General features: G+C 59.6%; 95 protein-coding genes and 2 pseudogenes (1 of these 97 running past the window's edge). 50 read left to right on the forward strand and 47 right to left on the reverse strand.

Going from position 1 to position 99,628, the window contains the following annotated elements; genetic code table 11:
* The 3 genes from JMV15_RS22915 to coxB form a co-directional block, all read right to left on the reverse strand.
* Positions 1-109 carry the 5' portion of a cytochrome c oxidase assembly protein gene (locus JMV15_RS22915; protein WP_003187340.1) on the reverse strand. It extends 443 nt beyond the left edge of the window, so 109 of the gene's 552 nt are visible here — the first part of the coding sequence; the start codon lies at positions 107-109; the stop codon falls past the left edge of the window.
* Positions 110-243: 134 nt separating this feature from the next.
* Positions 244-1,827 carry a cytochrome c oxidase subunit I gene (gene ctaD / locus JMV15_RS22920; protein WP_003187339.1) on the reverse strand — a complete coding sequence of 528 codons (1,584 nt, stop codon included), beginning with the start codon at positions 1,825-1,827 and terminating at the stop codon, positions 244-246.
* A gap of 58 nt (positions 1,828-1,885) precedes the next feature.
* Positions 1,886-3,013, reverse strand: coding sequence for a cytochrome c oxidase subunit II (coxB, locus tag JMV15_RS22925; RefSeq protein ID WP_014716323.1), 1,128 nt, complete (start codon positions 3,011-3,013; stop codon positions 1,886-1,888).
* 369 nt (positions 3,014-3,382) lie between these two features.
* Here coxB and JMV15_RS22930 point away from each other — a divergent pair, with 369 nt between their 5' ends.
* A complete protein-coding gene (locus JMV15_RS22930) occupies positions 3,383-4,030 on the forward strand; it encodes a hypothetical protein (protein WP_003187334.1) in 648 nt (215 codons plus the stop codon).
* A 67-nt stretch (positions 4,031-4,097) separates the two neighbouring features.
* On the opposite strand, the gene JMV15_RS22935 is transcribed toward JMV15_RS22930, so the two are convergent.
* The 6 genes from JMV15_RS22935 to JMV15_RS22960 all read right to left on the reverse strand — a co-directional run bounded on the left by JMV15_RS22935 (position 4,098) and on the right by JMV15_RS22960 (position 11,676).
* Positions 4,098-5,639 (reverse strand): SulP family inorganic anion transporter, encoded by a 1,542-nt coding sequence (locus JMV15_RS22935; protein ID WP_014716321.1) that lies wholly within the window; start codon positions 5,637-5,639, stop codon positions 4,098-4,100.
* Positions 5,640-5,724: 85 nt separating this feature from the next.
* A complete protein-coding gene (locus JMV15_RS22940) occupies positions 5,725-6,456 on the reverse strand; it encodes a carbonic anhydrase (protein ID WP_003187331.1) in 732 nt (243 codons plus the stop codon).
* A 228-nt stretch (positions 6,457-6,684) separates the two neighbouring features.
* Positions 6,685-7,743: a PA0069 family radical SAM protein gene (locus JMV15_RS22945; RefSeq protein WP_014716320.1), complete on the reverse strand. Its 1,059-nt coding sequence runs from the start codon at positions 7,741-7,743 to the stop codon at positions 6,685-6,687.
* Between the two features lie 82 nt (positions 7,744-7,825).
* Entirely contained in the window at positions 7,826-9,124 is a 1,299-nt protein-coding gene (locus tag JMV15_RS22950; protein WP_014716319.1) for a cytochrome c, read from the reverse strand.
* Positions 9,125-9,136: 12 nt separating this feature from the next.
* Complete coding sequence (locus JMV15_RS22955; protein WP_014716318.1) at positions 9,137-10,921, reverse strand: GMC family oxidoreductase; 1,785 nt, start codon at positions 10,919-10,921, stop codon at positions 9,137-9,139.
* 2 nt (positions 10,922-10,923) lie between these two features.
* Positions 10,924-11,676, reverse strand: coding sequence for a gluconate 2-dehydrogenase subunit 3 family protein (locus JMV15_RS22960; protein WP_014716317.1), 753 nt, complete (start codon positions 11,674-11,676; stop codon positions 10,924-10,926).
* 275 nt (positions 11,677-11,951) lie between these two features.
* Between JMV15_RS22960 and JMV15_RS22965 the strand changes: the two genes are divergently transcribed.
* Positions 11,952-12,608, forward strand: a complete 657-nt coding sequence (locus tag JMV15_RS22965) for a dual specificity protein phosphatase family protein (RefSeq protein ID WP_038448359.1) — start codon at positions 11,952-11,954, stop codon at positions 12,606-12,608.
* Positions 12,609-12,643: 35 nt separating this feature from the next.
* Here the strand turns inward: JMV15_RS22965 and JMV15_RS22970 are convergent, their stop codons facing one another.
* Both JMV15_RS22970 and prlC read right to left on the reverse strand, forming a co-directional pair.
* Positions 12,644-12,919, reverse strand: a complete 276-nt coding sequence (locus tag JMV15_RS22970; RefSeq protein WP_014716315.1) for a YheV family putative zinc ribbon protein — start codon at positions 12,917-12,919, stop codon at positions 12,644-12,646.
* Positions 12,916-14,967, reverse strand: coding sequence for an oligopeptidase A (gene prlC, locus JMV15_RS22975; protein WP_014716314.1), 2,052 nt, complete (start codon positions 14,965-14,967; stop codon positions 12,916-12,918). The genes JMV15_RS22970 and prlC overlap by 4 nt, the downstream gene beginning before the upstream one ends.
* A 101-nt stretch (positions 14,968-15,068) precedes the next feature.
* On the opposite strand from prlC, the gene JMV15_RS22980 reads away from it, so the two are divergent.
* Both JMV15_RS22980 and JMV15_RS22985 read left to right on the forward strand, forming a co-directional pair.
* Entirely contained in the window at positions 15,069-15,611 is a 543-nt protein-coding gene (locus tag JMV15_RS22980) for a gamma carbonic anhydrase family protein (protein ID WP_038448357.1), read from the forward strand.
* Positions 15,608-16,267: an HAD family hydrolase gene (locus tag JMV15_RS22985; RefSeq protein WP_038448355.1), complete on the forward strand. Its 660-nt coding sequence runs from the start codon at positions 15,608-15,610 to the stop codon at positions 16,265-16,267. Before JMV15_RS22980 ends, JMV15_RS22985 begins: the two co-directional genes overlap by 4 nt.
* A 95-nt stretch (positions 16,268-16,362) precedes the next feature.
* Here the strand turns inward: JMV15_RS22985 and JMV15_RS22990 are convergent, their stop codons facing one another.
* A complete protein-coding gene (locus tag JMV15_RS22990) occupies positions 16,363-17,406 on the reverse strand; it encodes an aminopeptidase (RefSeq protein WP_038448353.1) in 1,044 nt (347 codons plus the stop codon).
* A gap of 110 nt (positions 17,407-17,516) precedes the next feature.
* Here JMV15_RS22990 and JMV15_RS22995 point away from each other — a divergent pair, with 110 nt between their 5' ends.
* Positions 17,517-17,939, forward strand: a complete 423-nt coding sequence (locus JMV15_RS22995) for a PA0061/PA0062 family lipoprotein (RefSeq protein ID WP_014716310.1) — start codon at positions 17,517-17,519, stop codon at positions 17,937-17,939.
* Position 17,940: 1 nt separating this feature from the next.
* On the opposite strand, the gene JMV15_RS23000 is transcribed toward JMV15_RS22995, so the two are convergent.
* Positions 17,941-18,180, reverse strand: a complete 240-nt coding sequence (locus JMV15_RS23000; protein ID WP_003187312.1) for a DUF1161 domain-containing protein — start codon at positions 18,178-18,180, stop codon at positions 17,941-17,943.
* Positions 18,181-18,392: 212 nt separating this feature from the next.
* Positions 18,393-18,824, reverse strand: a complete 432-nt coding sequence (locus JMV15_RS23005; RefSeq protein WP_003187311.1) for an OsmC family protein — start codon at positions 18,822-18,824, stop codon at positions 18,393-18,395.
* 218 nt (positions 18,825-19,042) lie between these two features.
* Here JMV15_RS23005 and JMV15_RS23010 point away from each other — a divergent pair, with 218 nt between their 5' ends.
* On the forward strand, positions 19,043-20,044 hold the full coding sequence (locus tag JMV15_RS23010) for an LLM class flavin-dependent oxidoreductase (protein WP_014716309.1): 1,002 nt from the start codon (positions 19,043-19,045) through the stop codon (positions 20,042-20,044).
* Between the two features lie 57 nt (positions 20,045-20,101).
* Here the strand turns inward: JMV15_RS23010 and JMV15_RS23015 are convergent, their stop codons facing one another.
* Positions 20,102-20,329 carry a DUF1161 domain-containing protein gene (locus tag JMV15_RS23015; RefSeq protein WP_014716308.1) on the reverse strand — a complete coding sequence of 76 codons (228 nt, stop codon included), beginning with the start codon at positions 20,327-20,329 and terminating at the stop codon, positions 20,102-20,104.
* Between the two features lie 116 nt (positions 20,330-20,445).
* A complete protein-coding gene (locus tag JMV15_RS23020) occupies positions 20,446-20,661 on the reverse strand; it encodes a dodecin (RefSeq protein ID WP_005783406.1) in 216 nt (71 codons plus the stop codon).
* 157 nt (positions 20,662-20,818) lie between these two features.
* On the opposite strand from JMV15_RS23020, the gene JMV15_RS23025 reads away from it, so the two are divergent.
* Positions 20,819-21,145 carry a DUF883 family protein gene (locus JMV15_RS23025; protein WP_003187304.1) on the forward strand — a complete coding sequence of 109 codons (327 nt, stop codon included), beginning with the start codon at positions 20,819-20,821 and terminating at the stop codon, positions 21,143-21,145.
* Between the two features lie 8 nt (positions 21,146-21,153).
* Here the strand turns inward: JMV15_RS23025 and JMV15_RS23030 are convergent, their stop codons facing one another.
* Positions 21,154-22,050, reverse strand: a complete 897-nt coding sequence (locus JMV15_RS23030) for a LysR family transcriptional regulator (RefSeq protein WP_019816921.1) — start codon at positions 22,048-22,050, stop codon at positions 21,154-21,156.
* Positions 22,051-22,158: 108 nt separating this feature from the next.
* Between JMV15_RS23030 and trpB the strand changes: the two genes are divergently transcribed.
* From trpB to JMV15_RS23045, 3 genes are all read left to right on the forward strand, one after another.
* A complete protein-coding gene (trpB, locus tag JMV15_RS23035; RefSeq protein WP_014716306.1) occupies positions 22,159-23,385 on the forward strand; it encodes a tryptophan synthase subunit beta in 1,227 nt (408 codons plus the stop codon).
* Complete coding sequence (gene trpA / locus JMV15_RS23040; protein ID WP_014716305.1) at positions 23,385-24,194, forward strand: tryptophan synthase subunit alpha; 810 nt, start codon at positions 23,385-23,387, stop codon at positions 24,192-24,194. The genes trpB and trpA overlap by 1 nt, the downstream gene beginning before the upstream one ends.
* 184 nt (positions 24,195-24,378) lie before the next feature.
* Positions 24,379-26,037 carry an FAD-dependent oxidoreductase gene (locus tag JMV15_RS23045; RefSeq protein ID WP_038448347.1) on the forward strand — a complete coding sequence of 553 codons (1,659 nt, stop codon included), beginning with the start codon at positions 24,379-24,381 and terminating at the stop codon, positions 26,035-26,037.
* Positions 26,038-26,069: 32 nt separating this feature from the next.
* Here the strand turns inward: JMV15_RS23045 and JMV15_RS23050 are convergent, their stop codons facing one another.
* The 6 genes from JMV15_RS23050 to JMV15_RS23075 form a co-directional block, all read right to left on the reverse strand.
* Entirely contained in the window at positions 26,070-27,374 is a 1,305-nt protein-coding gene (locus JMV15_RS23050) for an MFS transporter (RefSeq protein ID WP_038448346.1), read from the reverse strand.
* Positions 27,375-27,535: 161 nt separating this feature from the next.
* A complete protein-coding gene (gene dgoD / locus JMV15_RS23055; protein ID WP_003187297.1) occupies positions 27,536-28,684 on the reverse strand; it encodes a galactonate dehydratase in 1,149 nt (382 codons plus the stop codon).
* Between the two features lie 48 nt (positions 28,685-28,732).
* A complete protein-coding gene (locus tag JMV15_RS23060; RefSeq protein ID WP_014716302.1) occupies positions 28,733-29,353 on the reverse strand; it encodes a 2-dehydro-3-deoxy-6-phosphogalactonate aldolase in 621 nt (206 codons plus the stop codon).
* 1 nt (position 29,354) lies between these two features.
* Positions 29,355-30,314 carry a 2-dehydro-3-deoxygalactonokinase gene (locus JMV15_RS23065; RefSeq protein WP_038448344.1) on the reverse strand — a complete coding sequence of 320 codons (960 nt, stop codon included), beginning with the start codon at positions 30,312-30,314 and terminating at the stop codon, positions 29,355-29,357.
* A gap of 176 nt (positions 30,315-30,490) precedes the next feature.
* Positions 30,491-30,817 carry a DOPA 4,5-dioxygenase family protein gene (locus tag JMV15_RS23070; RefSeq protein WP_014716300.1) on the reverse strand — a complete coding sequence of 109 codons (327 nt, stop codon included), beginning with the start codon at positions 30,815-30,817 and terminating at the stop codon, positions 30,491-30,493.
* A 30-nt stretch (positions 30,818-30,847) separates the two neighbouring features.
* Positions 30,848-31,798 (reverse strand): choline sulfate utilization transcriptional regulator, encoded by a 951-nt coding sequence (locus tag JMV15_RS23075; RefSeq protein ID WP_038448342.1) that lies wholly within the window; start codon positions 31,796-31,798, stop codon positions 30,848-30,850.
* A 103-nt stretch (positions 31,799-31,901) separates the two neighbouring features.
* Between JMV15_RS23075 and betC the strand changes: the two genes are divergently transcribed.
* The 3 genes from betC (at position 31,902) to JMV15_RS23090 (ending at position 36,140) form a co-directional block, all read left to right on the forward strand.
* On the forward strand, positions 31,902-33,416 hold the full coding sequence (betC, locus tag JMV15_RS23080) for a choline-sulfatase (protein ID WP_038448340.1): 1,515 nt from the start codon (positions 31,902-31,904) through the stop codon (positions 33,414-33,416).
* Positions 33,417-33,434: 18 nt separating this feature from the next.
* Positions 33,435-34,349 carry a choline ABC transporter substrate-binding protein gene (gene choX, locus JMV15_RS23085; protein WP_014716297.1) on the forward strand — a complete coding sequence of 305 codons (915 nt, stop codon included), beginning with the start codon at positions 33,435-33,437 and terminating at the stop codon, positions 34,347-34,349.
* 222 nt (positions 34,350-34,571) lie between these two features.
* Positions 34,572-36,140 carry a SulP family inorganic anion transporter gene (locus JMV15_RS23090; RefSeq protein WP_038448338.1) on the forward strand — a complete coding sequence of 523 codons (1,569 nt, stop codon included), beginning with the start codon at positions 34,572-34,574 and terminating at the stop codon, positions 36,138-36,140.
* A 128-nt stretch (positions 36,141-36,268) separates the two neighbouring features.
* On the opposite strand, the gene aroE is transcribed toward JMV15_RS23090, so the two are convergent.
* Positions 36,269-37,087 (reverse strand): shikimate dehydrogenase, encoded by an 819-nt coding sequence (gene aroE / locus JMV15_RS23095; protein ID WP_014716295.1) that lies wholly within the window; start codon positions 37,085-37,087, stop codon positions 36,269-36,271.
* Complete coding sequence (gene hemF, locus JMV15_RS23100; protein ID WP_014716294.1) at positions 37,087-38,019, reverse strand: oxygen-dependent coproporphyrinogen oxidase; 933 nt, start codon at positions 38,017-38,019, stop codon at positions 37,087-37,089. The genes aroE and hemF overlap by 1 nt, the downstream gene beginning before the upstream one ends.
* Positions 38,020-38,197: 178 nt before the next feature.
* Between hemF and JMV15_RS23105 the strand changes: the two genes are divergently transcribed.
* Complete coding sequence (locus JMV15_RS23105; protein ID WP_014716293.1) at positions 38,198-39,175, forward strand: quinone oxidoreductase family protein; 978 nt, start codon at positions 38,198-38,200, stop codon at positions 39,173-39,175.
* A gap of 117 nt (positions 39,176-39,292) precedes the next feature.
* On the opposite strand, the gene JMV15_RS23110 is transcribed toward JMV15_RS23105, so the two are convergent.
* The 3 genes from JMV15_RS23110 to JMV15_RS23120 all read right to left on the reverse strand — a co-directional run bounded on the left by JMV15_RS23110 (position 39,293) and on the right by JMV15_RS23120 (position 41,867).
* Positions 39,293-39,850, reverse strand: a complete 558-nt coding sequence (locus JMV15_RS23110) for an L-threonylcarbamoyladenylate synthase (RefSeq protein ID WP_014716292.1) — start codon at positions 39,848-39,850, stop codon at positions 39,293-39,295.
* A 73-nt stretch (positions 39,851-39,923) separates the two neighbouring features.
* Positions 39,924-41,027 carry a DNA-processing protein DprA gene (gene dprA, locus JMV15_RS23115; RefSeq protein WP_014716291.1) on the reverse strand — a complete coding sequence of 368 codons (1,104 nt, stop codon included), beginning with the start codon at positions 41,025-41,027 and terminating at the stop codon, positions 39,924-39,926.
* Positions 41,028-41,090: 63 nt separating this feature from the next.
* Positions 41,091-41,867 (reverse strand): hypothetical protein, encoded by a 777-nt coding sequence (locus JMV15_RS23120; RefSeq protein ID WP_014716290.1) that lies wholly within the window; start codon positions 41,865-41,867, stop codon positions 41,091-41,093.
* A gap of 135 nt (positions 41,868-42,002) precedes the next feature.
* Between JMV15_RS23120 and def the strand changes: the two genes are divergently transcribed.
* The 5 genes from def to JMV15_RS23145 all read left to right on the forward strand — a co-directional run bounded on the left by def (position 42,003) and on the right by JMV15_RS23145 (position 46,681).
* The gene (gene def, locus JMV15_RS23125; RefSeq protein WP_003187273.1) at positions 42,003-42,509 is read left to right on the forward strand and encodes a peptide deformylase; all 507 of its coding nucleotides are present in this window, start codon (positions 42,003-42,005) and stop codon (positions 42,507-42,509) included.
* 69 nt (positions 42,510-42,578) lie between these two features.
* On the forward strand, positions 42,579-43,532 hold the full coding sequence (fmt, locus tag JMV15_RS23130) for a methionyl-tRNA formyltransferase (protein WP_014716289.1): 954 nt from the start codon (positions 42,579-42,581) through the stop codon (positions 43,530-43,532).
* Positions 43,529-44,839, forward strand: a complete 1,311-nt coding sequence (gene rsmB, locus JMV15_RS23135; protein ID WP_201491928.1) for a 16S rRNA (cytosine(967)-C(5))-methyltransferase RsmB — start codon at positions 43,529-43,531, stop codon at positions 44,837-44,839. The genes fmt and rsmB overlap by 4 nt, the downstream gene beginning before the upstream one ends.
* Positions 44,840-44,861: 22 nt before the next feature.
* Positions 44,862-46,235, forward strand: coding sequence for a Trk system potassium transporter TrkA (trkA, locus tag JMV15_RS23140; protein ID WP_014716287.1), 1,374 nt, complete (start codon positions 44,862-44,864; stop codon positions 46,233-46,235).
* A gap of 134 nt (positions 46,236-46,369) precedes the next feature.
* A complete protein-coding gene (locus tag JMV15_RS23145) occupies positions 46,370-46,681 on the forward strand; it encodes a tetratricopeptide repeat protein (RefSeq protein WP_014716286.1) in 312 nt (103 codons plus the stop codon).
* 131 nt (positions 46,682-46,812) lie between these two features.
* Here the strand turns inward: JMV15_RS23145 and JMV15_RS23150 are convergent, their stop codons facing one another.
* Together JMV15_RS23150 and JMV15_RS23155 are read right to left on the reverse strand one after the other, a co-directional pair.
* Complete coding sequence (locus JMV15_RS23150) at positions 46,813-47,700, reverse strand: lysophospholipid acyltransferase (RefSeq protein ID WP_014716285.1); 888 nt, start codon at positions 47,698-47,700, stop codon at positions 46,813-46,815.
* A gap of 40 nt (positions 47,701-47,740) precedes the next feature.
* Positions 47,741-48,298, reverse strand: coding sequence for a DNA-3-methyladenine glycosylase I (locus tag JMV15_RS23155; RefSeq protein ID WP_014716284.1), 558 nt, complete (start codon positions 48,296-48,298; stop codon positions 47,741-47,743).
* 81 nt (positions 48,299-48,379) lie between these two features.
* On the opposite strand from JMV15_RS23155, the gene glyQ reads away from it, so the two are divergent.
* The 4 genes from glyQ to JMV15_RS23175 all read left to right on the forward strand — a co-directional run bounded on the left by glyQ (position 48,380) and on the right by JMV15_RS23175 (position 52,776).
* Positions 48,380-49,333: a glycine--tRNA ligase subunit alpha gene (gene glyQ / locus JMV15_RS23160; RefSeq protein WP_003187265.1), complete on the forward strand. Its 954-nt coding sequence runs from the start codon at positions 48,380-48,382 to the stop codon at positions 49,331-49,333.
* Positions 49,330-51,384, forward strand: coding sequence for a glycine--tRNA ligase subunit beta (gene glyS / locus JMV15_RS23165; RefSeq protein WP_014716283.1), 2,055 nt, complete (start codon positions 49,330-49,332; stop codon positions 51,382-51,384). The genes glyQ and glyS overlap by 4 nt, the downstream gene beginning before the upstream one ends.
* Positions 51,384-51,923 carry a D-glycero-beta-D-manno-heptose 1,7-bisphosphate 7-phosphatase gene (gene gmhB / locus JMV15_RS23170; RefSeq protein ID WP_166406527.1) on the forward strand — a complete coding sequence of 180 codons (540 nt, stop codon included), beginning with the start codon at positions 51,384-51,386 and terminating at the stop codon, positions 51,921-51,923. The genes glyS and gmhB overlap by 1 nt, the downstream gene beginning before the upstream one ends.
* Positions 51,924-52,005: 82 nt before the next feature.
* Positions 52,006-52,776 carry a lysophospholipid acyltransferase family protein gene (locus JMV15_RS23175; protein WP_003187258.1) on the forward strand — a complete coding sequence of 257 codons (771 nt, stop codon included), beginning with the start codon at positions 52,006-52,008 and terminating at the stop codon, positions 52,774-52,776.
* A gap of 181 nt (positions 52,777-52,957) precedes the next feature.
* Here JMV15_RS23175 and JMV15_RS23180 read toward each other — a convergent pair whose 3' ends face one another.
* On the reverse strand, positions 52,958-55,237 hold the full coding sequence (locus JMV15_RS23180; protein ID WP_038448329.1) for a CHASE2 domain-containing protein: 2,280 nt from the start codon (positions 55,235-55,237) through the stop codon (positions 52,958-52,960).
* Between the two features lie 410 nt (positions 55,238-55,647).
* Here JMV15_RS23180 and JMV15_RS23185 point away from each other — a divergent pair, with 410 nt between their 5' ends.
* Positions 55,648-56,370 (forward strand): response regulator transcription factor, encoded by a 723-nt coding sequence (locus tag JMV15_RS23185; RefSeq protein WP_014716281.1) that lies wholly within the window; start codon positions 55,648-55,650, stop codon positions 56,368-56,370.
* A 105-nt stretch (positions 56,371-56,475) separates the two neighbouring features.
* Here JMV15_RS23185 and gyrB read toward each other — a convergent pair whose 3' ends face one another.
* From gyrB to dnaA, 4 genes are read right to left on the reverse strand one after another with little or no spacing between them, the layout of a single operon-like run.
* Positions 56,476-58,893 (reverse strand): DNA topoisomerase (ATP-hydrolyzing) subunit B, encoded by a 2,418-nt coding sequence (gene gyrB / locus JMV15_RS23190; protein WP_003187253.1) that lies wholly within the window; start codon positions 58,891-58,893, stop codon positions 56,476-56,478.
* Positions 58,894-58,897: 4 nt separating this feature from the next.
* Complete coding sequence (gene recF, locus JMV15_RS23195) at positions 58,898-60,001, reverse strand: DNA replication/repair protein RecF (protein ID WP_003187251.1); 1,104 nt, start codon at positions 59,999-60,001, stop codon at positions 58,898-58,900.
* A gap of 20 nt (positions 60,002-60,021) precedes the next feature.
* Complete coding sequence (gene dnaN / locus JMV15_RS23200; RefSeq protein WP_003187250.1) at positions 60,022-61,125, reverse strand: DNA polymerase III subunit beta; 1,104 nt, start codon at positions 61,123-61,125, stop codon at positions 60,022-60,024.
* Between the two features lie 38 nt (positions 61,126-61,163).
* Complete coding sequence (gene dnaA, locus JMV15_RS23205; protein ID WP_014716280.1) at positions 61,164-62,684, reverse strand: chromosomal replication initiator protein DnaA; 1,521 nt, start codon at positions 62,682-62,684, stop codon at positions 61,164-61,166.
* Positions 62,685-63,269: 585 nt separating this feature from the next.
* On the opposite strand from dnaA, the gene rpmH reads away from it, so the two are divergent.
* The 5 genes from rpmH to mnmE all read left to right on the forward strand — a co-directional run bounded on the left by rpmH (position 63,270) and on the right by mnmE (position 67,198).
* The gene (rpmH, locus tag JMV15_RS23210) at positions 63,270-63,404 is read left to right on the forward strand and encodes a 50S ribosomal protein L34 (RefSeq protein WP_003213577.1); all 135 of its coding nucleotides are present in this window, start codon (positions 63,270-63,272) and stop codon (positions 63,402-63,404) included.
* A gap of 13 nt (positions 63,405-63,417) precedes the next feature.
* Positions 63,418-63,825 carry a ribonuclease P protein component gene (rnpA, locus tag JMV15_RS23215; protein WP_019816913.1) on the forward strand — a complete coding sequence of 136 codons (408 nt, stop codon included), beginning with the start codon at positions 63,418-63,420 and terminating at the stop codon, positions 63,823-63,825.
* Positions 63,818-64,063 carry a membrane protein insertion efficiency factor YidD gene (gene yidD / locus JMV15_RS23220; protein ID WP_019816912.1) on the forward strand — a complete coding sequence of 82 codons (246 nt, stop codon included), beginning with the start codon at positions 63,818-63,820 and terminating at the stop codon, positions 64,061-64,063. Before rnpA ends, yidD begins: the two co-directional genes overlap by 8 nt.
* A gap of 2 nt (positions 64,064-64,065) precedes the next feature.
* The gene (yidC, locus tag JMV15_RS23225) at positions 64,066-65,748 is read left to right on the forward strand and encodes a membrane protein insertase YidC (RefSeq protein WP_014720596.1); all 1,683 of its coding nucleotides are present in this window, start codon (positions 64,066-64,068) and stop codon (positions 65,746-65,748) included.
* 79 nt (positions 65,749-65,827) lie between these two features.
* Complete coding sequence (gene mnmE, locus JMV15_RS23230) at positions 65,828-67,198, forward strand: tRNA uridine-5-carboxymethylaminomethyl(34) synthesis GTPase MnmE (RefSeq protein WP_014720595.1); 1,371 nt, start codon at positions 65,828-65,830, stop codon at positions 67,196-67,198.
* A gap of 18 nt (positions 67,199-67,216) precedes the next feature.
* Here mnmE and JMV15_RS23235 read toward each other — a convergent pair whose 3' ends face one another.
* The 3 genes from JMV15_RS23235 to JMV15_RS23245 form a co-directional block, all read right to left on the reverse strand.
* Entirely contained in the window at positions 67,217-69,607 is a 2,391-nt protein-coding gene (locus tag JMV15_RS23235; protein WP_408004002.1) for a TonB-dependent siderophore receptor, read from the reverse strand.
* A 135-nt stretch (positions 69,608-69,742) separates the two neighbouring features.
* A complete protein-coding gene (locus JMV15_RS23240) occupies positions 69,743-70,687 on the reverse strand; it encodes a FecR domain-containing protein (protein ID WP_014720593.1) in 945 nt (314 codons plus the stop codon).
* Entirely contained in the window at positions 70,687-71,193 is a 507-nt protein-coding gene (locus tag JMV15_RS23245; RefSeq protein ID WP_032872171.1) for a sigma-70 family RNA polymerase sigma factor, read from the reverse strand. Before JMV15_RS23245 ends, JMV15_RS23240 begins: the two co-directional genes overlap by 1 nt.
* Before the next feature lie 541 nt (positions 71,194-71,734).
* On the opposite strand from JMV15_RS23245, the gene mnmG reads away from it, so the two are divergent.
* The 17 genes from mnmG (at position 71,735) to JMV15_RS23330 (ending at position 88,000) form a co-directional block, all read left to right on the forward strand.
* Complete coding sequence (gene mnmG, locus JMV15_RS23250; protein ID WP_014720591.1) at positions 71,735-73,627, forward strand: tRNA uridine-5-carboxymethylaminomethyl(34) synthesis enzyme MnmG; 1,893 nt, start codon at positions 71,735-71,737, stop codon at positions 73,625-73,627.
* A complete protein-coding gene (gene rsmG / locus JMV15_RS23255) occupies positions 73,624-74,268 on the forward strand; it encodes a 16S rRNA (guanine(527)-N(7))-methyltransferase RsmG (RefSeq protein ID WP_014720590.1) in 645 nt (214 codons plus the stop codon). Before mnmG ends, rsmG begins: the two co-directional genes overlap by 4 nt.
* 18 nt (positions 74,269-74,286) lie before the next feature.
* Positions 74,287-75,084, forward strand: a complete 798-nt coding sequence (locus tag JMV15_RS23260; RefSeq protein WP_003195891.1) for a ParA family protein — start codon at positions 74,287-74,289, stop codon at positions 75,082-75,084.
* A 9-nt stretch (positions 75,085-75,093) separates the two neighbouring features.
* Positions 75,094-75,966: a ParB/RepB/Spo0J family partition protein gene (locus JMV15_RS23265; protein ID WP_003195890.1), complete on the forward strand. Its 873-nt coding sequence runs from the start codon at positions 75,094-75,096 to the stop codon at positions 75,964-75,966.
* Positions 75,967-76,114: 148 nt separating this feature from the next.
* On the forward strand, positions 76,115-76,522 hold the full coding sequence (locus JMV15_RS23270; protein WP_010565865.1) for a F0F1 ATP synthase subunit I: 408 nt from the start codon (positions 76,115-76,117) through the stop codon (positions 76,520-76,522).
* Positions 76,523-76,538: 16 nt separating this feature from the next.
* Positions 76,539-77,408: a F0F1 ATP synthase subunit A gene (gene atpB / locus JMV15_RS23275; protein ID WP_014720589.1), complete on the forward strand. Its 870-nt coding sequence runs from the start codon at positions 76,539-76,541 to the stop codon at positions 77,406-77,408.
* Between the two features lie 133 nt (positions 77,409-77,541).
* The gene (atpE, locus tag JMV15_RS23280) at positions 77,542-77,799 is read left to right on the forward strand and encodes a F0F1 ATP synthase subunit C (protein ID WP_002555987.1); all 258 of its coding nucleotides are present in this window, start codon (positions 77,542-77,544) and stop codon (positions 77,797-77,799) included.
* Positions 77,800-77,855: 56 nt separating this feature from the next.
* Positions 77,856-78,326, forward strand: a complete 471-nt coding sequence (locus JMV15_RS23285) for a F0F1 ATP synthase subunit B (RefSeq protein ID WP_003195835.1) — start codon at positions 77,856-77,858, stop codon at positions 78,324-78,326.
* Positions 78,327-78,338: 12 nt separating this feature from the next.
* Positions 78,339-78,875, forward strand: a complete 537-nt coding sequence (locus JMV15_RS23290; protein WP_003195833.1) for a F0F1 ATP synthase subunit delta — start codon at positions 78,339-78,341, stop codon at positions 78,873-78,875.
* 21 nt (positions 78,876-78,896) lie between these two features.
* Positions 78,897-80,441 carry a F0F1 ATP synthase subunit alpha gene (atpA, locus tag JMV15_RS23295; protein WP_003195831.1) on the forward strand — a complete coding sequence of 515 codons (1,545 nt, stop codon included), beginning with the start codon at positions 78,897-78,899 and terminating at the stop codon, positions 80,439-80,441.
* A gap of 50 nt (positions 80,442-80,491) precedes the next feature.
* Positions 80,492-81,352 (forward strand): F0F1 ATP synthase subunit gamma, encoded by an 861-nt coding sequence (gene atpG / locus JMV15_RS23300; protein ID WP_005792602.1) that lies wholly within the window; start codon positions 80,492-80,494, stop codon positions 81,350-81,352.
* Positions 81,353-81,379: 27 nt separating this feature from the next.
* Entirely contained in the window at positions 81,380-82,756 is a 1,377-nt protein-coding gene (gene atpD / locus JMV15_RS23305) for a F0F1 ATP synthase subunit beta (RefSeq protein ID WP_003195827.1), read from the forward strand.
* A 44-nt stretch (positions 82,757-82,800) separates the two neighbouring features.
* Complete coding sequence (locus JMV15_RS23310; protein ID WP_003195825.1) at positions 82,801-83,217, forward strand: F0F1 ATP synthase subunit epsilon; 417 nt, start codon at positions 82,801-82,803, stop codon at positions 83,215-83,217.
* A 122-nt stretch (positions 83,218-83,339) separates the two neighbouring features.
* The gene (glmU, locus tag JMV15_RS23315) at positions 83,340-84,707 is read left to right on the forward strand and encodes a bifunctional UDP-N-acetylglucosamine diphosphorylase/glucosamine-1-phosphate N-acetyltransferase GlmU (protein WP_014720587.1); all 1,368 of its coding nucleotides are present in this window, start codon (positions 83,340-83,342) and stop codon (positions 84,705-84,707) included.
* 238 nt (positions 84,708-84,945) lie between these two features.
* Positions 84,946-85,713, forward strand: a complete 768-nt coding sequence (locus JMV15_RS23320) for a DeoR/GlpR family DNA-binding transcription regulator (RefSeq protein WP_014720586.1) — start codon at positions 84,946-84,948, stop codon at positions 85,711-85,713.
* Between the two features lie 10 nt (positions 85,714-85,723).
* Positions 85,724-87,556 (forward strand): glutamine--fructose-6-phosphate transaminase (isomerizing), encoded by a 1,833-nt coding sequence (gene glmS / locus JMV15_RS23325; protein WP_014720585.1) that lies wholly within the window; start codon positions 85,724-85,726, stop codon positions 87,554-87,556.
* A gap of 84 nt (positions 87,557-87,640) precedes the next feature.
* Positions 87,641-88,000: a hypothetical protein gene (locus JMV15_RS23330; RefSeq protein WP_201491930.1), complete on the forward strand. Its 360-nt coding sequence runs from the start codon at positions 87,641-87,643 to the stop codon at positions 87,998-88,000.
* Positions 88,001-88,157: 157 nt separating this feature from the next.
* Here the strand turns inward: JMV15_RS23330 and JMV15_RS23335 are convergent.
* From JMV15_RS23335 to JMV15_RS23365, 6 genes and pseudogenes are all read right to left on the reverse strand, one after another.
* Positions 88,158-89,419: pseudogene (locus JMV15_RS23335) on the reverse strand (HD-GYP domain-containing protein).
* A 156-nt stretch (positions 89,420-89,575) separates the two neighbouring features.
* Complete coding sequence (locus JMV15_RS23345; RefSeq protein WP_001054412.1) at positions 89,576-89,956, reverse strand: hypothetical protein; 381 nt, start codon at positions 89,954-89,956, stop codon at positions 89,576-89,578.
* A complete protein-coding gene (locus tag JMV15_RS23350) occupies positions 89,953-90,279 on the reverse strand; it encodes a hypothetical protein (protein ID WP_000091614.1) in 327 nt (108 codons plus the stop codon). Before JMV15_RS23350 ends, JMV15_RS23345 begins: the two co-directional genes overlap by 4 nt.
* A 23-nt stretch (positions 90,280-90,302) precedes the next feature.
* Positions 90,303-90,638 (reverse strand): hypothetical protein, encoded by a 336-nt coding sequence (locus tag JMV15_RS23355; RefSeq protein WP_000741275.1) that lies wholly within the window; start codon positions 90,636-90,638, stop codon positions 90,303-90,305.
* A gap of 14 nt (positions 90,639-90,652) precedes the next feature.
* On the reverse strand, positions 90,653-90,988 hold the full coding sequence (locus JMV15_RS23360) for a helix-turn-helix domain-containing protein (RefSeq protein ID WP_001172026.1): 336 nt from the start codon (positions 90,986-90,988) through the stop codon (positions 90,653-90,655).
* Positions 90,969-91,346, reverse strand: coding sequence for a type II toxin-antitoxin system RelE/ParE family toxin (locus JMV15_RS23365; RefSeq protein WP_003151133.1), 378 nt, complete (start codon positions 91,344-91,346; stop codon positions 90,969-90,971). The genes JMV15_RS23360 and JMV15_RS23365 overlap by 20 nt, the downstream gene beginning before the upstream one ends.
* Before the next feature lie 246 nt (positions 91,347-91,592).
* Between JMV15_RS23365 and JMV15_RS23370 the strand changes: the two genes are divergently transcribed.
* The 4 genes from JMV15_RS23370 (at position 91,593) to JMV15_RS23385 (ending at position 96,078) form a co-directional block, all read left to right on the forward strand.
* Positions 91,593-93,272 carry a Mu transposase C-terminal domain-containing protein gene (locus tag JMV15_RS23370; RefSeq protein ID WP_003465068.1) on the forward strand — a complete coding sequence of 560 codons (1,680 nt, stop codon included), beginning with the start codon at positions 91,593-91,595 and terminating at the stop codon, positions 93,270-93,272.
* A gap of 2 nt (positions 93,273-93,274) precedes the next feature.
* Positions 93,275-94,183, forward strand: coding sequence for a TniB family NTP-binding protein (locus JMV15_RS23375; protein WP_003465065.1), 909 nt, complete (start codon positions 93,275-93,277; stop codon positions 94,181-94,183).
* A complete protein-coding gene (locus JMV15_RS23380; RefSeq protein ID WP_054471483.1) occupies positions 94,180-95,397 on the forward strand; it encodes a TniQ family protein in 1,218 nt (405 codons plus the stop codon). Before JMV15_RS23375 ends, JMV15_RS23380 begins: the two co-directional genes overlap by 4 nt.
* Before the next feature lie 63 nt (positions 95,398-95,460).
* Positions 95,461-96,078, forward strand: coding sequence for a recombinase family protein (locus tag JMV15_RS23385; RefSeq protein ID WP_049277571.1), 618 nt, complete (start codon positions 95,461-95,463; stop codon positions 96,076-96,078).
* Here JMV15_RS23385 and JMV15_RS23390 read toward each other — a convergent pair.
* The 3 genes and pseudogenes from JMV15_RS23390 to JMV15_RS23400 all read right to left on the reverse strand — a co-directional run.
* Positions 95,993-96,268 (reverse strand): annotated as a pseudogene (locus JMV15_RS23390) (putative ATP-dependent zinc protease); the annotation flags it as partial. The gene JMV15_RS23385 and the pseudogene JMV15_RS23390 overlap by 86 nt on opposite strands.
* A gap of 150 nt (positions 96,269-96,418) precedes the next feature.
* Positions 96,419-97,663 (reverse strand): HD-GYP domain-containing protein, encoded by a 1,245-nt coding sequence (locus JMV15_RS23395; protein WP_049277576.1) that lies wholly within the window; start codon positions 97,661-97,663, stop codon positions 96,419-96,421.
* Between the two features lie 74 nt (positions 97,664-97,737).
* Positions 97,738-99,060: a methyl-accepting chemotaxis protein gene (locus tag JMV15_RS23400; RefSeq protein WP_049277574.1), complete on the reverse strand. Its 1,323-nt coding sequence runs from the start codon at positions 99,058-99,060 to the stop codon at positions 97,738-97,740.
* Between the last annotated feature and the right edge of the window lie 568 nt (positions 99,061-99,628).

Consider the following 99,628-nt stretch of genomic DNA (forward strand, 5'->3'; position numbering starts at 1 on the left):
TGCACATCACGTCGTAGATCGGCACCAGGGCGAAGCCAAAGGCGAACATCGCCAGCACCAGGATCAGCAGCCGGGTGACCAGGCGCTTGAGCGGGACGGAGTCAGCCATGGCGCCCACCTGGCTTTGGACTTTCTGTGGGAGCTGGCTTGCCTGCGATGAAGGCCTGAGGGCTGGTAGTTCAGCGCCTGACCTACCGCCATCGCGGGCAAGCCCGCTCCCACAGGGGGAGTATAGGGAGGGCTTCATTTGACCTCCGGCGGCGTCGTGAAGGTGTGATACGGCGCGGGTGAGGGCACGCTCCATTCCAGGCCCTCGGCGCCATCCCACGGCTTGGCCGGCGCAGGCGGGCCGCCACGGATGCACTTGATGACAATGAACAGGAAGAAGATCTGCGTGGCGCCAAACATGAAGGCACCAATGGACGAGACCATATTGAAGTCAGCGAACTGCAGGTTGTAGTCCGGCACTCGGCGCGGCATACCGGCCAGCCCCACAAAGTGCATGGGGAAGAACGCCATGTTCATGCCCACGAAAGACAACCAGAAGTGCAGCTTGCCCAAGGTTTCGTCGTACATATGGCCGGTCCATTTCGGCAGCCAGTAGTAGGCAGAAGCGAAGATCCCGAAGATCGCGCCGGGCACCAGTACGTAATGGAAATGCGCCACCACAAAGTAGGTGTCGTGGTACTGGAAGTCCGCCGGGGCAATCGCCAGCATCAGCCCGGAGAAGCCGCCGATGGTGAACAGGATCACAAAGGCCACCGCAAACAACATCGGCGTCTCGAACGTCAGTGAGCCTTGCCACATGGTGCTGACCCAGTTGAACACCTTCACGCCCGTGGGCACGGCAATCAGCAGGGTGGCGTACATGAAGAACAGCTCACCCACCAGCGGAATGCCCACCACGAACATGTGGTGCGCCCACACGATGAACGACAGGAACGCGATGCTCGCGGTGGCGTAGACCATCGAGGTGTAACCGAACAGCGGCTTGCGCGAGAAGGTCGGGATGATCGAGCTCACCGCGCCAAAGGCCGGCAGGATCATGATGTACACCTCGGGATGCCCGAAGAACCAGAACACGTGCTGGAACAGCACCGGATCACCACCACCGGCCGCACTGAAGAAGCTGGTGCCAAAGTGAATGTCCATCAGCATCATGGTCACGCAGCCCGCCAGTACTGGCATCACCGCGATCAGCAGGAATGCGGTGATCAGCCAGGTCCACACGAACAGCGGCATTTTCATCAGGGTCATGCCCGGCGCACGCAGGTTGAGGATGGTGGCGACCACGTTGATCGCGCCCATGATCGAACTGATGCCCATCAGGTGGATGGCAAAGATAAAGAACGTCACGCTTTCCGGCGCATAGGTGGTGGAGAGCGGGGCGTAGAAGGTCCAGCCGAAATTCGGCCCGCCGCCGGGCGTGAACAAGGTGGACACCAGCAACAGGAACGCCGCCGGCAACAGCCAGAAGCTGAAATTGTTCATGCGCGGCAGGGCCATGTCCGGCGCGCCGATCATCAACGGGATCATCCAATTGGCCAGGCCGACAAACGCCGGCATCACCGCGCCGAACACCATGATCAACCCGTGCATGGTGGTCATCTGGTTGAAGAACGCCGGCTGCACGATCTGAAGGCCCGGCTGGAACAACTCGGCGCGGATCACCATGGCGAACGAGCCGCCGAGCAGGAACATGGTGAAGGCGAACCACAGGTACATGGTGCCGATGTCTTTGTGGTTGGTGGTCAGCACCCAGCGCATCAAGCCTTTGGCGGGGCCGTGGGCGTGGTCGGCATGACCGTGGTCGATCACAGTGCTCATGGCCGTTCTCCTGCAAGCGAGTGAGCGGGACGATTCAGGGCATTGGCAATGAAAGTCGTCATTTGCTTTGGGCCTGTTTCAGAGCCAGCACGTCTTTGGGCGTGACCATGTCGCCTTTGTTATTGCCCCAGGCGTTACGCTCATAGGTCACCACAGCGGCGATATCCACTTCAGAGAGCTGCTTGCCGAAGGCTGCCATCGCGGTGCCGGGCTTGCCGTGATACACGATGCTCAGATGGTCTTTGGCCGGCCCGGTGGCGATTTTCGAGCCCTTGAGCGCTGGGAACATCGGTGGCAAGCCTTGGCCCTCGGCCTGGTGACAGGCCACGCAAGTGGTGTGATAGACCTTGTCGCCACGTGCCACCAGTTCGTCCAGTGTCCATTCTTTGGAGGTCAACTCCTTGAGCTTGGCGGCCTCCTCCTTGCGCTCCCCCAGCCAGGTGTCGTAGTCGGCCTTGGACTTGACCTCCACCACGATGGGCATGAAGCCATGGTCCTTGCCACACAGTTCGGCGCACTGGCCACGGTAGATGCCGGGCTTCTCGACGCGGGTCCAGGCCTCGTTGACGAAGCCAGGGATAGCATCGCGCTTGACCGCAAAGGCCGGCACCCACCAGGAGTGGATCACATCGGCAGCGGTCACCAGAAAGCGCACCTTGGCGCCCACCGGCAATACCAGCGGCTGGTCGACTTCCAACAGGTAGTGCTCACCCTTGGTGGCCTGGTTATGGATCTGCTCGGCGGGGGTGGCCAGGTTGCTGAAGAACTCCACATCCTGACCCAGGTATTTGTAGTGCCACTTCCACTGATAGCCGGTGACCTGGATATCGATATCCGACTCACTGCTGTCGTAGATGTTGATCAGGGTCTTGGTGGCCGGAATAGCCATGGCCACCAGGATCAGCAAGGGCACCACGGTCCAGAGGATTTCCACGGTGGTGCTTTCGTGAAACTTGGCCGCTACCTGGCCCGTGGACCGACGGTGCAGGATCATCGACCAGAACATCGCGCCAAACACGACGATGCCGATCACCACACAGATCCAGAAAATGGTCATGTGCAGGTCAAACACAGCGTGGCTGACTTCAGTAGCCCCTGGCGCCATATTCGTAGTCCAGGCGGCGTGCGCCTGGCCGAATACCGACCACAACAGGAGGCCCATCCAAACGTGTGGATGTCGCGTCATTGCGGGTTCCCCTTTATGTTTCTTGTTATCCCGCCGGTTTGCACCTGCGGCGAAGGGAGCGGCTTCCATACTGCTTACAACCGCCAAGCCTTGCCTGCGTCATGCAGTTGGGCGTCATCAGCTAATTGCGTACAAAATCGAGTATAGACAGCCGTAGCAACCCCGCAATGTGTGGGGGCAAATGAATAGAAACAGACAGACGGAGCCCGTAAAATAGGCAGCGGAATCGTTTATCCGACGAACGATGGCATTTCGATATAACCCCTGCCTATAACCATGAAATAATTATGACAAATGCGTCTTAGGCGCTCGTATAAACGAACTACCTTATCTTCTCCCTTTTCCTACGCCTGCTTCACTGGAGCCCTCATGAACACCGCCGCATTGCGCGAGCAGATTTCCCGTGCCCATCAACACGAAGCCAGCACCGGCCAGCTCGTCAGCCAGCTGAAAAAACAAGTGCCGCACCTGCATTCGTCCATCGCCCTGGCTGACGGTGATCGCAACATGGTCATGACCCGTTTTGTGACCGCTTACATCGACCTGGTTCCTGATTTGCTCGACGCCGCCAATGACGTGGCCCGTGAGGCCGGGATTGAAAGCCAGATCAAACCGGTACTGAAAATCGCTGAACATTTCTTCCTGCAGCCGCCAGCGATTCTGGCCGGCCACGACGGCCTTGATGGCCTGCTGGATGAGGCCTACCTGGCGCATCGCCTGGTCGAAGAAGTAAACGATCTGTATATCAAGCATTTTGGCCAGCCGTTGATTCCAGCGGATACCACCGTGGCCAACGTGATCGCCCATCAACTGATCGGTGAAGACTTCGCCAATCAATTGGATGAAGCCGTGCACCTGGCGGTGGATGAGATGCTTAACGAGGAAAGCTTTGCGCTGGAGTCGGTCGAGGCCTATCGCGAACAGCTCAAGAGCCCGCAGACCGAAGCGTCCTGGAAGCGCTGGCCATGCCTGTCGCGCCAGCTTGGGGTTGAGCTGTCGCTGGATCAGCCTGCGTAGACTTCAGATCCGATAGGGATCCAATGTGGGAGCCGGGCAAGCCCGGCTCCCACAGTTTTTTGAGCGGTCAGGCAGGCGCTGAGCCGATCCCCACCGTTGTCCGCACCCGACCTTCCAGCCGACGCTTCAACCCACGCGCCTCGATCACCAACGTCGAGCCCTTGGCCGCGTTGGCCCGGCCCCATTCTTCTAGCAACTCCAGGCAAGAGTGGTCGATGTAACTCAAGTTGCTCAACGGCACATGCAGGGTGGTCCCCGCAGGCACCGCCGACAACACCTGAGTCAACGCCGGCACCTTCAGAAAGGTCGCCGCCCCCGTCAAACGCAGCTCCATCTCACCTTCCTGGGGCAGGTCGATCAGGCTGACTTTCAGGCGCGAGGCCTTGAAGGCCAACTTGAGCAATGTGAGCCCGAAACCCACCAGCACGCCGGTCAGCAAATCGGTAAAGATGATTGCCAGGGCGGTGGCCGCATAGGTGAACATCGGCATCCGCCCATAGCGCCCCAGCGCCTTGAACGCCTTGACGTCTACCAGCTTGATCCCGGTGTATACCAGCACACCCGCCAGGCTCGCGACCGGAATGCTCTGCAGCACGCTCGACAGCAAAAGCACGAAACCCAGCAACCACAGGCCATGGAACATCGCCGACAGACGCGTGGTAGCACCAGCCTGGACGTTAGCCGAGCTGCGTACGATCACGCCGGTCATTGGCAATGCACCCACCAGGCCGCAGAGCATGTTGCCCACGCCTTGGGCCGACAATTCCTTGTCGAAATCGGAACGTTGACCACTGTGCATACGGTCCACCGCTGCGGCAGACAGCAGGGTTTCGGCACTGGCAATAAACGCCACGGCGAATGCCGCGATCAAAAGCTGTGGATCTGCCAGGTTCAGCAGGTCGCTGGGGCGCAGCCAGTCGATAGCGTCCGCCAGGTTTTCCGGGACTTCCACGCGCTTGACCTGCAACGCCAGCACCAGGCTGGCGACGGTCGCCAGGCCCACGCCAAGCAACGCGCCAGGCACAAACCGCAGTTGTTGCGGGCGGAATTTGTCCCACAGGTACATCACCAACATCGTCGACAGGCCGAGTACGCCAGCCTGCCAGCCGAGACCGCCGCCGAAGGTAGGAATCGCTTCAGCCAGCGCTGCCGGGAAGCCAGCCAGGTTATCCAGCCCTGACGGCTTGGGCGCGCCGTCGAGCATCACATGGATCTGCGACAGCACGATCAACACGCCAATGCCGGCCAACATGCCGTAGACCACCGCCGGCGCGGTAACGCGAAACCAGCAGCCCAGGCGCAAACGCCCGGCCACCAATTGCAGGAAGCCGGCCAGCAACAGGATCGGCCCCAGCATCAGCATGCCGTGCTGGCGCACCAGTTCGAACACCAGTACCGCCAGACCCGCCGCCGGGCCGCTGACTTGCAGCGGCGAGCCGGCCAACCAGCCCACCACCAAGCCGCCGATGATGCCAGTGATCAGGCCTTTGGCCGGCGGCATGCCGGACGCAATCGCGATGCCCATGCACAGTGGCAAGGCGACCAGAAAAACAACCACCGAGGCGAGCAGCTCCCGTGGCAATACAGCTTTCAATTGAGCAGCACGCATGATGACTCTCCCGAGGCATTCGCCGGGCGCGGTAAAGCCTGGCTGCATCCATGGCAGCCACCGCATTACCCGGCAGGGAAGTGTTTTAGAAGCGCGCTTTAGGCGTCGCTGAAGGGATCGGCTCGGTGCCGTTCAGCGGTCGGAACGCCGCTTTGTCCGCATCGTAGGCCCGGATTTCGCTGGTCTCGATGTTGTAGATCCAACCATGGATAAACAAATGACCATTGGCCATGCGCGAAGCCACGGAAGGGTGGGTGCGCAAATGTTGCAGTTGGGCGATGACGTTTTCTTCGGTCAGCACCGCCATGCTCTCGCCTTCGTTGGCGCAGTCGCAGTTGTCATGGACCATTGTCTTGGCGACCTCGGCGTGACGCAACCAGGCCTTGACCGTTGGCATCTTCTCCAGGCTGTCGGGGTTGAGCACCGCACGCATGGCGCCGCAGTCCGAATGCCCGCACACGATGATGTGCTGTACGCCAAGGGCGAGCACCGCGTACTCGATAGCGGTGGAAACACCACCGTTCATCTGGCCGTAAGGCGGCACCACGTTACCGACGTTACGGGTCACGAACAGGTCGCCTGGGGAGCTTTGGGTAATCAGCTCGGGCACGATGCGCGAGTCGGCGCAGGTGATGAACATCGCCCGTGGGCTCTGGGCGGTGGCGAGTTTCTTGAAGAGTTCTTCCTGCTGGGGGAAGACGTCGTGATGGAAATGCAAAAAGCCGTCAACGATATGCTGCAGCGCTGCATCGGCGGATTCCGCCACCTGAGGGGCTGAAGCCGACGCAGCCAACGGCTGTTTATCCTTGTCACTCATGATTCATCCTCTTGATCAATGCAGGGGAGGGTTCAGGTCAGTTCGACGCCATGGCGGTGAAATAGTTGTAAAACAAGCACCGGCCAGGCCGCCGACTCATCAGTCACTCGCTGAACAAGGTAACCGTCGAAACTTAACTCAAACTGAATGAACCGCTCTAGAACGCGGGTTTCAGTGATATCAAAACGCGACTATTCCTACAGCAAAGGTGCGTGTCTCTCCATCAGTCTACAACAAAGCCATCTGCCTGCCCGGTGGGCAAAACACCGTGCAATCGAGGTTGAACCCTTCCCGCCGATTCAGCCCCAGGCGCTTGATTGCCTTGCTGAAACGCTGCGCCAGCAAATCGGCAAACGGCCCCTCACCACGCATGCGCACGCCAAACCGGCTGTCATACACCTCACCCCCGCGCACCTGGCGCACCAGGCTCATCACATGGGCCGCACGCTGGGGGTAATGGGCCGCCAACCACTCCTCGAATAACGGCGCCACCTCCAACGGCAGGCGCAGCATCATATACGCCGCGCTTTGTGCGCCGGCCGCGTGAGCTTCGGTAAGCAGGCTCTCCAGCTCGCTGTCGTTGATCATCGGGATCATTGGCGAGCACAGCACGCCCACCGGGATACCCGCGTCGCGCATTACCCGAATCGCCCGCAGCCGTGCCTTGGGCGCTGCGGTGCGCGGTTCCAGGATGCGCTTGAGCTCATCGTCCAGGCTGGTGAGGCTGATCATCACCGCCACCAGGCGCTGGCGGGCCAACTCGGTCAGCAGGTCGAGGTCGCGCAGGATCAGCGAGCCCTTGGTGATGATCGTCACTGGGTGGCGGTAGCGCAGCAGGACTTGAAGGGTTTGCCGGGTGATCCGGTATTCGCGCTCGATTGGCTGGTACGGATCGGTATTGGAGCCCAGGTTGATCGGCGCACACACGTAGCCCGGCTTCGACAACTGCTGTTCCAGCACATCGGCCGCGTTGCTCTTGGCAATCAATCTGGTTTCAAAGTCCAGCCCGGGCGACATGTCCCAATAGGCGTGGCTTGGCCGTGCATAGCAGTAGATGCAACCATGTTCACAACCGCGATACGGATTGATGGACCGATCAAACGGCAAGTCCGGGGAGGTGTTGCGGGTGATGATGGTCTTGGCCGTTTCGATACGCACTTCGGTGCCTTGGGTCGGCGGCACTTCCTGGTACCAACCGTCGTCCTCGGCCACGCTGACGGTGGGTGCAAAGCGATTGTGCAGGTTAGTGGCCGTACCCCGGCCACGGGGCGGCAGCGCAGTAGACATGAAAACGCCTCGATACTGTTTTTATATACAGTATCGAGGCGCGAAGCTTCTGACCAGTGCCGTTGGGCGGCCAGCGAACTTATCAGTGCTTTTGCGTCACCTGCCCCAGGTCATCGCCCGAGGTGGTGTGCAGATCGTTTTTGCGCAGATCCGCCACATCGCTCGCCTTGACCGGTGCGCCCTGGTTGCCCCAACTGCCACGGATAAAACTGACCACATCCGCCACTTCCTGGTCCGACAGACGCCAGGCAAACGCCGGCATGGTGAAGGTTGACGGCGCCGCATGGGTGGCCGGCAAGGTGCCGCCGTTCAACACAATGTTGATCAACGACGTGGCATCTGCCGTCTGCAACACCGGGTTGCCCGCCAGCGCCGGGAATACCCGCGTATAGCCATGGCCGTCGGTACGGTGGCAGGCCGCGCAGTTGTCGATATACACCGACGCACCCGGCTTGCTGTCGTCCCCCTTCCACAACGCTTGCGCTACCTGCTTGTCGTACTGGTGCGGCTGATCCTTGGGATCGACCGCCGGCAGGCTCTTGAGGTAACGGGCGATGGCGGTCAGGTCATCTTCCGACATGTACTGCATGCTGTGCACGACCACATCACTCATGCCACCGAATACCGCGCTGCGGTCGCTGCGACCGGTCTTGAGGAACTGCACCAACTGCTCCTCGCTCCAGCTGCCGAGACCGTCCTTGTGGTCGCCGCGCAGGCTTTTGGCAATCCAGCCTTCCAACGGCGCACTGCCAGACAGGAAGGCGCTGCCGTCCGTGGCACTCAGGGCTTTTTCCTGCATGGTCAGGGCACGCGGCGTATGGCAGGCGCCGCAATGTCCGAGACCTTCCACCAGGTAGGCACCGCGATCGATCACCGGGTCGGCAGCGGCTTGCGGCTGATGCGCCTCGACTGCCGGGGCAAACATCCAGCGCCAGGCCGCCAACGGCCAACGCATGCTCAGGGGCCAGGGAATATCGCTGTCCTTGTTTTCCTGGGCGACCGGTTCGACCCCCTTCATGAAGTACGCATACAACGCTTGCATATCGCTGTCGCTGACGCGCGCGTAAGACGGGTAGGGCATCGCCGGGTAAAGCGTACTACCGTTCTTGGCGACGCCATGGCGCACGGCCTTGTCGAAATCCTCGAAGCTGTAGTCGCCCAGGCCGGTCTTGTCCGGGGTGATGTTGGTGGAATAGATCACGCCAATCGGTGTTTCCATCGGCAGGCCGCCAGCGAAGGGCTTGCCACCCTTGGCGGTATGGCAGGCAACACAGTCGCCGGCCCGCGCCAGGTATTCACCCTGTTTGATCAGATCGGTTTCGGCAGCGCTGATCGAGCAGCTGCTGAACAGCGCCAGGGAGGCAATAACGAATGCTTTCATGGTCATCGCTCCTTATGCCTGAACCAGTGGGCCGGGGTTTTTGAGGTACTGCTCGCGAATCGCGCGAGCCGACCAATAGGTCAACGCTGCCACCAGGCCGGTAGGGTTGTAGCCCAAGCCTTGTGGGAAAGCGGAGGCACCAGGGACGAAGACGTTGTGCACATCCCAGCTCTGCAAGTAGCGGTTCAACGCACTGGTTTTCGGGTCGGTACCCATGATCGCGCCACCGTTGAGGTGGGTGGTCTGGTAGGAGGCGGTATTGAAATGCTCACCGACCTTTTTACCCAGCACGGCGATGGCCTTGGGGTTCATGGCCTGGGCCACTTTGCCCATTTTTTCCATCATGAAGCGGTTCATCTTGATGTCGTTTTCTTGCCAGTCGAAGGTCATGCGCAGCAGCGGCAGGCCGTAGGCATCGCGGTAAACCGGGTCCAGATCCAGGTAGTTGCTGCGGTAGGACTGATGGGCACCGTGAGAATCCATTGAGACTTGATGGGTGTAGTAATCGGCGGTGGCGCGCTTCCAGGCACTGCCCCACGCCGGGGTGCCCGGCGGGTTGGACGTACCGGCAATCGGCCGGCTGCCCGCCTGGTTGACCCACATCGGCGACCCCCCCACAAAGCCATGGGGGCCATGGTCAAAGTTGTCGGCGTTGAAGTCGTCGATGGCCACGCCATTGCCGCCCGCGCCGATAAAGTTGTTGGTGTGGGTGTCCTTGTCGAAGAACGCCTTGATGGTGCCCATGTTCTGGTAGGCGAAGTTGCGGCCTACCACACCCTCGTTGGTAATCGGGTCGTAGGGCTTGCCGATGCCCGACAGCAGCATCAGGCGCACGTTATGGAACTGGAATGCGCCAAGAATCACCAGGTCGGCCGGTTGTTCACATTCGCGGCCCTGGGCGTCGATGTAGGTCACGCCGGTGGCTTTCTTCTTGGTGCTGTCGAGGTTGACCTTGAGCACGTGGGAATTGGGCCGCAGCTCGAAGTTGGGCACCTGGCGCAAGGCCGGCAGGATGTTCACGTTCGGCGAGGCTTTGGAATACATGTAGCACACGTAGCCACTGCAAAAACCGCAGAAGTTGCACGGGCCCATCTGCGCACCGTAGGGGTTGGTGTACGGCCCCGACGTGTTGGCCGAAGGCAGGTTGTAAGGTTTGTAACCTACGTCGGTCGCCGCTTTCTGAAACAGCTGGGCGGAGACGGTATTTTTCTGCGCCGCAAGCGGGAACGGGTTGGAGCGATCCGGCGCGTAGGGGTTGCCGCCACGGCCTTCGCCGACCAGTTGGCCCTTGACCGTCCAGGCTTGCCCGGAGGTGCCAAAGACTTTTTCCGCATAATCGAAAAACGGCTCCAGCTCTTCATAGCTGACGCCGAAGTCCTGGATGGTCATGTCCTTGGGAATGAAGTTCTTCCCGTAGCGCTCTTCGTAATGGCTGCGCATGCGCAGCTCAATCGGGTCGACGCGAAAATGCACGCCCGACCAGTGCAGCCCCGCACCACCAACACCGTTACCCGGCAGGAATGCGCCCAACTGGCGATTGGGCAGGGCAACGTCATTCACGCTGTGGCGAATGGTCACCGTTTCTTTGGAGATGTCCTGGAACAGCTTCTTACGCACGCTGTAGGTCAGTTCGTCGATGACCTGGGGATAGTTGCCGTCTGGGTAAGTGTCCTGCATCGGGCCGCGCTCCAGCGCTACCACGTTGAGGCCCGCTTCCGTCAGCTCCTTGGCCATGATCGCGCCCGTCCAGCCGAAGCCCACAATCACTGCATCCACTTTCTTCATGATGGTCGCCACGTTTATGCCCTCTCACCGCGAATGGAAACAGCCGGGAAGGGGTATTGCTCGTTGCGTTCCACCCAATCCATGAAGTCGGCGCGGGCGCCGGGGAAGCCGATCATGGTCCAGCCGACCATGCCTTTATTACCGCCGTGGATAGGGTCGCAGAAGAAGCCTTCCTTGGTGTTTTGCAGCAAAAGGTTGAAGAACATCTTGGGCGGCACCGCGTCGAAATGCGCCGCCACTTCGCTGCCGCCAGCCTCCAGACGCCTGAGCATATCGTCTCGGGTAGCGCTGTCTTGCGCAGCAAAAGCTTTACCGTTGAACGCTTTCGACCAGGCATCCGTCGCAGCAATACCCAGGCGATAGATCTCCTTGGGCACCAATTTGCTCTGCCAGCCCATCTCCGGCGCCGCATCGGCATTGAACGGGCCTTGCATGAACCACAGAGCGCCACTGGCGTAAGGGGTGTTCATCTGGCGGTCGATGTATTCCGGCGCGCCAGCCTCCAAGGCACCGGGTCCCTGGGCGTCAGCGGGAATCAAGCGCTCGACGGCGGCGTTGATAAACGCCCATTCCTCGGCCGTGAAATAGCTCGGCTCATAGGCTTTATCGCTCGCCGCAGGTTTGGCCGGCTCGGCCTGGGCCGGTGCCGGAGTGGCCATCAACATCGAACCGCCAAGGCCAGTGCTGGCAACCGTGACCACCGGGATCAAGGTCAAGGATTTGCGTAAAAAGTCACGCCGGGGGTTGTCTTGATCTTGATCAGACATAGGTACACCTCATCATGTGGTCACGGGTTTATCCGCCGCTTCTGGGAGCAGCGTGAAGGCTTTGCGGCTAATTGGATCCACGCAGATACAGCACAATGGCAAACATTAGTTACAAATGATAGCAGGCTAAGAATTCAGAGGCGTCAATTCGGCGACAAAAACACCGGATCAGATAGCAAGTATCACGATTCTTTGACGCGAACCTCACGCCTTATTGACCCGCCGTGAGTGAGCCTGTGGCCCATCAACCACTTCCTCGCTCGGTCACAACGTTCATGTTCAACACACGCACACGCATACTGCTCGCTCTCGGCCTGGCGCTCATGAGCCTGCTCAACACCGTACAAGCCGATGAGGCTGCGTCGATCCGCTCGCCGGAATGGGCCCAGCCGGTGGGTAACCAATACAACCTGCATCAAATGACACCCACGCTCTATCGCAGTGCATTGCCGGACGAGCGTGCGCTGCCGCTGTTGCACACGCTCAAGATCGCTACGGTCATCAACTTCCTGCCGGAATCTGATGCGCAGTGGCTCCAATCATCTGATATCAAACAGGTGCAGTTGAGTTATCGCACCAACCACGTCGACGATGCCGACGTGCTGGCGGCGATCAGGGCGATTCAGGCAGCAGAGGCCGATGGCCCGGTGTTGATGCATTGCAAACACGGCGCCGACCGCACCGGCCTGATGGCAGCGATGTATCGGGTGGTGGTTCAAGGGTGGAGCAAGGAGGACGCGCTGAACGAAATGACCTTGGGCGGCTTTGGCAGCAGCAATGGTTTCAAGGACGGCGTTCGCTACATGATAAAAGCTGATGTCGACAAGTTGCGTACAGCTTTGGCGAATGGGGATTGCAGCACCAGCGCCTTTGCGTTGTGCTCAATGAAAGACTGGATCACCACAACGGGCCAGCAAGAGAAAAAATTGTAGGAGCGAGCTTGCTCGCTCCTACAGTGAGTGCGGTTTTAGTCTTTTTTCAGCTTCGGGTTCGGGAAGAACTGCACTGCCTGCACTTTAGGATCCGCCGGCGCTTTCAACGCGGTGGTATTGACCCTAGTGCCCAACTCCTTGGGCACCGACAGGCCTTGATCATTCAGCGTATCGGTATACCCGCAGGCCACGCATTCGCGGTGCGGCACGCTGTTTTCGGTCCACATCTTCAACTTGTCCGGCTCGCTGCACGCCGGGCAGACCGCCCCGGCGATAAATTGCTTTTTGGTGATCACAGGCCCTTCACTCATGCTGCTGCGTCCTCACTCAGGCCGCTGTGGCGCAAGAGTGCGTCAATCGACGGCGCGCGTCCGCGGAAGTCGACGAACAGCACCATCGGTGCCTGGGAACCGCCACGCGCCAGGATGGCTTCACGGAACGCACGCCCGGTCTGGGCGTTGAGCACGCCGTCTTCCTCAAACTTGGAGAACGCATCCGCCGACAGCACTTCGGCCCACTTGTAGCTGTAGTAGCCCGCCGCATAACCGCCGGCGAAGATGTGAGCGAAGCTGTTGGGGAAGCGGTTGTAGGCCGGTGGGCGCATGACCGAGACTTCATCGCGCACGCCTTCAAGCACCTGGGCCACACTGCGACCATCGCCATGGGTGGCGTGCAGTTCAAAGTCGAACAGTGAGAACTCCAGCTGACGCACCATCATCAGGCCGGACTGGAAATTTTTCGCCGCGAGCATTTTCTCCAGCAAGTCCTGGGGCAGGGGCTCGCCGGTTTCGTAGTGGCCGGAGATCAGCGCCAGGCCTTCAGGCTCCCAGCACCAGTTCTCCATGAATTGGCTCGGCAGTTCCACCGCGTCCCACGCCACACCGTTGATACCGGATACGCCGGCATGTTCCACGCGGGTGAGCAGGTGATGCAGGCCATGGCCGAATTCGTGGAACAGGGTGGTGACTTCATCGTGGGTCAGCAGGGCAGGCTTGCCGCTGTCGGCCGGAGTGAAGTTGCACACCAGGTTGGCGACGGGGCTTTGCAGCACGCCATCAACGGTACGGCGGCGGTCACGGGCGCCATCCATCCAGGCACCGCCACGCTTGTTGGCGCGGGCGTACAGGTCGAAGAAGAAACGTCCGACGTGCTCGCCGTTCTCCTTGATCTCGAACAAGCGCACATCCGGGTGCCAGGTGTCGAAGCCTTTAAGCTCGGCGATCTCGATGCCGTACAGGCGCTGCACAATGGCAAACAGGCCGCCCAGCACTTTGTCGATGGGGAAGTAGGCGCGTAGCGCTTCCTGGGACACGCTGTAGCGCTGCTCACGCAGTTTTTCGCCGTAGAAACCGCTGTCCCAGCTTTGCAGATCGGCGCAGCCTTGCTCGGCGGCATAGGCCTTGAGTTGCTGCAGGTCCTGGGCGGCAAACGGCTTGCTGCGCTTGGCCAGGTCACGCAGGAAGCTGAGCACCTGGTCGCTGGACTCGGCCATCTTGGTGGCCAGGCTCAGCTCGGAGAACGACGCATAACCCAGCAATTGGGCCAGTTCCTGACGCAGGTCGAGGATCTGTTCCATCACCGGGCCGTTATCGTTCTGACCGGCATTCGGGCCTTGGTCCGAGGCACGGGTGCAGTAGGCGGCGTACACCTCTTCACGCAGGGCACGGTCCTGGGCGTAGGTCATGACGGCGTAGTAGCTGGGGAATTCCAAGGTGATCAGCCAGCCGTCGAGGCCCTTGGCCTGAGCGGCGGCGGCCATTTGCGCCTTGGCCGAATCGGTCAGGCCGGCGAGGGTGGCTTCATCGGTGACGTGTTTGGTCCAGGCCTGGGTGGCGTCCAGCAACTGGTTGGAGAATTTGCTGCCCAGCTCGGATAGCTTGCTCTGTACCTCGGCGTAGCGTTTTTGCTGCTCCGGCGGCAAGTCGATACCCGACAGGCGGAAGTCACGCAGGGAGTGCTCCAGAATGGTTTTTTGTGCCACATCGAAACCGGCAGCTTCCGGGCTGTTGGCCAGGGCTTCGAAGGCCTGGAACAGCTCACGGTTCTGGCCCATTTCGGTGGAGTAAGCGCTCAAGGCCGGCAGGCACGCCTCGTAGGCTTCGCGCAGTTCGGCGCTGTTGCACACGGCATTGAGATGGCTGACCGGGCTCCAGGCCGCGCCGAGGCGATCATTGAGTTCATCCATGGCCAGGACCAGGCCGGCCCACGTCGGATTTTTACCCTGGCTTTGCAGGATCTCTGCGATTGCCACGCGGTTGTCGGCGAGGATCTGTTCGATGGCCGGCTGGACGTGCTCGGCACGGATCGCCGAGAACGGCGGCAGGTCGTAGGACTGCAAAAGAGGGTTGTTCGCGCTCACGGTGGGCACCTTGGCTGAAGAAACATGTAGAACAAAGATGGGGCCATCTTAATTACAATCAACACCCACCGCAGCTATCAGCACAACAGAGAGAGGCTATCGTGACCCTTCGCACCTATCAGAACCACACGCCGACCCTCGGCGCCGGGGCGTTTGTCGATATTTCGGCGGTGGTGATCGGCGATGTCGAAATCGGCACTGACAGCTCGGTTTGGCCGCTGACCGTGATTCGCGGCGACATGCACCGCATCCGCATCGGTGCGCGCACCAGCGTGCAAGACGGCTGCGTGCTGCACATCACCCATGCCGGGCCGTTCAATCCGCAGGGTTACCCGTTGCTGATCGGCGACGATGTGACCATCGCCCATAAGGTCATGCTGCATGGCTGCACCGTGGGTAGCCGCGTCCTGATCGGCATGGGCAGTATCGTGATGGATGGCGCCGTGGTTGAAGACGACGTGATCATCGGTGCCGGCAGCCTGGTGCCGCCAGGCAAGAAACTCGACAGCGGCTTTTTATATGTGGGCAGCCCGGTTAAACAGATCCGCGCATTGACTGACAAAGAGCGCGCCTTTTTCACCTACAGCGCGGCGAACTACGTGAAGCTCAAAGACCTGCACCTGGCCGAAGGATTCGATCAATGACCCTGCATCACCCCACCGTCCTGTTCGACCTGGACGGCACCCTCACCGACCCGCGCGAGGGCATTACCCGTTCGATCCAGTACGCCCTGGCCAAACTGGGCATTGATGAGCCCGACCTGACCAAGCTCGAACACTTCATCGGCCCGCCCTTGTTGCAGGCGTTCATGCAGTTTTACGCCTTCGACGAGGCCAAGGCATGGGAGGCGGTGAATTTCTACCGCGAGCGCTTCAAGGTTACCGGACTGTATGAAAACCGCGTGTTCGACGGGGTCATGCCGTTGTTGGAAGAGTTGAACAGCCAAGGGCGCCAGCTGTACATCGCCACCTCCAAACCGTGGGAATTTGCCCGCGAGATTGCGCGGCATTTCGACTTTGCCAAGCACTTCAAGGTGATCTACGGCAGCGAGTTGGACGGCACGCGTACCAACAAGGTGGAATTGATCGCGCATTTGATGCGTGAGGAACGACTGGACCCGGCCACCACCTTGATGATCGGTGATCGCAAGCATGACCTGATCGGGGCACGCAGTAATGGTCTGGATTCGGTCGCCGTGGGGTATGGGTTTGGTAGTTTTGAAGAGCTGAATGCCGAGGCGCCGACCTGGCATTTCGAGACGTTGGAGCAGATGCATCAGGCGTTTTTGCAGCGTCCTTGAGACCGCTTTCGCAGGCAAGCCAGCGCCCACAGTTGACCGTATTCTCATGTTGAAAATCGGTCAACTGTGGGAGCTGGCTTGCCTGCGATAAGGCCCTAACGGCCAACCCTCACCAACTGCCTCAACGCCGCCTTACGCTGCTCCACCGGCAGCTCACCCAACTTCTCCACCGCCGCATAAAACCTCACCCAATCCCCGCCTTCCCGCGCAAACAACGCCGCAAACGCCGGCACCCATTGGTCATACAACCCAAACGGCAAAAGCCGCGCGTTATTCATCGGCTGGTTGATCCAGGCGTCATAACGCTTGTCACCACCCCATTGGCTATCGCGCAGGTGCCGGTATTCGCTACGCAACTGCTCGAATTGCGCCGCTTTGGCCCGGCGCATGGCGTCCGCCGCCAACGGCTGCGCGTACAACGCCTCCAGACGTTTGCGGGTATCGAGAATCAGCCGGATAAATTGATCGCGTTGCTTCAACGCCGCATCGCCGACAGGCGCCAGGCCCCGCGCCGCACGCCATTGTCGGGTGCCTTCCTGCTCGACAAAACTGGCATAGGACTCGTTGAACTCGGTGTCGTCCTTCACGTAGAAGCGCTGGTGGGCCAGCTCATGGAAGATCAGCGTGGCGAGGCGCTCATCGCCCCAGCTCATCATCGAACTCATGATCGGGTCGTTGAACCAGCCCAGGGTGGAATAGGCCTCCACGCCACCAATCGACACATCCATGCCCTGCTGCCGCAACAGCGCCGCCTCGCCCCGCGCAGCGCCTTGGTTGTAGTAGCCGCGATAGGCGACGCAACCGGCGATGGGAAAGCAATGGTTCTGTGGTGACAGAGAAAATTCCTGCGTGGCAAAGACATTCCAGACCACATAGGGCCGGCCGATATCGGCATACAGCCGATAACTTTGGTTGTCAGGCAGATGCAGCTGTTCACTGGCAAAGGTTCGGGCTCTCTGCGATTGAGCCAGATGCTCGCGCAGCACTGGCGGGCGAGCAGGGTCGGCGATGACCTCAGCAACCGGCTCCCGGGCCCGCAACAGCTGCCACTGGCCACTCGCCAACTGGCTGTAATAACTGACACTGGAGCAGCCGCTGAGCAGCACAACCATCAGCCCTGGAAGAAAACGCCTGATCATGCCCTGACTGCTCCTGGATGATGGGTTCGCCAGACTATCGCGCTTGCAGGGGATTTTTCCACGGCATGGCGTGTTTATACTCAAGCCTCTCTTTGTGTTGAGTACCTGCCATGCGCCAGCTTGTGCTTCCCCTCGCCGCTGTGTTCCTCAGCGCTTGCGCCTATACCCCCATCCCCCCTGTGGACCCGCAGCAGGCCTGGGTGGATTTCACCACGCCGACACCGGGTTCCAAGTTGGTGATGGCTCAGCGCCTGGACGGGAAAAACCTCGACGACGGGCGCTTTTTTCAAATGCCTCCCGGCCCTCACGAGCTGATGGTGCGCTTTGACTTTGAAGTGCCCGCCGGCGGCGGCCTGGGTGGCCTCAGCCAGATGATGTATCGCACCTGCTTCATGACGCTGCAGTACGACCACTTTCAGGCCGGCCAGCACTATGTGCTGGAAGGGCGATCACTGGCGTTCACGCCCAACATCCGGCTGTACGACTCAACCCGCCAGCTATTGGCCGAAGAGCGCAGCGTGAACTGCATCTGAATCAGTCGTTGTTCTTTTGATAGATGATGCGCTTGGTGCCGTTTTCGCATGAGCCGACAATCATGGCTTCGTCATGGTTCTTGGCTTCTTCGGCGGTGATGATTTCCAGGGTGTAGGACGGAATCGCCTTGGCCTGGATCTTCACTTCGATTTCTTTCCTGAGCTCTTCACAATCTTTTGGCGCGGCCACGGCCGAAGTGGCCAATACACCGCAGATGATTGCCAAGGCAAAACGTTTCATGTGTGGAGCTCCCTGAATGCGCTGCGCACGAGTGTGCGCCTAGGCTGCATGGGCTATTCGACCACATTTTGCAAACACGAGTTCTAATTTAACGCAGCACCAAAAATGTGAGAGCGGGCTTGCTCGCGAATACGCAGTATCAGGCACCGAAGATATCGGCTGATCCACCGCATTCGCGAGCAAGCCCGCTCCCACATAAGATGACTGCTGTGTCAGTTGACCAGCGTGGCATCCAAGGTGATGGTTGCATTCAGCACCTTGGACACCGGGCATCCTTCCTTGGCCTTTTTGCTCAGTTCATCGAACTGCGCCTGGCTCGCGCCTGGAATTTTGGCCTTCAGGATCAGATGCACTGCTGTAATCGCAAAGCCGCCCTCGACCTGGTCCAGGGTCACTTCGGCCTGGGTGTCGATACTGTCAGCCTTGAGCCCGGCGTCGCCAAGAATCATGGAAAACGCCATGGAGAAACAGCCGGCGTGAGCCGCGCCGATCAATTCTTCAGGGTTGGTACCCTTGCCGCCCTCGAAGCGGGCCTTGAAGCCGTAGGGCGCTTCGCGCAGCACGCCGGTTTCCGTGGAAATGGAGCCCAGGCCAGTCTTCAGGTCACCTTCCCAATGCGCGGATGCCTTTTTAACGATACTCATAGCTTTCTCCTCGAACGGTGGTTTTGCGTCGGTAAGGGTTCTGAGGATAGACGCCGCGGCAAAGTTCACTTGTAAGAAAAACCTAGTGATTAAGTAGGAAATTTGGCGGTTACTATTGAATCTCGGGTATATGCCCTCATTGCATAGGGTATGCACATGCAGCGGCAGGTTTTAGCTCGTTTAAAAAAGCCTGTACGCCCTATTGGAGAAGCAGGCTGATGAAATCGCTGTCCGACGTAAAATTCTCGACCCTTGACCTCGTGCCCGTGCGCGCCGACGGCAACCCGGCGCAGTCCCTGCGTAATTCCCTGGACCTGGCCCAGCATGTGGAGAAGTTCGGTTACCACCGTTTCTGGGTAGCCGAGCACCACAATATGGACGGTATCGCCAGTTCGGCTACCTCGGTACTGCTCGGTTACCTGGCAGGCGGCACCTCGACCATTCGCGTGGGTTCCGGCGGGGTGATGCTGCCTAACCACGCGCCACTGGTGATCGCCGAGCAGTTCGGCACCCTGGAAAGCCTCTACCCTGGCCGTATCGACCTGGGCCTGGGGCGCGCCCCCGGTTCCGACCAGATGACCGCCCGCGCCCTACGCCGTGAACGCTCCGGCAGTGCCGATGACTTCCCCGAAGATGTGGCCGAGCTGATGGCCTACTTGGGCCCGCGTACGCCCGACCAACGGGTTATCGCGGTACCGGGGACCGGCACCAATGTGCCAGTGTGGCTGCTGGGTTCAAGCCTGTTCAGCGCGCAATTGGCCGGTGAGCGTGGCTTGCCTTACGCCTTCGCCTCCCATTTCGCGCCGCGCCTGATGCACGAAGCAATTCGCGTGTACCGCAATCACTTCAAGCCTTCGGCGGTGCTGGACAAGCCCTACGTGATGCTCGGCATTCCGCTGGTGGCCGCGGACACCGATGAGCAGGCCGATTACCTGGCCACCTCGGTGTACCAGCGTATTCTCGCGTTGATGCGCGGCCAGAGCCTGGTGCAGCGCCCTCCAGTAAAAACCATGGACGGCCTGTGGTTGCCTCACGAAAAAGACGCGGTGGGCAGCTTCCTCGGCCTGGCCATGGTGGGCAGCCCGGCGAAGATTCGCGGCAAGCTGGAGGTGTTGATCGAGCAGACCGGCGCTGATGAGCTGATTTTTACCAGTGACCTGTATGAGCACGCCGACCGGATTCATTCCTACGAGCTGCTCGCACAAGTGATGAAGGGCTGAAATCCAAGCGAAAAAAACCGACGCACTTGCGTCGGTTTTTATGTCCACAACACGAGATTAACCGCGCTTGTAGGCAATTTCCTTGGTGCCACCTTCGCAGGTGCCAACCACTGTGTGGTCACTTGGCGTAGCACCTTTGTCCACCACTTCCAGCGAATACCCCGAAGCGCCCTTGGCGTCGATTTTCGCTGCGATTTCGCTTTTCAACTCTTCACAAGGCTTGCCCGCCGCCATAGCGGTACCCGCAATGCTCAACAACCCTACCGCTAACAGAAACTTCTTCATCCGTTACTTTCCTTGCGCTGATCAAAAAGAGCGTGCCGACGCTCATCGCGTCGGCACCCGTTGTTTGTAGCGCAGGTTATGGCAATCGGCCAGCGGGCAAAGTTCAACTCTGCCGATCAACTACTGGCAATGCGGAATCCCACTTTGAGCGTGACCTGGAAGTGTGCAGCCTTGCCATCCTTGATGTGACCACGGGTTTCGGTCACCTCAAACCATTCCAGATGCTTGATGCTCTTGTTGGCTTCGGCCAGGGCATTGTTGATCGCGTCTTCGATGCTGGTGGTGGAAGAGCCTACCAGTTCGACTTTCTTGTACGTGTGATGATCACTCATGGCGTTTCTCCTTTAGGTCGTCAATCAAGACTAGCAGCGAATGTGCGTACTGCTTCAGGCGACCGTTGGGAGGCGAAAGTTCAGAATTACTGCACTTTCTGAAACCGGCGCAGTCGGTATCTACACACGCCACTCAATCACTTCAGGAGATGTCCACATGGCCAACACTTCTTTACGCAAAGCGTCGCTGGAAAGCATGGAAGCCGAGATTTCGAGCCTGCTCAAATCTCTGGAGAGCCTCAAGGACGACGCGTCCGATGAGTCGCGCAAAACGCTGAAGGCCTTGAAGAGCAATGCCGAGAACGCGCTCAAGCACTCTCGCCATCTGATCAGCGACGCCTACGAAGAAAGCAAAGTCAAAATCCGCGAAACCAGCGCTGCCACCCGTGACTACGCACAAGAGCACCCATGGACGACCGCTGGCGTCGCCGTGGGCGCGCTGGGCCTGCTGGCGGCTTACCTGCTGTGCAAGCGCGGTGACTGATTGACCGGTTACACCGGTTGACGCAACAGCTCAGCCTTGAGCCATTGCGCCAACTGCCCGGCGCGCCCGTCTGCGGCGCGCTTGGGTAGCCACAACGCCAGGTGCGCCGGGGTTTCACTGAACCCCCACGGCGCCACCAGGCGACCCGCTCGCAGGTCCTCTGCCACCAGCGGTTCTGGCGCAATTGCCACTCCCAAGCCGGCAACCGCCGCTTCCAGTAAATAATACAAATGCTCAAACCCCTGGCCGAGCTTCAGCGCACCGGGTTCGATGCCGTGTTGCCGTGCCCAACTGGGCCAGGCTTGCGGCCTTGACGTGGTGTGAAGCAAGGGTTGCTCCAGCAGTTCCGACGCTGGGGCCTGACGCAGGTGTTCAAAACCGGCGAAGCGGGGGCTCAAGACCGGGCCGATACGCTCGCTGGCCAGTTCATACACTTGCATGTCCGCCGGCCAAGGCGGCTCAGCGAATACCAGCAGGGCATCCAGCCCCGGACGGCGCGGGTCCAGATCGCCTTCGCCCGCCGACAGGTGCAGGCGTAAATCCGGCAAGTCGGCATTCAACCGCCCCAGCCGAGGGATAAACCAACGCGCCAGCAAGCTGCCTGAACAGCCAAGAACGAAGGGCGCATCAGCGCCGCGTTGGGTGAGTTCGGCGCACACGTCGCGCAACCGCTCAAAAGCCTCGCTGCTGGCATCTCGTAGCCTGACGCCAGCATCTGTGAGTTTAAGGCCGCGCCCATCCTTGACGAACAGGCTCACGCCCAAATGCTCCTCCAGTACTTTCAACTGCCGGCTGACCGCACCGTGGGTCACGTGCAATAGCTGTGCAGCCTGGCTGACGCTGTTAAGGCGAGCAGTGGCTTCAAAAGCGCGCAGGGCATTAAGGGGCGGGAGATCACGACTCATCTGTGAGTTTTCCTGACAGGTTACGGCGATCTTATCGGTTTTCAGGCCAGGGCGTCACGAGTAGAGTGACCGCCATTGCCTTTAAACACATTTTTCCTGGAGCGTCCCATGACTCAGTCCCAGACCGATCTACGCAACGGCCCCGACGCCAACGGCCTGTTTGGTGCGTTCGGCGGCCGCTACGTCGCTGAAACCCTGATGCCGTTGATTCTCGACCTAGCCCGTGAATACGAAGCGGCGAAGGTAGATCCGGCGTTTAACGAAGAATTGGCCTACTTTCAGCGCGATTATGTCGGACGCCCAAGCCCGCTGTACTTTGCCGAACGCCTCACCGAGTTCTGCGGCGGCGCCAAGATCTACCTCAAGCGCGAAGAGCTCAACCACACCGGCGCGCACAAGATCAACAACTGCATCGGCCAGATCCTGCTGGCCCGGCGCATGGGCAAGAAACGCATCATCGCCGAGACCGGCGCCGGCATGCACGGCGTGGCCACCGCAACTGTGGCGGCGCGCTTTGGCCTGCAATGCGTGATCTACATGGGCACCACCGACATCGAGCGCCAGCAGGCCAACGTGTTTCGCATGAAGCTGCTGGGCGCCGAGGTCATCCCCGTGGTCGCCGGCACCGGCACCCTCAAAGACGCCATGAACGAAGCCCTGCGCGACTGGGTCACCAACGTCGACAGCACCTTCTACCTGATCGGCACCGTGGCCGGCCCACACCCATACCCGGCGATGGTGCGCGACTTCCAGGCAGTGATCGGCAAGGAAACCCGCACCCAGCTGCAAGCCCAGGAAGGCCGCCTGCCGGACAGCCTGGTGGCGTGCATCGGCGGCGGTTCCAACGCCATGGGCCTGTTCCACCCGTTCCTGGATGACACCAGCGTCGAGATCATCGGCGTTGAAGCCGCAGGCCATGGCATCGAAACCGGCAAGCACGCCGCCAGCCTCAACGGCGGCGTCCCGGGCGTGCTGCACGGCAATCGCACCTTCCTGCTGCAGGACGACGACGGCCAGATCATCGACGCCCACTCGATTTCCGCAGGCCTGGACTACCCCGGCATCGGCCCGGAACACGCCTGGTTGCATGACATTGGCCGCGTCCAATACACCTCGGTAACGGACGACGAAGCCCTGGAAGCCTTCCACAAATGCTGCCGCCTGGAAGGGATCATTCCTGCCCTGGAAAGCGCCCACGCCCTGGCTGAAGTATTCAAGCGCGCGCCAAACTTGCCCAAGGATCATCTGATGGTGGTCAATCTCTCGGGCCGTGGCGACAAAGACATGCAGACCGTGATGCACCATATGGAACAGTCCAAGCAGGAGAAACACTGATGAGCCGCCTGCAAACGCGCTTTGCGCAACTTAAAGAACAAAACCGCGCCGCCCTGGTGACCTTCGTCACCGCTGGCGACCCCGGCTATGACACCTCGCTGGCGATCCTCAAGGGCTTGCCGGCCGCTGGCGCCGACGTGATCGAACTGGGCATGCCCTTCACCGACCCGATGGCCGACGGCCCGGCCATTCAACTGGCCAATATCCGCGCGCTGGCCGCCAAACAGAACCTGTTGAAAACCCTGCAGATGGTTCGCGAGTTCCGCCAGGACAACAACGACACGCCGCTGGTGTTGATGGGCTATTTCAACCCGATCCATAAATATGGCGTGTCGCAGTTCATTGCCGATGCCAAGGCAGCTGGCGTCGACGGCCTGATCGTGGTGGACATGCCCCCCGAGCACAACGGCGAGCTGTGCGACCCGGCCCAGGCCGCAGGCATCGACTTTATCCGCCTGACCACGCCGACCACCGATGATGTGCGCCTGCCTACTGTGCTCAATGGCAGCTCCGGGTTTGTGTATTACGTGTCGGTCGCCGGTGTTACCGGGGCGGGCGCCGCCACTCTGGAACACGTCGAAGAAGCCGTGACCCGCCTGCGCCGTCATACCGACCTGCCGATCAGCATCGGCTTTGGTATCCGCACACCGGACCAGGCAGCGGCCATCGCACGCCTGGCAGACGGGGTGGTAGTGGGTTCGGCGCTGATCGATCACATCGCCACGGCCAAGAACGACCAGCAAGCCATTGATGGCGTACTGACCCTGTGCGCGGCGCTGTCGGAAGGTGTTCGCAACGCACGCAAGTAAACTGCACAACGACCGCAGCTCATACGCTAGGCTTCAAAGGAGGTGGGCATGTCGCCCACCTCCTTTTTTATCGCACTTCGTGCCCTTTGCCGTCTAACCACCTTCGCAAGTCCTGCAGTCCTTGCCCCTCGGTCGTTAAGTTAGCCGCATCAGAAGTCATTCTTGTCTCTTTAAGGAGTACATCATGGCATTTGATCTCGTCACGGTTTCAGACCGTCGTCACTCAGCCCTACAAAAAGGCTTCAACCTGCGCTGGCCCTTGGGAAACGTGCAGGGCCAGTCGTCGACCAAGGGCGCCAATCTGATTTACCTGTGCCGCAGCCCGCAAGACATCATGGACGCCGCCGCCCAGGCATTGGCCCTGCCCAATGGGCGCATCACCGTACGCAGCGGCGGTCATTGCTACGAAGGGTTTGTCGCCAACAAGATGCCCGACAGCCCGCATGAGGTGCTATCGATCCTGGATATCAGCGCGCTGAACCGAGTGGTCTACGATGCCAGCGGCCAGATCGGTTCCGAGCTGAATCCCACGCAGCCCTTTCGCTACCGCTTTCGCCTCGAGGCCGGCAGCCAGGCCTGGGACAGCTATAGCGCGTTGTACAAGCAAGCCAACAAGACCCTGCCCGGCGGCTCATGTTACTCAGTGGGCCTGGGCGGGCACATTTGTGGTGGCGGCTACGGGCTGCTGTCGCGCAAGTATGGACTGGTGTGTGACTGGCTCAGCGGGGTCGATATCCTGGTGCCTGACAGCCAAGGCAAAGGGCTCGAACCGCGCCATGTCAGCCGGGACAGCACGCAACAGGACGAATTGGACCTGTTCGCCGCCTGCTGCGGTGCGGGGGGTGGGCAATTCGGCATTATCACCAGCTATTACTTCGAAGACCTGCCACCGGCCCCCAAAGAAGTACTGTGGCTGGTGTTGGAATGGGATTGGTCAGTACTGACCCAGGATGCACTGAACAATCTGCTGGCGGCTTACCAGCTATGGTTTGCCAGCCATCAGAACAACCCGGACACCTGGGGCCTGGCGACCAAACTGGAAATGCGCCACGAGCACACAGGCAATATCACCCTGGGCATCCATTATGTGGACAAGGAGGGTGAGCTGAACGACCTTGCGCCCTTCGATGATTTTGTCGACAAGATGCTCACGGCCATCGGCTTACCTGCCACCGAGTCGCTGGTGCCGTTTCATGTGGTCCATTTGCCGCCTGGCACAGCCGGCGGGCGCCCCATCGACTCAGTGTCATCCGCCCAGGCTGCGGCGCGGCGCCTGGATTGGCTGGCGTGCCAGCAAACATTGAATGGTTCGGGAGACAATCAGCGTGGGCGCTACAAATCGGCCTATCAGAAAGGTGGATTCAGCCCTCACGTATTAGAGGCCATCTGGCGGGCCTTGACCTGGCCAGACCCAGACAACCACCTGACACAAAGCCTGATCCAGATCCAGTCCTTCGGCGGCCAGATCAACGCCGCCAGTGCGCCCGTACGCAAGGAGTCGTCGGCCGCCCAGCGGTCGTCCTTCCTCAAGTGGCAACCCCAATGTTACTGGCACGGCGACAGCGCCGCTGCGGACCAAGTCCATGCTGACTGGATCCGGGGGCTGTACTTCAACGCGTTTGCCGACGCTCAAGGCGTGCCGCTCAACGATGCGTTCGAAGGCTGCTACATCAATTATCCCGACCTTGACATGACTTACAAAGGAGGTAACCCGGCCAACGGCAAAAACCCCCAGTGGTACAAAATCTTCTTTCCCGATCTGATGATCGAAAGCCGCTTGCGCCGTACCAAGCAGCGCTGGGACCCGCACAATATATTTCGCAACGAGATGTCGGTGCCGTAGAACAAAAAAAGGCGACCCGAAGGTCGCCCTTTTTACAGCTCGATCCGCTCGACTTTGCCGACCAGCAATATGTAGGAAAGCGCACCGAGCAACGCCAAGACCGCGATATAGGTGATGGCCGGCGCAAACGATGAGCCACTGGCCAGAAAGCCAATCACGATAGGTGTGGCAATCGCCGCCAGGTTGCCAATGAAGTTGAACACCCCGCCGGTCAGCCCCAGCAGACGGGCAGGCGCCAAGGTCGACACCAACGACCAGGTGATCGACGCCAGGCCATTGCCGAAAAACGCCACCGCCAGAAACGCGATGACCCACCCCGTCGATTCCACGTAGTTGGCCCCGATGATCGCCGTGGAAATCAGCAGCCCGCTGATGATCGGTAACTTGCGCGCAAAGCCCACTGACGCCCCACGCCGAATCAGCCAATCGGAAAACACCCCCGAACACAGCACGCCCACAAACGCGGCCAGGAACGGCAAGGAGGCCAGCAAGCCAGACTGGATAAAGTCCATGCCGCGATATTTCACCAGGTACGTCGGGAACCAGGTCAGGAAGAACCACAGCGTGGAGTTCAGGCAAAACTGGCCCAGGTAGATGCCCCACAGCTTGCGCTTGCTCAGCACGATGCCGAGGTCGGTCCAACTGAAGGGTGCCTTGACGGTTTTAGCCTGCATGTCCACCAGCCCGCCACCGTCGCGGATCAGTTGGACTTCGGCTTCGTTGACGCCTTTGAAATCCTTGGGCTCGCGGTACACCGCGTACCAGATCGCCGCCCACAGGATGCCGACGCCCCCGGTCACCACAAACACCATGTGCCAGCCGTACTGGTGCTGCAGCCACGCCAGTACCGGAGTGAGGAACGCCAGGCCGACGAATTGCCCGGAGGTATAGACGCCGATAGCCGTGGCACGCTCGCGCTCGGGAAACCAGGTGGTGACCACACGGCTGTTGATGGGATAGGCCGGCGCCTCCAACGCGCCCACGGCCATGCGCAGCACGAACAGCGCGATAAAGCTGGCGGCGAAACCTAGCATCACGGTGGCAATCGACCACAGCAGCAGGGCGGCCGTGTAGAGAATGCGCGGCGGCACCCGATCTACCAGCCAGCCACCCGGGATTTGCATGGCCGCGTACGTCCAGCCGAAGGCAGAGAAAATCAGCCCGACTTGCACCGGGTCGATCCCCAGCTCGCTGGTCAGCGCGGGCGCGGCAATCGACAGGTTGCTACGGTCGAGGTAGTTGATGACCACGGTGATGAACAGCAGCACCATGATGAAAAAGCGCTTTCTGCTAGGCGTGACTAAAGAAGCCTGCCCGGTGAGGGATTCAGGGTGCATGGGGGTGCCTCTTTTTATATTTGTTGAGGAAGGAACGCGCTCAATGTGGGAGCTGGCTTGCCTGCGATGGCGGCATGAATGGCACCGCTGCGGTGACTGGCCCACCGCCATCGCAGGCAAGCCAGCTCCCACATTTTTAGCGCGTTTCAATCAAGTGGAAATCACCACTCGGCAAAGCTGCCATCGGCATGGCGCCAGATCGGATTGCGCCAGCGATGGCCGATGGCCGCGCGCTCAACCACATACTCCTCGTTGATCTCAATGCCCAGACCTGGGCCGTTGGGGATCTTCACAAAGCCCTGGTCATAGTCGAATACGCCTGGATCACGCACATAGTCGAGCAGATCGTTGCTTTCGTTGTAGTGAATACCCAGGCTCTGCTCCTGAATAAACGCGTTGTAGCAAACCGCATCCAGTTGCAGGCATGCCGCCAAGGCAATCGGGCCCAGCGGGCAGTGCAGGGCCAAGGCCACGTCGTAGGCTTCGGCCATGTTGGCGATCTTGCGGGTTTCGGTAATCCCACCGGCGTGGGAGGCGTCCGGCTGAATGATGTCGACGTAGCCTTCGCTGAGCACCCGCTTGAAATCCCAGCGCGAGAACAGGCGCTCGCCCAGGGCGATCGGCGTACTGGTCAGCGGCGCCAGTTCTTTCAGTGCTTCGTAGTTTTCGCTCAGCACCGGCTCTTCAATGAACATCAGTTTGTATGGGTCGAGCTCTTTCATCAGCACCTTGGCCATCGGCTTGTGCACGCGGCCATGGAAGTCGACGCCGATACCCACGTTAGGGCCGACCGCATCGCGCACGGCAGCGACGTTGGCCAGGGCCAGGTCGACTTTTTCGAAGCTGTCGACGAACTGCAATTCTTCGGTGCCGTTCATTTTTACCGCCGTGAAGCCACGCGCTACGGCCTCTTTGGCAGCACGGGCGGTGTCGGCGGGGCGGTCACCGCCGATCCATGAGTACACGCGAATTTTGTCACGCACCTGGCCGCCCAGCAGATCGCTGACCGACACACCGAGGGCTTTGCCCTTGATGTCCCACAACGCTTGGTCGATACCGGCGAGGGCGCTCATGTGCACCGCGCCGCCTCGGTAGAAGCCGCCGCGATAGAGCACGGTCCAGATATCTTCGATATTGCGTGGGTCTTTGCCGATCAGGTAGTCGGACAGTTCTTCGACGGCGGCGGCCACCGTGTGAGCGCGGCCCTCGACCACCGGCTCGCCCCAGCCGGTCACACCCTGGTCGGTTTCGACCTTGAGGAAGCACCAGCGCGGCGGAACGATAAAGGTCGTCAGTTTGGTGATTTTCATCTCTTGTCTCTCTTATAGATGCAGCGCCTGTGGGCGCGGAATATGCTCTCAGCCGAGGGCTTTCCAGGCGGCGACATAAGCCTGGGCACGGCTCGCAACCTGATCCACTGTCATGCCCGGCTTGAACAGCCCGGAACCCAATCCGAAGCCCTTGGCGCCGGCGTCGGTAAACACCTGCATGTTGTCCGGGGTGATGCCGCCCACCGGCAGCAGCAATGTGCCCGCCGGCAATACCGCCAGCCATGCCTTGATCACTGAAGGGCCCATCTGCTCGGCCGGGAACAGCTTCAACACATCGGCGCCTTCGGCCAGTGCGGCAAAGGCTTCGGTAGGCGTGGCTACCCCAGGCGACAAGTACAGGCCCGCCGCTTTGGCGGCACGCAGCACCTTGGCATCGCTGTGGGGCATGACGATCACCTGGCCTCCGGCGGCCTTGACCTGTTCGACCTGCTCAGGCGTCAACACCGTGCCGGCACCGATCAGGCAATCGGCGGGCAAGCTGTCGCGCAGGATGCGGATGCTGGTGTAAGGGTCTGGCGAGTTGAGCGGCACTTCGATCACGCGAAACCCCGCGTCGTACAGCACCTGGCCGACCGCCTGGGCTTCGTCGGGGCGTAGGCCGCGCAGGATGGCGATCAAACCGTTTTGTGCGAGTGCTTGCTTGAGCATGTCAGGCCTCCAGTACAGGTCGAATGAGCCCGGCGGCTTGCGCCAGTTGCCACAGGCCACGCTCAGTGGCTTCTTGCGCCAGGCTGACGTGGGCAAATCCGCAAAGGGCGAGGGCGCGTTGATAGCGGGCGCAAAGTGCAGCAGCGCCGACCAGGATGATCGGCTGATGTTTGGCCGAATCTGGCAAGCCGGCGAGCTCATGGCCGATGAGCAGGCCAGACAGGTAATCGGGTTGCTGGTCGGGCGCCAGCTGCGCGGTCAGCCCAAGGGTACGGGCACTGAACAGGGTCGAAAGTACGCCACGCTGACCATCGTTGGACAGCGCCACGCGCACGCCTCGATCAAACGCCTCGGCCTGGAACTGCTCGCTCGCCTGCTGGGTACGCCCCAGGATGCTGTGCTTGCTCAACACCGCAAACACTTCGCCAGTCATGAAGGTATCGAAATGGGTAATGCGGCCTTCCACCACCTCGACCCATTTGGAATGGCTGCCGGGCAGGCCGATCAACACCTGGGGCCCTAGCCCTTGCAGTACGCCGAGCACTTGGGTTTCTTCGCCACGCATGACATTAGGCAGACCCACTTGCTCGATCACCCCCGGCACGATATGCACCTGCACCCCGCGCAGGCTGCGTATGCCATGCAACGCCTGGCCGAGACTGGCGACATCCACGGGCGTGCTGCGATAGGCCGCCTCGCTCCAACCCTGTGCGCTGCCGACCATGCCGCAAGCGATCACCGGCAGCTCGGGCTGGGCATCAAGCCAATCGCCACAGGCGCTATCGAACGCCAGTTCAAAGCCATCGGTGCACAGCACACCGGCTATTTCCCGGGACGCTGTGGGCAAATGCATGATGCCCGTAGCCAGCGAGCGCTGTTCCAGCACAACCCCCGCGGGGCCGAGTTTGTAAGCACGAAGGGAGCTGGTCCCCCAATCGAGCGCGATCAATTGCGCCTGCATCGCTTCACCTGAAATGAGTGGGTGCTGAAAAAAGCAGATGGGCGAATATAAACCTAGGGCGCGGAATATCTCAATATATAAATATCAATCCCATATAATGAGACAAGACAAGATTAATTCTACAACTCATCCTGTTTTTACTTAGGGAAAGACGCAGGATTATCGGGTAGGAAAGGCTAAAAAATAGACAGGTCCAGTTCGCGCATCGCACCCATCCAGATGGCGTAATCGGTGTGGTCCTTGAGGTCGTCACCGGTTTCAGGGTGCAGGAACACCACCAGACCATTGCGATGCAGCGCCAGCCACGGCAACACCACGCCGATATATTCCGGCTCGAACGCCAACTGGCAACTCCAATCCGGGTGCGGGCCCACGGGCCGCTCGTGCACGCGGCCCATGCGCAGCGGGAACAACTTGGCGGCGTCTTCACAGAGCGTGCGCGCCTGCTCGATCGTGCTGGCATCGAAGTAGATATGGGCGTGGTAGCCCTTGATACGTTGCATGGCAGACTCCGGTTCCACTGTGCGCCGATCCTAGACCGCAATCGACGGCAGGGCCAGCCCGGTCAACGACTGCGCACTGCTGGCCTGTTCCGCCACCAGCCACTCGACAAATCGGTCCACCAACTGCCCACGGCGTTTGCGCTGGGGCTGCACCACGTAATAGCCCAAGCGCGACGTCACCGTGTGGCTGATCGGCCGGCACAGCCAATTCTGCTCCAGCAGGTTATCCACCAGGTGGCGCCAGCCGATGGCGACGCCCTGGCCGGCAATCGCGGCCTGGATCAGCAAGGTGTAGTTGTCAAAGCGCAATTGCCCAGGGGTCGGCGCAGCCGTGATACCCAATTCACGGAACACGCCATTCCAGTCGAACCACTGGCTGTTGTTTTCCTGGCGCAGGTGCAGCAACGGGCAGTCTTGCAAGGTCTGCACCGTCAGGGGCGCGACCTGCTCCTTGAGCCACTGCGGGCTGCACACCGGGAACACTTCCTCATTGAACAACCACAGGCTTTCGCCCTGCTTGAAACGGCCATCGCCAAACAGCACCGCCACATCAATATCGCTGCGCAGCGTGGCGTGGTTGCGCTCACTGGTGACCAGGCTGACATCCACCTGCGGGTTGGCCTGGTGAAAGCGATGCAGGCGTGGCATCAGCCAATAGGCGGCGAAGGCAAAGTCGGTGGCGACTTGCAGCACTTCATGCTGGCTTTGTTGAGTGATGGCGCCGAGGCCCTGATTGATGTTCTGCAGGCCGCCTTGCACATGCTCGAACAGCAGGGCGCCAGCGTCGGTCAGTTCGATGCCGCGGTAAATGCGATCAAACAGGCGGATCGCCAGTTGCTCTTCAAGGCGTTTGATTTGCTGGCTGACCGCCGGTTGGGTGGTACCCAGCTCCATCGCGGCCGCGGTGAAACTGCGATGACGCGCCGCCGCCTCAAAGGCGCGCAGCAAATCGAGAGAGAGGCCACCCAACGCTTCATACATAAGCTCAACTTATCCTAGTCATTGCTGTGCATGGGCTTTACCCCATAATTTAAGGCCCGCATGCTCATTGGCATAAACACTGCCTATGGAATGCCGAGAAACCATGAAGCGCAAGAATATTCTTTTCATCATGGCCGATCAGATGGCCGCGCCGATGCTGCCGTTCTACGGGCCTTCCCCGATCAAGCTGCCCAACCTCAGCCGCCTGGCGGCACAAGGCGTGGTGTTCGACGCTGCCTATTGCAACAGCCCGTTGTGCGCACCGTCGCGCTTCACCTTGGTCAGCGGCCAGTTGCCGAGCAAGATCGGCGCCTACGACAACGCCGCCGATTTCCCCGCCGACGTGCCGACCTATGCCCACTACTTGCGCCGCCTGGGCTACCGCACCGCACTGTCGGGCAAGATGCACTTCTGCGGCCCCGACCAGTTGCACGGCTATGAGGAACGCCTGACCAGCGACATCTACCCCGCCGACTACGGCTGGGCGGTGAACTGGGATGAGCCAGACGTACGCCCTACCTGGTATCACAACATGTCCTCGGTGCTGCAAGCCGGTCCGTGTGTACGCACCAACCAGCTGGATTTCGACGAAGAGGTGGTGTTCAAGGCCCAGCAATATCTGTTCGACCACATCCGCGAGCCGGGCGACCAGCCGTTCTGCCTGACCGTGTCGATGACTCATCCCCACGACCCTTACACCATTCCCAAGCCGTTCTGGGACCTCTACGCCGACACCGAGATCCCAATGCCCGCGACGCCGCCCCAGGCCGATCTCGACCCGCATTCCCAGCGGCTGCTCAAGGTTTATGACTTGTGGGACAAACCGCTGCCTGTGGATAAAATTCGCGACGCCCGCCGCGCCTACTTCGGTGCCTGCAGCTACATCGACAGCAACGTCGGCAAGCTGCTGCAGACCCTGGAAGACACCGGCCTGGCCGACGACACCCTGATCATTTTCTCTGGCGACCACGGCGACATGCTTGGCGAGCACGGCCTCTGGTACAAAATGCACTGGTTTGAAATGGCCGCCCGCGTGCCGCTGCTGATCAGTGCGCCGGGGCAGTTCGCCGCTGGCCGCGTCGCCCAGGCCGTGTCGACCGCCGACTTGTTGCCGACCCTGGTGGAATTGGCCGGAGGCGAACTGGATCCGCACTTGCCGCTGGACGGCCGCTCGCTGGTCGCGCACTTGCAGGGGCAGGGCGGGCATGACGAAGTGTTTGGCGAATACATGGCCGAAGGCACCGTCAGCCCATTGATGATGATTCGCCGGGGCGCCTACAAATTCATCTACAGCGAGGACGATCCTTGCCTATTGTTCGATGTGCATAACGACCCGAGCGAGCAGGAAAACCTCAGCCAGTCAGCTGAACATCGGCCATTGTTCGAGGCGTTCTTGCGTGAAGCGCGGGCTAAATGGGACATCCCGGCGATCCATCAACAGGTGCTCGCCAGCCAACGCCGTCGCCGCCTGGTGTTTGAAGCGCTGACCCAAGGCAAGCTCAAGAGCTGGGATCACCAGCCACTGGTAGACGCCAGTCAGCAGTACATGCGCAACCATATCGACCTTGATGACCTGGAGCGCAAAGCACGTTTTCCACAACCCTGCCAAAACCAATAAGTAGACAGAGGGAAGGCCATGCAAAAGTTGACCGTGGTACTGAGTTTGGTGGTGCTCAGCAGCGCCCAGGTGTACGCAGACACTCGCTGCGAAACGGTAAAGATGGCCGATCCAGGCTGGAGCGATATTGCCGCCACCAACGCTATCACCAGTTTCCTGCTGACGGGCATGGGCTATCAACCCAAGGTCGACACCCTGGCGGTGCCGATTACCTTCGGCGGGCTCAAGGACGGCCAGGTGGATGTCTTCCTCGGCAACTGGATGCCGGCGCAGCAGGGCTTCTACGACAAGTTCGTGGCCAACGGCGATGTGGTGCAACTGGCGAAGAACCTGGAGGGCACCGAGTTCACCCTCGCCGTGCCGGACTATGTGTGGGACGCCGGGGTGCATGACTTTGCCGACCTGAACACATTTGCCGACAAGTTCGACAAGAAGATCTACGGCATCGGCTCCGGCGCACCAGCCAATATCTCGTTGCAGGAGATCATCAAGAAAAATGATTTCGACCTGGGGCAGTGGAAGCTGATCGAGTCCAGCGAACAGGCGATGCTCGCAGAGGTCTCGCGAGCGGTGAAGAAACAGCGTTTCATCACCTTTCTCGGCTGGACCCCGCACCCGATGAACGTGCAACTGAAAATGCGCTACCTCAAGGGCGGCGAGCAGTACTTTGGTGCCACCGGCAGCGTCTATACCTTGACTCGCAAGGGTTACGCACAAGCGTGCCCCAATGTCGGCAAACTGCTGACCAACCTGAGTTTTACCCAGGCCATGGAGAACAGCATCATGGCTGACGTGGCGAACAACAAGGTCAGCAATGCGCAGGCGGCGAAGACGTGGATCAAGGCCAACCCGGCGGTCCTGGACCAGTGGCTGGAGGGGGTGAAAACCCTGGACGGCCAGGAGGCGTTGCCGGCGGTAAAAGCCAAACTCTGACGTTAAAATCGGACGCAGAGCGTCCCGAGCAGCATTCCCACGCAGAGCGTGGGAACGATCAACTCTGACGCTTGCCGGCGACCCCGTGGGAGCTGGCTTGCCTGCGATAGCATCACCCCGGTATGCCTCTCACACCGAGGCGCCAGCATCGCAGGCAAGCCAGCTCCCACAGGTACACATGCATATTGATACTCTTGCCAAAACCCTTTATCCGAGCCTGCGATGCCCCGGCCCAACCGCCATACACTCTTGCCTTTCCTGCGCTGGCTGCCGCGCCAAACCCGCGCCAGCGTCGGCCGGGACGCGATCGTCGGCCTCAGCGGCGCTGTGCTTGCGCTGCCGCAGTCGATTGCCTACGCACTCATCGCCGGTCTCCCACCCGAATATGGGCTCTACGCAGCCATCATCCCAGTATTGATCGCCTGCCTGTGGGGCTCGTCCTGGCACCTGATCTGCGGGCCCACGGCCGCCATCTCCATCGTGCTTTACGCCAGCATCAGCCCACTGGCCGTGCCAGGCTCCCAGGACTACATCACCCTCATCCTGTTGCTGACCTTCCTCGCCGGGGTATTCCAATGGTTGCTCGGCCTGCTGCGCTTCGGCGCGTTGGTGAACTTTGTCTCCCATTCGGTGGTGCTGGGTTTCACCCTGGGTGCCGCCGTAGTGATCGCCTTGGGGCAATTGCCCAACCTGCTCGGCTTGGATTTACCGAGCCAGGCCACGGCTATCAATGGCCTGCTGGCGCTGATCGACCATCGTGGCGAGTGGGACCACGCGTCCCTGGCCCTGGGGCTGGGTACATTGCTGGCAGGTATGCTGCTCAAGTACCTCGTGCCACGTTGGCCGACATTGTTGATCGCCTTGGTGTTGGGCAGCCTGGCGGCATGGCTGTTGCCGGCGATGTTCGGGCATGTGGCACGGGTCAGTTCGTTTATTGGCAAACTGCCGCCGTTCAGCCCGTTGCCGATGGATCTGGATCTGGTGCTGCGCCTGCTGCCCAGTGCCGTGGCGGTGGGAATGCTGGGGTTGGTGACCAGCCTGTCGATTGCCCGTTCGCTGTCCGCCCGCTCGCAACAACTGCTCGACGCCAACCAGGAAGTACGCGCCCAGGGTTTATCCAACATCGTGGGCGGATTTTTTTCCGGATACCTGTCAGCCGGATCGTTCACCCGCTCGGGCCTCAGTTATGAGGCGGGTGCCTGTTCGCCATTGGCGGGGGTTTTTTCGGCCCTGTGGGTGGCGATATTCGCGTTATTTGGCGCAACGTTGATTGCGCATATTCCGATCCCGAGCATGGCGGCGAGCATCCTGCTGATCTGCTGGGGCCTGGTGGACCACCGCGGCATTCGTGCGCTGTTCCGGGTCAGCCGCGCCGAATTTGTGGTGATGAGCCTGACCTGTGTCGCCACCTTGTTGCTGGAGCTGCAAACGGCGATCTATGCCGGGGTACTGGCGTCGCTGTTTTTCTATCTCAAGCGCACCTCGCAGCCACGGGTGCAACACTGGCGCGACGGTGAAGCGGATGTGTTGCGGGTGGGCGGCTCGATCTTTTTTGGCGCCAGCCATTACCTGCAAGTGCGCCTGCAACGTCTGCAGGGTGAGCGGGTGGTGATCGAGGCGCAGCAGATCAACTTTATCGACTATTCCGGGGTGGAGATGCTGCACCAGGAGGCGCGGCGATTGGCGGGGTTGGGCCGTAGCTTGACGTTGCGTGGGGCCAGGCCGCAGGTGGTCGAGGAATTGATGAAGCTGGAGGGGCCGGATAACTGCCCCCTCCATTTCGAAGATTAAACCCGATCAACTGTGGGAGCTGGCTTGCCTGCGATAGCGGTGGATCAGCCAGCACATGGGTAACTGACCTATTGCTATCGCAGGCAAGCCAGCTCCCACATTAAGTGTGCCCACATCAGCGTGTGGGATCAGGCCAATTGCCGGCGCAGTTCGGCCAGTACGGGGCCCGAATCCGGACGCACGCCGCGCCACAGCAAGAAGGCTTCCGCCGCTTGCTCCACCAGCATGCCCAGGCCATCCATCGCCACCGCCGCGCCTTGCTCGCTCGCCCAGCGGCAGAATGCAGTGGGTTCCTTGGCGTACATCATGTCGTAGCAGAAGGTCTTGCCCGGCTCGATCAGACTGCCGGCAATCGGCGGTACATCGCCTGACAGGCTGGCCGACGTGGCATTGATGATCACGTCCACCGGCTCACGCAACCAGTCGAAACCACTGGCAGACACCGGGCCCAGGTCATCGAACAGCTCAGCCAGCCGCTCGGCCTTTTCCACGGTGCGGTTGGCGATGATCAACGACGAGGGTTGCTGCGCCAGCAACGGCTCCAGCGCACCGCGTACCGCACCACCGGCGCCCAACAACAGAATGCGTTTGCCTTGCAGGCTCAGCCCGGCGTTGACCGTCAAGTCGCGCACCAGGCCCGCGCCGTCGGTGTTGTCGCCCAACAACGTGCCGTCAGCCAGTTTGCTCAAGGTGTTCACGGCGCCGGCGCGCTGGGCACGTTCGGTCAGGGTATTGGCCAAGCGATAGGCCTCTTCCTTGAACGGCACGGTCACGTTGGCGCCACGGCCCTGTTGGAAAAACTCACGGGCACAGGCGGTGAAGTCCTCCAACGGCGCGAGCATCGTGCTGTAGTCCAGTTGCTCGCCGGTCTGGGCGGCGAACAGACGATGAATCAGCGGCGACTTGCTATGGCCGATGGGGTTGCCGAACACCACATAACGGTCCATCACACCGCCGCCTTGGGCGCGGCAACGCCGAGCCAGTCACGGTCTTGCAGGAAGTAGTCGGTGAGGCGCGCCTCTTCGCTGCCGGCTTCGGCCTTCCAGTCGTAGCTCCAGCGTACCTGAGGTGGCAGCGACATCAGGATCGACTCCGTACGCCCGCCCGATTGCAGGCCGAACAGGGTGCCACGGTCATAGACCAGGTTGAACTCAACGTAGCGGCCCCGGCGGAACTCCTGGAACTGGCGTTGTTGCTCGGTGTACGCCATGGCCTTGCGACGCTGCACAATCGGCAGATAGGCATCGATGTAGGCATCGCCGATGGCGCGGATGAAGGCGAAGCAGGTGTCAAAGCCCCACTCGTTCAAGTCATCGAAGAACAGCCCACCGATGCCACGGGGCTCGTTGCGGTGCTTGATGTGGAAGTAGGTGTCACACCAGGCCTTGTAGCGGGAGTACACGTCCGGGCCAAACGGTGCACAGGCCTGCTCGGCCACGCGGTGCCAGTGAATGCAGTCTTCTTCATTGCCGTAATACGGGGTGAGATCGAAGCCACCACCGAACCACCACACCGGTTCTTCACCTTCTTTTTCAGCGATGAAAAACCGCACATTGGCGTGGGAAGTCGGTACATGAGGGTTATGCGGATGGATCACCAGCGACACACCCAGGGCCTCAAACCCACGGCCCGCCAGTTCAGGGCGATGGGCACTGGCAGACGGGGGCAGACCGCTGCCGAACACGTGGGAAAAGTTGACACCGCCTTTTTCGATCACCGAACCGTTTTCCATCACACGGGTACGACCGCCACCGCCGGCTGGCCGGGTCCAGGCGTCTTCGATAAAGCGAGTGTCCGTCTCGAAGGTTTCCAGGGCGCTGCAAATGCGGTCTTGCAGGTCAAGCAGGTAGGCTTTAACGGCCTCGGTGCGGGTAGTCATGGCATCACCTTGAATCGGGCAAAGCTACGCGAGGCCCATGGGGCGTCGGCGGCAAATGGGCGCACAGGATACCACTGCGCCTACATGCCACTGCACTTAGGTGCGCAGCAGTTGACGAAGATCAAGCTTAGGAGTCCGATAGGGGGCTACGCAGATTCGAACCCAAGGAGAAGTGCAGATGGCCAAACGTATCCAGTTCAGCGCCCATGGCGGCCCCGAAGTACTTGAATATGTGGACTACACGCCAGCGGAGCCTGGCCCACAGCAGGTTCGGGTGCGCAACGAAGCTATCGGCCTGAACTTCATCGACACCTATTTCCGCAGTGGTCTCTACGCGCCGCCCGCCCTGCCATCGGGCCTGGGTGCGGAAGGCGCTGGCGTGGTGGACGCGGTGGGCAGTGAAGTCAGCCAATTCAAAGTTGGCGACCGCGTGGCCTACGGCAGCGGTCCGCTGGGTGCCTACAGCGAGCTGCATGTGTTGCCTGCCGCCAACCTGGTGCACCTACCGGATGAGATCAGCTTTGAACAGGCCGCCGGTGCCATGCTCAAAGGCCTGACCGTGCAATACCTGTTGCGCCAGACCTATGAGCTCAAAGGCGGTGAAACCATTTTGTTCCACGCCGCCGCCGGTGGCGTGGGTTCCCTGGCCTGCCAATGGGCCAAGGCCCTGGGCGTGAAGTTGATCGGTACGGTCAGCTCCCCGGAAAAAGCCGCTTTGGCCAAATCGCTGGGCGCCTGGGAAACCATCGACTACAGCAAGGAGGATGTCGCACAACGCGTACTGGAATTGACTGACGGCAAGAAGTGCCCGGTGGTATATGACGGCGTCGGCAAAGACACCTGGCTGACCTCGCTCGACAGCGTGTCACCGCGGGGCTTGTTGGTGAGCTTCGGCAATGCGTCGGGTGCAGTGGATGGGGTGAACCTGGGGATTCTGTCGGCGAAAGGATCGCTGTACGTGACCCGGCCTACTTTGGCGACCTACGCGAACAACCCGGCGAACTTGCAGGCGATGGCGGACGATCTGTTTTCGATGATCAAAAGTGGCAAGGTGCGCATTGATATCAACCAGCGCTACTCGCTGGCAGAGGCGGCCAAAGCGCAGACGGAGTTGTCGGGGCGGCGCACGACTGGATCGACCATCCTGCTGCCTTAAGATCGTACCCACGCTCTGCGTGGGAATGCATACCGTGACGCTCTGCGTCACAAGCGGACGCAGAGCGTCCAATGCGGCGTTCCCACGCAGAGCGTGGGAACGAGCTGCACCTCGGTCTCAGGACGGGCGCACCACATCACCCGTCACCAGGTCCCGAATCAGGCTCGGGTTCTTGCGCCCACCCAAGGCGCCGCCCAACACCAGGTCCACTTGCCCGCGAAAATACTGCTCCACGCGAATCCGCGTGCGGGCTGCCGGGCGGCCCTGTGGGTTGGCCGAGGTGGAAATCAACGGGCCGACCTCGGCGCACAAATCTCTCACCAACGGATGATCACTGACCCGCAGCGCTACGGTGTCATGCACACCCGTGACCCATTCGGGCAGCAAGTCTTGATGGGGCACCAGCCAGGTATTCGGCCCTGGCCAGGTGCTGGCCATGCGTTCGATCCATGTGTCCGGGAAATCTTCAAACAGAAAGTCGAACTGACGAATATTGTCCGCCACCAGGATCAGGCCTTTGTCGACCGAGCGGTTCTTGATCGCCAGCAGCCGATCCACTGCTTCTTCGTTCCACGGGTCGCAGCCCAGGCCCCAGACCGCTTCGGTCGGATAGGCGATCACCGCGCCTGCGCGAATTTCCCGTGCGGCTTCCAGCACACGCCACCTGTTGACCATTGTTTACTCTCCGGACTAAAGCTCTGGGCAGTTTACCGATCTTCGTTACAAAACCTAGCGCCAAAAACGTCCACTACAAAAGCCGACACCGCGCCAGCCAGCGCCCGCTTTCGCAAATCACCTGGCCCTCCAACTCCAGCTCCGTCAGGGTGGCCAGCACTTGGGACAACGGCCGGCCGCTGGCAATCGCCAAGGCTTCGCTGCTATGCGGTGCCGCGTGCAGCAGCGCCACCAGCGGATGGGTCACGGGCACCGGCGCAGCAGGGGGCAACCGCTGCCAACCGCGCAGGCCTTCAAGAATGTGCTCGATGGTTTCCACCAGCACCGCGCCATCACGGATCAGTTGATGACAGCCCTTGGCGGCGGGGTGGTGGATGGAACCCGGAATCGCGTACACCTCACGCCCTTGCTCCGCCGCCAGGCGTGCGGTGATCAGCGAGCCGCTGGACATACTGGCCTCCACCACCAGCACGCCTAACGACAACCCGCTGATAATCCGGTTGCGCCGTGGGAAATTACCGGCCTGGGGCGCGGTATCCAGCGGAAACTCGGAAACCACGGCGCTGCCTTGGGCGATCATCGCCGCAGCAAGCTTGCGATGGCGCTGTGGATAAAAATTTTCCAGGCCAGTGCCAAGCACGCCGATGGTATGGCCGCCCACGTCCAATGCCGCCTGGTGCGCTGCGCCGTCAATGCCCACCGCCAGCCCACTGGTGATGACAAAACCGGCGCTCGCCAGGCTGCGGGAAAAGGCCGCTGCCGTGTCCATACCTGGGCGAGAGGCACGCCGGCTTCCGACCATGGCCAACTGTGGTTTTTCCAGAATACCGGGGTCGCCCGCCACGAATAACAACGGCGGCGCATCGTCGATCTGCGCGAGCAACGCCGGGTACTCTGGTTGGTCCCACATCAGCAAATGCTGGGCCGGGCGCGCCAGCCAGGCCAACGCCTCACTGGCACCGTCACGGACTTTGGGGCTACGTCGGGCCTCGGCACTGACGGCGGGCAAACCGAGGGAACGCCAGGCGCTGGCGGGAGCACTCAGGGCCTTGGAAGCGCAACCAAAGGCTTCGATCAACACGTGAAAACGCTTGGGCCCCAGTTCTGGCAGCCTGTGCAAGCGTAGCCGGGCTTCCAGCTCTGCCGGGGAAATATCGCTACTGTTTATCGGATTCATATGATCATCCTTGACCGGAACAAGCTGTGGATAACTCTGTTGGTAACTTATTTAGCAGGCTATTTATTGCGCTTGTTGAGCCGTCTCGAAACGGTCTTGCACGGCCAACGACCTTGAAGCACTGAGCACCAGGGCATAGCTGAGCTTTTCGTAGGTGCGAAACACCAGCAGGGTGCCCGCTCGCTCATCCGGGAGCGGCGTGGGCGTACCGGTGAGGGCGTCTCGCACGGTGGCGCCAGCCTTGATCACCGTCAGCAGCTGGCCTTCCATCAGGCCATCGCGGCGGCCCTTGTTCAGGGTCACAGCATCGAGCACGCCAATCTGCGTGACGCCCTTGGGGATGTCGATGATGTGCCCTGTAATCAAGGGTGCGGGTTTGCAGGGTTCCAGGCTAGCCAAAGCAACGGGAGGCTCGGCGCGCAACAAACGGTCACCCGGGCGAATTTCCTGGGTCACCCGTTGCACTGCCAAGGTGGTGAGGCTGTCGGCAAGCACAAAGCGCGCAGTGCCGATGTCGTCGGCATTGATGCCGAGTAATTCCTGGGTAACGGGGTCGGTGTAGGCCTTGCCCCGCCGAAAGATCCCGTAGCTGGGCTGGGCCGGGTCCAGATGCCCGCGCGCATGCACACGCTCGTCGTTGGCACCCAGCACGCGCCCGCCTTGAGCCGCAATAATATAAGGCGCGTTGTCCAGGTCGTGGGGGGAGTCAAAAATACGGTTGTGCAGTAAAAAATGCTGAATGGCCTGTTGCGCGGCCTGATCCAGACGCTCAGTGGGTTGCACAATCAATGCCGTGGCGAACGGGGCCCACAGCAGCAAGACGAGTAGCGATTTCCTCATGGGGTGAATCTCCTTTATTATGTGCGTTCGCGTGAAATGCCATAGCCTTCGCGGCTTCCGAGCGTTTCACACCGGCCGTATGGGTCCATCCCACCGCCGATTTGTCTCTTCCTCACATGTGCAGCAATTACGCTTATGGCTATTTTGAACATCCTCGAATTTCCCGACTCGCGCCTGCGCACGATCGCCAAGCCGGTGGCCGTAGTGGACGACAAGGTTCGTCAGTTGGTCGATGACATGTTTGAAACAATGTATGAAGCCCCGGGCATCGGCCTCGCCGCTACCCAGGTCAACGTGCACCTGCGTGTCGTGGTCATGGACCTGTCGGAAGATCGCAGCGAACCTCGGGTGTACATCAACCCTGAGTTCGAACCGCTGACCGAAGAGATGGGCGAATACCAGGAAGGCTGCCTGTCGGTGCCGGAGTTCTACGAAAACGTTGAACGCCCGCTGCGCGTGAAGATCAAGGCGCTGGACCGTGACGGCAAGCCGTTTGAGCTGATTGCCGAAGGTCTGTTGGCGGTGTGCATCCAGCATGAATGCGACCACCTCAACGGCAAACTGTTTGTCGATTACCTGTCCACGCTCAAGCGGGACAGGATCAAGAAAAAGCTGGAAAAAAAGCATCGCCAGCAAGCTTGATGCCCTTCTTCCAAAGGCTTGCTGCGGCAAGCCTTTTTCTTTTGTGACTGTTTTTAACCGAGAACTCCCATGACCGAGCCATTGCGCATTGTTTTTGCCGGCACTCCTGAATTTGCCGCCGAACACCTCAAGGCGCTGCTTGCCAGCCCTTATGACATCGTCGCGGTGTACACCCAGCCGGATCGCCCGGCCGGTCGCGGGCAAAAACTGATGCCGAGCCCGGTCAAGCAATTAGCACTGGAGCACAACATTCCGGTGCTGCAACCGCCGACCCTGCGTAACGCCGACGCCCAGGCCGAACTGGCCGCGCTGAAGCCGGACCTGCTGGTGGTGGTGGCTTACGGTTTGATCCTGCCTCAGGCTGTGCTGGATATACCGCGCCTGGGTTGCATCAACAGTCATGCTTCACTGCTGCCCCGCTGGCGCGGTGCGGCGCCCATTCAACGTGCCGTTGAAGCAGGCGACAGCGAGAGCGGCGTGACCGTGATGCGCATGGAAGCCGGCCTGGATACCGGGCCGATGCTGCTCAAAGTCACCACACCGATCACCGCCCAAGACACCGGCGGCAGCCTGCACGACCGCCTCGCTGAACTGGGGCCGCCCGCCGTGATCCAGGCCATCGCCGGCCTGGCTGCCGGCACACTGGAAGGCGAGGTACAGGACGACAGCCTGGCCACCTACGCGCACAAATTGAACAAAGACGAAGCACGCATCGACTGGAGCCGCCCAGCCGTGGAGCTTGAGCGCCTGGTACGTGCCTTCAACCCGTGGCCGATCTGCCACAGCACTCTGAACGGCGAGGCTTTGAAAGTGTTGGCCGCGACCCTGGCCGATGGTGCAGGCGCTCCCGGCGAGATCATCGGCGCCAGCAAAGACGGCCTGTTGGTGGCTTGCGGTGAACAGGCGCTGTGCCTGACGCGTCTGCAATTGCCCGGCGGCAAGGCGCTGAACTTCAGTGATTTGTTCAACAGTCGTCGTGAGAAATTCGCCCTGGGCACCACGCTTGGAGTGGTCACTCAATGAACCCACGTCTGGCCGCCGCCAAGGCTCTCGCCGCCGTGCTCAACGGCAAGGCTTCGCTGAACAGTTCATTGCCCACGCAGTTGGATAAGGTTGAAGACCGCGATCGGGGGTTTACGCAGGACCTGGCCTTTGGCACCGCCCGTTGGCAGCCACGGTTGTCTGCGTTGGCCGCCAAGCTGCTGCAAAAACCGTTCAAAACGGCGGACGCGGATGTCGAGGCGCTGTTGCTGGTGGGTCTCTACCAGTTGCTCTACACCCGCGTGCCCGCCCACGCCGCCATTGGTGAAACCGTCGGCTGCGCCGACAAGCTGAAAAAACCCTGGGCCAAGGCCCTGCTCAATGCCGTGCTGCGCCGCGCCCAGCGTGAAAGCGAAACGCTGTTGGCCGAGCTGGAACATGATCCGGTGGTGCGCACCGCCCACCCGCGCTGGCTGCAAAAATCCCTGAAGGCCTTTTGGCCCGAGCAATGGGAGGCTATCTGCGCGGCCAACAACGCGCACCCGCCGATGATCCTGCGGGTCAACCGTCGCCACCACAGCCGGGATGCATACCTGCAATTACTCGCCGACGCGGCCATCAACCCCACCCCGTGCGTGTACAGCACGGACGGTATCGTGCTGGAAGCCGCCGCCGATGTGCGCAGCCTGCCGGGCTTTGCTCAAGGCTGGATCAGCGTGCAGGACGAGGCCGCGCAATTGGCTGCCGATCTGCTCGATTTGGCCCCCGGCCAGCGCGTACTCGACGCCTGCTGCGCGCCAGGCGGTAAGACGTGTCACATCCTTGAGGTTGAAAAAGACCTGGCCGGTGTGGTGGCTGTGGACCTTGAGGCCAAGCGCCTGGTGCGCGTGCGGGAAAACCTTGCACGCCTGGGCCTCAGCGCCGACCTGATCGCCGCCGACGGCCGCGACACCGCGACGTGGTGGGACGGCAAGCCATTCCAGCGCATCCTGCTGGACGCTCCTTGCTCCGCCACCGGTGTGATCCGTCGGCACCCGGACATCAAGCTGACCCGCCAGCCCGACGACATCGCCGCCCTGGCGGTGTTGCAAGGCGAACTGCTCGACGCGCTGTGGCCAACCCTGGAAGTGGGCGGCATCCTGCTTTACGCCACCTGCTCCACGCTGCCCACCGAAAATACCGAGGTCATCCAAGCCTTCCTCGCCCGCACCAGCGGCGCGCGCGAACTGGACCTCGCCACCAGCGCCGGCATCAAGCAGCCCCACGGCCGCCAACTGCTCGCGCAGGAAGGCGGGCACGATGGCTTCTACTACGCCAAACTGATCAAGATTGCCGCCGCGCGCGGCTGAATGGTTTTAAGGGAGTGACCGGATGAAAATCATCATCCTTGGAGCAGGGCAGGTGGGTGGCACGCTGGCCGAACATTTGGCCGGTGAAGCCAACGACATCACCGTGGTCGACACCGATGCCGAGCGCTTGCGCAACCTGGGCGACCGCCTGGACATTCGTACGGTGCAAGGCCGCGCGTCGTTTCCGACGGTGCTGCGCCAGGCCGGTGCCGACGATGCCGACATGCTGGTGGCTGTGACCAACAGCGACGAGACCAACATGGTCGCCTGCCAGGTCGCCCACACCCTGTTCCACACCCCGACCAAGATCGCTCGGGTGCGCGAAGCGGCTTACCTGACCCGCGCCGGGCTGTTCGACAACGACGCCATCCCGGTAGACGTCCTGATCAGCCCGGAACAGGTGGTGACCCACTACATCAAGCGCCTGATCGAAATTCCAGGTGCGCTACAGGTTATCGACTTCGCTGAAGGCAAAGCGCAACTGGTAGCCGTGAAGGCCTATTACGGCGGGCCGCTGGTTGGCCAGCAATTGCGCCAGCTGCGTGAGCACATGCCGAATGTGGAAACCCGCGTCGCCGCGATTTTCCGCCGTGACCGGCCGATCCTGCCCCAGGGCGATACGGTGATCGAGGCTGACGACGAAGTATTTTTCATCGCCGCCAAGGCGAACATTCGTGCGGTCATGAGCGAAATGCGCAGGCTCGACGAAAGCTACAAACGCATCGTCATCGCCGGCGGTGGGCAGATTGGCGAGCGTTTGGCAGAAGCCATCGAAAGCCGCTACCAGGTGAAGATCATCGAGATGAGCCCGACGCGGTGCCGGCATTTGTCCGACACCCTCGACAGCACTGTTGTACTGCAAGGCAGCGCCTCGGACCGTGACCTGCTGATGGAAGAAAACATCGCCGACGCCGATATCTTCCTGGCCCTGACCAACGATGATGAAGCCAATATCATGTCGTCCTTGCTGGCCAAGCGGCTGGGGGCGAAGAAGGTGATGACCATCATCAATAACCCGGCCTATGTCGACCTGATCCAGGGCGGCGATATCGACATTGCCATCAGCCCGCAGTTGGCGACCATTGGCACCTTGCTCGCCCACGTACGGCGTGGCGACATTGTCAGCGTGCACTCGTTGCGCCGTGGCGCAGCGGAAGCCATCGAGGCGATTGCCCACGGTGACTCCAAGTCCAGCAAAGTGATTGGCAAGGCGATCCGCGATATCGGCCTGCCGCCCGGTACCACCATTGGCGCGATCATTCGCGATGAAGAAGTGATCATTGCCCACGACGACACGGTGATCGCCACCGGAGACCACGTGATTTTGTTCCTTGTGGACAAGAAACATATCCGCGATGTGGAGAAGCTGTTCCACGTGGGGTTGAGCTTTTTCTGATTAAAAATTTGAGTGAGCCTGCCGCCGCCATCGCGGCAAGCCCGCTCCCACATGTGATCGCGTTCCAAGTGTGGGAGCGGGCTTGCCCGCGATGACGATATCGAAACCGCTATATAGCTAAAGGACGCACAGTCATGCTCGAATCCCTGGAAAAAATGCTCGCCAAGGGTGTGGATAATTCGCTGCTGCGCTTTGGCCTGGGCAAGGGTTATCTGGACCTGAAGGACAACGCAACGGCGGCCGAGCATTTGCAGCGATGCGTCGAGTTCGATCCGAAGTATTCGGCGGCGTGGAAGTTGTTGGGCAAGGCGCGGCTGGGATTGGAAGATCGCGCGGCAGCACACCTGGCATGGGAGAAGGGCATCGAAGCCGCCCAGGCCCATGGCGACAAACAGGCCGAAAAAGAAATGACGGTGTTCCTGAAGAAACTTGATCGCCAAACCTGAGGTGATCACCTGTGGGAGCTGGCTTGCCTGCGATGCAGACACCTCGGTATATCAGGCACTCCGAGGTGATGCTATCGCAGGCAAGCCAGCTCCCACATTTGATCTCCATTGGGCTGGAGGTCAGCGGTGAGTCAGTACCACCGCGCCTCACCCGGCGGGCGTTTCTTGAAGCGTTTCATGCTCCACATGTACTGGCTTGGGTAAGCACCTACATAGCGCTCAACTACCTTGCTCATCGCCGCACAGGACGTCGCGGTGTCGGTGCTGTACATGTCCTCCGGCGCCGCTTCCAGGATCACCTTGTAGCCCGAGCCGTCCGGCAGGCGCAGGGCGTGCAGGAATACGCCAACGGCCTTGTGGCCCGCGAGCATGTTCGGCACGAACTTGCTGGTAAGCGCCTGGGTGGCAAAAAACGGTACGAAGATCCCGGCGGACTCAGCCGGCTCCGGGTCGGCAGGAATGCCCACCTGGCCGCCTTTGCGCACTTCCTTGATCACGCTGAGAATGCCTTCCTTGGTGGAAGCCGCCACGCGGTTGCCCAGCTGCACGCGTTGTTTGCGCAGCAGTTCGTCCACCGCCTTGAGCTTGGGCGGGCGATAGAAAATGATCGGTTTGCACTGGCTGCAATAGAAGTGGTTCAACACTTCCCAGTTGCCCAGGTGGCTGGTGATGCCCACCACGCCTTTGCCAGAAGCCAGGGCCTCGTGCAGCACTTCCAAGCCCTCGACTTCGCGGACCAGGTCGATGGAGCGCTGCGCCGGCCAGATCCACGCGCAGGCGCTTTCGGTGAGGGACTTGCCGATGTCCATCAGGCTGCGGCCCACCAGGCGCTCGCGTTCTGCAGGGTCCATGTCCGGGAAGCATTTGGAGAGGTTGATCCGCACGGTATCGCGGGAACGGTTGGGGGTTTTCCACATGATCCAGCCGATCCCCGTGCCGACGGCTTGTACGGCGCGCCAGGGCAGCAGGGCAAACAACCGAAGAGCGCCTACCAGCAAGGCGCCTTTAAACTTTTCCACAGGTCACTCCTGATCGTGTGTGGTGCGCAAAGCCGGCATTCTAACCGGCGTTGACCAAGTCCGCGTAACGGTCGCAGTCCTGGGTGTGGTCCATGACCATGCCCGAGGCCTGCATGAAGGCGTAGCAGATGGTCGGCCCGACGAAGGTGAAGCCGGCCTTTTTCAAGGCTTTGCTCATGGCTTGGGCTTCGGGCGTGATCGCCGGGACGTCGCTGCGATCCTTGAAGTGATTGACCTTGGGTTTGCCGCCGACAAACGACCACAGCAACCCCACGGGATCTTCCAGCGCCAGCCAGGCCGCGGCGTTGCGCCGGGTAGCGTTGAGCTTCAAGCGATTGCGCACGATACCCGGGTCCTGCATCAGCACCTCGATTTCGTCATCGCTCAATTGCGCCAGACGCTGCGCGTCAAAGCCGAACAACACCTTTCGATAATGCTCGCGTTTGCGTAAAACGGTGATCCAGGACAGGCCTGCCTGGAACCCTTCGAGCAAAAGCAACTCGAACAAACCCTGCGCATCGCGCAGCGGCGTTCCCCACTCTTGATCGTGATAAGCCATGTACAGCGGATCTTCAGAACACCAAAAGCAGCGTGGCATAAGGCTCCAGGGAGTGGTGGCGGGGCCGAATCGGGTATACTCCCGCTCTTTAAATCGCAGCCCAAGTAACAGGTGAATTTCGTGAGCCAGCCTACGCCAGCCGTGCGTACCTTCCAAGACTTGATCCTCGCCCTCCAGCAATACTGGGCCGAGCAAGGTTGTGTGGTACTTCAGCCCTACGATATGGAAGTAGGCGCCGGCACTTTCCACACCGCTACATTCCTGCGGGCCATCGGCCCGGAAACCTGGAACGCCGCTTATGTGCAGCCCAGTCGCCGCCCGACTGACGGCCGCTACGGCGAAAACCCGAACCGTCTGCAGCACTACTACCAGTTCCAGGTGGTATTGAAGCCCAACCCGGACAACTTCCAGGAGCTGTACCTGGGCTCGCTGAAACATGTCGGCCTGGACCCACTGGTGCACGACATTCGTTTCGTCGAAGACAACTGGGAGTCGCCAACCCTGGGCGCCTGGGGCCTGGGCTGGGAAGTCTGGCTCAATGGCATGGAAGTGACGCAGTTCACTTACTTCCAGCAAGCCGGCGGCATCGAGTGCTACCCGGTCACCGGCGAAATCACCTATGGCCTTGAGCGCCTGGCCATGTACCTGCAAGGCGTGGACTCGGTCTACGACCTGGTATGGGCTGACGGCCCGTTCGGCAAGGTGACTTACGGCGATGTGTTCCACCAGAACGAGGTGGAGCAGTCCACCTACAACTTCGAACACGCCAACGTCGACAAACTGTTCGAACTGTTCGACTTCTATGAAAGCGAAGCCAAGCGTCTGATCGAACTCGACCAGCCGCTGCCGTTGCCAAGCTATGAAATGGTGTTGAAGGCCTCCCATACCTTCAACCTGCTGGACGCCCGCCGTGCCATTTCGGTTACTGCGCGCCAGCAATACATCCTGCGTGTGCGCACCCTGGCGCGTTCCGTCGCCCAAGCCTACCTGCTGGCTCGCGCCAAGCTGGGCTTCCCGATGGCAACCCCGGATTTGCGTGATGAAGTGTTGGCTAAGCTGGAGGCTGCACAATGAGTGCTCAAGATTTCCTGGTTGAACTGGGCACCGAAGAGCTGCCACCCAAGGCCCTCAATACCCTGGCCGATGCATTCCTGGCCGGTATCGAAAAAGGCCTGCAGACCGCTGGCCTGAAGTTTCAAGCCAAGAAGGTCTACGCCGCGCCGCGCCGCCTGGCTGTGCTGCTGACCGCGCTGGAAACCCAGCAGCCGGATCGCAGCATCAACCTGGACGGCCCACCGCGCCAGGCGGCTTTCGACGCCGAAGGCAACCCGACCCAGGCGGCCCTTGGCTTTGCCAAGAAGTGTGGCGTGGAGCTGAGCGAGATCGACCAGAGCGGCCCGAAACTGCGTTTCAGCCAGGTCATCACCGGCAAGCCAACCGCCAGCCTGTTGCCGACCATCGTTGAAGATTCCCTGAACGACCTGCCTATCCCCAAGCGCATGCGCTGGGGTGCGCGCAAGGAAGAGTTCGTGCGCCCAACCCAATGGCTGGTGATGCTGCTCGGTGACCAGGTCATCGATTGCACCATCCTCGCCCAGAAGGCCGGTCGTGACTCCCGTGGTCACCGCTTCCATCATCCAGAAAGCGTGCGCATCACTTCGCCGGCCAACTACCTCAACGACCTGCGCGCTGCTTACGTGCTGGCCGACGCCAATGAGCGTCGCGAGCTGATCAGCAAGCGCACCGAAGAGCTGGCCCGTCTGCAGGAAGGCACCGCCATCGTGCCGCCAAGCCTGCTCGACGAAGTGACCGCCCTGGTGGAATGGCCGGTGCCGCTGGTGTGCTCGTTCGAAGAGCGTTTCCTCGACGTGCCGCAAGAAGCCTTGATCACCACCATGCAGGACAACCAGAAGTACTTCTGCCTGCTGGACGTGGACGGTAAGTTGTTGCCGCGTTTTATCACCGTGGCCAACATCGAAAGCAAAGACCCACAGCAGATCATCGCCGGTAACGAAAAAGTCGTGCGCCCGCGCCTGACCGACGCCGAGTTCTTCTTCAAGCAAGACAAGAAGCAGAAGCTGGAAGACTTCAACCTGCGCCTGCAAAACGTGGTGTTCCAGGAAAAACTCGGCAGCGTCTACGACAAGGCCGTGCGTGTTTCCAAGCTGGCGGCCTACATTGCCCCACGTATTGGCGGCGATGCCGCGTGGGCAGCGCGTGCTGGCTTGCTGTCCAAGTGCGACCTGGCCACCGAGATGGTCGGCGAGTTCCCAGAGATGCAAGGCGTGGCCGGTTACTACTACGCCCTCAACGACGGCGAGCCGGATGATGTCGCCCTGGCCCTGAACGAGCAGTACATGCCGCGCGGTGCCGGTGCAGAACTGCCGAGCACCCTGACCGGTGCGGCCGTGGCCATTGCCGACAAGCTGGACACCCTCGTGGGTATCTTCGGTATCGGCATGCTGCCCACCGGCAGCAAAGACCCGTATGCCCTGCGCCGTGCGGCCTTGGGCGTGCTGCGTATCCTGATCGACAAAAAGCTGGACCTCGACCTGACCCAGGCCGTGGTATTTGCCGTCGGCCAGTTCGGCACCAAGGTCAAGCAAGCCGGCCTGGCCGAGCAAGTGCTGGAGTTTGTGTTCGATCGCCTGCGTGCGCGTTATGAAGACGAAGGCGTGGACGTTTCCGTCTACCTGTCGGTACGTGCCCTGCAACCGGGCTCGGCACTGGACTTCGACCAGCGTGTACAAGCCGTGCAAGCGTTCCGCAAGCTGCCGGAAGCCGATGCCCTGGCCGCCGTGAACAAGCGCGTGTCGAACCTGTTGAGCAAGGCCGACAACCTCGGCACTGCCGAAGTCGACCCGGGCCTGTTTGCCGATGCCAAGGAGTTCTCGCTGAACTCAGCCATCGCCAAGGCCGAGAACGCCGTGAAGCCGCTGATCGCTGAGCGTAACTACGCTGAAGCGTTGGCGCGCCTGGCGTCCTTGCGTGAGCCGGTGGATGCGTTCTTCGAAGCGGTGATGATCAATGCCGATGATGCTGGCGTGCGCAAAAACCGCTACGCCATGCTGGCGCGCCTGCGTGGCTTGTTCATCAATATCGCCGACATCTCCGTACTGGGCTGATCATATTGAAACTGCTGATTCTCGATCGGGACGGGGTGATCAACTACGACTCCGACGCTTACATCAAGTCGGTGGAGGAGTGGATCCCGCTGCCCGGTTCGATCGAGGCCATCGCGCAGTTGAGCAAAGCCGGCTGGACGGTGGCCATCGCCACCAACCAGTCCGGCATCGCCCGCGGTTACTACGACATCGCGACCCTGGAGGCCATGCACGCGCGTTTGCGCGCGTTAGTGGCAGAGCAGGGCGGCGAGGTGGGGCTGGTGGTCTACTGCCCCCACGGGCCGGACGAAGGCTGCGATTGCCGCAAGCCCAAGCCTGGCATGTTGAAAATTATTGCAGAACATTACAAGGTGCCCTTGGCTGGGATATGGTTCGTCGGGGACAGCCTCGGTGACCTGGAGGCGGCCAAAGCCGTCGACTCTCAGCCAGTTTTGGTTAAAACCGGAAAAGGCGAAAAGACCCAGGCTAAAAACCTGCCGGTAGGCACCTTGATTTTTGACGATCTGGCGGCCGTTGCCGCAGAACTTATCAACAACTAGCCGCCCTCGACTTCCTGACCAAGGACTGTTCGGGAGTGCGCTTTTAGCAGGCGGGCCGTGTCCCGCAACGGTAAATGCCGCCATGTCGATCTTGCAGGCCATCAGAACCTTTTTCTTTTACCTGCTGCTGGGCACCAGTTCGTTTCTCTGGTGCACCCTGAGCTTTTTTATTGCACCGTTCCTTCCCTTCAAGGCGCGCTATCGCTTTATCAACGTCTACTGGTGCCGCTGCGCGTTGTGGCTGAGCAAGGTGTTCCTGAATATTCGTTTCGAGGTCAAGGGCGCTGAAAACGTTCCTGATCAACCGTGCGTGATTCTCTCGAACCATCAGAGCACCTGGGAGACGTTCTTCCTCTCGGCGTATTTCTCGCCGTTGAGCCAGGTGCTCAAGCGCGAGCTTCTGTATGTGCCATTCTTCGGCTGGGCCATGGCCATGTTGCGTCCGATCGCCATCGACCGGGACAACCCCAAGGCTGCGCTCAAGCATGTCGCGAAGAAGGGCGATGAGTTGCTCAAGGACGGCGTCTGGGTGCTGATCTTTCCCGAGGGCACGCGGGTGCCCTACGGCACCGTGGGTAAGTTCTCACGGGGTGGTACCGCCCTGGCGGTCAACGCCAACCTGCCTGTGCTGCCAATTGCGCATAACGCCGGCAAGTTCTGGCCCAAGACTGGCTGGGCTAAACGCCCAGGCACTATCACCGTAGTGATCGGCGAACCGATGTACGCAGAAGGCGAAGGACCACGTGCCATCGCCGCCCTGAACGACCGCGCTGCGGCGTGGAATGAGGCGCAGCAACGGGCCATGGGCTCCCTGCCTCCGGAACCGGTGGTGGTGGAGACGCCGGCCGTTTGAGCATCTGTGGATAACCTGTGTACGCTTTGTTGGCGAATTGGCTTTTTTGCTTCATAACAAGCTGATTTACTTACATATTTCTGAAGCTCATAAAATTCAGAAAAACGTGCATAAGTTTTTTCTTCATAAAAAAACCGGTCCTTGTGACCGGTTTTTTATGCACAGCAGAAAAGCCGCTTTTTCAGTCCTCCAATAACGGCAGCAGCAGGATAAACGTCGAGCCCTTGCCCAGCTCACTTTCACACACGATGCGCCCACCGTGCCGCTCCAACACTGCTTTAACCATGGTCAGCCCCAGTCCAAGCCCCTCACTGCCTTGAGCCGAATCGAAACGTCGGTATTGGTTAAACAACTCCGGCAGATCCTCAGGCGCAATCCCCGGTCCCTGGTCGCTTATCCTGCATTCCAACCAACCTTGCGCACTGCCATGCCTCAACCTGACGGTGGTACCGGATGGGGAGTATTTGATCGCGTTCTCCAGCACATTGAACAACGCCCGGGTGAGCAGCGATTGGTCGGCGTAGACCATGGCCTCGTCCGCCTCATCCAGGTCGTGAACCAAATGGATGCCCTTCAACTGCGCAATCACCGCCACTTGATCAAAGGCGTCCATCACCAGCATGGCAAACAGGGTGGGCTGGAACTGGTAACCGTCCGCTTCAGCCTTGGCCAATTGCACAAAGGATTCAGTCAGGCTCAAGGCCCGCCGCACCTGCTGTTCGATCTGGGTAAACACCGGGGACTCCCCGTTGTGCACGTCCAACAGGGCAAGGATCGCTGAGTGCGGTGCACGCAGGTCGTGGGAAAGGAAACGCAGCATCGTCTCGCGGTGCTGCTGGGCTTCACGCTCCTTGCTCAGGTCCGTGAGGCTCAACAACCAGCCGAGGGCGAAATCCCCTTCGGCAGGCAGCAAAGGGGCTAGCTCCATGCGCAAACTGCGTTGGTGGATATCGCGAAACTCGACCAGTTCCAGTGCCGATAGGGCAGGGCGTACACCATTGTGCAGCGGGGGATAGCCTAGATCGGCGAGCTGTTCGACGAGGTTTTCGCCGACCAGGTCATTGCCGAATACTTCACGGGCCACGCGGTTGGCCAACAGGATGCTGCCCTGAGGGTCGGTGATCAGCGTTGCTACCGGCAGGCACTCCAGCCCGTCAGCCATAAAGCGCCGCGTATCGCGTGTACGACTGACGGCTTGTTCAAGGGCAAAGATCCGCCCTTGCAGCACATCGCCCTTACTGGCGGGCGCGCGACGACGTTCCGGAAGCACCTTGGGTTCGTTATCCAGACGTGCCAGTTCCCAGCCAAAGTAGGCGAGAATTACGCTCAGACGTCGCCAATTCCAGATCAGGTAACTCAGCAACAAACCGATCAGGCATGCTGCGGGGCTCCACCAGTGGCCCAGGCGCAATAAGCCCCATGAGCCCAGCAAAGCCACGGCCATGCACGCCAAGGTCATCCACAGGGCGTAACGGGGGCGCACAAGCAGAAGGCCCAGCAGCAGGGCCACCAGGGACGTTGCTAGCAACGCCGCGAACCAGCCGGGCAGATCGACGATGCTGCGACCCTGCAATAAACCATTCAGTACTTCAGCCTGGATCTCAACCCCCGCAGTGGTGCCCACGGTGGAAGAGAGCGGCGTCACGAAACGATCGGCCATGCCATAGGCTGAGGCGCCGATCAGAACCAGGCGACCCCGCAGCGACTCGGGAGCTACCTCGCCGCGTAGTACGCTGACGTAGGACAGACTGGGAAAATGGTCTGGTTCCGAAGTGAACGGCACACGAATCTCATGTTCCTGATGCCAGTGCCCTCCAGTAGGCTCTTGTGGCAGGCCCGGCATCGTCTCGGCATGCTCGCTCATGGCGAACGCCAGCCACGCCAACTGAGGAAGCGTGCTCCCCGGCGGGCCTTCACGTAGATACACGCTGCGCACCACACCGTCGTTGTCCGCTTCGACGTTGATGTGACCGACACCCTTGGCGCACTTGAGCAGTGGCGACAACGGCGCTATGGGAGCCTTGGGGCTGACGCTGCTGTCTCCGGCGATGGGCAGCAATACATTGCCGGCTTTGCATACGGCATCGGCCAGGCGCTGCTCGTCATTACTGTGGTCGGTCTCACTGAAGATCACATCCAACAAAATGCCCGCCGGCTGTGCGGCGTTCACGCGTTCAATCAGCTCGGCATGTACGCTGCGCGGCCAGGGCCATGGGCCAAGTGCTTCCAGGCTGGGTGCGTCGATGGTCACCAGGACGATGCGTGGATCTACCGGCAAGGGCGTGAGGCGGCGCAGGCTGTCATAGAGCGGATTATTGAGCGCTAAGCCAGCGCTCAAGGATAAGTAGGCCGTAAAGGGCAGGAGTACCAAACCGATCAGCAGCCATTCACGAACCAACCCATGGAACAAAAGCTGGGCCTGGGTAGGTTGGCGTTTCTCGGTTTTGCGCCAGAGCTTCACAGGGCTAGCGCCATGAGGGGGCCAAGGCATTGATGGTCGTTAAGTAAAGATGTCATAAGCCCAGGATCCCTCTCCATGGGGTTGCGATGAAGTGCATGCGGTGTTCTGAAACCAGTGAAGCTTATTTCGGTCTCATTGGAGGACTTCCCACGACCGCGCAATGAACGATACCGCACATTGGAGCGGGCATAACGCCCCGGCGAGGCGATCACACCGACGCTTTTACGGAACGACAGGAGCCGGTATCTTCTTTGAGGATCGTAGTGGATTGAGTTTACGGCGCTTTCAGCGTATCGAGAGATCCAGGCACTGTAGAATCCGTCCATAATTATTCAGATTCATAGGCCGGCATTTGTACAGCATGTGCCCCCCATTCAAGCTCTCGTATTTTTGTAGGAAGGACCCCGCCCATGCGTGTCGCAATACTGGATGACGAACCCGCAGAGTTGCGACGGGTGGAACAGACACTGCGACAGATTCCCGGTCCGGCTGAACAGCCCTGGTCCCTGCATTTTTTTGAACGTGGCGAAGACCTGCTACGCCAGCTACGCCGGGAAACCTTTGACCTGCTGATCCTCGACTGGCAACTGCCGGATATCTCCGGGATCGCGTTATTGCGCTGGACCCGCGAGCACATGGAGTCGCCTCCCGCCGTTATCATGCTCACCAGTCGCGATGCCGAAAGCGATATCGTGACGGCGTTGAACAGCGGGGCGGATGATTATGTCAGCAAGCCGTTTCGGCCCAACGAACTCAAAGCCCGAGTCAGCGCCGTGCTGCGGCGCCACGGTTTGCAAAAGTCGGCTACCCAGGAAGTGCAGAGCTTTAACGATCTGACGTTCGACGATGCCGAACTGACCGTCACCCGAGCGGGCAAGCCCATTAACCTGACAGAACGGGAATACCGTTTGGCAAGTTGTCTATTTGCCAACCTGGCCCGACCGTTGTCTCGCGAGTACCTGTATGAGCGGTTCTGGAGCCACGAAGAAATGGTGTCGTCGCGGCCGTTGGACACGCATATCTACCGCCTGCGCAACAAGCTAGGGCTGACCGCGGATCGCGGTTGGCAGCTGTTGACGATCTATGGGTACGGGTATCGGTTGGAGAGTGTGACACCCGCTGTGGAAAGTTAAACAGCCTGATGTTCCACGTGGAGCATTTAAAAAATGCGCGACTACGAACCAACAAAAAAGGCCAACGCTAAGCGTTGGCCTTTTCTTTTTAGCAGATGTTCCTGATCAGAAGTCCAGGTTAGACACCGCCAAAGCATTGCTCTCGATGAAGTCACGACGAGGCTCGACCGCATCACCCATCAGGGTGTTGAAGATCTGGTCGGCGCCAATGGCGTCTTCGATGGTCACGCGCAGCATGCGACGTTGAGCAGGGTCCATGGTGGTTTCCCACAGCTGATCCGGGTTCATCTCGCCCAGACCTTTATAGCGCTGGATGGTATGACGCTTGGTGCTTTCCGCCATCAACCAGTCCAAGGCTTCCTTGAACTCCTTGACCTGCTTCTTGCGTTCGCCACGCTGAATGTAAGCACCGTCGTCCAGCAGGGTGCTCAATTGCGCGCCGAGGGTAACCACGGTCTTGTAGTCGTTGCTACCGAAGAAGTCGCGGTTGAAGGTGACGTAATTGGACAGGCCGTGGGAAATCAGTTCGACCTCTGGCAGCCATACGTTACGTTCACGGTCCTCACGTAGGCTGGCTTTGTACACCAGGCCAGACTTCTCCACAGTACGCAGGCGCACTTCGTATTGGGCCAGCCAATCCTGCATGGCGGCGTGATCGCCCAACTGCTCCAGGCTCACGGCCGGCAGGTAGATAAAGTGCTCGGTCAGCTCCTGAGGGTACAGGCGCGACAAACGCTTGAGTGTCTTCATGACCATACGGAAGTCGTTGACCAGTCGCTCCAGCGACTCACCGGAGATACCCGGCGCTTCGTCATTCAAGTGCAGGCTGGCATCTTCCAGGGCCGACTGCGTCATGTACTCTTCCATGGCGTCGTCGTCTTTGATGTATTGCTCTTGCTTGCCCTTTTTCACTTTGTACAACGGCGGCTGGGCGATGTAGATGTAGCCACGCTCGATCAGCTCCGGCAACTGACGGAAGAAGAAGGTCAGCAGCAGGGTGCGGATGTGCGAACCGTCGACGTCAGCATCGGTCATGATGATGATGTTGTGGTAGCGCAGCTTGTCGATATTGTACTCATCGCGGCCAATACCGCAGCCCAACGCCGTGATCAAGGTGCCGACTTCCTGGGAGGAAATCATCTTGTCGAAGCGGGCCTTCTCAACGTTAAGGATCTTACCCTTCAACGGCAGGATGGCCTGGGTGCGACGGTTACGACCCTGCTTGGCGGAACCGCCAGCAGAGTCACCTTCCACCAGGTACAGTTCGGAGAGGGCAGGGTCCTTCTCCTGGCAGTCAGCCAGTTTGCCTGGCAGGCCGGCGATATCCAGCGCGCCTTTGCGGCGGGTCATTTCACGGGCCTTCCGCGCGGCTTCACGGGCGCGTGCAGCGTCGATCATCTTGCCGACAACCAGCTTGGCTTCGTTCGGGTTTTCCAACAGGAAGTCGGAGAAGTACTTACCCATTTCCTGTTCAACCGCAGTCTTCACTTCGGAAGACACCAGCTTGTCTTTGGTCTGGGAGCTGAACTTCGGATCCGGTACCTTGACCGAGATGATCGCCGTCAGGCCTTCACGGGCATCGTCACCGGTGGTGGCGACTTTATGTTTCTTCGCCAAGCCTTCCGCTTCGATGTAGGTGTTCAGGTTACGCGTCAGCGCAGAACGGAAACCCACCAGGTGAGTACCGCCATCGCGTTGTGGAATGTTGTTGGTGAAGCACAACAGGTTCTCGTTGAAGCTGTCGTTCCACTGCAGGGCGATTTCCACGCCGATGCCATCTTCACGCTGGATGTTGAAGTGGAACACTTGGTTGACCGCGGTCTTGTTGGTGTTCAGGTATTCAACGAACGCTCGCAGGCCACCTTCATACTTGAACAGCTCTTCCTTGCCGCTGCGCTCATCCTTGAGGACGATGCCGACACCGGAGTTAAGGAAAGACAGTTCGCGAATCCGCTTGGCCAGGATGTCCCAGCTGAAGTGGATGTTTTTGAAGGTTTCTTCCGATGGCTTGAAGTGGATCTGGGTACCGGTGGTTTCACTGTCACCGACGATTTTCATCGGCTCCTGTGGTACGCCGTGGACGTAGGTCTGTTCCCAAATCTTGCCGCTACGGCGGACAGTGAGGATCAGTTCTTCGGACAGGGCGTTCACTACCGACACACCTACACCGTGCAAACCACCGGATACTTTATAGGAGTTGTCGTCGAACTTACCGCCAGCGTGGAGCACGGTCATGATGACCTCTGCCGCCGAAACGCCTTCTTCTTTGTGCACGTCTACCGGGATGCCACGACCGTTGTCACGCACGGTGATGGATTCATCCGGGTGGATGATAATGCTGATGTCGTCGCAGTGACCGGCTAGAGCTTCGTCGATGGAATTATCGACCACCTCGAACACCATGTGGTGCAGACCGCTACCATCATCGGTGTCGCCAATGTACATACCGGGACGTTTGCGTACGGCATCCAAACCTTTCAGCACTTTAATGCTGGTCGAGTCGTACGTGTTTTCTTCGCTCATGCCTTCACTCCCGATGGTCGTGGGTCTGGGTGATACGGCCTTGTTCCACGTGGAACAAAGCGACTGGCGTTTCCGTCTGCCAGCCTTCCCTCAATAATTCGTGGTCTACACAGGTGATAAACACCTGGCAGCGTAAGTCTTCCAACAAGCGGCATAGCGAGCGGCGGTGCTGCTCGTCGAGCTCTGACGGCAAGTCATCCACCAAATAAATGCACTGACCGCGTCGAGCCTGGCTAACCAAATGGCCCTGCGCGATACGCAACGCACAGACCACTAGCTTCTGCTGGCCGCGAGACAAGATATCCGCAGCATTGTGTGCACCTAATCTAAGGCGCAAATCAGCGCGCTGGGGGCCGGCCTGGGTGTGTCCGATTTGCTGATCCCGTTGCAAGGACGTTGCGAGCACTGCACTCAGCTCACGTTCTTTGTCCCAACCCCGGTAATAACTCAGCGTCAGGCCCTCGAGGTCCAACAACTCGCTCAAGGTCTGCTCAAAGACTGGTTTCAAGGCTTTGATATAGGCGCGGCGGTATTCATCTATTTCGTCGCTGGCCAGGCACAGTTCACGGTCCCAGGCTGCTTGCGAAGCGGCGTCAAGTGTACCATGCCGCAGCCATGAGTTCCGCTGCCGCAGGGCCTTCTGCAGCCGCTGCCAAGTGGCCATGAAGCGTGGTTCCACGTGGAACACGCCCCAGTCGAGGAATTGCCGACGGATTTTCGGGGCACCTTCCAGCAATCGAAAGCTGTCGGGGTTGATCAGTTGCAACGGCAGGATCTCTGCCAGTTGAGCTGCGCTGCGCGCATTTTGCCCGTCGATTCGGATCTGAAATTCCCCACCACGATCACGCGATATCCCCAGGCTGCTATGACCGCCCTCAGCCAGTTCCACTTGGCCAAATACGGTACAGGCCAATTGTTCGTACTGAATCACGGGTAACAAACGGGCACTGCGGAAGGAACGCGCAAGCCCCAGCAGATGGATGGCTTCCAGCACACTGGTTTTGCCACTGCCGTTGGCGCCATGGAGGATATTGATGCGGGGGGAAGGGGAGAAGGTCACCGGGTGCAGATTGCGCACCGCGGTGACCGAGACGCGACTGAGGGACATCTAGCTTCTGCTGAGCATGATTACAGGCGCATCGGCATGACAACGTAAGCCGAGTCGTCGTTGTCGGATTCTTGTACCAGGGCGCTGCTGTTGGAGTCCGACAGGATCAGACGAACCTGTTCGGTAGTCATAACACCCAGCACGTCCAACAGGTAGCTCACGTTAAAGCCGATTTCCAGCGATGCGCCGTTGTAGTCGACACCCACTTCTTCTTCCGCCTCTTCCTGTTCCGGGTTGTTGGCCTGGATTTTCAGTTGACCGTTGGCCAGCTGCAGGCGAATACCACGGTACTTTTCGTTGGACAGAATCGCAGTACGGCTAAAGGCTTCACGCAGAGCCTGACGATCACCGACCACCAGCTTGTCGCCACCTTTAGGCAACACACGCTCGTAGTCCGGGAACTTACCGTCTACCAACTTGGAGGTGAAGGTGAACTCACCGGTGGTCGCGCGAATGTGGTGCTGGCCCAACACGATGCTGACATTGCCGTCCGGCTCGGTGAGCAAGCGCGCCAGTTCAAGGATACCTTTGCGTGGAACGATCACTTGGTGACGATCCGGCTGACCGATATCGGCACGCATCGAGCACATCGCCAGGCGGTGACCGTCGGTGGCTACAGCACGGATGATGCCTTCCGAGACTTCCAGCAGCATACCGTTGAGGTAGTAACGCACGTCCTGCTGGGCCATTGCGAAGCTGGTGCGCTCGATCAAACGACGCAGCTTGCTTTGCTCCAGGCTGCACGTCAGCGAGCCAGGGCCTTCTTCTACGGTTGGAAAGTCATTGGCCGGCAAGGTCGACAGGGTGAAACGGCTGCGGCCTGCCTTGACCACCAACTTCTGCTCATCCACCTTGATGTCGATCAGCGCATCGTTAGGCAGGCTTTTGCAGATATCCATCAGCTTGCGCGCCGGCACGGTGATCTCGCCGGGTTCGGCAGGCTCTTCGAGCTGGACACGACCCACCAGTTCGACTTCCAGGTCGGTACCGGTCAAGGACAACTGTTGCCCCTCGACCACCAGTAATACGTTGGAAAGCACCGGCAAGGTCTGTCGGCGCTCGACGACGCCTGCGACCAGTTGCAGGGGTTTCAACAGGGCTTCGCGTTGAATGGTGAAATGCATGGTCTAGTCCCTTGCCTTAATAAGCTGCGCTGGTGTCATCACGTAGTCAGTGTACGCAGCAGGTTCTTGTAGTCCTCGCGAATATCCGCGTCGGATTCCTTAAGTTCATTGATCTTGCGGCATGCGTGCAAGACCGTGGTGTGGTCGCGTCCGCCAAACACATCACCGATTTCCGGCAGGCTGTGGTTGGTCAACTCCTTGGAGAGGGCCATGGCAACCTGGCGTGGACGTGCTACCGAGCGCGAACGGCGCTTGGACAGCAGGTCGGAAATCTTGATCTTGTAGTACTCGGCCACGGTGCGCTGGATGTTATCCACACTCACCAGCTTGTCCTGCAAGGCCAACAAGTCCTTCAAGGACTCGCGAATCAGCTCGATGGTGATATCGCGACCCATGAAGTGCGAGTGGGCGATGACCCGCTTGAGCGCGCCTTCCAGCTCACGCACGTTGGAACGGATGCGTTGGGCGATGAAGAACGCAGCATCGTGAGGCAGATCGACTTTAGCCTGGTCGGCCTTCTTCATCAGGATCGCAACGCGGGTTTCCAGCTCCGGTGGCTCCACGGCAACCGTCAGGCCCCAGCCGAAACGAGACTTCAGACGTTCTTCCAGGCCTTCGATTTCCTTCGGGTAACGGTCACTGGTCAAGATGACCTGCTGGCCACCTTCGAGCAGGGCGTTGAAGGTGTGGAAGAACTCCTCTTGGGAACGTTCCTTGCGGGCAAAGAACTGAATGTCATCGATCAACAAGGCATCAACGGAGCGGTAGAAACGTTTGAACTCGTTGATGGCGTTGAGCTGCAAGGCCTTGACCATGTCGGCCACGAAGCGCTCCGAATGCAGGTAAACCACCTTGGCATTCGGGTTCTTCTTTAATAGGTGGTTACCGACGGCGTGCATCAAGTGCGTCTTACCCAAGCCCACGCCGCCATAAAGGAAGAGCGGGTTGTAACCATGCTTGGGGTTATCGGCGACCTGCCAGGCGGCCGCTCGGGCCAGCTGGTTGGACTTGCCTTCGACAAAGTTCTCGAAGGTAAACGTGCGGTTCAGGTAACTGGTGTGCTTGAGCGCGCCTTCTACCTGCACAGTACGTTGCTCGGAGCGCACGGGCGCCTGTTGAGAGCTGGCACCGGCCATCGGGTCGAAGCTGTCGCGGGACGGCTCTTCATTCTCTGGCGCATTATTTTTGCGCGACGACGGCTTGGACGGCGCAGCTGCCGGTGCAGGTGCTGCGGCGACAGGCGCCACTGCAGCTTGGGCTTGCGACGCGGCGGCGGCCAATGGCGCATTCGGCGCGGCGCGGGGAGCTGAACTGCGCTTGCTGCCTATTAATAAGGAGAGAGCAGGCGCCAGGCCGTTGCCATGTTCGTCGAGCAATTCGAGAACGCGGCCCAGGTACTTCTCGTTGACCCAGTCGAGGACAAAACGATTGGGCGCATAGACACGCAACTCGTCGCCTTCGGCTTCGACCTGTAGCGGACGGATCCAGGTGTTGAATTGCTGGGCAGGCAGCTCATCGCGCAAAAGCTCCACGCATTGCTGCCAAAGTTCCACTGACACGGATATCCCCTAAGTTGAAAGCCGGTGAGGCAAAAACAGCCGCCATTGTAGCGGCCAGCCGTCCACTTATCCACATGTAGGTTGTTCACAGGCCACCCAAAATCAACGTCTTAACCGCAAAAAATGCGACCAGTGGTCTGTGCATAAGCTCTGTGGATAAACCCACCTAAGCTCGTTGTACAAGTGGGGTCGAAAGTCTGTGGGTAACCGGCCTGTGGATAAGTAGCTGTTCCACACACAGCTTATCCGATAGCGCAGCACAGGCAGAGCACCGCTTCTCCCCCGTGTTGTCATTCTCTGTACAACACGTGGAACAAGGGCTCAAGGCAGTTATCCACAGATGATCGCGTCCCTAGCTTTTATAAGCTTTACAGAAAAGCTTTAAATAACTTCCTTCTTTATTTTTATATCTATCGCATGGCAGATGGAAGTCAGACGGGGAGAAGGGCGCCAGGACCCCGTCGACATCTAATTAAAGGAAAAGCTGGTTGGAAATTGACCTAGAGGCTTGCTTTCTCTAGAATCGCCGGTCTCTTAAAACGGGGGCCATTCCGGCCCGTTGTGGACGAACCAGGTAACAACGCCATGAAACGTACTTTCCAACCAAGCACCATCAAACGCGCCCGTACTCACGGCTTCCGTGCTCGCATGGCTACCAAGAACGGCCGTGCTGTCCTGTCGCGTCGCCGCGCCAAAGGTCGTGCGCGTCTGGCAGTTTGATAATCCGGTACTGGTGGTGAGTCAGGACTTCAGTCGGGAAAAGCGTCTGCTAACCCCCCGGCATTTCAAGGCAGTCTTTGACTCCCCCACCGGCAAGGTTCCGGGGAAAAATCTCCTGCTCCTTGCGCGTAACAACGATCTTGATCATCCCCGTCTCGGGTTGGTGATCGGCAAGAAGAGCGTAAAGCTCTCCGTTGAGCGCAATCGCCTCAAGCGTCTGATGCGCGAATCGTTTCGCCTCCACCAGGACACTCTGGTTGGTTGGGATATTGTTATCGTCGCGCGCAAAGGCTTGGGTGATGTAGAAAGCCCCGAATTGATTCAGCATTTCGGCAAGCTCTGGAAACGTTTGGCGCGTACCCACAAGCCAGCACCAGCAGTCAGCACCGAAACTGTAGGGGTAGACAGCCTTGATGCGTAAACTGGCAATCGTTCCGATCCAGTTTTATCGCTATGCCATTAGTCCTCTGATGGCCAGCCACTGTCGTTTCTACCCCAGTTGTTCCTGCTACGCGTTAGAGGCCATAGAAAATCATGGTCTTCTGCGCGGTGGCTGGCTGACCTTTCGTCGTTTAGGTCGCTGTCATCCGTGGAATCCCGGTGGTTATGACCCGGTTCCACCTATCCCTACCTCCCGTTCTTCTTCGATGGCCGAGTAATCATGGATATTAAACGCACAATCCTGATCGTCGCCCTGGCAATCGTGTCCTATGTCATGGTCCTTAAATGGAACCAGGACTACGGTCAGGCTGCCCTGCCGACTCAGAATGTTGCTACCAATCAGGCTGCGCCGGCTATTCCGGACACCCCGCTGGGTAACAATGCGTCCGCGAGTGCCGATGTTCCCAGCGCGAATGGCGAGACAAGTGCCCCGTTAGAAACGCCAGTGGTCACCAACAAAGACCTCATCCACGTAAAAACGGATGTGCTCGACCTGGCTATCGACCCACAAGGTGGTGATATCGCACAGCTGAAGCTGCCGCTTTATCCACGTCGCCAAGACCATCCGGATGTGCCGTTCCAACTGTTCGATAACGGCGGTGAACGTACCTATCTGGCGCAAAGCGGCCTGACCGGCACCAATGGTCCGGATGCACGTGCTACCGGTCGTCCGGTTTATTCGACCGAGCAGAAGACTTATCAACTGGCAGACGGCCAGAACCAGTTGAACGTCGACCTGAAATTCAGCCTCGACGGTGTCAACTACATCAAGCGTTTCAGCTTTACCCGCGGTTTGTACGATTTGAAGGTCACTTACCTGATCGACAACACCAGCGACAAAGCCTGGAGCGGCAACCTGTTTGCCCAGCTCAAGCGTGACGCCAGCTCCGATCCGTCTTCCAGCACCGCCACCGGTACCGCCACTTACCTGGGCGCCGCCCTGTGGACAAGTAACGAGCCGTACAAAAAAGTGTCGATGAAAGATATCGACAAGGGCTCGCTGAAAGAAACCGTCCAAGGTGGCTGGGTAGCGTGGCTGCAGCACTATTTCGTGACCGCCTGGATTCCTAACAAGGGTGACGCGAACCTGGTTCAGACCCGCAAGGACAGCCAGGGCAACTACATCATTGGTTTCACTGGCCCGGCGTTGACCGTCGCTCCAGGTGCCAAGGCTGAAACCAGCGCTACCCTGTACGCCGGCCCTAAAAGCCAGGCGGTACTGAAAGAGTTGTCCCCAGGCCTGGAATTGACTGTGGACTACGGCTTCCTGTGGTTCATTGCCCAGCCGATCTTCTGGCTGTTGCAGCATATCCACAGCATCGTCGGTAACTGGGGCTGGTCGATCATCTTCCTGACCATGCTGATCAAAGGGCTTTTCTTCCCTCTGTCGGCAGCCAGCTACAAATCGATGGCGCGTATGCGTGCCGTGGCCCCGAAACTGGCCGCGCTGAAAGAACAACATGGTGATGACCGGCAGAAAATGTCGCAGGCCATGATGGAGCTGTACAAGAAAGAGAAGATCAACCCGCTGGGTGGATGCTTGCCGATTCTGGTACAGATGCCGGTGTTCCTATCGCTTTACTGGGTATTGCTGGAAAGCGTTGAAATGCGCCAGGCGCCGTTCATGCTGTGGATAACTGACCTGTCGATCAAAGACCCGTTCTTTATCCTGCCGATCATCATGGGCGCGACCATGTTTATCCAGCAGCGTCTGAACCCAACCCCGCCGGATCCGATGCAGGCCAAGGTAATGAAAATGATGCCAATCATCTTCACCTTCTTCTTCCTGTGGTTCCCTGCTGGCTTGGTACTGTACTGGGTGGTCAACAACGTGTTGTCGATCTCTCAACAGTGGTACATCACACGTAAAATCGAAGCGGCTACCAAAAAAGCCGAGGCGTAATTTACTCTGTGGATAACCACTCAAGACGCCCCCTAGTGGGGCGTTTTGCTTTCCGTCACTTTTGTTCTGGAACCTGCTGATGAGCGCTCCTCGTGAAACCATCGCTGCTGTCGCTACCGCTCAAGGTCGGGGCGGTGTCGGCATCGTTCGAATTTCCGGGCCATTGGCGGGCGTGGCAGCCAAGGCTATCAGCGGCCGGGAGCTGAAACCCCGTTATGCCCATTACGGCCAGTTCCTGGATGCCGACCACAGCGTATTGGACGAGGGGCTGGCCATCTATTTTCCAGGGCCAAACTCGTTCACCGGTGAAGATGTCCTTGAACTACAAGGGCACGGTGGTCCTGTGGTGTTGGACATGCTGCTGCAGCGCTGCTTGCAATTGGGTTGCCGCCTGGCCAGACCCGGGGAATTCAGCGAACGCGCATTCTTGAACGATAAGCTCGACCTGGCCCAGGCCGAAGCTATCGCTGATTTGATCGAAGCCAGTTCTGCACAGGCTGCACGTAACGCGTTGCGCTCATTGCAGGGGGCTTTTTCCCTGCGTGTGCATAATTTGACCGAGCAGTTGATCAGTCTGCGCATCTACGTCGAAGCCGCGATTGATTTTCCGGAAGAAGAAATCGACTTTCTGGCGGATGGCCATGTATTGGCGATGCTGGACAAAGTCCGCGATGAGTTATCCACAGTGCTGCGTGAAGCCGGGCAGGGCGCCTTACTGCGCGATGGTATGACGGTGGTAATTGCCGGCCGGCCCAATGCCGGCAAATCCAGCCTGCTCAATGCTCTTGCAGGGCGCGAGGCGGCCATCGTCACCGAGATCGCCGGCACTACACGGGATATCTTGCGCGAGCATATCCACATCGACGGTATGCCGCTGCACGTGGTCGACACCGCTGGTCTGCGCGACACCGACGACCAGGTGGAAAAGATCGGCGTGGAACGTGCGCTCAAGGCGATCAGCGAAGCCGATCGTGTGTTGCTGGTGGTGGATGCCACTGCACCGGAAGCAGTGGATCCTTTTGCCTTGTGGCCCGAATTCCTTGAACAACGGCCAGACCCGGCCAAAGTCACCTTGATCCGTAACAAGGCCGACCTTACGGGTGAAGCCATCGCCCTGGAAACCAGTGAAGATGGCCACGTCACGATCAGCTTGAGCGCGAAATCGGCCGGTGAGGGTCTGGAATTGCTGCGCGAACACCTTAAAGCCTGCATGGGCTACGAACAGACGTCGGAAAGCAGCTTCAGTGCGCGGCGCAGGCACCTGGAAGCGCTGCGTCATGCCAGCGCGGCCCTGGAGCACGGGCGCGCTCAGTTGACCTTGGCGGGGGCTGGGGAGCTGCTGGCTGAAGATCTGCGTCAGGCGCAGCAGCTGTTGGGTGAAATCACCGGCGCTTTCAGTTCGGATGATTTGCTGGGGCGGATTTTCTCAAGCTTTTGCATTGGCAAGTAACCGAGTTATCCACACCGTCTACCAGTTGTAAGACACCGTACCGAGCAAGGTACGGCTGTCGCCCCAATAGCAACGCCCCGCATCGTTGCAACCGGATACATATTCCTTGTCGAACAGGTTCTTGGCGTTCAGGTCCACCGACCAGTGTGGGTTGATCTGATAACCCAGTGCCGCATCCACCAAGGTGACGCTACCTGCGTCCAGCTTCCCGTAGAGCGTAGGCGGGGTGTAGGAAAAGGTACTGTCGAAATAGCGCACCCCGCCGCCCACGGAGAAACCCTTGAGTTGGCCGTCGAGAAAGCGATATTTGCCCCACACCGAAGCCTGGTTACGCGGCACGCCCGTCATCTGACGGCCTTCTACCAGCGAAGTGGCCGAATCCTTGGTTATCCGGGCGTCGGTGTAGGTATAGGCTGCCGTCACGTTGAAGTTGGAGCTGATGTTACTGTTGACCTCGACTTCCACGCCCTTGGCGCGACTTTCACCGACTTGGCGATAGCTGTTGGTGGTGGCATCAAGGTAGGTATCGTCCTGCTTGCGCAGGTCATACACCGACACGGTCATCGCCGTATCCCAGCCGATCGGTTCGTACTTAACGCCCACTTCGTATTGGCTGCTGGTGATCGGTTTCAACGGCGAGCCGGCGTTGGAGATCTGCTGCACGGGGACAAACGCGGTGGAATAGCTGACATACGGCGTAAGGCCGTTGTCGAACTGGTACATCACCCCGCCCTGGTAAGTGAATTTACGATCCTGTGAGTTGATATTGCTCGATGGCTTGACCTTGTCTCGGTAATCGCTGTCGACCCAGTCCTGGCGGCCGCCGAGCAGAAAGAGCCAATGGTCGTATTTGCTTTGGATCTGTGCATAAACCCCTTTCATCTGCTGTTCAAGCAAAGTGTTTTGCACTGCCAGGGGAGTGAGCGGGTCGCGCAGGTACACCGGGTTATACACATCGATGGTGCCGGCGAAACCCGCATCCCAGTCTTGATTGAACGAGGTTCGGTCATAGCTGGCGCCCAATAGCACTGTGTTTTCCACACTGCCCAACTGGAACTTGCCTTCGAGCTGGTTATCCAGGGAATAGACCATCGACTTGTTGTAGCGGTCGTAGGCGTTCATGTTCAGCCGGGTGCCGAAGCCACCGTTATTCAATGAGCCAGGCCAGGTTTCGTGCCGGTTGATACGTGACTGCATATAGCGCGAGTTCTGACGGAACTGGCAGTCATCATTGAAGCTGTGGCTGAACTCATAGCCGGTGCTCCACGCTTCGCGTTCAAAGGTGTTCCAGTCCGGGTTGCCCAGCAAGGTGTGTTTGGACAGCTTGCCGTTGGGATTTGTAAGCAGGGTACCGGCGGCGGGTAGGCCGAGTTCCAGGTTGGTATGGTCTTTCTGATAGTTGGCCAGCAGCGTCAGGGTGTTGTAGTCGTCGAAGTTCAGGGTCAAGGATGGCGCGATATACAGACGATCGTCCGGAACGTGATCGGTCTGCGTGTCGGATTTACGCCCCAGCATCACCACCCGACCCAGGATAGTGTCACTGTCGTTGAGCGGGCCCGAGATATCCACACCCAACTGGCGTCGATTATTCGAACCATAACTCACCTGCACCTCGCCTTGCGGGGTTGCAGTCGGGTGTTTACTCACCAGATTAACCAAGCCACCGGGTGCGTTTTCACCGTAGAGCAGGGAAGAAGGACCGCGGAAAATCTCGACCCGTTCCAGGCCGTAGGGTTCGCTGGTGGTGTCGTATCGATTGCCTTGAACTCGCAGACCATCTCGCAGCAGGCCGTAGCCGTAATCCGTGGCGTTGAAACCGCGTATGAAAAACAGATCGCCTGCCAAGCCGTCGCCCGCCGCGAACGGTGGGGCGAAGATTCCCGGTACGTAGCCCAGCACTTCTGTCAGGGTCTGGGACTTCTGGTCCTTGATACGCTGGCCAGTGACAACGGACACCGAACGCGGGGTCTCGGACAGCGGTGTGCTGGTCTTCGTGCCGATCCGGCTGCTCTGAGCCTTGTAGCCTACATCCCCGGCGATCTCTTGATTGAAGCCGCCCTGTTGATAAGCGTTGACGGTGGTAGGGGCCAAGGTCAATTGGCCAGCAGGTGCCGCCTGTAATACATAGCTGCCGGGAGCCTGTGCGACCGCCTGCAGGTCCGAGTTCTGCAACAGTAGCGCAAAGCCCTGGTCCACCGAATAGTCACCTTGCAGCCCTGGCGTATTCAAACGCGCCGTTTGCTGTGGCGAGAAGGACAGAATCACATTGGCCTTGGCGGCAAACTGGCTCAAGGCGTTGTCCAGCGGGCCTGCGGCAATGGCAAAGTGTTGCGTTGCGCGGGCGGCCATGACGGTGGTGGATAACAACACACCGGTCGTAGCGGTGATGAACTGCAGACCGTACGTCATGCCATGGCAGGAAAGTCGTTTGCGGAGCGGGGTGGGAAGGCGCATAGGTGAGTAAGCCCTGAAGGTAGCGTCGTGATTACCTGTAGGGCCGCACCAGGTCAAAAAAAGATAACCCCTCTGTGGATTATTTTTCGATTAGCCGATCCGGGTGACCGACACCCAATAGCGCGTAAAGTATTTCACTTGAATCGGCAGGCTCGCTTGCAGGTTAGCGAGGACGGCATCGGTTGAGTCCAGACGGAATGTCCCGGAAACGCGTAGGCCCGCAGAGGCTGGGTCGCAGTGCAATACGCCCGGCCGATAGCGCGCCAACTCATCGATAACTTCTCCTAGCCGAGCATCGAGCACGATCAGTTGGCCATCGACCCAGGCGGCCTGTACACCGCCATATCGCTGGGCAGGGCGCACATTGTGCCGATCAAACTCTGCGCTCTCACCCGCGCCCATAGTGCGGCGAAGTTCGGGTTGGTCGCCGGGGGATATCTCAACCCGTTCTTCCAAGACGCCCACCCGCGTGGCATCCGGCAGTTGGCGCACAGTAAACCGAGTGCCCAGCGCCTTGACCCGGCCTTGGCGAGTTTCTACATAAAACGGTAAGTGCCCACCCCGCGTGCCGGTGTGGATAAGTACTTCACCCTCGCGCAGACGGATCAAACGTTGGTACCCGTCAAAGGCCACATCGATAGCGGTATGAGTATTGAGATTGATCTGCGTGCCATCCGCCAACTCGATGCGCCGCCTCTGGCCCACCGACGTGCGGTAATCAGCCCATGCGTTACCCAACGACGTATGTTGCTGGACGTTCCAGCCCAGGTAGCCACTGCCGCCAAGCACCAGCATCCACTTGAGTACCTGGCGCCGCTGTTGCGTGGTGGATAACGCGCGGCGTGTGAGATCAGGGGGCAGGCCACCGAGGCTGCGTTGCAACTGCTCCATCTGGTCCCAAGCCGCCTGGTGGGACGGGTCATGATTAAGCCACTGCTGCCAGGCTTGATGTTGTGCGGGCGTCGGTGATTGCGACTGGAATTGCACATACCAACTGGCAGCGACCTCGAACGCCTTGCGGTCAGGGCTGACCATTACCGGCTGGCCATGATCAGGGAGCACTCGGTGAGGGCACGGATCATGTGTTTCTTCACCGTGGTCAGCGATACCTGCAGTAGATCGGCGATCTGTTGATAAGTCAGCCCTTCAATCTGTGCCAGCATGAAAATTCGCCGTGCACGCTCACCCAGCCCAGACAGCGCTTTATCCACAGCCACCAGGGTTTCGATGATGATTGCCTTGTCTTCCTCACTGATAGCCGTGGCTTCAGGACGCTCTGCCAGGGTCTGCCTGTAGGCCTGCTCGATGGCATGCCGGCGATACCGATCAATCACCAGGCCCCTGGCGATGGTGGCCAGATAGTCCCGTGGTTCGAGGATCTGCGCCGCATGTCGTCCACCGAGCATGCGCACGAACGTGTCGTGGGCCACATCGGCTGCATCGCTGGCGTTATGCAATTTTCCCTTGAGCCATCCGCGCAACCACGAATGGTGCTGTTCATAGATGTGGCGGACCGCTGCGGTATGTGAGGAGGGAGGCATAGGCGCGACAAGGCAGGTTAATGATAATCGCTATTATTAACTGGCCCAGTGTTTTCCCACAATAGATCTGTTTTTGTCCCACCCGGGATTAATTCCCAGCTTTGCCGTGGACGAAATCGGCCGTTTCTGTGGATTAAGCCCTGTGAATAACCGCTCCTGTGCCCAGTTGATAACAGGGCGTGAAACCTGCGTAAAAACCCATCTGTGGATAACCGGTCGTTTAATCCACAGGCTTAAAGCACTTATCCAAGGGCCTCATTGGCAGATGACCACAACGTTTTGAATCGCTGTACACATTGTAAACAAAGGCCTGTAGAGATCTATCCACAGAAATGTTGCTCAGTATAAATAAACATAAAAACAAAGATTTAATAAATTTCTCTCTTTTAATTTCTATTGTCTGTGATTCATCCACAGCTGGTTAAATTTTGTGCAAAGGGTTCTTTAGGAAGCCCTAAGTCCCTATACTTGCCCGCAAAGCTCTAAAACCCTTTCAACAAACAATTCCTGATTACCTACATAAGCAGGCACGAGGTGCGTGGTGGATTTCCCTTCCCGTTTTGAAGTGATCGTCATCGGCGGCGGTCATGCCGGTACCGAGGCAGCACTGGCGTCAGCACGCATGGGTGTAAAAACCCTGTTGCTGACGCATAACGTGGAAACCCTCGGTGCCATGAGTTGCAACCCCGCAATTGGCGGGATTGGCAAAAGCCATCTGGTCAAGGAAATCGATGCCCTTGGCGGGGTAATGGCGATGGCCACCGACAAGGGTGGTATTCAATTTCGCGTGCTCAACAGCCGTAAAGGCCCGGCCGTACGTGCTACCCGGGCTCAGGCCGACCGCATCCTGTACAAGGCAGCGGTACGCGAAACCCTGGAAAACCAGCCGAACCTGTGGATATTTCAGCAGGCCGCCGATGACTTGATCGTCGAGCAGGACCAGGTACGTGGTGTTGTTACGCAAATGGGTCTGCGTTTTCATGCAGATTCGGTCGTACTGACCACGGGCACGTTCCTGGGCGGACTTATCCACATCGGTATGCAAAATTATTCCGGTGGCCGTGCCGGTGACCCGCCGTCGATTGCTCTGGCAAAACGTCTGCGTGAACTACCGCTGCGCGTCGGCCGCTTGAAAACCGGGACCCCGCCACGCATTGATGGGCGTTCTGTGGATTTCTCGATGATGACCGAGCAAGCCGGCGACACGCCGATCCCGGTCATGTCGTTCATGGGTTCCAAAGAACAGCACCCGAAACAGGTCAGCTGCTGGATTACCCACACCAACGCCCGTACCCACGAAATCATTGCCGCGAACCTTGATCGTTCGCCGATGTATTCCGGGGTGATCGAAGGCATTGGCCCGCGGTATTGCCCGTCGATCGAAGACAAGATCCACCGCTTTGCCGACAAGGAAAGCCACCAGGTCTTTATCGAACCCGAAGGCCTGACCACCCACGAGCTGTACCCCAACGGAATTTCCACTTCGCTGCCGTTCGATGTGCAAATCCAGATCGTGCAGTCGATTCGCGGTATGGAAAACGCGCACATCGTGCGTCCGGGCTACGCCATCGAGTACGACTACTTCGACCCGCGCGACCTGAAATACAGCCTGGAAACCAAAGTGATCGGTGGCCTGTTCTTCGCCGGCCAAATCAACGGCACCACCGGTTATGAAGAAGCCGGGGCCCAAGGTTTGCTGGCCGGGACCAACGCAGCATTGCGTGCACAGGGCAAAGACAGCTGGTGCCCGCGTCGCGATGAAGCCTACATCGGCGTATTGGTCGACGACCTGATTACTCTGGGTACCCAGGAACCGTACCGGATGTTCACATCTCGGGCGGAATACCGTCTGATCCTGCGCGAAGACAACGCCGACCTGCGCTTGACCGAAAAAGGTCGCGAGCTGGGCCTGGTCGATGACGCCCGCTGGGCGGCCTTCTGCAAGAAACGCGAAAGCATTGCGCTCGAAGAACAGCGTCTGAAAAGTACCTGGGTTCGCCCGGGCACGGAGCAGGGCGACGCCATCGCAGAAAAATTCGGCACGCCGTTGACCCATGAGTACAACTTGCTCAACCTGCTTTCCCGTCCGGAAATCGACTACGCTGGTTTGGTCGAAGTGACAGGCCAGGGCGCTGAAGACCCACAAGTTGCCGAACAGGTGGAGATCAAGACCAAGTACGCCGGTTACATTGATCGCCAGCAGGACGAAATTGCTCGCCTGCGCGCCAGTGAAGACACCAAGCTGCCTGTGGATATCGACTACACCGGGATTTCCGGGTTGTCGAAAGAAATCCAAAGCAAGTTGGGGATAACTCGTCCGGAAACCCTCGGGCAGGCTTCACGTATTCCTGGCGTCACCCCGGCAGCCATCTCGCTGTTGATGATTCATTTGAAAAAACGCGGCGCGGGCCGTCAGTTGGAGCAAAGCGCTTGAGTTCGTTGGTCACCTCGCAACACGCCGAAGAGTTATCCACAGGGGCGCGCCAGTTGGGCGTTGCGCTGACCGAAGCCCAGCATGAGCTACTTCTGGGCTACCTGGCCCTGTTGATCAAATGGAACAAGGCTTACAACCTGACCGCAGTGCGTGATCCGGACGAAATGGTCTCGCGCCATCTGCTCGATAGTCTTAGTGTTATGCCATTCATCGAAAATGGTCGCTGGCTGGATGTCGGCAGCGGCGGCGGAATGCCCGGTATTCCGCTGGCGATTCTGTTTTCCGAGTCGCAAGTGACCTGCCTGGACAGCAACGGCAAGAAAACCCGCTTCCTGACCCAGGTCAAGCTCGAACTCAAGCTGGACAACCTGCAAGTTATCCACAGCCGCGTCGAAGCCTTCACGCCTGAACAGCCCTTCAACGGAATTGTTTCCCGGGCGTTCAGCAGCATGGAGAACTTCAGCAACTGGACCCGCCACCTTGGCGATCGCGACACGCGCTGGCTGGCAATGAAGGGCGTCCATCCAAGCGACGAGCTGTTAGCATTGCCGGCAGACTTCCACCTCGATAGCGAACACGCCTTGGCCGTACCTGGTTGCCAAGGCCAACGCCATCTGCTGATACTGCGCCGCACGGCATGATTGGGAACACAAGCAAGAATGGCTAAGGTATTCGCGATAGCGAACCAGAAAGGTGGCGTGGGTAAAACCACCACCTGTATCAACCTCGCAGCATCCCTGGTCGCGACCAAGCGTCGGGTGCTGTTGATCGATCTCGATCCACAGGGCAACGCCACCATGGGTAGCGGTGTGGATAAACACGGCCTGGAAAACTCGGTCTACGATTTGCTGATTGGCGAATGCGACCTTGCCCAGGCCATGCATTATTCCGAGCACGGCGGTTACCAACTGCTGCCGGCCAACCGCGATCTGACCGCGGCGGAAGTGGTGTTGCTGGAAATGCAGATGAAAGAAAGCCGTCTGCGCAGCGCCCTGGCGCCCATTCGCGACAACTACGATTACATCTTGATCGACTGCCCACCGTCGCTGTCGATGCTCACGCTTAACGCGCTGGTGGCCGCCGATGGGGTAATTATCCCCATGCAGTGCGAGTACTACGCGTTGGAAGGCCTGAGCGACCTTGTGGATAACATCAAGCGCATTGCCGAGTTGCTCAACCCGAAACTGCAGATCGAAGGCTTGTTGCGGACCATGTTCGACCCGCGCCTGAGCCTGATGAACGATGTGTCGGCGCAGCTCAAGGAACACTTCGGTGACCAGCTGTACGACACCGTGATTCCACGCAACATCCGTCTGGCCGAAGCGCCAAGCTATGGCATGCCGGCGCTGGCGTACGACAAATCCTCGCGTGGCGCCATCGCCTACCTGGCATTGGCTGGCGAGATGGTTCGCCGCCAACGCCGTAATTCACGCACCGCTGCAGCCCAGCCAACTTAAGGAATCCCCATGGCCGTCAAGAAACGAGGTCTCGGACGTGGACTGGATGCACTGTTGAGTGGTCCGACCGTCACATCGCTTGAAGAACAAGCGGTGCAGGCCGACGAGCGCGAGCTGCAGCACTTGCCGCTGGACCTGATCCAGCGCGGCAAATACCAGCCACGTCGGGACATGGACCCCCAGGCCCTGGAAGAACTGTCCAACTCGATCAAGGCTCAGGGCGTGATGCAGCCCATCGTGGTGCGCCCCATTGGCGGTGGCCGCTTTGAGATTATCGCCGGGGAGCGCCGCTGGCGTGCCAGCCAGCAGGCCGGCAAGGAGACTATCCCGGCGATGGTGCGCGACGTGCCGGATGAAACCGCGATCGCCATGGCGCTGATCGAGAATATTCAGCGTGAAGACCTCAACCCGATCGAAGAAGCGATTGCGTTGCAGCGTTTGCAGCAGGAATTCCAGCTCACCCAGCAACAAGTGGCCGAGGCAGTGGGCAAGTCCCGCGTCACCGTGTCCAACTTGTTGCGTTTGATCGCGCTGCCGGAAGTGATCAAGACCATGTTGTCCCACGGCGACCTGGAAATGGGCCATGCCCGTGCGTTGCTCGGTTTGCCGGAAAATCAACAGGTTGAAGGGGCGCGACACGTTGTCGCACGAGGCCTGACCGTACGTCAGACTGAAGCGCTGGTGCGCCAATGGCTCAGCGGCAAACCTGCACCGGTGGAAACCGCCAAACCTGATCCGGATATCGCGCGACTCGAGCAGCGCCTGGCCGAGCGCCTGGGCTCTGCGGTGCAAATTCGTCACGGCAAGAAGGGCAAAGGGCAATTGGTCATCGGATATAACTCCCTTGACGAGCTTCAAGGCGTCCTTGCCCACATCCGCTGAAACATTTGCTTATGTAGCGCGTGATCGGAAATCACTACCCGACAGTTGAATAGGGGCTGAACCGCCCCTATACTCTGCGCGCATTTTGTCGGCACAAATTATGCCAAGTTATTGATTTCCGGCAGCCGACCATTGAGGAGCAAGAGTGATGGAAACCCGCACGCCAAACACGTTGCCGTTCCATCGCTTGGCTGTTTTTCCGGTTCTACTGGCTCAATTTGTCATTTTGCTGATCGCCGCATTGGCGCTTTGGTATTGGCATGGAGTCGTAGCCGGGTATTCAGGACTCTGCGGAGGCCTGATAGCCTTGCTGCCCAATATGTATTTTGCTCACAGGGCCTTTCGGTTTTCCGGCGCCCGAGCAGCCCAGGCTATCGTCCGGTCTTTTTATGCCGGCGAGGCGGGGAAACTGATTTTGACGGCAGTGCTGTTTGCACTGACCTTTGCAGGTGTGAAGCCATTGGCGCCGCTGGCTGTATTCGGCGTCTTCGTGTTGACCCAACTGGTCAGCTGGTTCGCTCCCCTGCTAATGAAAACAAGACTTTCGAAACCTTAGGGCGTTTGAGGCAACCATGGCAGAAACAACCGCTTCGGGCTATATCCAGCACCACTTGCAGAACCTGACCTTCGGTCAGCTTCCTAATGGCGGCTGGGGCTTTGCCCACACCGCAGCAGAAGCCAAAGAAATGGGTTTCTGGGCTTTCCACCTGGATACTCTGGGTTGGTCGGTCGCATTGGGTCTGATCTTCGTCCTGATTTTCCGCATGGCGGCAAAGAAGGCGACTTCGGGTCAGCCAGGTGCTTTGCAGAACTTCGTTGAAGTATTGGTCGAATTCGTCGATGGCAGCGTGAAAGACAGCTTCCATGGCCGTAGCCCGGTGATTGCACCGCTGGCACTGACCATCTTCGTCTGGGTGTTCCTGATGAACGCCGTCGACCTGATCCCGGTGGACTGGATTCCTCAGTTGGCCATGGCGATCTCCGGCGACCCGCACATTCCATTCCGCGCCGTATCCACCACTGACCCGAACGCCACACTGGGCATGGCTCTGTCGGTATTCGCGCTGATCATTTTCTACAGCATCAAGGTCAAGGGCATCGGCGGCTTCATCGGCGAACTGACCCTGCACCCGTTCGGCAGCAAGAACATCTTCGTTCAAGCCCTGCTGATCCCGGTGAACTTCCTGCTGGAATTCGTCACCCTAGTCGCCAAGCCGATTTCCCTGGCTCTGCGACTGTTCGGCAACATGTATGCCGGCGAGCTGGTGTTCATTCTGATCGCTGTGATGTTCGGCAGCGGCCTGCTCTGGCTTAGCGGCCTGGGCGTAGTTCTGCAGTGGGCGTGGGCTGTGTTCCACATCCTGATCATTACCCTGCAGGCCTTCATCTTCATGATGCTGACCATCGTCTACCTGTCGATGGCGCACGAAGAGAACCATTAAGACCAGTCTCGACTAGTCTGATGTCCTTCCCGGTCAAACGGGAAGGTGGCCCAACAGGGCTATGAAACGATTTGTTTTACCGCTTTAAAATCTAAAAAACCTAAACCATACGACGTAAAAGTCGGGAGGAAAGATGGAAACTGTAGTTGGTCTAACCGCTATCGCTGTTGCACTGTTGATCGGCCTGGGCGCCCTGGGTACTGCCATTGGTTTCGGCCTGCTGGGCGGCAAATTCCTGGAAGGCGCAGCGCGTCAGCCAGAAATGGTCCCAATGCTGCAAGTTAAAATGTTCATCGTCGCCGGCCTGCTCGACGCCGTGACCATGATCGGCGTTGGTATCGCACTGTTCTTCACCTTCGCGAACCCCTTCGTTGGTCAACTCGCTGGCTAATCACTCGAATTTTCGAGTGATTGGGGTGATGGACAACGAATGAGCGAGGTGTTGGCGTGAACATTAATGCAACCCTGATTGGCCAATCCGTTGCGTTCTTCATTTTTGTAGTGTTTTGCATGAAGTTCGTGTGGCCTCCGGTCATCGCGGCTTTGCACGAACGTCAGAAGAAGATCGCGGATGGTTTGGACGCTGCCAGCCGTGCAGCTCGCGACCTGGAGTTGGCCCACGAGAAAGTGGGTCAGCAACTGCGCGAAGCTAAAGCACAGGCAGCCGAGATCATTGAGCAAGCCAAGAAACGCGGTAACCAGATCGTCGAAGAGGCTGTTGAAAAAGCCCGCGTCGAAGCTGACCGTGTGAAGGCTTCGGCTCATGCCGAGATCGAACAGGAACTGAACGGTGTCAAAGACGCGCTGCGTGCCCAACTGGGTGCTCTGGCCGTTGGCGGTGCCGAGAAGATCCTCGGTGCCACAATCGATCAAAACGCGCACGCGGAGCTGGTTAACAAACTGGCTGCTGAAATTTAAGCGAGGGCGATCATGGCAGAACTGACCACGTTGGCCCGACCTTACGCTAAGGCAGCCTTCGAGCACGCCCAGGCCCACCAGCAGCTGGCCTCTTGGTCAGCCATGCTCGGCCTGGCTGCAGCAGTGTCGCAAGACGACACCATGCAGCGCGTGCTCAAGGCCCCGCGCCTGACGAGCGCAGACAAGGCCGCCACTTTTATTGAAGTGTGCGGCGACAAGTTTGATGTGAAGGTGCAGAACTTCATCCACGTCATTGCCGAAAACGACCGTCTCCCGCTATTGCCGGAGATCGCCGCTCTGTTCGACCTGTACAAGGCCGAAGCAGAGAAATCGGTAGACGTTGAAGTGACCAGTGCTTTCGCATTGAACCAAGAACAGCAAGACAAACTCGCCAAGGTTCTCAGTGCACGACTCAATCGGGAAGTGCGCCTGCAAGCTTCGGAGGACGCATCGCTTATTGGTGGTGTTGTTATCCGTGCCGGCGACCTGGTTATCGATGGCTCGATTCGCGGCAAAATCGCGAAACTTGCCGAAGCATTGAAATCTTGAGTTTGAAGGGGCAGCAGAGCAATGCAGCAACTCAATCCTTCCGAAATAAGTGAAATTATCAAGGGCCGCATCGACAAGCTCGATGTGACCTCCCAAGCCCGTAACGAAGGCACTGTCGTCAGCGTATCTGACGGCATCGTGCGGATTCACGGTCTGGCCGACGTCATGTACGGCGAGATGATCGAGTTTCCGGGCGGCGTCTACGGTATGGCCCTCAACCTGGAGCAAGACTCCGTAGGTGCCGTTGTATTGGGCGCGTACACCAGTCTGGCTGAAGGCATGAGCGCCAAGTGCACAGGCCGCATCCTGGAAGTTCCGGTTGGTAAGGAACTGCTGGGTCGCGTAGTCGACGCACTGGGTAACCCTGTTGACGGTAAAGGTCCACTGGGCAACACCGAGACCGACGCGGTCGAGAAAGTTGCTCCAGGCGTGATCTGGCGTAAGTCGGTAGACCAGCCTGTACAGACTGGCTACAAGGCTGTCGATGCCATGATCCCGGTCGGCCGTGGCCAGCGTGAGCTGATCATCGGTGACCGTCAGATCGGTAAAACCGCTCTGGCGATCGACGCGATCATCAACCAGAAAGACAGCGGCATTTTCTGCGTCTACGTAGCCATCGGTCAGAAGCAATCGACCATCGCCAACGTAGTTCGCAAGCTGGAAGAAAACGGCGCCCTGGCCAACACGATCATCGTGGCTGCCAGTGCTTCGGAATCTCCTGCGCTGCAATTCCTGGCACCGTACTCCGGCTGCACCATGGGTGAATTCTTCCGCGACCGCGGTGAAGACGCGCTGATCGTTTATGACGATCTGTCCAAGCAAGCAGTGGCTTATCGCCAGATTTCCCTGCTGCTGCGCCGTCCACCAGGCCGTGAAGCTTACCCAGGCGACGTGTTCTATCTCCACTCCCGTCTGCTGGAGCGCGCATCCCGCGTTTCGGAAGAATACGTAGAGAAGTTCACCAACGGCGCAGTGACCGGCAAAACCGGTTCCCTGACCGCACTGCCGATCATCGAAACCCAGGCTGGCGACGTTTCCGCGTTCGTTCCGACCAACGTGATTTCCATCACCGACGGTCAGATCTTCCTGGAATCGGCCATGTTCAACTCGGGCATCCGCCCTGCAGTGAACGCCGGTGTTTCGGTATCCCGTGTGGGTGGTGCCGCTCAGACCAAGATCATCAAGAAGCTCTCCGGTGGTATCCGTACCGCTCTGGCTCAGTACCGTGAACTGGCGGCATTCGCCCAGTTCGCTTCTGACCTGGACGAAGCGACCCGTAAGCAACTTGAGCATGGTCAGCGCGTTACCGAGCTGATGAAGCAGAAGCAATACGCCCCAATGTCGATCGCTGACATGGCGTTGTCGCTGTATGCCGCTGAGCGTGGGTTCCTGACCGACGTTGAAATCGCCAAGGTCGGCAGCTTTGAACAAGCGCTGATTGCTTACTTCAACCGCGATCACGCCGAATTGATGGCGAAGATCAACGTGAAGGGTGACTTCAATGACGATATCGACGCTGGCATGAAAGCCGGTATCGAGAAGTTCAAGGCCACCCAAACCTGGTAAGCCGCAGCGGGAGCCGCAAGGCTTCCGCTTGCTAACCTGATAGGTGTTACATGGCAGGCGCAAAAGAGATTCGCAGTAAGATTGCGAGCATCAAAAGCACGCAAAAAATTACCAGCGCCATGGAAAAAGTGGCGGTCAGCAAAATGCGCAAGGCACAAATGCGCATGGCTGCTAGCCGTCCTTATGCGGAGCGTATCCGCCAGGTAATTGGGCATCTGGCCAACGCCAACCCGGAATACCGCCACCCGTTCATGATCGAGCGCGCCGTCAAGCGTGCAGGTTATGTGGTAGTGAGCAGTGACCGTGGTTTGTGCGGTGGTCTGAATACCAACCTGTTCAAGGCCCTGGTCAAGGACATGGCGGTAAACCGCGAAAACGGCGTCGAGATCGATCTGTGTGTTGTTGGTAGCAAGGGTGCGGCCTTTTTCCGCAACTTCGGCGGTAACGTCGTTGCAGCTATCAGCCACCTGGGTGAAGAGCCGTCGATCAATGATTTGATCGGCAGTGTGAAGGTGATGCTGGATGCGTACCTGGAAGGCCGGATTGACCGCCTGTCCGTGGTATCCAACAAGTTCATCAACACCATGACCCAGCAGCCAACCGTGGAGCAATTGATTCCACTGGTGGCAACCCCGGATCAGGAACTCAAGCACCACTGGGACTACCTCTACGAACCAGACGCCAAAGAGCTGCTTGACGGCTTGATGGTGCGCTACGTGGAGTCGCAGGTGTACCAGGCGGTGGTCGAGAACAACGCAGCTGAACAAGCGGCGCGGATGATCGCGATGAAAAACGCTACCGATAACGCCGGTGATCTGATCAGCGATTTGCAGCTGATCTACAACAAGGCGCGTCAGGCTGCGATCACCCAAGAGATCTCGGAAATCGTCGGCGGCGCTGCCGCGGTTTAACGGTTCAAATATTCAGAGGATCCAGCTATGAGTAGCGGACGTATCGTTCAAATCATCGGCGCCGTTATCGACGTGGAATTTCCACGCGACAGCGTACCGAGCATCTACAACGCGCTGAAAGTACAAGGCGCGGAAACTACCCTGGAAGTTCAGCAGCAGCTGGGCGACGGCGTAGTTCGTACCATTGCGATGGGTTCCACCGAAGGCTTGAAGCGCGGTCTGGACGTTGTCGACACTGGCGCTGCCATCTCCGTACCGGTCGGTAAAGCGACCCTGGGCCGGATCATGGACGTACTGGGCAACCCGATCGACGAAGCTGGCCCGATTGCCACCGAAGAGCGCTGGGGTATTCACCGCGCAGCACCTTCGTTCGCAGAACAAGCGGGCGGCAACGACCTGCTGGAAACCGGCATCAAGGTTATCGACCTGGTTTGCCCGTTCGCCAAAGGCGGTAAAGTCGGTCTGTTCGGTGGTGCCGGTGTAGGCAAGACCGTAAACATGATGGAACTGATCCGTAACATCGCCATCGAGCACAGCGGTTATTCCGTGTTCGCAGGTGTTGGTGAGCGTACTCGTGAGGGTAACGACTTCTACCACGAGATGAAGGACTCCAACGTTCTGGACAAAGTGGCACTGGTTTACGGTCAGATGAACGAGCCGCCGGGAAACCGTCTGCGCGTAGCCCTGACTGGCCTGACCATGGCCGAGAAATTCCGTGACGAAGGTAACGACGTTCTGCTGTTCGTCGACAACATCTACCGTTACACCCTGGCCGGTACTGAAGTATCCGCACTGCTGGGCCGTATGCCTTCTGCAGTAGGTTACCAGCCGACCCTGGCTGAAGAGATGGGCGTTCTGCAAGAACGTATCACTTCGACCAAGGAAGGTTCGATCACTTCGATCCAAGCGGTATACGTACCTGCGGATGACTTGACCGACCCGTCGCCAGCTACCACCTTCGCCCACTTGGACGCCACCGTCGTTCTGTCCCGTGACATCGCTTCCCTGGGTATCTACCCAGCGGTCGATCCACTCGACTCGACTTCGCGCCAGCTGGACCCGAACGTGATCGGCCAGGAGCACTACGACACCGCTCGCGGCGTTCAGTACGTGCTGCAGCGTTACAAAGAACTGAAGGACATCATTGCGATCCTGGGTATGGACGAGCTGTCGGAAGCCGACAAGCAGTTGGTAAACCGTGCTCGTAAGATCCAGCGTTTCTTGTCGCAGCCGTTCTTCGTGGCTGAAGTCTTCACCGGTGCTTCGGGTAAATACGTTTCCCTGAAAGACACCATTGCTGGCTTCAAAGGCATCCTCAACGGTGACTACGACCACCTGCCAGAACAAGCGTTCTACATGGTCGGCGGCATCGAAGAAGCGATCGAGAAAGCCAAGAAACTGTAATCCTGGCGCCCGGAAACGGGCGCTCATCAGGTTGAGGCAATCAGATGGCTATGACAGTCCATTGCGATATCGTCAGCGCGGAAGGGGAAATTTTCTCCGGTCTGGTCGAGTTTGTAACAGCGCACGGCGACTTGGGTGATCTTGGTATCGCCATGGGTCACGCCCCGCTGATCACAAGCTTGAAGCCAGGTCCGATCACTCTGACCAAGCAAGGCGGGGAACGTGAGGTGTTTTACATCTCCGGTGGTTTCCTCGAGGTTCAGCCGAACATGGTCAAGGTACTTGCCGACACCGTGCAACGTGCTGGCGACCTGGATGAAGCCTCCGCTCAGGAAGCCGTCAAGGCTGCCGAGAAGGCGCTGAACGAAAAAGGCGCAGACTTCGACTACAGCGCTGCTGCAGTCCGTCTGGCCGAGGCCGCAGCCCAGCTGCGTACTCTCCAGCAGATCCGCAAGAAGTAAGCGGCCACGCCGTTTTGCTTGATGCGTGATTGATTAAAAAGGGTAGCCTCGGCTACCCTTTTTCTTTTTTGCAAAACACTTCTTTGGTCTGAACCCGGACCGCCCAGGATTGGTAGCCATTCATGTCTCTTGAAATCGTCATTCTCGCCGCAGGCCAGGGCACTCGTATGCGTTCGGCCCTGCCCAAGGTGCTGCACCCGGTCGCGGGCAATTCCATGCTGGGTCATGTTATCCACAGCGCCCGGCAACTGGACCCACAACGTATTCATGTGGTGATTGGCCACGGTGCCGATGTGGTCCGTGAGCGTCTGGCCGCGGACGACCTGAATTTCGTATTGCAAGACAAGCAACTGGGCACCGGCCACGCGACCGCGCAGGCTGTGCCTTTCATCACCGCGGACACGGTATTGATCCTCTACGGCGATGTACCGCTGATTGAAGTGGAAACCCTGCAACGCCTGCTCAAGCACGTGGTGCCTGGCCAGATGGGCCTGCTCACCGTTGAGCTGGATGACCCTACGGGCTACGGCCGCATTGTGCGCAACGCCGATGGCAAGGTCGCCGCGATCGTCGAGCACAAAGATGCCAGCGAAGCCCAGCGCGCGATTACTGAAGGCAACACCGGCATTCTCGCGGTGCCTGCCAACAAGCTCGCCGATTGGATGAGCCGCCTGTCCAACAACAACGCCCAGGGCGAGTATTACCTCACCGACGTCATCGAGATGGCCGTCAGCGATGGCCTGCTGGTCGCCACCGAGCAGCCCCACCATCCGATGGAAGTGCAGGGCGCCAACGACCGCAAACAACTGGCAGAGCTGGAACGTCACTATCAACTGCGCGAAGGCCTGCGCCTGATGGCCCAGGGTGTGACCCTGCGAGACCCGGCGCGTTTCGATGTACGTGGCGAAGTCACGGTGGGCCGCGACATCCTGATCGATATCAATGTGATCCTCGAAGGCCGCGTGATCATTGAAGACGGTGTGGTGATCGGCCCGAACTGCGTGATCAAGGACAGCACCTTGCGCAAAGGCGTGGTGGTCAAGGCCAACAGCCATATCGACGGTGCGGTGATGGGCGAGGGCAGCGATGCCGGGCCGTTTGCGCGCTTGCGTCCGGGTAGCGAGCTGGGGGCCAAGGCCCATGTGGGGAACTTTGTCGAACTGAAAAACGCTCACCTGGGCGAAGGCGCCAAAGTCGGCCACCTGACTTACCTGGGCGATGCCGTCATCGGCGCCCGCACCAACATCGGCGCCGGCACCATCACCTGCAACTATGACGGTGCCAACAAGTACCAGACCACCATTGGTGAAGACGTGTTCATCGGCTCCAATAACTCGCTGGTTGCTCCGGTGACCATCGGCGATGGTTCCAACACCGCAGCGGGCTCAACCATCAACCAGGATGTGGATAAGTCCCAACTGGCTGTTGCCCGGGCTCGCCAACGCAACATCGACGGCTGGAAACGCCCGGTCAAAATCAAGAAGAGCTGAGTTATCCACAACTCGATAGGTTGAGATTCACTCCTGTGGGAGCTGGCTTGCCTGCGATAGCGGTCTGACATTCATCATGATGTCGCCTGACACGCCGCTATCGCAGGCAAGCCAGCTCCCACAGTTGTTTAGCGGCATGTCCGAAAGCTCTACAAAAATGCCTTCCGCCTCTTGACGATCTTTCACCAATAGGTTTTGATTGCCTTCGTTATCTTTCGAAACGAAACTTATCACTACCATGTCGAAACGAAACACCCCCCAACGACGCCACAATATCCTGACCTTGCTCAACGAACAGGGCGAAGTCAGCGTGGACGAATTGGCCAAACATTTCGAAACTTCGGAAGTGACCATCCGCAAGGACCTTGCTGCCCTCGAAAGTAACGGCTTGCTCCTGCGTCGCTACGGCGGTGCAATCACTATGCCCCAAGAGCTGGTGGGTGACGCTGCCCAGCCCATCTCGGTCTACAAGCGCGCCATCGCCCGTGCGGCCGTGAAGCGTTTGCGTGAACATGCGCGCATCATCATCGACAGCGGCAGCACCACCGCCGCGATGATCCCCGAACTGGGCCATCAGCCGGGCCTGGTGGTGATGACCAACTCCCTGAACGTGGCCCGCGCCTTGAGCGAACTGGAACACGAACCGGTGCTGTTGATGACCGGGGGCACCTGGGACCCGCATTCGGATTCGTTCCAGGGCCAGGTCGCCGAGCAGGTCCTGCGTTCTTACGACTTTGACCAGCTGTTCATCGGTGCCGATGGCATCGATTTACAGCGCGGCACCACCACCTTCAACGAACTGCTGGGCTTGAGCCGCGTCATGGCCGAGGTCGCCCGTGAAGTGGTGGTGATGGTCGAATCCGACAAGATCGGCCGCAAGATTCCCAACCTGGAACTGCCCTGGAGCAGCGTCCATACCCTTATTACCGATGATCGCCTGCCGCTCGAGGCCCGCGACCAGATCCAAGCCCGCGGCATTACGCTGATATGCGCGGCAATCATCTAGGAGAAGCACCATGTGTGGAATTGTTGGCGCAGTCGCCGAACGTAACGTTACTGCCATCCTGATCGAAGGCCTCAAGCGCCTCGAATACCGCGGCTACGATAGCGCCGGTGTGGCCGTCTTCACTAACGCCGGCAAGCTGGAGCGCATGCGCCGCCCGGGCAAGGTCAGCGAGTTGGACCAGGCCCTGGCCGGTGAGCCACTGGTAGGTCGCTTAGGGATCGCCCACACCCGTTGGGCCACCCACGGTGCTCCGTGCGAGCGTAACGCTCACCCGCACTTCTCTGGCGACCTGGCGGTGGTGCACAACGGCATCATCGAAAACCATGAAGTGCTGCGTGAACAACTCAAGGGCCTGGGCTACGTCTTCACCTCGGACACTGACACCGAAGTGATCGCCCACCTGCTCAACCACAAGCTCAAGGACCACAGCGACCTGACCACCGCCCTCAAGGCCACGGTCAAAGAGCTGCACGGCGCCTACGGCCTGGCCGTGATCAGCGCGAGCCAGCCTGACCGCGTCGTGGCCGCCCGCAGCGGTAGCCCATTGGTAATTGGCCTGGGCCTGGGTGAGAACTTCCTTGCGTCCGACCAACTGGCCCTGCGCCAAGTGACCGACCGCTTCATGTACCTGGAAGAAGGCGACATTGCCGACATCCGCCGTGAAAGCGTGCAGATTTGGGACGTGAACGGTCAGTCCGTGGAACGTGAAGCCGTGCAATACCGCGACGGTGCCGAAGCCGCCGACAAGGGCGAGTTCCGCCACTTCATGCTCAAGGAAATCCACGAGCAGCCGTCCGTGGTACAGCGCACCCTGGAAGGTCGCCTGAGCCAGAACCAAGTGTTGGTGAATGCTTTCGGCCCGCAAGCCGCTGAACTGTTCGCCAAAGTGCGCAATGTGCAGATCGTCGCCTGCGGCACCAGCTACCACGCCGGTATGGTGGCGCGTTACTGGTTGGAAGAACTGGCCGGCATCCCATGCCAGGTCGAAGTCGCCAGCGAGTTCCGCTATCGCAAGGTGGTGGTGCAGCCCGACACCCTGTTCGTGACCATTTCCCAGTCCGGCGAAACCGCCGACACCCTGGCCGCCCTGCGCAACGCCAAGGAACTGGGCTTCCTCGGCAGCCTGGCGATCTGCAACGTCAGCATCAGCTCCCTGGTGCGTGAATCCGACCTGACCCTGCTGACCCAGGCCGGTCGTGAAATCGGTGTCGCTTCCACCAAGGCTTTCACCACCCAACTGGTGGGCCTGTTGCTGCTGACCCTGTCACTGGGCCAAGTACGCGGCACCCTCGCCGACGGTGTCGAAGCCACTCTGGTGGAAGAACTGCGCCGCCTGCCGACCCGCCTGGGCGAAGCCTTGGCCATGGACGGCACCGTGGAAAAAGTCGCCGAGCTGTTCGCCGACAAGAACCACACCCTGTTCCTCGGCCGTGGTGCGCAGTACCCGGTTGCGATGGAAGGCTCGCTGAAACTCAAGGAAATCTCGTACATCCACGCCGAAGCCTACCCGGCCGGCGAGCTGAAGCACGGCCCGTTGGCCCTGGTGGATGACGACATGCCAGTGGTCACCGTGGCGCCGAACAACGAACTGCTGGAGAAGCTCAAGTCCAACCTGCAGGAAGTACGCGCCCGTGGCGGCCAACTGATCGTCTTCGCTGACGAGAAGGCGGGAATGACCAATGGTGAAGGCACGCATGTAATCAACATGCCGCACATCCACGACACCCTGTCGCCGATCCTCTACACCATCCCGCTGCAGTTGCTGTCGTACTACGTCGCGGTGCTCAAGGGCACCGACGTTGACCAGCCGCGTAACCTGGCGAAGTCGGTGACGGTGGAGTAAGCCTCACTGGCGTACCCAAAAGGGGCTGTTTTCAACAGCCCCTTTTTTGTGTTTTGAATTCGCTCAATTCAAGGATGCGTATTGATGCAAAACCCTCCTGCTACCGTCCACGCACGTTTGCACAATCGCCGGTTCGTGGTCGCCAACAACGCCCAAGGGTTGTCCGGTACCGGCACCGTGTTTCATTACGAAGTCGAAGGCGGGGTGATTTCGAGCACTTACCAAGGTGGCCGAATTCGCCTGGGAACGCAGGTCGGGCGGGTGACCGGCCCAGATACTATCGAGCTGCTTTATCAGTGCGTCACCCTGGACGGGGAGCTGCTCGCAGGGTGGTCACGAGGCACGGTAGGTGTTGATCACGCCGGGCGCACTACCCTGAGTTTCGTTTGGGGCTGGCTATCGGGTGCGACCGGAGGCGGAGAGTCTAGCTATATGGGGATGTAAGCCGGAACCCCAGAAATTTCCGTCACCCTAGTTGGGTGGGCTCAACACTCGTGTCACCAGCTACCTTCTGGAGAATCGAGCTCGGCCATCCCTCCCTGGACGGGCATCGCTCGACGATGTTCAACGGCTCCCTCACGGGGCCGTCGTTTTGTGGGGGCTATTCCATCCACAAGTCGTCGAGGTTCTTGAAGTTCCAGAGCGTCGGGTCTTCGGGGCCAGTGATACTGTCCTTGCAACTCGTGGCCGCCAGGTCGATGGTCTGCATCGGGATCGGCTCTCTCGAGCGTAGCGAGAAGAACACGCGAACCTTGGGAGTCAGCAGTGATTCCATTCCCGGCTCAACGACAACGGCCAGACGCTGAGAGGACAGGCGAACCAAGGAGCCGACGGGGTAGATGCCCACGGCCTTGACGAAGGCGTGGAAGATGCGTTTGTCGAAATGGCCCTCCCACTTGGCCATCTGCCGCATCGCCGCGGACGGGTCCCACGGCTTTTTGTAGGCTCGCTCCGACGTCACGGCATCATAGACGTCGCAGATTGCGCCCATGCGGGCCAGGAGTGAAATGGCGTCACCGGCCAAGCGATCCGGGTAGCCGGTTCCGTCGATCTTCTCGTGATGGTGCAGGGCAATGTCCACCACCCCGGGCTCGGCCCCGCCTGCGCGCAGCATCTTTGCGCCCTCCACAGGGTGGCGCTTCATGATGGCGAACTCGGCATCGGTGAGCTTGCCTGGTTTGTTAAGCACTTCCAGCGGCATCGCGGCCTTGCCTAGGTCGTGCATCAGTCCGCCGATGCCAGCCAGGCGCGTTTGCTCCTCGTCTAGATCGAGATGCCGGGCCAGCGATAGCATCAGGGCGCAGACGGCAACCGAGTGCAGGTAGGTGTAATCGTCGTGCGTTTTGATGCGTGCGACGCTGATGAGGGCATGAGGTTGGCGCAGCACCGAGGCAGCGATTTCTCCGACCAGCGGCAACGTCGTGCTTGGGTCGACGGCCTTGCCAAGCCGGGCTTCCTGGAACATGTCCATGACTTGGGACTTGGCCGCAAGACAGAGTTTCCGTGCATAACACATTTCGCTCTCCATTGAGGTTGCGCCGTCACTTTTCTTGCTTAGTGGACTAGACGGCAGAGATTGCTCCTCCGACAATTCTCTGGGCTCTGGGCTCTGGGCTCTGGGCTCTGGGCTCTGGGCTCTGGGCTCTGGGCTCTGGGCTCTGGGCTCTCTGGGCTCTCTGGGCTCTCTGGGCTCTCTGGGCTCTCTGGGCTCTCTGGGTCGACTTGGCTTTTGGCCAAGTCGACCCAGACCTCCCCGACGCCACATTCTCGAATGGCAGAGAGATCCTGAGGCTCGGTCAGCAGGAAGCTGCCGCGCCAGAATGGGTGTCGAACCCAAGAGCCGGCGAGCTTGTGGATGTACATGCCGAGACGAAGCTCGGATACGGGAATGCGTTTTACCAACTTATTTTCCTTTCTGAGTTGGGTGGTTAGGCGTGCGCCGAGGCTGGCACCCAGCGGTAGAGCGGAGGTAAGGTCACGCCAAGATTCTTGGATCAGCCGGAACCGCCGAAATTTCCGTCAGCCGATCAACATGGCTTTGTCTCGCGCTCGGTCGATGCGTTCCTGCATCGCCTGCATGACTTCTTCGTGGGTGTACGACTTGGCGTTGGGGTCGTCGGCCTCTCGGAGAGCTTCCTCGACCTCGCGGGTCATCCGCGCATATTCTTCCGGCCACAGCGCTTGCTCCATGCGCAGCGACGCCTGCCCAAGCAGGTGCAGCAGGCCGAACAGCCGCATGTCATTGGTGGCGACGACGTGCTCTCGAATCCGCTCCTGGATCACCTCGCAGGCCCGATGCGCCTCTGGCGTCGCCGTGCCCTCGTAGCCGGCTGGGAGTTCTGCTTCTTCAGCGATTCGCGCCCAAGCGATAGCCAGCGCCTCGATGGTGGACAGGTTCATTTGCTCATCCACTTGCGCAGCAGACGCTTTTTCAGGGAGGCGCGCTCTTGCGGATTGCGTCCCTTGTGGTTGGCAATGCGATCCGCCGTGGCGGCCTGGCGCTTGATGGGCCAGTAGGAGCGGCCATCCTTACCCATCGACCAGACGTTGCTGACCTGGTTTTCCAGTAGAGGCAGATGGGCGCATAGAGCTTCCGGCGACGCGCTGGCCAGCGCGGTGCGCTCGTGGGTTCGCCAGCGCTGATGCCAGAGTTTCTTGTCCTCGCGCTCGCTACGGCAGGTCGTGTGCCCAACGATGGGCGTTTTGCGGCGGCTGCGGCTCATGATGTGGTTGTCTCCAAGAACATTCAGGACAGGCTTTCTGGGTAGAGCGCCGTCAACCGGGACAGGGTTTCTTGCACTTGTTCCAGCGAGGTCATCAGATGATCAACCTGATCCTGAAGATCCACGGCGAGATCAAATAGCTCAGCCACTCGGCTGCGTGATCCCTCGTTGAACGCGGCCATTGCCAGTTGATGCAGCTTCAACAGGTCGGTGCGCAGTTGCGGAGGTGCGCCGTCTGCGCTGTCATTCAAATCGCCGCGCAGCACGTCCACGGCATCGACTGCACGCAGCAGTGCCGTGGTATCGAAATTCTCGGGAGTCAGTTCGTCCCATTCGTCGTCGGTGATGCGGGCTGCCATCAGGAGAGCTCCGATTAAGCGGTTGCGAGCGTTAGATGCCCGATCGGCTCGGCTGCTGGCCGTACCTTGATTTCGATGTCGTAGCCGAGGCGATTCAGACAATCCATCAGCTTGCGTTCGGATAGATTGGTGAAGTCGCCGCGCATCATGCCCGACACCTTCGGTTGCGGGATGCCCATGCGTTTGGCCGCCGCTTGTTGAGTCAGCCCAAGGGCGCGCATGGCCCTCCTGATCTCGACCACCAGGCCGGTCTTGATCTTGAGCTTTTCAGCGTCAGGCAGTCCAAGGTCGGCAAAGACGTTGCCCGAGCTGCGCTGAACCTCGACGCCTTCAATGATTCGTTTTTGCATTTCGTAGCTCCTGTGCCAATACCTCGGCCACCTTCAGCCGAGCGCGGATGATGTCCATGTCGGCCTTTGGCGTGGCGATTCCGCTCTTGCTCTTCTTCTGGAAGCAGTGCAGGACGAACACCGCTTCCGCAAACTTGACCGTGTATACCGCTCGATAGGTGCCGCCGGCATCGTCTTCGACGACCTCCAGCACGCCGGCACCACCGAACCCCTTGAGCACCTTTGCTGCGTCATCCTGATCGCCTATCTGCGCCAACGAGAGCGCGTAACCGAAACGGCGACGCACGTCGGACGGCAACGCCATCAAATCCTTGTGGCTGCTCGCGATCCATTCGAGCGGTTTTTCTTTGTTTGTCATGACGGAATTTTATACCTGTTCAGGTAATGATGTAAACGCGGCAACCTCAAGGAGGTGTCGTAAAACATTTGTTTTGCGACAGGCTGTCAGCCGCCGCTGTGCTTGTCGTTTTCAGAAGACGACCGCACCATCTGACTGGATGTAACGCCTGGTGTGCATACGGCTCCTGACAGCCCAATATCAGGAGTCGTCTGCACCAATCTCGACTATGCTCAATACTCGTGTGCACCAAAGCGAGGTTTGGGCATGACATCAGACACTCCACCGATTGCCGCGCAAGGCGTGGCCACCCTGCCCGACGAGGCATGGGCGCAAGCCCGGCACCGGACGGAAATCATCGGGCCACTGGCAGCGCTTGAGGTGGTCGGGCATGAAGCCGCCGATGAGGCAGCCCAAGCGCTGGGCCTGTCCCGGCGACAGGTATATGTCCTGATCCGTCGCGCCCGGCAGGGTACTGGCCTGGTAACAGACCTGACGCCCGGCCGATCCGGCGGCGGCAAAGGCAAGGGGCGCTTGCCGGAACCGGTCGAGCGCATCATCCGCGAGCTGCTGCAAAAGCGCTTCCTGACCAAGCAGAAACGCAGCCTGGCGGCGTTCCACCGCGAAGTCGCGCAGGCGTGCAAAACCCAGAAGCTGCCGGTGCCGGCGCGCAACACCGTGGCCCAGCGGATTGCCGGACTACACCCGGCGAAAATAGCCCGCAGCCGGGGCGGGCAGGACGCTGCCCGTCCCTTGCAAGGCGCGGGTGGCATTCCGCCCGAAGTCACCATGCCGCTGGAACAGGTGCAGATCGACCACACCGTCATCGACCTGATCGTGGTCGACGAGCGCGACCGGCAACCGATTGGCCGCCCATATTTGACCCTCGCCATCGACGTGTTCACGCGCTGCGTACTCGGCATGGTGGTCACGCTGGAAGCGCCGTCCGCCGTCTCGGTCGGCCTATGCCTCGCGCATGCCGCCTGCGACAAGCGGCCCTGGCTGGAAGGGCTGAATGTGGAAATGGACTGGCCGATGAGCGGCAAGCCCAGGCTGCTCTATCTGGACAACGCGGCCGAGTTCAAAAGCGAAGCGCTGCGCCGTGGCTGCGAACAGCATGGCATCCGGCTGGACTATCGCCCACCAGGCCAGCCGCACTACGGCGGCATCGTGGAACGGATCATCGGCACGGCGATGCAGATGATCCACGACGAATTACCGGGGACGACCTTCTCCAATCCCGGCCAGCGCGGCGAGTACGATTCCGAGAAGATGGCCACCCTGACGCTGCGCGAGCTGGAGCGCTGGCTCGCGTTGGCGGTAGGCACCTATCACGGCTCCGTGCACAACGGCCTGCTCCAGCCGCCGGCCGCGCGCTGGGCCGAGGCCGTGGAGCGCGTTGGCGTCCCGGCCGTCGTTACCCGCCCCACCGCGTTTTTGGTCGATTTCCTGCCGGTGATCCGCCGCACCCTGACCCGCACCGGCTTTGTCATCGACCACATCCACTACTACGCCGACGCCCTCAAGCCGTGGATTGCCCGGCGCGAGCGCTTGCCCGCCTTCCTGATCCGGCGCGATCCGCGCGACATCAGCCGCATCTGGGTACTGGAACCGGAAGGTCAGCACTATCTGGAGATCCACTACCGCACCTTGTCCCATCCGGCCGTCACCCTCTGGGAACAACGCCAGGCGCTGGCCAAATTGCGTCAGCTCGGGCGCGAGCAGGTGGACGAGTCGGCGCTGTTCCGCATGATCGGGCAGATGCGCGAGATCGTGACCACCGCCCAGAAGGCCACGCGCAAGGCGCGGCGCGACGCTGATCGCCGCCAGCACCTCAAGACGTCGGAGCCACCGGCCAAGCCCATACCGCCGGATGTGGACATGGCTGACCCGCAGGCAGACAACCTGCCGCCGGCCAAACCGTTCGATCAGATCGAGGAGTGGTAGCCGTGGACGAATATCCCGTCATTGACCTGTCCCACCTGCTGCCAGCGGCACAGGGTTTGGCCAGGCTGCCGGCAGACGAGCGCATCCAGCGCATTCGCGCCGACCGCTGGATCGGCTACCCGCGCGCGGTCGAGGCGCTGAACCGGCTGGAAACTCTGTATGCGTGGCCGAACAAGCAACGCATGCCAAACCTGCTGCTGGTCGGCCCCACCAACAACGGCAAGTCGATGATCGTCGAGAAATTCCGGCGGGCGCACCCGGTCGGCACCGACGCTGACCAAGAACATATCCCGGTGCTGGTCGTGCAGATGCCGTCAGAGCCATCGGTGATCCGCTTCTATGTCGCGCTGCTGGCTGCGATGGGCGCGCCGCTGCGCCCGCGCCCACGGCTGCCGGAAATGGAGCAACTGGCGCTGGCCCTGCTGCGCAAGGTCGGCGTGCGCATGCTGGTGATCGACGAACTGCACAATGTACTGGCTGGCAACAGCGTTAACCGGCGCGAGTTCCTCAACCTGCTGCGCTTCCTCGGCAACGAGCTGCGTATCCCCCTGGTCGGGGTCGGCACGCGCGAGGCGTACCTGGCCATCCGTTCGGACGATCAGTTGGAAAACCGCTTCGAGCCGATGCTGCTGCCGCCGTGGGAGGCCAATGAGGACTGCTGCTCGCTGCTGGCCAGCTTCGCGGCGTCACTCCCGCTACGGCGGCCATCCCCGATTGCCACGCTGGACATGGCCCGCTACCTGCTCACCCGGAGCGAAGGCACCATCGGCGAGCTTGCACATCTGCTGGTGGCGGCGGCCGTCGCCGCCGTGGAGAGTGGCGAGGAAGCGATCAACCACCGCACGCTCAGCATGGCCGACTACATCGGCCCCAGTGAGCGGCGGCGACAGTTCGAGCGGGAACTGATGTGAAGTCCGCGCCGCGCTGGCCGCTGCATCCGGCACCCAAGGAAGGCGAAGCCCTGTCCTCATGGCTCAACCGGGTCGCCGCCTGCTACCAGATGGACGTGCACGAGCTGCTGGCCCACGATCTTGGTCACAGCCAACTTGATGACCTGGATACCGCACCATCCTTGTCGTTGCTGACGGCGCTCTGCCAGCGCAGTGGCGTCGAGCTGGAGCGGTTGCGCAGCATGAGTCTTGCAGGCTGGGTGCCGTGGCTGCTCGACAGTCTCGACGATTCGGTACCAGCAGCCTTGGAAACCTATACATTCCAATGCGCGGTGCTCCTGCCCAAGCGCACCCGCAAGGTGCGGTCCATCACTCGCTGGCGTGCCTGGCTACCGAGCCAGACGATTCGCCGGGCGTGTCCGCAGTGTCTGAACGATCCAACGAATCAAGCTGTGCTACTCGTCTGGCAGCTCCCCTTGATGCTGAGCTGCCCGCAGCATGGCTGCTGGCTGGAGTCCTACTGGGGCATGCACGGCCGGTATCTTCAGTGGGAAATCGCCGATGCTGCGCCGCGCCCTGCCGATGACGCAATCGCCTGCATGGACCGGCGCACCTGGCAGGCGCTGACGACGGGTTTTGTGGAGCTGCCGCGTCGGCGTGTCCACGCCGGCTTGTGGTTCCGGCTGCTGCGCACCCTGCTTGATGAGCTGAACACGCCGCTCTCGCACTGCGGCAGTTGCTCGGCGAGCATCCGCCATGTCTGGGAGCGCTGCGGCCATCCGCTGCGCGCCGGGCAGAGTCTGTGGCGTCCCTACGAGATTCTGGCCCCGGCGGTGCAGTGGCAGATGCTGGAGGCGGCGGCCACCGCCATCACGCTGATCGAGTCAAAGGCGCTGATCCCGCGCGGGGAACAGGCCGCGCTGTTTCAGACGGAGCCGCACACTGGTTTCACCAACGGCCTGCCGGCGAAGGTGCCGAAGCCGGAACCCATCAACCACTGGCAACGAGCAGCCCAGGCCATCGATGAGGCCATCATTGAAGCGCGACACAACCCGGAGACGGCCCGCTTGCTGTTCACACTGGCGTCCTACGGGCGACGCGACCCCGAATCCCTGGAACGTTTGCGCGCCACGTTCACCAAGGAGGGCATCCCGCCGGAGTTTTTGTCACATTACGAGCCTGAATGGCCGTTTGCAGGTCTTAGACTAAATGACGGGTTAAGTGACAGTTTTTGACGGCGAGAACTTTCTGGCTCACACTGTCACATAATCGAACGTATTTGTGACAATGGGGGCGGTATGCTGATCGGCTACATGCGGGTATCGAAGGCAGACGGCTCCCAGACAATTACTCTGCAACAAGATGCTTTGATTGCTGCCGGAGTGGCAGCTGCACATCTGTATGAGGACATGGCTTCGGGACGGAAAGATGATCGGCCCGGATTGGCCGCGTGTCTGAAGGCCCTGCGTGAAGGCGATACCTTGGTGGTTTGGAAGCTCGATCGACTAGGGCGTAACCTTCGCCACTTAATTAACACTGTCCACGACCTTACCGCGCGTAGCGTAGGACTGAAGGTGCTTACCGGCCACGGTGCGGCCATCGACACTACTACTGCGGCGGGAAAGCTGGTGTTCGGGATTTTCGCGGCACTGGCAGAGTTCGAGCGGGAGTTGATTTCTGAGCGGACGGTCGCCGGGCTCGTCTCGGCGCGTGCTCGCGGCAGGAAAGGGGGGCGCCCGTTCAAGATGACCGCTGCCAAACTACGCCTAGCGATGGCGGCCATGGGACAGCCGGAAACCAAGGTGTCGGATTTGTGTGAAGAGCTGGATATTACCCGTCAGACGCTCTATCGACATGTCTCGCCCAAGGGCGAGCTGCGGCGTGACGGAGCGAAACTACTGGAGAGAGCCCAATGAGTTGCTCAGAATCCTGATTCTCAAGAGTATGACGCCCGATCAGAACGGGGTAGTTCATCTTGCCTTGATTCTTCAAGGAGAACTGCTCGTTATAGATCTGGTCTCCAATGCAAATAGTCATCTGCACCACCGGTTGGTGCTCGGCGCCACCGGCACCCCGGACTTTTAAATTACGCTCAACCTTATGCTCGAACGGACAAGTTGTTTTACCTTCTGTCCATTATGGTTCACCCTCAGTCACGCAAGCGGCTGAACACATAGCCGTGATCTTTTTGTGAGGTATGGCAGGCAAAGCAGGCGGTTGTCGCGTTGGTCCTCACGACGCGATTGCCGTCGATGTTTAATCGAAATGCGACCTCTTGCTGGCGGGGAGGCCCGACCATAGCTCCTCGATGTTCTTGAAACCCCAGTCGCTAGCCGACTCGCGGCCGACGATCTTGTCACGACCGGCCAGTTTGCTAAGATCAACCAGTTCCTGGGCAATGGGCATTTTCGTGCGGGTCGAGAAGAACACCTTGACCATGGGTGTCAGCAGTGAACTCTTGTGCTGCTCCATGATGACGCCGAGACGCCCACTTTCTAAGCGCACCAAGGCGCCAACCGGGTAGATGCCCACCGACTTGACGAAGGCCTGGAACACCTGGTCGTCGAAGTGTCCCTTCCATTCAGCCATCTTGCGAATCGCTATGGCGGGATCCCAGCCCCTCTTGTAGGGGCGCTCCGACGTGATCGCGTCATACACGTCACACACCGCGCCCATGCGCGCGAACAGACTGATTTGCTCACCGACCAGGCGATAGGGGTAGCCGGAGCCATCGACCTTCTCATGATGGTGCAGGCAAACGTCGAGCGTGAGCGCGCTGACCTGGCGGCTTTTCAGCAACATCCTGCCGCCCGCTCTGGGATGGCTGCGCATGATGCTGAACTCGGCGTCGGTCAGTTTGTCAGGCTTATTGAGGATCGCATCCGGTATGGACACCTTGCCGATGTCGTGCAGGAGGCCGGCCAAGCCTGCCTCCCGGACTTGGTCGGCTGACAGGCCAAGCTGGCGGGCCAGGGCAATCATCAATGCACACACCGCCACAGAGTGCATGTAGGTGTATTCGGCGGAAGTCTTCAGACGTGCCAGGCTGATTAAGGCATTGGGGTGACGCAGTACCGAGTCGGAAACTTCCTCCACCAGCGCCGCGACGTGCTCCAAGTTGATAGCTTGGCCCATGCGCGCCTCGTTGAACATCTCGACAATGGCGACTTTGGAGCGGGCGCAGAGCTTGAGGGCACGTGACAGCTCTTCAGTCATCCCGGCTAGAGGCGGCAGCGCCGTGTTGTCCACGGCTAGCAATCGGGCTTCGGTTTCAACCTCAACTTCTTCGAGCGTATTGCTTGCCTGGCCTTGGGCAGTGTCCTGCCCCTTGCTGGTGTCGATCCATAGCGTCGTCACATTGGATTTGAGGATGCGCTGTCGATCGTGCTCGCTATGGAGCAACCAACGCGCTCTCCAGAAAGGGTGGTCCATCCATGAACCACAAAGCTCATGGATGTACATGCCGAGGCGGACCTCGGTAACCGCGATACGTTTCAGCACGATGAAGATCTCCCCATAGGATTTGACCACACGTCTGTTATGCGCAGTGCCGATGATCCGGCTGTTCGTGAGTTCTACCGGGTATGACCATGCTCCTTGGCCAGCATACTCACCGCCTGCACCGCATTGCTGGCACCGTCGCTAATTTGCTGGATCACCGCGCCCGCCTGATCCGCCAGGTCGACGCCTTTAGTGGCCCGGTCACGGGTGCCTTCCATGCTCTTGATGGCTAGCTGTGTTTCGTTCTGGATCATGCCAATCATCCCGGAAATCTCCGCCGTCGAGCCACTGGTGCGTGCGGCCAACTGACGGACTTCATCGGCCACCACCGCAAAGCCGCGACCTTGTTCACCCGCTCGAGCGGCTTCGATAGCAGCGTTCAAAGCCAACAGGTTGGTCTGATCGGCAATTCCGCGGATGGTGTTGACGATGGTGGTGATCTGCTCGGAGCGTTCGCCAAGTTTGGTGATGAGGGCTGACGAACCTTCGATATTCGAGGCAATCTCCCGCATTTCACTCGCTGCTTGTTGGATCACCGTGGAGCCATGTTCAGCCGCTTGGCGTGTCTCGACCGAGATGTGATACGCCTCGCTAGCGCTCTGAGCGTCCTGCGCATGCTTCTCCATCTTGGCGGTGATGTCTGTAGCAAACTTCACCACTTTGCATAACCGTCCGCTAGCGTCATACACCGGGTTGTAGTTAGCTTCCAGCCACAAGGTTTGCCCGCGCTTGCCTACCCGTTCGAATTGCCCACTGAAAAACTCGCCCTGATTCAGGCGTCGCCAGAAGTCCTGGTACTCGCTGCCGTTGGCCAGTGCTGGACGGCAGAACAGTTTGTGATGTTTGCCCTTGAGTTCGGCCAGACTGTAACCGACCACATCCAAGAAGTTCTGGTTGGCGTCAATAATGCTGCCGTCCAGATTGAACTCGATGATGGCCATGGACCGGTCTATGGCCTGCAACTTATTTTTGGCTTCACTCTCCTGTTGTACCCACAAGGTGACGTCAAGGGCATACTTAACCACCTTCACCACGTTACCAAGCTCGTCCTTGACCGGGTTATAGCTGGCTTCCAGCCAGATCGTCTGGCCATTGCCGGCAATTCGCTCGAAGGTGCCCGACTCGAACTGGCCGGCGTTGAGACGGGACCATAATTGTGAGTACTCGCCACTGCGGGCATAGGCAGGCGTGCAGAATTGGCGGTGCGGCTGGCCGAGCACTTGCTCCAGGCGATAGCCCATGGTCTTTAAAAAGTTGTCGTTGGCCCGGAGGACGATGCCATTGAGGTCGAATTCGACTACCGCCATGGAGCGGTTGATGGCTTCGAGCAGACTGGCTTGCTGGGCGATGGTTTGTTGCAGGGCGCTGATATTTTTTTTATTAGAATTGAATAGCACGATGGCAATAGCTCTGAAGTGGAAACCGATGAAAGTCCGTCCATAGTGATCGCGCTTGCCAACCAAAAAACCTTGCTCATCGGTGTAAGCGGCTCAATGTCTCCGTCCATGGTTACCGTTGCAAGATGCTGAATGTTGGAAGTTTATGCAACGACTATTAGTGTCTATTTGCTACCACTCGTGTCCTGCAAGACGCTATTAGCATGAAATGTCCATCTGGCGGCATGCCATAGCTGTCAGTACCCCAGATTGACTAGCGTCAGGTTACTCATTTTCCTGACACACCTTTGCCTACAAATTTGCGAGTGGTGGGGTGGGGCTCGGATGTACATGACCTATAGAGATCCTCTCGTGCCAGCCCATGAGTCCGCAACAGCGAGGGCTTCCTCAGTAGTGCAATCGACTTCTGACCTTAGGTGCAATCGACTTCTGAAAATGACAGCTACCTGTGCAACACCCCCTCAAAAATGTACGGAAAACTCTATCGCTATTCACTATTATGCGGAAACCTGTTTTTGATGGTTATCCGCCTATGTTGGTTGGCTACATGCGCGTGTCGTCGGACTCC

Origin of the sequence: Pseudomonas paracarnis, assembly GCF_904063055.1 — a bacterium.
Lineage (GTDB): Bacteria > Pseudomonadota > Gammaproteobacteria > Pseudomonadales > Pseudomonadaceae > Aquipseudomonas > Aquipseudomonas paracarnis.

Coding starts and splice junctions, on each gene's coding strand:
- ctaD (WP_003187339.1), bottom strand. CDS start 1,827: ATGAGCACTGTGATCGACCACGGTCATGCCGACCACGCCCACGGCCCC.
- coxB (WP_014716323.1), bottom strand. CDS start 3,013: ATGACGCGACATCCACACGTTTGGATGGGCCTCCTGTTGTGGTCGGTA.
- JMV15_RS22930 (WP_003187334.1), top strand. CDS start 3,383: ATGAACACCGCCGCATTGCGCGAGCAGATTTCCCGTGCCCATCAACAC.
- JMV15_RS22935 (WP_014716321.1), bottom strand. CDS start 5,639: ATGCGTGCTGCTCAATTGAAAGCTGTATTGCCACGGGAGCTGCTCGCC.
- JMV15_RS22940 (WP_003187331.1), bottom strand. CDS start 6,456: ATGAGTGACAAGGATAAACAGCCGTTGGCTGCGTCGGCTTCAGCCCCT.
- JMV15_RS22945 (WP_014716320.1), bottom strand. CDS start 7,743: ATGTCTACTGCGCTGCCGCCCCGTGGCCGGGGTACGGCCACTAACCTG.
- JMV15_RS22950 (WP_014716319.1), bottom strand. CDS start 9,124: ATGAAAGCATTCGTTATTGCCTCCCTGGCGCTGTTCAGCAGCTGCTCG.
- JMV15_RS22960 (WP_014716317.1), bottom strand. CDS start 11,676: ATGTCTGATCAAGATCAAGACAACCCCCGGCGTGACTTTTTACGCAAA.
- JMV15_RS22965 (WP_038448359.1), top strand. CDS start 11,952: ATGTTCAACACACGCACACGCATACTGCTCGCTCTCGGCCTGGCGCTC.
- JMV15_RS22970 (WP_014716315.1), bottom strand. CDS start 12,919: ATGAGTGAAGGGCCTGTGATCACCAAAAAGCAATTTATCGCCGGGGCG.
- JMV15_RS22985 (WP_038448355.1), top strand. CDS start 15,608: ATGACCCTGCATCACCCCACCGTCCTGTTCGACCTGGACGGCACCCTC.
- JMV15_RS22990 (WP_038448353.1), bottom strand. CDS start 17,406: ATGATCAGGCGTTTTCTTCCAGGGCTGATGGTTGTGCTGCTCAGCGGC.
- JMV15_RS22995 (WP_014716310.1), top strand. CDS start 17,517: ATGCGCCAGCTTGTGCTTCCCCTCGCCGCTGTGTTCCTCAGCGCTTGC.
- JMV15_RS23000 (WP_003187312.1), bottom strand. CDS start 18,180: ATGAAACGTTTTGCCTTGGCAATCATCTGCGGTGTATTGGCCACTTCG.
- JMV15_RS23005 (WP_003187311.1), bottom strand. CDS start 18,824: ATGAGTATCGTTAAAAAGGCATCCGCGCATTGGGAAGGTGACCTGAAG.
- JMV15_RS23010 (WP_014716309.1), top strand. CDS start 19,043: ATGAAATCGCTGTCCGACGTAAAATTCTCGACCCTTGACCTCGTGCCC.
- JMV15_RS23015 (WP_014716308.1), bottom strand. CDS start 20,329: ATGAAGAAGTTTCTGTTAGCGGTAGGGTTGTTGAGCATTGCGGGTACC.
- JMV15_RS23020 (WP_005783406.1), bottom strand. CDS start 20,661: ATGAGTGATCATCACACGTACAAGAAAGTCGAACTGGTAGGCTCTTCC.
- JMV15_RS23025 (WP_003187304.1), top strand. CDS start 20,819: ATGGCCAACACTTCTTTACGCAAAGCGTCGCTGGAAAGCATGGAAGCC.
- JMV15_RS23030 (WP_019816921.1), bottom strand. CDS start 22,050: ATGAGTCGTGATCTCCCGCCCCTTAATGCCCTGCGCGCTTTTGAAGCC.
- trpB (WP_014716306.1), top strand. CDS start 22,159: ATGACTCAGTCCCAGACCGATCTACGCAACGGCCCCGACGCCAACGGC.
- trpA (WP_014716305.1), top strand. CDS start 23,385: ATGAGCCGCCTGCAAACGCGCTTTGCGCAACTTAAAGAACAAAACCGC.
- JMV15_RS23045 (WP_038448347.1), top strand. CDS start 24,379: ATGGCATTTGATCTCGTCACGGTTTCAGACCGTCGTCACTCAGCCCTA.
- JMV15_RS23050 (WP_038448346.1), bottom strand. CDS start 27,374: ATGCACCCTGAATCCCTCACCGGGCAGGCTTCTTTAGTCACGCCTAGC.
- dgoD (WP_003187297.1), bottom strand. CDS start 28,684: ATGAAAATCACCAAACTGACGACCTTTATCGTTCCGCCGCGCTGGTGC.
- JMV15_RS23060 (WP_014716302.1), bottom strand. CDS start 29,353: ATGCTCAAGCAAGCACTCGCACAAAACGGTTTGATCGCCATCCTGCGC.
- JMV15_RS23065 (WP_038448344.1), bottom strand. CDS start 30,314: ATGCAGGCGCAATTGATCGCGCTCGATTGGGGGACCAGCTCCCTTCGT.
- JMV15_RS23070 (WP_014716300.1), bottom strand. CDS start 30,817: ATGCAACGTATCAAGGGCTACCACGCCCATATCTACTTCGATGCCAGC.
- JMV15_RS23075 (WP_038448342.1), bottom strand. CDS start 31,798: ATGTATGAAGCGTTGGGTGGCCTCTCTCTCGATTTGCTGCGCGCCTTT.
- betC (WP_038448340.1), top strand. CDS start 31,902: ATGAAGCGCAAGAATATTCTTTTCATCATGGCCGATCAGATGGCCGCG.
- choX (WP_014716297.1), top strand. CDS start 33,435: ATGCAAAAGTTGACCGTGGTACTGAGTTTGGTGGTGCTCAGCAGCGCC.
- JMV15_RS23090 (WP_038448338.1), top strand. CDS start 34,572: ATGCCCCGGCCCAACCGCCATACACTCTTGCCTTTCCTGCGCTGGCTG.
- aroE (WP_014716295.1), bottom strand. CDS start 37,087: ATGGACCGTTATGTGGTGTTCGGCAACCCCATCGGCCATAGCAAGTCG.
- hemF (WP_014716294.1), bottom strand. CDS start 38,019: ATGACTACCCGCACCGAGGCCGTTAAAGCCTACCTGCTTGACCTGCAA.
- JMV15_RS23105 (WP_014716293.1), top strand. CDS start 38,198: ATGGCCAAACGTATCCAGTTCAGCGCCCATGGCGGCCCCGAAGTACTT.
- JMV15_RS23110 (WP_014716292.1), bottom strand. CDS start 39,850: ATGGTCAACAGGTGGCGTGTGCTGGAAGCCGCACGGGAAATTCGCGCA.
- dprA (WP_014716291.1), bottom strand. CDS start 41,027: ATGAATCCGATAAACAGTAGCGATATTTCCCCGGCAGAGCTGGAAGCC.
- JMV15_RS23120 (WP_014716290.1), bottom strand. CDS start 41,867: ATGAGGAAATCGCTACTCGTCTTGCTGCTGTGGGCCCCGTTCGCCACG.
- def (WP_003187273.1), top strand. CDS start 42,003: ATGGCTATTTTGAACATCCTCGAATTTCCCGACTCGCGCCTGCGCACG.
- fmt (WP_014716289.1), top strand. CDS start 42,579: ATGACCGAGCCATTGCGCATTGTTTTTGCCGGCACTCCTGAATTTGCC.
- rsmB (WP_201491928.1), top strand. CDS start 43,529: ATGAACCCACGTCTGGCCGCCGCCAAGGCTCTCGCCGCCGTGCTCAAC.
- trkA (WP_014716287.1), top strand. CDS start 44,862: ATGAAAATCATCATCCTTGGAGCAGGGCAGGTGGGTGGCACGCTGGCC.
- JMV15_RS23145 (WP_014716286.1), top strand. CDS start 46,370: ATGCTCGAATCCCTGGAAAAAATGCTCGCCAAGGGTGTGGATAATTCG.
- JMV15_RS23155 (WP_014716284.1), bottom strand. CDS start 48,298: ATGCCACGCTGCTTTTGGTGTTCTGAAGATCCGCTGTACATGGCTTAT.
- glyS (WP_014716283.1), top strand. CDS start 49,330: ATGAGTGCTCAAGATTTCCTGGTTGAACTGGGCACCGAAGAGCTGCCA.
- JMV15_RS23175 (WP_003187258.1), top strand. CDS start 52,006: ATGTCGATCTTGCAGGCCATCAGAACCTTTTTCTTTTACCTGCTGCTG.
- JMV15_RS23185 (WP_014716281.1), top strand. CDS start 55,648: ATGCGTGTCGCAATACTGGATGACGAACCCGCAGAGTTGCGACGGGTG.
- gyrB (WP_003187253.1), bottom strand. CDS start 58,893: ATGAGCGAAGAAAACACGTACGACTCGACCAGCATTAAAGTGCTGAAA.
- recF (WP_003187251.1), bottom strand. CDS start 60,001: ATGTCCCTCAGTCGCGTCTCGGTCACCGCGGTGCGCAATCTGCACCCG.
- dnaN (WP_003187250.1), bottom strand. CDS start 61,125: ATGCATTTCACCATTCAACGCGAAGCCCTGTTGAAACCCCTGCAACTG.
- rpmH (WP_003213577.1), top strand. CDS start 63,270: ATGAAACGTACTTTCCAACCAAGCACCATCAAACGCGCCCGTACTCAC.
- yidD (WP_019816912.1), top strand. CDS start 63,818: ATGCGTAAACTGGCAATCGTTCCGATCCAGTTTTATCGCTATGCCATT.
- yidC (WP_014720596.1), top strand. CDS start 64,066: ATGGATATTAAACGCACAATCCTGATCGTCGCCCTGGCAATCGTGTCC.
- mnmE (WP_014720595.1), top strand. CDS start 65,828: ATGAGCGCTCCTCGTGAAACCATCGCTGCTGTCGCTACCGCTCAAGGT.
- JMV15_RS23235 (WP_408004002.1), bottom strand. CDS start 69,607: ATGACGTACGGTCTGCAGTTCATCACCGCTACGACCGGTGTGTTGTTA.
- JMV15_RS23240 (WP_014720593.1), bottom strand. CDS start 70,687: ATGGTCAGCCCTGACCGCAAGGCGTTCGAGGTCGCTGCCAGTTGGTAT.
- JMV15_RS23245 (WP_032872171.1), bottom strand. CDS start 71,193: ATGCCTCCCTCCTCACATACCGCAGCGGTCCGCCACATCTATGAACAG.
- JMV15_RS23260 (WP_003195891.1), top strand. CDS start 74,287: ATGGCTAAGGTATTCGCGATAGCGAACCAGAAAGGTGGCGTGGGTAAA.
- JMV15_RS23265 (WP_003195890.1), top strand. CDS start 75,094: ATGGCCGTCAAGAAACGAGGTCTCGGACGTGGACTGGATGCACTGTTG.
- JMV15_RS23270 (WP_010565865.1), top strand. CDS start 76,115: ATGGAAACCCGCACGCCAAACACGTTGCCGTTCCATCGCTTGGCTGTT.
- atpB (WP_014720589.1), top strand. CDS start 76,539: ATGGCAGAAACAACCGCTTCGGGCTATATCCAGCACCACTTGCAGAAC.
- atpE (WP_002555987.1), top strand. CDS start 77,542: ATGGAAACTGTAGTTGGTCTAACCGCTATCGCTGTTGCACTGTTGATC.
- JMV15_RS23290 (WP_003195833.1), top strand. CDS start 78,339: ATGGCAGAACTGACCACGTTGGCCCGACCTTACGCTAAGGCAGCCTTC.
- atpA (WP_003195831.1), top strand. CDS start 78,897: ATGCAGCAACTCAATCCTTCCGAAATAAGTGAAATTATCAAGGGCCGC.
- atpG (WP_005792602.1), top strand. CDS start 80,492: ATGGCAGGCGCAAAAGAGATTCGCAGTAAGATTGCGAGCATCAAAAGC.
- atpD (WP_003195827.1), top strand. CDS start 81,380: ATGAGTAGCGGACGTATCGTTCAAATCATCGGCGCCGTTATCGACGTG.
- JMV15_RS23310 (WP_003195825.1), top strand. CDS start 82,801: ATGGCTATGACAGTCCATTGCGATATCGTCAGCGCGGAAGGGGAAATT.
- glmU (WP_014720587.1), top strand. CDS start 83,340: ATGTCTCTTGAAATCGTCATTCTCGCCGCAGGCCAGGGCACTCGTATG.
- JMV15_RS23320 (WP_014720586.1), top strand. CDS start 84,946: ATGTCGAAACGAAACACCCCCCAACGACGCCACAATATCCTGACCTTG.
- glmS (WP_014720585.1), top strand. CDS start 85,724: ATGTGTGGAATTGTTGGCGCAGTCGCCGAACGTAACGTTACTGCCATC.
- JMV15_RS23330 (WP_201491930.1), top strand. CDS start 87,641: ATGCAAAACCCTCCTGCTACCGTCCACGCACGTTTGCACAATCGCCGG.
- JMV15_RS23345 (WP_001054412.1), bottom strand. CDS start 89,956: ATGAACCTGTCCACCATCGAGGCGCTGGCTATCGCTTGGGCGCGAATC.
- JMV15_RS23350 (WP_000091614.1), bottom strand. CDS start 90,279: ATGAGCCGCAGCCGCCGCAAAACGCCCATCGTTGGGCACACGACCTGC.
- JMV15_RS23355 (WP_000741275.1), bottom strand. CDS start 90,638: ATGGCAGCCCGCATCACCGACGACGAATGGGACGAACTGACTCCCGAG.
- JMV15_RS23360 (WP_001172026.1), bottom strand. CDS start 90,988: ATGCAAAAACGAATCATTGAAGGCGTCGAGGTTCAGCGCAGCTCGGGC.
- JMV15_RS23365 (WP_003151133.1), bottom strand. CDS start 91,346: ATGACAAACAAAGAAAAACCGCTCGAATGGATCGCGAGCAGCCACAAG.
- JMV15_RS23370 (WP_003465068.1), top strand. CDS start 91,593: ATGACATCAGACACTCCACCGATTGCCGCGCAAGGCGTGGCCACCCTG.
- JMV15_RS23385 (WP_049277571.1), top strand. CDS start 95,461: ATGCTGATCGGCTACATGCGGGTATCGAAGGCAGACGGCTCCCAGACA.